The sequence below is a fragment of the Shewanella sp. 6_MG-2023 genome (genome assembly GCF_030547195.1).
Taxonomy (GTDB): domain Bacteria; phylum Pseudomonadota; class Gammaproteobacteria; order Enterobacterales; family Shewanellaceae; genus Shewanella.
Genome location: NZ_JAUOQU010000004.1, coordinates 1 through 115343, shown reverse-complemented (window position 1 = coordinate 115343; position 115343 = coordinate 1). Strand labels below are relative to the sequence as shown.

At 40.4% G+C, this 115343-nt stretch carries 99 protein-coding genes and 1 tRNA gene (1 of these 100 running past the window's edge); 65 read left to right on the top strand and 35 right to left on the bottom strand.

Annotated features, from left to right (window positions below):
* Positions 1-352: the 5' end (the start) of a YrhK family protein gene (locus Q4533_RS03895; protein ID WP_303501953.1), read on the bottom strand. Its footprint begins 365 nt before the window's first position; 352 of the gene's 717 nt are visible here — the first part of the coding sequence; its start codon is at positions 350-352; the stop codon falls past the left edge of the window.
* 328 nt (positions 353-680) lie between these two features.
* Between Q4533_RS03895 and Q4533_RS03890 the strand changes: the two genes are divergently transcribed.
* The gene (locus Q4533_RS03890; protein WP_198589306.1) at positions 681-1025 is read left to right on the top strand and encodes an alpha/beta fold hydrolase; all 345 of its coding nucleotides are present in this window, start codon (positions 681-683) and stop codon (positions 1023-1025) included.
* A gap of 128 nt (positions 1026-1153) precedes the next feature.
* Here Q4533_RS03890 and Q4533_RS03885 read toward each other — a convergent pair whose 3' ends face one another.
* The 3 genes from Q4533_RS03885 to pdsR form a co-directional block, all read right to left on the bottom strand.
* Complete coding sequence (locus Q4533_RS03885; RefSeq protein WP_303410003.1) at positions 1154-2350, bottom strand: cystathionine beta-lyase; 1197 nt, start codon at positions 2348-2350, stop codon at positions 1154-1156.
* 80 nt (positions 2351-2430) lie between these two features.
* Complete coding sequence (gene pdsS, locus Q4533_RS03880) at positions 2431-4596, bottom strand: proteobacterial dedicated sortase system histidine kinase (protein ID WP_303502024.1); 2166 nt, start codon at positions 4594-4596, stop codon at positions 2431-2433.
* On the bottom strand, positions 4596-5288 hold the full coding sequence (gene pdsR, locus Q4533_RS03875; RefSeq protein ID WP_102439606.1) for a proteobacterial dedicated sortase system response regulator: 693 nt from the start codon (positions 5286-5288) through the stop codon (positions 4596-4598). Before pdsR ends, pdsS begins: the two co-directional genes overlap by 1 nt.
* 218 nt (positions 5289-5506) lie before the next feature.
* Here pdsR and pdsO point away from each other — a divergent pair, with 218 nt between their 5' ends.
* From pdsO to Q4533_RS03860, 3 genes are all read left to right on the top strand, one after another.
* Positions 5507-6316: a sortase-associated OmpA-like protein PdsO gene (pdsO, locus tag Q4533_RS03870; RefSeq protein ID WP_102439607.1), complete on the top strand. Its 810-nt coding sequence runs from the start codon at positions 5507-5509 to the stop codon at positions 6314-6316.
* Positions 6317-6397: 81 nt separating this feature from the next.
* On the top strand, positions 6398-8710 hold the full coding sequence (locus Q4533_RS03865; RefSeq protein ID WP_303501950.1) for a marine proteobacterial sortase target protein: 2313 nt from the start codon (positions 6398-6400) through the stop codon (positions 8708-8710).
* A gap of 26 nt (positions 8711-8736) precedes the next feature.
* Positions 8737-9321, top strand: coding sequence for a class GN sortase (locus Q4533_RS03860; protein ID WP_102476395.1), 585 nt, complete (start codon positions 8737-8739; stop codon positions 9319-9321).
* Positions 9322-9369: 48 nt separating this feature from the next.
* On the opposite strand, the gene Q4533_RS03855 is transcribed toward Q4533_RS03860, so the two are convergent.
* The 3 genes from Q4533_RS03855 to Q4533_RS03845 all read right to left on the bottom strand — a co-directional run bounded on the left by Q4533_RS03855 (position 9370) and on the right by Q4533_RS03845 (position 12160).
* Positions 9370-10389 (bottom strand): GGDEF domain-containing protein, encoded by a 1020-nt coding sequence (locus tag Q4533_RS03855; RefSeq protein ID WP_102439610.1) that lies wholly within the window; start codon positions 10387-10389, stop codon positions 9370-9372.
* A 188-nt stretch (positions 10390-10577) separates the two neighbouring features.
* Positions 10578-11465, bottom strand: coding sequence for a hypothetical protein (locus tag Q4533_RS03850; RefSeq protein WP_241901034.1), 888 nt, complete (start codon positions 11463-11465; stop codon positions 10578-10580).
* Positions 11466-11782: 317 nt separating this feature from the next.
* Entirely contained in the window at positions 11783-12160 is a 378-nt protein-coding gene (locus Q4533_RS03845) for a diacylglycerol kinase (RefSeq protein ID WP_102439618.1), read from the bottom strand.
* Between the two features lie 186 nt (positions 12161-12346).
* On the opposite strand from Q4533_RS03845, the gene Q4533_RS03840 reads away from it, so the two are divergent.
* On the top strand, positions 12347-13261 hold the full coding sequence (locus Q4533_RS03840) for a DNA ligase (RefSeq protein WP_241904990.1): 915 nt from the start codon (positions 12347-12349) through the stop codon (positions 13259-13261).
* Between the two features lie 43 nt (positions 13262-13304).
* Entirely contained in the window at positions 13305-13832 is a 528-nt protein-coding gene (locus tag Q4533_RS03835) for a low molecular weight protein-tyrosine-phosphatase (protein ID WP_303501948.1), read from the top strand.
* A 129-nt stretch (positions 13833-13961) separates the two neighbouring features.
* On the opposite strand, the gene ylqF is transcribed toward Q4533_RS03835, so the two are convergent.
* Positions 13962-14906, bottom strand: coding sequence for a ribosome biogenesis GTPase YlqF (ylqF, locus tag Q4533_RS03830; protein ID WP_076536189.1), 945 nt, complete (start codon positions 14904-14906; stop codon positions 13962-13964).
* A gap of 130 nt (positions 14907-15036) precedes the next feature.
* Positions 15037-15876 (bottom strand): isopenicillin N synthase family oxygenase, encoded by an 840-nt coding sequence (locus tag Q4533_RS03825; RefSeq protein WP_102439613.1) that lies wholly within the window; start codon positions 15874-15876, stop codon positions 15037-15039.
* A gap of 183 nt (positions 15877-16059) precedes the next feature.
* Here Q4533_RS03825 and Q4533_RS03820 point away from each other — a divergent pair, with 183 nt between their 5' ends.
* The gene (locus Q4533_RS03820; RefSeq protein WP_303501945.1) at positions 16060-16974 is read left to right on the top strand and encodes a bifunctional methionine sulfoxide reductase B/A protein; all 915 of its coding nucleotides are present in this window, start codon (positions 16060-16062) and stop codon (positions 16972-16974) included.
* Between the two features lie 78 nt (positions 16975-17052).
* Here Q4533_RS03820 and Q4533_RS03815 read toward each other — a convergent pair whose 3' ends face one another.
* Both Q4533_RS03815 and rne read right to left on the bottom strand, forming a co-directional pair.
* Positions 17053-18612, bottom strand: a complete 1560-nt coding sequence (locus tag Q4533_RS03815; protein ID WP_303501943.1) for a SulP family inorganic anion transporter — start codon at positions 18610-18612, stop codon at positions 17053-17055.
* Between the two features lie 334 nt (positions 18613-18946).
* On the bottom strand, positions 18947-22249 hold the full coding sequence (rne, locus tag Q4533_RS03810; RefSeq protein ID WP_303501941.1) for a ribonuclease E: 3303 nt from the start codon (positions 22247-22249) through the stop codon (positions 18947-18949).
* 601 nt (positions 22250-22850) lie between these two features.
* Between rne and rluC the strand changes: the two genes are divergently transcribed.
* On the top strand, positions 22851-23807 hold the full coding sequence (rluC, locus tag Q4533_RS03805; RefSeq protein ID WP_303501939.1) for a 23S rRNA pseudouridine(955/2504/2580) synthase RluC: 957 nt from the start codon (positions 22851-22853) through the stop codon (positions 23805-23807).
* Positions 23804-24460, top strand: a complete 657-nt coding sequence (locus tag Q4533_RS03800) for an HAD family hydrolase (protein ID WP_102440289.1) — start codon at positions 23804-23806, stop codon at positions 24458-24460. The genes rluC and Q4533_RS03800 overlap by 4 nt, the downstream gene beginning before the upstream one ends.
* Positions 24461-24640: 180 nt before the next feature.
* On the opposite strand, the gene Q4533_RS03795 is transcribed toward Q4533_RS03800, so the two are convergent.
* A complete protein-coding gene (locus Q4533_RS03795; protein WP_303409975.1) occupies positions 24641-25249 on the bottom strand; it encodes a nucleoside triphosphate pyrophosphatase in 609 nt (202 codons plus the stop codon).
* A gap of 240 nt (positions 25250-25489) precedes the next feature.
* On the opposite strand from Q4533_RS03795, the gene yceD reads away from it, so the two are divergent.
* From yceD to fabF, 8 genes are all read left to right on the top strand, one after another.
* Positions 25490-26014, top strand: coding sequence for a 23S rRNA accumulation protein YceD (gene yceD, locus Q4533_RS03790; RefSeq protein ID WP_076536204.1), 525 nt, complete (start codon positions 25490-25492; stop codon positions 26012-26014).
* Positions 26015-26031: 17 nt separating this feature from the next.
* A complete protein-coding gene (rpmF, locus tag Q4533_RS03785; protein WP_011496728.1) occupies positions 26032-26202 on the top strand; it encodes a 50S ribosomal protein L32 in 171 nt (56 codons plus the stop codon).
* A gap of 14 nt (positions 26203-26216) precedes the next feature.
* Positions 26217-27245: a phosphate acyltransferase PlsX gene (gene plsX, locus Q4533_RS03780; RefSeq protein ID WP_076536206.1), complete on the top strand. Its 1029-nt coding sequence runs from the start codon at positions 26217-26219 to the stop codon at positions 27243-27245.
* 9 nt (positions 27246-27254) lie between these two features.
* Positions 27255-28214, top strand: a complete 960-nt coding sequence (locus Q4533_RS03775) for a beta-ketoacyl-ACP synthase III (protein WP_102532218.1) — start codon at positions 27255-27257, stop codon at positions 28212-28214.
* Between the two features lie 106 nt (positions 28215-28320).
* On the top strand, positions 28321-29247 hold the full coding sequence (gene fabD, locus Q4533_RS03770) for an ACP S-malonyltransferase (RefSeq protein WP_102440292.1): 927 nt from the start codon (positions 28321-28323) through the stop codon (positions 29245-29247).
* Between the two features lie 9 nt (positions 29248-29256).
* Positions 29257-30003: a 3-oxoacyl-ACP reductase FabG gene (gene fabG / locus Q4533_RS03765; protein WP_102477237.1), complete on the top strand. Its 747-nt coding sequence runs from the start codon at positions 29257-29259 to the stop codon at positions 30001-30003.
* Positions 30004-30163: 160 nt separating this feature from the next.
* A complete protein-coding gene (gene acpP, locus Q4533_RS03760) occupies positions 30164-30397 on the top strand; it encodes an acyl carrier protein (protein WP_011496723.1) in 234 nt (77 codons plus the stop codon).
* Positions 30398-30594: 197 nt separating this feature from the next.
* Positions 30595-31830: a beta-ketoacyl-ACP synthase II gene (gene fabF, locus Q4533_RS03755; RefSeq protein ID WP_102477238.1), complete on the top strand. Its 1236-nt coding sequence runs from the start codon at positions 30595-30597 to the stop codon at positions 31828-31830.
* A gap of 70 nt (positions 31831-31900) precedes the next feature.
* Here fabF and Q4533_RS03750 read toward each other — a convergent pair whose 3' ends face one another.
* Positions 31901-32596: a TrkA C-terminal domain-containing protein gene (locus tag Q4533_RS03750; RefSeq protein ID WP_157936432.1), complete on the bottom strand. Its 696-nt coding sequence runs from the start codon at positions 32594-32596 to the stop codon at positions 31901-31903.
* Between the two features lie 354 nt (positions 32597-32950).
* Positions 32951-33853 (bottom strand): LysR family transcriptional regulator, encoded by a 903-nt coding sequence (locus Q4533_RS03745; protein WP_303501935.1) that lies wholly within the window; start codon positions 33851-33853, stop codon positions 32951-32953.
* A 234-nt stretch (positions 33854-34087) separates the two neighbouring features.
* Between Q4533_RS03745 and Q4533_RS03740 the strand changes: the two genes are divergently transcribed.
* From Q4533_RS03740 to lpxM, 10 genes are all read left to right on the top strand, one after another.
* Positions 34088-34300 carry a DUF1656 domain-containing protein gene (locus tag Q4533_RS03740; RefSeq protein WP_303501933.1) on the top strand — a complete coding sequence of 71 codons (213 nt, stop codon included), beginning with the start codon at positions 34088-34090 and terminating at the stop codon, positions 34298-34300.
* Between the two features lie 13 nt (positions 34301-34313).
* Positions 34314-35177, top strand: a complete 864-nt coding sequence (locus Q4533_RS03735; RefSeq protein WP_303501931.1) for an HlyD family secretion protein — start codon at positions 34314-34316, stop codon at positions 35175-35177.
* Between the two features lie 16 nt (positions 35178-35193).
* Entirely contained in the window at positions 35194-36591 is a 1398-nt protein-coding gene (locus Q4533_RS03730; RefSeq protein WP_303501929.1) for an FUSC family protein, read from the top strand.
* A 379-nt stretch (positions 36592-36970) separates the two neighbouring features.
* The gene (locus tag Q4533_RS03725; RefSeq protein ID WP_303501927.1) at positions 36971-38665 is read left to right on the top strand and encodes a hypothetical protein; all 1695 of its coding nucleotides are present in this window, start codon (positions 36971-36973) and stop codon (positions 38663-38665) included.
* A 239-nt stretch (positions 38666-38904) separates the two neighbouring features.
* Positions 38905-39390 (top strand): acyl-CoA thioesterase, encoded by a 486-nt coding sequence (locus tag Q4533_RS03720; RefSeq protein WP_102437889.1) that lies wholly within the window; start codon positions 38905-38907, stop codon positions 39388-39390.
* A gap of 117 nt (positions 39391-39507) precedes the next feature.
* On the top strand, positions 39508-40380 hold the full coding sequence (locus Q4533_RS03715; RefSeq protein WP_102437887.1) for an NAD(P)-dependent oxidoreductase: 873 nt from the start codon (positions 39508-39510) through the stop codon (positions 40378-40380).
* A gap of 497 nt (positions 40381-40877) precedes the next feature.
* Positions 40878-41861, top strand: a complete 984-nt coding sequence (gene pheS, locus Q4533_RS03710; RefSeq protein ID WP_076536230.1) for a phenylalanine--tRNA ligase subunit alpha — start codon at positions 40878-40880, stop codon at positions 41859-41861.
* 15 nt (positions 41862-41876) lie between these two features.
* Positions 41877-44264: a phenylalanine--tRNA ligase subunit beta gene (gene pheT / locus Q4533_RS03705; protein WP_102477242.1), complete on the top strand. Its 2388-nt coding sequence runs from the start codon at positions 41877-41879 to the stop codon at positions 44262-44264.
* Positions 44265-44268: 4 nt separating this feature from the next.
* On the top strand, positions 44269-44568 hold the full coding sequence (gene ihfA / locus Q4533_RS03700) for an integration host factor subunit alpha (protein ID WP_102437883.1): 300 nt from the start codon (positions 44269-44271) through the stop codon (positions 44566-44568).
* Between the two features lie 177 nt (positions 44569-44745).
* The gene (gene lpxM, locus Q4533_RS03695) at positions 44746-45681 is read left to right on the top strand and encodes a lauroyl-Kdo(2)-lipid IV(A) myristoyltransferase (protein WP_102437882.1); all 936 of its coding nucleotides are present in this window, start codon (positions 44746-44748) and stop codon (positions 45679-45681) included.
* 95 nt (positions 45682-45776) lie between these two features.
* Here the strand turns inward: lpxM and Q4533_RS03690 are convergent, their stop codons facing one another.
* The 6 genes from Q4533_RS03690 to Q4533_RS03665 all read right to left on the bottom strand — a co-directional run bounded on the left by Q4533_RS03690 (position 45777) and on the right by Q4533_RS03665 (position 51446).
* Complete coding sequence (locus Q4533_RS03690; protein ID WP_102477243.1) at positions 45777-46907, bottom strand: cupin domain-containing protein; 1131 nt, start codon at positions 46905-46907, stop codon at positions 45777-45779.
* An 80-nt stretch (positions 46908-46987) separates the two neighbouring features.
* Positions 46988-48358, bottom strand: a complete 1371-nt coding sequence (gene purB, locus Q4533_RS03685) for an adenylosuccinate lyase (protein ID WP_102437878.1) — start codon at positions 48356-48358, stop codon at positions 46988-46990.
* Between the two features lie 55 nt (positions 48359-48413).
* Positions 48414-49034, bottom strand: coding sequence for a high frequency lysogenization protein HflD (gene hflD / locus Q4533_RS03680; RefSeq protein ID WP_303501925.1), 621 nt, complete (start codon positions 49032-49034; stop codon positions 48414-48416).
* A 3-nt stretch (positions 49035-49037) separates the two neighbouring features.
* Complete coding sequence (mnmA, locus tag Q4533_RS03675; RefSeq protein ID WP_303501922.1) at positions 49038-50156, bottom strand: tRNA 2-thiouridine(34) synthase MnmA; 1119 nt, start codon at positions 50154-50156, stop codon at positions 49038-49040.
* A 120-nt stretch (positions 50157-50276) separates the two neighbouring features.
* Positions 50277-50753: an NUDIX hydrolase gene (locus Q4533_RS03670; RefSeq protein ID WP_102437909.1), complete on the bottom strand. Its 477-nt coding sequence runs from the start codon at positions 50751-50753 to the stop codon at positions 50277-50279.
* Positions 50754-50792: 39 nt separating this feature from the next.
* Positions 50793-51446 (bottom strand): rRNA large subunit pseudouridine synthase E, encoded by a 654-nt coding sequence (locus Q4533_RS03665; protein WP_102477245.1) that lies wholly within the window; start codon positions 51444-51446, stop codon positions 50793-50795.
* Positions 51447-51728: 282 nt separating this feature from the next.
* Here Q4533_RS03665 and Q4533_RS03660 point away from each other — a divergent pair, with 282 nt between their 5' ends.
* Positions 51729-53954, top strand: a complete 2226-nt coding sequence (locus Q4533_RS03660) for an NADP-dependent isocitrate dehydrogenase (RefSeq protein WP_102437872.1) — start codon at positions 51729-51731, stop codon at positions 53952-53954.
* Between the two features lie 359 nt (positions 53955-54313).
* Here Q4533_RS03660 and cspD read toward each other — a convergent pair whose 3' ends face one another.
* Positions 54314-54520, bottom strand: a complete 207-nt coding sequence (gene cspD, locus Q4533_RS03655) for a cold shock domain-containing protein CspD (RefSeq protein WP_055024439.1) — start codon at positions 54518-54520, stop codon at positions 54314-54316.
* Positions 54521-54713: 193 nt separating this feature from the next.
* Here cspD and clpS point away from each other — a divergent pair, with 193 nt between their 5' ends.
* Positions 54714-55022, top strand: coding sequence for an ATP-dependent Clp protease adapter ClpS (clpS, locus tag Q4533_RS03650; protein WP_102437870.1), 309 nt, complete (start codon positions 54714-54716; stop codon positions 55020-55022).
* A gap of 58 nt (positions 55023-55080) precedes the next feature.
* Positions 55081-57339 (top strand): ATP-dependent Clp protease ATP-binding subunit ClpA, encoded by a 2259-nt coding sequence (gene clpA, locus Q4533_RS03645; RefSeq protein WP_102437868.1) that lies wholly within the window; start codon positions 55081-55083, stop codon positions 57337-57339.
* 182 nt (positions 57340-57521) lie between these two features.
* On the opposite strand, the gene infA is transcribed toward clpA, so the two are convergent.
* The 3 genes from infA to aat form a co-directional block, all read right to left on the bottom strand.
* Positions 57522-57740, bottom strand: coding sequence for a translation initiation factor IF-1 (infA, locus tag Q4533_RS03640; RefSeq protein WP_011496276.1), 219 nt, complete (start codon positions 57738-57740; stop codon positions 57522-57524).
* Between the two features lie 83 nt (positions 57741-57823).
* Positions 57824-58567, bottom strand: coding sequence for an arginyltransferase (locus Q4533_RS03635; protein ID WP_102437866.1), 744 nt, complete (start codon positions 58565-58567; stop codon positions 57824-57826).
* Positions 58527-59234 carry a leucyl/phenylalanyl-tRNA--protein transferase gene (gene aat, locus Q4533_RS03630; RefSeq protein ID WP_102437907.1) on the bottom strand — a complete coding sequence of 236 codons (708 nt, stop codon included), beginning with the start codon at positions 59232-59234 and terminating at the stop codon, positions 58527-58529. The genes Q4533_RS03635 and aat overlap by 41 nt, the downstream gene beginning before the upstream one ends.
* A gap of 53 nt (positions 59235-59287) precedes the next feature.
* Between aat and Q4533_RS03625 the strand changes: the two genes are divergently transcribed.
* On the top strand, positions 59288-59770 hold the full coding sequence (locus Q4533_RS03625; RefSeq protein ID WP_102437864.1) for a glycine zipper 2TM domain-containing protein: 483 nt from the start codon (positions 59288-59290) through the stop codon (positions 59768-59770).
* An 84-nt stretch (positions 59771-59854) separates the two neighbouring features.
* Here Q4533_RS03625 and Q4533_RS03620 read toward each other — a convergent pair whose 3' ends face one another.
* The gene (locus tag Q4533_RS03620) at positions 59855-60217 is read right to left on the bottom strand and encodes a hypothetical protein (protein WP_102437862.1); all 363 of its coding nucleotides are present in this window, start codon (positions 60215-60217) and stop codon (positions 59855-59857) included.
* Between the two features lie 196 nt (positions 60218-60413).
* Between Q4533_RS03620 and Q4533_RS03615 the strand changes: the two genes are divergently transcribed.
* Positions 60414-61181, top strand: a complete 768-nt coding sequence (locus Q4533_RS03615; protein WP_102437905.1) for a Nif3-like dinuclear metal center hexameric protein — start codon at positions 60414-60416, stop codon at positions 61179-61181.
* 46 nt (positions 61182-61227) lie between these two features.
* Positions 61228-63168 carry a monovalent cation:proton antiporter-2 (CPA2) family protein gene (locus tag Q4533_RS03610; RefSeq protein ID WP_102437860.1) on the top strand — a complete coding sequence of 647 codons (1941 nt, stop codon included), beginning with the start codon at positions 61228-61230 and terminating at the stop codon, positions 63166-63168.
* An 80-nt stretch (positions 63169-63248) separates the two neighbouring features.
* Here the strand turns inward: Q4533_RS03610 and metG are convergent, their stop codons facing one another.
* Entirely contained in the window at positions 63249-65297 is a 2049-nt protein-coding gene (metG, locus tag Q4533_RS03605; protein WP_102531766.1) for a methionine--tRNA ligase, read from the bottom strand.
* Positions 65298-65452: 155 nt separating this feature from the next.
* Between metG and apbC the strand changes: the two genes are divergently transcribed.
* From apbC to Q4533_RS03565, 8 genes are all read left to right on the top strand, one after another.
* Positions 65453-66568 carry an iron-sulfur cluster carrier protein ApbC gene (apbC, locus tag Q4533_RS03600; RefSeq protein ID WP_303409893.1) on the top strand — a complete coding sequence of 372 codons (1116 nt, stop codon included), beginning with the start codon at positions 65453-65455 and terminating at the stop codon, positions 66566-66568.
* An 11-nt stretch (positions 66569-66579) separates the two neighbouring features.
* Positions 66580-67218, top strand: coding sequence for a uridine kinase (gene udk, locus Q4533_RS03595; RefSeq protein ID WP_102437854.1), 639 nt, complete (start codon positions 66580-66582; stop codon positions 67216-67218).
* Between the two features lie 164 nt (positions 67219-67382).
* On the top strand, positions 67383-68198 hold the full coding sequence (gene pabC, locus Q4533_RS03590; RefSeq protein ID WP_102520018.1) for an aminodeoxychorismate lyase: 816 nt from the start codon (positions 67383-67385) through the stop codon (positions 68196-68198).
* 1 nt (position 68199) lies between these two features.
* Positions 68200-69210, top strand: a complete 1011-nt coding sequence (mltG, locus tag Q4533_RS03585; protein WP_303501918.1) for an endolytic transglycosylase MltG — start codon at positions 68200-68202, stop codon at positions 69208-69210.
* Positions 69207-69836 (top strand): dTMP kinase, encoded by a 630-nt coding sequence (tmk, locus tag Q4533_RS03580; protein ID WP_102437847.1) that lies wholly within the window; start codon positions 69207-69209, stop codon positions 69834-69836. The genes mltG and tmk overlap by 4 nt, the downstream gene beginning before the upstream one ends.
* 41 nt (positions 69837-69877) lie before the next feature.
* Positions 69878-70840: a DNA polymerase III subunit delta' gene (holB, locus tag Q4533_RS03575; RefSeq protein ID WP_102437845.1), complete on the top strand. Its 963-nt coding sequence runs from the start codon at positions 69878-69880 to the stop codon at positions 70838-70840.
* 9 nt (positions 70841-70849) lie between these two features.
* Positions 70850-71176: a PilZ domain-containing protein gene (locus Q4533_RS03570; RefSeq protein ID WP_076536275.1), complete on the top strand. Its 327-nt coding sequence runs from the start codon at positions 70850-70852 to the stop codon at positions 71174-71176.
* Positions 71177-71375: 199 nt separating this feature from the next.
* Positions 71376-72164 carry a TatD family hydrolase gene (locus Q4533_RS03565; protein WP_102437843.1) on the top strand — a complete coding sequence of 263 codons (789 nt, stop codon included), beginning with the start codon at positions 71376-71378 and terminating at the stop codon, positions 72162-72164.
* A 299-nt stretch (positions 72165-72463) separates the two neighbouring features.
* Here Q4533_RS03565 and rsmF read toward each other — a convergent pair whose 3' ends face one another.
* Positions 72464-73894: a 16S rRNA (cytosine(1407)-C(5))-methyltransferase RsmF gene (rsmF, locus tag Q4533_RS03560; RefSeq protein ID WP_102437841.1), complete on the bottom strand. Its 1431-nt coding sequence runs from the start codon at positions 73892-73894 to the stop codon at positions 72464-72466.
* Positions 73895-74048: 154 nt separating this feature from the next.
* Between rsmF and Q4533_RS03555 the strand changes: the two genes are divergently transcribed.
* Positions 74049-75275: a nucleoside recognition domain-containing protein gene (locus Q4533_RS03555; RefSeq protein WP_102437839.1), complete on the top strand. Its 1227-nt coding sequence runs from the start codon at positions 74049-74051 to the stop codon at positions 75273-75275.
* A gap of 78 nt (positions 75276-75353) precedes the next feature.
* Here Q4533_RS03555 and Q4533_RS03550 read toward each other — a convergent pair whose 3' ends face one another.
* Genes Q4533_RS03550 through Q4533_RS03540 form a run of 3 tightly spaced genes read right to left on the bottom strand, consistent with a single transcriptional unit; the run spans position 75354 to position 79231 of the window.
* The gene (locus Q4533_RS03550; protein WP_303501916.1) at positions 75354-77993 is read right to left on the bottom strand and encodes an MlaD family protein; all 2640 of its coding nucleotides are present in this window, start codon (positions 77991-77993) and stop codon (positions 75354-75356) included.
* The gene (locus Q4533_RS03545) at positions 77980-78612 is read right to left on the bottom strand and encodes a paraquat-inducible protein A (protein WP_102437835.1); all 633 of its coding nucleotides are present in this window, start codon (positions 78610-78612) and stop codon (positions 77980-77982) included. Before Q4533_RS03545 ends, Q4533_RS03550 begins: the two co-directional genes overlap by 14 nt.
* Entirely contained in the window at positions 78602-79231 is a 630-nt protein-coding gene (locus Q4533_RS03540; protein WP_102437903.1) for a paraquat-inducible protein A, read from the bottom strand. Before Q4533_RS03540 ends, Q4533_RS03545 begins: the two co-directional genes overlap by 11 nt.
* A gap of 206 nt (positions 79232-79437) precedes the next feature.
* Here Q4533_RS03540 and Q4533_RS03535 point away from each other — a divergent pair, with 206 nt between their 5' ends.
* The 15 genes from Q4533_RS03535 to Q4533_RS03465 all read left to right on the top strand — a co-directional run bounded on the left by Q4533_RS03535 (position 79438) and on the right by Q4533_RS03465 (position 102562).
* Positions 79438-79731 (top strand): YebG family protein, encoded by a 294-nt coding sequence (locus tag Q4533_RS03535; protein WP_303501914.1) that lies wholly within the window; start codon positions 79438-79440, stop codon positions 79729-79731.
* A 21-nt stretch (positions 79732-79752) separates the two neighbouring features.
* Entirely contained in the window at positions 79753-80211 is a 459-nt protein-coding gene (locus tag Q4533_RS03530) for a GAF domain-containing protein (RefSeq protein WP_303501913.1), read from the top strand.
* Between the two features lie 266 nt (positions 80212-80477).
* Positions 80478-81107, top strand: a complete 630-nt coding sequence (gene proQ, locus Q4533_RS03525) for an RNA chaperone ProQ (RefSeq protein WP_102437829.1) — start codon at positions 80478-80480, stop codon at positions 81105-81107.
* A gap of 22 nt (positions 81108-81129) precedes the next feature.
* Complete coding sequence (gene prc, locus Q4533_RS03520) at positions 81130-83238, top strand: carboxy terminal-processing peptidase (protein ID WP_303501912.1); 2109 nt, start codon at positions 81130-81132, stop codon at positions 83236-83238.
* Between the two features lie 93 nt (positions 83239-83331).
* A complete protein-coding gene (pepN, locus tag Q4533_RS03515) occupies positions 83332-85896 on the top strand; it encodes an aminopeptidase N (protein WP_303409875.1) in 2565 nt (854 codons plus the stop codon).
* Between the two features lie 80 nt (positions 85897-85976).
* Entirely contained in the window at positions 85977-86192 is a 216-nt protein-coding gene (locus Q4533_RS03510) for a DUF2835 domain-containing protein (RefSeq protein WP_102437823.1), read from the top strand.
* A gap of 313 nt (positions 86193-86505) precedes the next feature.
* Positions 86506-88557, top strand: a complete 2052-nt coding sequence (locus Q4533_RS03505) for a DUF1302 domain-containing protein (RefSeq protein ID WP_303501908.1) — start codon at positions 86506-86508, stop codon at positions 88555-88557.
* 13 nt (positions 88558-88570) lie between these two features.
* Positions 88571-89935 carry a DUF1329 domain-containing protein gene (locus tag Q4533_RS03500; RefSeq protein WP_102477260.1) on the top strand — a complete coding sequence of 455 codons (1365 nt, stop codon included), beginning with the start codon at positions 88571-88573 and terminating at the stop codon, positions 89933-89935.
* Between the two features lie 50 nt (positions 89936-89985).
* Entirely contained in the window at positions 89986-90996 is a 1011-nt protein-coding gene (locus Q4533_RS03495; protein ID WP_102437817.1) for a YCF48-related protein, read from the top strand.
* Between the two features lie 64 nt (positions 90997-91060).
* The gene (locus Q4533_RS03490) at positions 91061-93415 is read left to right on the top strand and encodes an RND family transporter (protein WP_303501904.1); all 2355 of its coding nucleotides are present in this window, start codon (positions 91061-91063) and stop codon (positions 93413-93415) included.
* Positions 93416-93681: 266 nt separating this feature from the next.
* Positions 93682-98526: an NAD-glutamate dehydrogenase gene (locus Q4533_RS03485; protein WP_303501901.1), complete on the top strand. Its 4845-nt coding sequence runs from the start codon at positions 93682-93684 to the stop codon at positions 98524-98526.
* 65 nt (positions 98527-98591) lie between these two features.
* The gene (pyrD, locus tag Q4533_RS03480) at positions 98592-99614 is read left to right on the top strand and encodes a quinone-dependent dihydroorotate dehydrogenase (RefSeq protein ID WP_303501899.1); all 1023 of its coding nucleotides are present in this window, start codon (positions 98592-98594) and stop codon (positions 99612-99614) included.
* A gap of 189 nt (positions 99615-99803) precedes the next feature.
* The gene (locus Q4533_RS03475) at positions 99804-100337 is read left to right on the top strand and encodes a cell division protein ZapC (RefSeq protein WP_303501896.1); all 534 of its coding nucleotides are present in this window, start codon (positions 99804-99806) and stop codon (positions 100335-100337) included.
* Positions 100338-100750: 413 nt separating this feature from the next.
* Positions 100751-101233, top strand: a complete 483-nt coding sequence (locus Q4533_RS03470; RefSeq protein ID WP_102477264.1) for a GNAT family N-acetyltransferase — start codon at positions 100751-100753, stop codon at positions 101231-101233.
* Positions 101234-101497: 264 nt separating this feature from the next.
* Complete coding sequence (locus Q4533_RS03465) at positions 101498-102562, top strand: LacI family DNA-binding transcriptional regulator (protein WP_102477265.1); 1065 nt, start codon at positions 101498-101500, stop codon at positions 102560-102562.
* A 13-nt stretch (positions 102563-102575) separates the two neighbouring features.
* Here the strand turns inward: Q4533_RS03465 and Q4533_RS03460 are convergent, their stop codons facing one another.
* On the bottom strand, positions 102576-103511 hold the full coding sequence (locus Q4533_RS03460) for a LysR family transcriptional regulator (RefSeq protein WP_102477266.1): 936 nt from the start codon (positions 103509-103511) through the stop codon (positions 102576-102578).
* 108 nt (positions 103512-103619) lie between these two features.
* Between Q4533_RS03460 and Q4533_RS03455 the strand changes: the two genes are divergently transcribed.
* Both Q4533_RS03455 and Q4533_RS03450 read left to right on the top strand, forming a co-directional pair.
* Positions 103620-103865 carry a hypothetical protein gene (locus tag Q4533_RS03455; protein WP_303501892.1) on the top strand — a complete coding sequence of 82 codons (246 nt, stop codon included), beginning with the start codon at positions 103620-103622 and terminating at the stop codon, positions 103863-103865.
* Positions 103866-104234: 369 nt separating this feature from the next.
* Complete coding sequence (locus Q4533_RS03450) at positions 104235-105332, top strand: GGDEF domain-containing protein (protein ID WP_303501891.1); 1098 nt, start codon at positions 104235-104237, stop codon at positions 105330-105332.
* 530 nt (positions 105333-105862) lie between these two features.
* On the opposite strand, the gene Q4533_RS03445 is transcribed toward Q4533_RS03450, so the two are convergent.
* Positions 105863-106177 (bottom strand): hypothetical protein, encoded by a 315-nt coding sequence (locus Q4533_RS03445; protein ID WP_102437802.1) that lies wholly within the window; start codon positions 106175-106177, stop codon positions 105863-105865.
* Between the two features lie 177 nt (positions 106178-106354).
* Here Q4533_RS03445 and Q4533_RS03440 point away from each other — a divergent pair, with 177 nt between their 5' ends.
* Together Q4533_RS03440 and Q4533_RS03435 are read left to right on the top strand one after the other, a co-directional pair.
* Entirely contained in the window at positions 106355-106849 is a 495-nt protein-coding gene (locus Q4533_RS03440; protein ID WP_303501889.1) for a putative 4-hydroxy-4-methyl-2-oxoglutarate aldolase, read from the top strand.
* A 59-nt stretch (positions 106850-106908) separates the two neighbouring features.
* The gene (locus tag Q4533_RS03435; protein WP_303501886.1) at positions 106909-108723 is read left to right on the top strand and encodes an AsmA family protein; all 1815 of its coding nucleotides are present in this window, start codon (positions 106909-106911) and stop codon (positions 108721-108723) included.
* A 245-nt stretch (positions 108724-108968) separates the two neighbouring features.
* On the opposite strand, the gene Q4533_RS03430 is transcribed toward Q4533_RS03435, so the two are convergent.
* Positions 108969-110492, bottom strand: coding sequence for a LysM peptidoglycan-binding domain-containing protein (locus Q4533_RS03430; RefSeq protein WP_303501884.1), 1524 nt, complete (start codon positions 110490-110492; stop codon positions 108969-108971).
* 141 nt (positions 110493-110633) lie between these two features.
* Complete coding sequence (gene gloB / locus Q4533_RS03425; RefSeq protein ID WP_102437901.1) at positions 110634-111431, bottom strand: hydroxyacylglutathione hydrolase; 798 nt, start codon at positions 111429-111431, stop codon at positions 110634-110636.
* A 290-nt stretch (positions 111432-111721) separates the two neighbouring features.
* Here gloB and Q4533_RS03420 point away from each other — a divergent pair, with 290 nt between their 5' ends.
* The gene (locus tag Q4533_RS03420; RefSeq protein ID WP_102437795.1) at positions 111722-112456 is read left to right on the top strand and encodes a class I SAM-dependent methyltransferase; all 735 of its coding nucleotides are present in this window, start codon (positions 111722-111724) and stop codon (positions 112454-112456) included.
* Positions 112457-112505: 49 nt separating this feature from the next.
* Here the strand turns inward: Q4533_RS03420 and rnhA are convergent, their stop codons facing one another.
* Positions 112506-112988 carry a ribonuclease HI gene (gene rnhA, locus Q4533_RS03415; protein WP_102437793.1) on the bottom strand — a complete coding sequence of 161 codons (483 nt, stop codon included), beginning with the start codon at positions 112986-112988 and terminating at the stop codon, positions 112506-112508.
* 76 nt (positions 112989-113064) lie between these two features.
* Here rnhA and dnaQ point away from each other — a divergent pair, with 76 nt between their 5' ends.
* From dnaQ to Q4533_RS03400, 3 genes are all read left to right on the top strand, one after another.
* Positions 113065-113799, top strand: coding sequence for a DNA polymerase III subunit epsilon (gene dnaQ, locus Q4533_RS03410; protein WP_102477270.1), 735 nt, complete (start codon positions 113065-113067; stop codon positions 113797-113799).
* 11 nt (positions 113800-113810) lie between these two features.
* Positions 113811-115103, top strand: coding sequence for a TIGR03503 family protein (locus Q4533_RS03405; protein WP_102520034.1), 1293 nt, complete (start codon positions 113811-113813; stop codon positions 115101-115103).
* 163 nt (positions 115104-115266) lie between these two features.
* A tRNA-Asp gene (locus Q4533_RS03400) sits at positions 115267-115343 on the top strand.

The window sequence follows — 115343 nt, the reverse complement described above, 5'->3', positions numbered from 1 at the left end:
TTCGGCCAAAAACAAAACATAGGGTACCCAGCAGATAACTGATACCTGCAAAATATTCTAATTTTAAATCAATCCCGTGGGATGGCTGGCTTTTCCAATGTCGCCTGATCTCAGCCATATCGTGAACATTAACCGCTAAGTAAATCAGTGAAGCGGCAAGAAAAAACCAACCGCCAATATGGGCATATTCAGCCCGACTTGGGAAAAAAAAGAAACTGCCAATAACAAAAAGAATACCGCCGACTTTATAAGCAATTGCGTTGATGGTTTCCCAGCGAAATTGTGCTCTAAGTTCTTTCTTATTTGCAGTTAAATTAAGAATACGTCGACGATTTGAAAATATATGCGGCATGTAAGTTTTGTCTCGGTTCTGGGGGGAAGAGGTTTCTTAAGTTAGTTTTGCTCATAATCTACAAGTACATCAATAAATGTGTTTTACTGACGTTTGTTTAACCTAGGTGCCTAAGCGTCTAAATTAACGCTTCGATATAAAAATTCTGCTACAACTGCCAAAGGATGATAAACCACAGCTGTGAATAAGTGAAATATTCAACTCCACATCAGCCTAATTATAATCGCTAGTTACATTTATTGTTAAAACGAGTTGTCGCGACAAGAGTTGGCGGTTTGGATACAAGAAACCCTTGATAAATGGATAAAACTGGATTGATGTTCGTATTATGCACAATCAAGGTGTCCTAGCAGAGGATGATTGGCACTTAATCGCTTGGAGTAATGCCTTAACTTATAGTCCAATATTTTCAGAAAATATAGTAGATAAATTTTCGCAAATTAGTAGTGAAACCTTTCTAATCATCGGCACTAGGGATAGAACAGGCCCTGGCCGAGGTTGGTTAAAAAAAGGTGTTAATAGAAAGCTTGGAGATGACCAAAACCTTGGCAAACAAGCTCAGGTAATGATTAAAGGTTCAAGCCTTATTGAGTTGGAAGGTTTAGGTCACATGCCACAATATGAAGATTATGATGCTTTTCATGCGGCATTTACTCAGGTGATTGATGAATAGTTTACTTTGTTAATTAGGGTGACTTATCTATTTTAGCCATTCAAAACATTAAAAAGGCCGAACATATTACACTGTTCGGCCTTTTTATTATCGATTATTTGTGTTGTTGATAAGCTCTAAATCAGGGCTTAGCGCTTAGATTCAACCTCGTTATAACGCTCAAATGCTGCGGTTAAGTCGGCTATAAGATCATCGGGATCTTCAAGGCCAATATGTAGGCGAATAAGCGGCTTGCTGGTGTCCCATGTGGTGGCAGTTCTAATTCTATCAATGCCAAAGACACCGAGAATTAAACTTTCATAACCGCCCCAAGAAAAGCCCATTTTGAAGTGACGCATGTTTTCTACAAAAGCGGTCACAGAGGCTAAGTTGCCTTGTTTGAGTACGAATGAGAATAAGCCATTACCGCCACTGAAATCTCGCTGGTAAAACTCATGGCCCGGACAAGTTTCAAACCCAGGGTGGCGCAGGTGATCCACTTCAGGTCTGGTGGCTAACCAATTAGCGACCTTTAAGGCATTTTTGTCATGTTGCGCTAATCTGACGCCTAAGGTGCGTAAACCTCTTGCGGCAAGATAAACATCATCTGGTGAGGTGGTTTGACCCATGATGTAACTGTTTTCACGCAGTTGTTCCCAGCAGGCTTCATTAGCGGTTGCTGTGCCCATCATCACATCAGAGTGACCAACAATGTATTTAGTGGCAGCTTGAATTGAAATATCAACGCCCATCTCAAATGGACGACAATTAATTGGGGATGCCCAAGTGTTATCGAGCATGACGACCATATCATGTTCGTGTGCGATACGACTTAAAGTGGGAACATCTTGAATTTCCATGGTGATAGAGCCTGGAGATTCAAGGAATAACACCTTGGTATTGGGTTTAATCAGCGCTTTAATCCCTTCGCCAATTAACGGGTCGTAATAGGTGGTTTCAATGCCAAAGCCAGCTAATAGCTTATTACATAAATCGCGGGTGGGTTCGTAAGCATTATCAACCATTAATAAATGGTCACCACTTTTTAAAAATGACAATAACGCGCTGCTTATTGCTCCCGCGCCTGACGGATACAAAGCGGTGCCTACGCCACCTTCAAGTTCACTGATGGCTTGCTGAAATGAAAAATGCGTTGGGGTGCCACGGCGACCATAAAACATTTCGCCATTGGTTTTATTTTTAATGGCAAAACGCATGTCATCCATGGTGTCAAACACTACGGTTGAGGCGCGAAATACCGGTGGGTTAATAATCCCTTTGGTGTATTTTTTGTCTCTGCCGACACTGACGATTTGCGTGGCTAATTTGTCTTGCTGATTGCTCATAGATTCATTCCCAACTGGCACAACGGACGTTATGAATTATTGTTTTAGCCATCCTAACATCTATATGGCTAAAATAAAGGTTATTTTGAGTCTGCTAAGGGGAATATCAGCACGAACTTAACCCCACTGCCATCGGCTAGATTCTCAGCCTTAATGCTGCCTTGGTGAAACTCTGTCACTAATCTTGCAATGTACAAACCCAGCCCTAGATGCGGCTTGGCTTGCACGCCTTGTGGACGTATTGACACCATAGATTCAAAGATCTGCGCTGTCATGTCTGCAGGCAATAATGGCCCTTGGTTAGCCAGTTCGATAATCGCAGTTTTAGCGGTGCGTTTAAGTGTCAGCCTAATAGGATCATCAGTACTGAACTCAATGGCGTTATTAATCAGTTTATCCATCAGCTGCGCTATGTATTCAGGTACGCCGAACATGGTCATTGGGCCATCATCAATGTCTAGGGTAAATTGAGTTTCAGGGTAGGTATATTGATACCCTTGCATGCAGCCGCTAATGACTTCTGTTAATGAAAACTGGCTTTGCTCTGCATGGGATAAGCTGGCCTCTAAGCGGGTTGCTTCACTTAAGTTATTTAAGATTAAATGCAAACGGCTGACACCTTCTTGAGCGCGAGCGACGTATTTTTCACTGCCAGGCTCAAGTTGTTGCAAGCTTAAATGCTCAAGGGATGAACGCACTACGGCAACTGGGGTACGTAGTTCGTGTGACAGCCTTGATGACATGTTCTCTAAGTAGTGGGTGTATTGACCTAAACGGCCAACAATATTGGCAAAGCTGCGAGATAAATCGCCAATTTCATCACGGGTTTTAGAGGGGACAATTTGCTGTCTCACTCGGCCTTGGCTATCGATCGCTTGTTCAGATTGATCTCTGAGTTTGCGAATGCGGCTTGAAATGCTGGATGCAAAGATAAACAGCGCCAAGGTGCCCATACTCATGATGGTTAAGATGACATTAAACAGTTTTTCTAGCGCGCGGTTACGCAGGGTTCGAATTCCGTGGGTGGTTTCTTCTGCAATGACGGCGCCCATGACTTTATCATCAATCCAGATAGGACTGGCCGCGGCTAATACCACAGCTTTACTATCAGGGGTTAAGCGCCAGGTTGAGCCTTGTTTTCCATTAAGGGCTTGTTGAATATGACTGCCACTTAACTCGGTTGAGTCTTGCAATGAATCGACAAAATCCTGCGGCGGTTTAGTGAGGATTTTATAATATAGCGGCAATAGGTAATCAGTTTTAAATTGTCCCCAAATGCTTGGCTCACGGGTGTCATCTAAGCTTGATGACCAAAGATTATTGCTGGCGCGAATGTCACCCGATTTAGCTAATACCCGGCCATGATTATCAACCACCCAAATACGCGAGCTGTTATGACTCATACCTTTGATAATATTTTCAATTTCAGGTGATGGCACTAAGACTGTGCCTAAATGCGCCACAGAATCGATAGCTGAGGTACCGATAATAGTATTCACTGTACGGGTTTGACTGTCATCAACATTGTAAATGGCGAACCCGAGTTTACTGCCTAGCATATTTAGCGGCATTCTAAATTCAATGTTATAACCACTATCGGTGGCAAGCCATTGTCCTTGAATGCGAATTTCTGGTGTTACGGGCATTGATTGAGTTGGATCTTGTGGCAGCTCAAAGGCACTTAACCAACCGTCTTGAGTGTTGGCGACAATATAACGCTTAAATTGGCCATCAGGTGTTTGAGTGGCAATCACTAAATGATCATTTTTATCTACCCGTAAGCTATTTTTACTACGATAGACCAGATGCTTATCGGCAACCTCAAAAAAACCATATAAATAGCCGGCGTATTTACCCACCATGTGACTAAAGTGAATATCAACGACTTGGTTTTCATTACGATTAAAAATCACGTGATCACTGCCATAATTGATCACTCTATGCTGATATTGCTGCCAATCAGTCAGTTTACCATCAAGTTGAATTGGCCCCGAAAGTGGATAGGCGTATAAGTCGCGGCCTTTTTCAACCTGACTTAAAAAACTGGCTTGGTGATTAAACAGTTTCGGGCGTTCATGCAATGCGGTGGCTAAGGCTTGAGTGGTGCCCACCAAGGTTTTTTCTTGGCCGTGGCGCAGGTATTTTTCCATTTCCCACACGTATTCATAGCCAAGCCAAGGTAAGCACAGCAAAAATAGCGATAAGATAACGACTTTAGCGCGCAGCCCTATGGGAATATTAAACATTAACTGACACTGTCCCAGCGGTAACCCATGCCATACACGGTATCGATGCAATTAAAGTCTTTATCTGCGCTTAAAAACTTTTTACGAATACGTTTAACGTGGGAGGTAATGGTACTGTCATCGACAAATATTTTAGCTTCTTGCATTAAGTCTTGGCGACTTCGCACATGACCTGGATGTTTTGCCATCGCGTGCACCATCCAAAACTCTGTCACGGTCAACTCTATAGGTTGCTGCTGCCAGTACACCTGAATACGGTTGCCATCAATGGTGAGCTTGCCGTGTTCAATCAGGTTATCTTCAACGATGGCTGCGCCAATCAGTTCTGAGCGTCTAAATAAAGCGGCAATACGAGCAATTAAGTGCGGAAAGCTGACATCTTTTGATAGGTAATCATCAGCGCCTAATCTAAGGCCGCAAACGGTATCAAAGTCACTGTCTCGGGCGGTTAAAAAGATAATCGGTAAACTGCTAGACATAGATCGCAGCGACTGACATAAGGTAAAGCCGCCATCTATTTCGGTCTCAAGGCCAATATCAATAATGGCTAGGTCAGGTAAACGGGCATTAAAAGCCAACATGGCAGCAGGGCGGTTGGCATAACCCTGCACGCTATAGCCTTGTTGTTGCAGTAACTCTTTATAGTTTTCTCTAATGGCTACTTCATCTTCTACAATCGCAATTCTTTTCATATCACCATCTTTGTTTTGTCTTATATGGCTGACTATACATTATTTTTATGGCCAAAAAAGCGCTCCCTAGCAATTGCCATATTGTTGCCACATTTCATCGCTACATTGCCACTTTTACGCCCCTTAATTGCCATTTCAATGCTGTTTAATAGTTTCATCGAATGAGCAAACGCACTTCATTCAAATTTAATTATTAATCTGAAATAAAGGACAACACCATGAAAAAGCAATTAATCGCCATCGCAATCATCAGCAGTTTATCGATCGCCAACATCACTCACTTACACGCAGAAGAAATGAAACCAGCGATTGATTCAACCATTGATTCAAGTGATGTTTTAGCACAAACACCAGAAAGAGAGCACACAGAAGAGTTAGTCGGCTTGTCATCTGGGGCCATATTAGGCGCTGTGGTAGGCGGACCTGTTGGCGCCATCGTTGGCAGCTTTGTTGGGGTACTTATTGGTAAGACTGTGGGTGATGATTCTGAGATTGAAACTCAAAATGAGTTACTCGCCAAGCAACAACAGGCACTCGAGCTGCAAACTTATGAACTTACGGCGCTACATGAAAAGCAACAGTCTTTGGCGGAGGTCAATGATGAATATATACAAGTGCAGACGCAATTAGCCGATTTGCGCCATGCTCAAGAGCAAAAAATGCAAGAGCTGGCCATCGGGCTAAATGTGCAATTCAAAACCGGCTCAGCGACTATCGAGCCTCATTTTGAACAACAACTCGATGATGTTGCTTATGTGATGGCATTATCACCAGATTTAATGTTGGATTTAACCGGTTACGCTGACCGCCGCGGTGACAGTAAATTTAACCAAGCACTATCAGAGCAGCGTTTAATAGCAGTGACCAAGTATTTGGCTAATCAAGGCATAGCTGATGAACGCTTACATGCCAAAGCCTATGGCGCGACAGCGCCTTTACATGAGCAACAAAATTTTGAAAACGACTTTTTTGATCGCCGCGTGACTTTAAAAATTATCCCTGTGGGTGAAGCTTTAGCCGCTAATTAATATGACGAAAATTCAGTGTAAACCTTGGACTGGTTAGAATGCTGGTTTTGAGGTTTACGCTAATTTCATGGAGAGAAAACAATGAATATTAGTGTTAATCGTCATAGGGTGCATTACCTTTGCTCGAGCTTAATTTTACTGGCTTTAGTGATTTTGAATGTGCTATTTCCAGTATATGCAATGCCAACAAGTAAAGCAGATGGGCGCTCTGATGAGATAACCCAGGGCGTGCTTGAATATATACAAGATGGTGAAATCCACCATAGCCTGCCTTTATCCACCGATGTATCGATGAGAGTATCTGGCTGGGTTAATCGCGTTAAGGTTAAGCAAACCTTTACCAATAACACCCAAAGCTGGATAAACGGTAAGTATCACTTTCCGTTATCCCATAATGGAGCGGTGGATCAAATGCGGTTAGTCATTGGCGAGCGTATTATTGAAGGCGAAGTACAACCTAAATTACAAGCCAAAGCCACCTTTGAAAAAGCCAAAGCTGCAGGTAAGCGTGCCAGTTTAGTGAGTCAGCAAAGGGTGAATATTTTTACCACAGAAGTGGCGAATTTAGCCCCTAACGAGACTTTAACTGTCGAGATAAGTTATCAAGAAAAACTTAATTATAAAGAGGGTCAGTTTAGTTTACGGTTTCCAATGACCATTACGCCGCGTTATTCGCCAACAGCCTTATCAAAACAAGCTTTAGTAGGTAATAGTGCTAGCAGTCAGAGTTCTAGTGAAAGTCCTGGTCAGCAACAGCGCCATAACCATTTGGGCATATTTGATTCTATTGCTGAAATGCTACCTGAGGTGCTAACCGGCTTTAATTCGAATGACTTTGCAGAAGGGGCTGTAACTGATGGTGCCTCTTCGGATTCTGCTGGCAATATCATGGTTAATATTAATGTCGAATTAAATACAGGTTTTGAACTTGATGCGGTAACCAGTCCGTATCACAAAATTAAAGCAGCGCCAGTGGCAGGCAAGCAACAATGGATGGTAGAACTGGAACGCGCTGTGGTCGCCAATCAAGATTTTGTATTGAATTGGAAGCCTGTTGATGCCGCTAAATCTCATGCTGCAAATCATGCTGAGGTGGCGTTGCCGCTGCCATCAGTGTTCATTCAACAAGGATTAACTCATCAATCAGCTGAACTTACGTCAGCTAAAAACAAGGTCAAAAATCAAGATTATTACGGCTTAGTGATGTTAACGCCGCCACAAGTTAAAACGTATAACGGGGTCACTCCTCGGGAGTTAATCTTGGTTATTGATACCTCTGGCTCTATGGAAGGGGACTCTATAGTGCAGGCCAAACAGGCTTTACTGTCTGCGCTTGCAGGTTTAAGAACGAAAGATAAGTTTAATATTATTGGATTTAATCATCAGTTAACAAAACTATCTGCATCATCTTTGAAAGTTAACAGCCGTAATATTGCTAAAGCCAATCAATTTGTCCAAGGATTACAAGCCAATGGCGGCACTGAAATTAGCATGGCGCTTTCTGCCTCTTTGCTAATTCAAGATCAAAGCAATCAAATCGGGAGTGAAAACGCGCTACGTCAGGTGATATTTATTACAGACGGCGCGGTGGCTAACGAGCAAGGTTTATTTAAGCAAATAGAAGCCGACTTAGGTCAAAGTCGATTATTCACTGTCGGGATAGGCTCGGCCCCGAATACGCACTTTATGGAGCGCGCAGCCATGTTTGGCCGTGGCATTTACACCTACATTGGTAAAACGGCTGAGGTAAAACAAAAAATCGAAGGGTTACTGCAAAAGATTGAGCAACCAGTGGCAACAGATGTAAAAGTCACTTATCAAGACGGCACAATTCCTGATCATTGGCCTGCAAGAATCCCTGATTTATATACTGATGAACCAATCTTAGTCAGCTTTAAATCTCCGGCATACAATCAGCAAGATATTGTTATATCAGGCGAGACTCAGGGCGAATATTGGCAACTACAGATACCTAATCCACACCAGACTCGTCATTTAGATAATTCAGACATTGAGGCCCCAGGGTTAGATCTTATCTGGGCTAATGCGCAAATCAATGCCATTGAAGCCACCCAAACTAGGGCGAACAGTGAAAGAATAAAACAGCAAGTTAAAGCATTAGGAATGAAGTATCACCTGGTGACCTCACAAACAAGTCTAGTGGCGGTCGATAAAACCCCAGTTAATTTTACCCCTGAATTTAACGCTGATTATCAAGTTAAGCCACATTTACCAAAGGGATTACAAAAAGCAGGTGTCTTACCGCAAACAGCAACATCGAGCCGTTTGAATATACTCATTGGATTAAGCTTTTTATTGATTGCGCTTTTGCATGGACTTTGGCTTAAGCAGTGTCTTCCTGGTCAGCGGTTAACCATACCTAAGCATAAATAAGGAGCGCTGCGTTGATAAGTTTAAAAATGCTCATCCCTGGTTGTTTAGCCGTCTTAGGAGTCAGTTTTTTATCACATGGAGCCTATATGCAAGTTAAAGCGAATTTTGCGCAATATTTAATTGAGCAAGCATGGAATAAAACCTTGCAAGACCAAACACCCCATAAGCCTTGGAGCTGGGCTGATACGCATCCAGTTGGCAAGTTAATGCTTTATGCAGATAAAGAAACAGATGTTTATCCTGTAGGGGATCCTATGTTCGTGCTAGCGGGGGCTTCGGGCCGAAATTTGGCGTTTGGCCCAAGCTTGATGCTTAAAGGTGCAGGGGTTGGAGAGGTTGGTAATACAATCATTGCTGGCCACAGAGACACCCATTTTTCACACTTAAAAAATGTTAAAAAAGGCGACATCGTAGAATTAGAAACCGCAATTGGGCAAATACAAAGTTACTTAATAACCGGCATCGATATAGTACATGAAACGCAAACAGAGATACTCGATATGACGGCGGATAATCAGCTAACATTGATAACCTGTTACCCGTTTGAAGACTTGTCTGCAAGCAGTGATTACCGTTACGTGGTAACGGCAAAACAAGTAAATCACAGTTAGTTGTTTTAATTGGACGGTTTAATTTAACTCGCTACTTAATCGCTTTAACTATATAGGCATGACTCTATTACGCCCTAATCTTTTTGCTTGATATAACAACTGGTCAGCAGCCTCAATTAGCTGACTAGTTGTTTGATTTTCTTGCCACTGCACCACACCAAATGACGCATTGACATTATCAATTCGAGTGTCACTGCGCCTGTCTTTGACCCTGAGTTTTTCAATGGAGCGTCTCATGGCTTCGGCTAATTGTCTGGCGATCCTTAATTGGCTATTTGGGACGATAATGGCAAACTCTTCACCGCCAAAACGGTATAACTTTACCCCTTCTCGACAAGATTCCTGTAGCCGTTTGGCTACCACTCTAAGTACTAAGTCCCCAAGCTGGTGGCCATAAGTATCATTAAATAGTTTAAAGTTATCAATGTCAGCCATAATCAAGCAGCAGCCTTGGGGCGATTGTGCAATAACCGCATTAATATCGTCATTAAAGGCGCGACGATTTAACGTTTCGGTGAGTGCATCATACAAAACATCTTTTTCTGTTTTAGCCAGCTTTTGTTTTAAAATATTAATCTCGGACTGCGCTTTATTGAGTTGTTCAGTAAAACTCTTGCTACTTGATTGAATACGCGAAGATTCTTTAACCATACTGCGCACCACAGTGACCAATTGTTCCAGTGAAAAATCTTGGTTTTCAAACTCAGTTAATTTACGGACATTTTTTTGTATTTGAGATTGAAAAGTACGGGTGTCATGATGGGTATCTTTGATTGATTGAGATAACTCGCACACCATAGCATCAAGATTTTGACGCATAGTTCTGACATCTAACTCAACAGGATCGGCGATATGTTCTCGATACAGTAACTCACTTGAAACGGGTGAATATTGTTGATTTAGCTTAATATTTTCATCAAGTGCCAGATTTAGCTTAGGATTGGTTTCGCTAACATAGGCATACCAAAGTGCATAATTGGTTGGTGTTGTTGGAATGCTGTGTTTTAGCATTAAAGGTACGGCTTTTTTTAGATGAAGCGCGGCCGTTTTCAATAAATCGTTAGACATTCAATCCCTCAACAAAATAGGTAATAAAGCGAATGAACCAATTAGGTTTATCAATGAAATATAACAATTAATTAATGTGATAGATATTTTGTTAGTAAGTTTTTTGATAAACAGGCAAACCTTAAATAAAGTTTGCCCGTTTATTGATTGAAGATAAGATATTTTACCGTGATTAAAAATGTAGTTGTTTAAAAGCGGTAGGACACTGCAAACATAGGGCCGGTGAAACCATAGTTTATGTTGTAATCTAGGGTACGATATTCTTCATCTAAAATACTTCTAGATTGTTCAATATCAACATCGACATCATAATAGTTATACGCCAGTGCTAATTGCCAGTTATCGCTAATTTTTGCCTGCACGCCAGCCCTGATGTCGACTAACGAACCTTTAAAATTATCATATTTGATCGCAAAATATTGAACATGGGCGCCAAATGTCCAACCAGGATAAAATTCATAGTTACCATATAAGCCGATATTAGGCAGAGGCGCAGTGATTGCGTTATCAACAACTTTTGGAGTAAAGGTCGTCGTATCACACAAACTATTGGGGTCACTGTGACCTTCACATAAACTAATATTGCCTTCGAAAATGGTTTCAACAAACATGGTGTGAATACCAATCGATGCGCCGACAAAATATTGTTCACCTTGCCAAATATCATAACCATAACCTAAACGGAGGATATCGATATTTAACGTGGTGGAAATAGTGGCACTACCATCAATAAGGTAATTCTGATCATTATCGCCAAATTCAGGGATTTCAATATCAAACCCCAGTTGTGGGGTTTCAGCATCTCGATGTAGAGATTTCCAATCAAGGTAAATATTATGACGGTCTTTGAAGTGATAGCGGAATTCGAAAAAAGGTAGAAATTGATCTTCTGTTAAAAGTAAGTCGTCTTCAAAATCAAGCAAATAGTAATTACCTGTATCTCTGGCACTTTTAACTAACATGGTGGAATCTGTATTGGCATAAAAAGCCCCGAGAGTAAATTTATACTCGTCAGCAGACACACTGTTAGATATACATAGGGCTGTCAATAGACCGATAGGGACTCGCTTTAACATTATTTCTCCGCACTCTATGGGGCTCATTTGGGGTAATAAATGAGGGTCGTGCATTATTATTTTTTTAGTTTTACTAGGCTAATATCTTAGCGCTGAAATATATTAGCATTATGTAAGCAAATGTGAAGTTTTTGTTGCTAAAGCGGTGGTTTTTTTGATCTAGTACAGGTTAACAAGCGTATTGGGCTAAAAACAAACGAAAGTCGCATTAAACCAGCTTGTTTAATGCGCATTTATAACCATACCTGATAATAACTACATCGTAGAGGGGCGCAGAATTGCTGTGGCTGATTGACAAGATTAAAAAGTAAAAGAGACTAATTCAGCACATAGGCATTAATCAAAATACATGCCCAAGTGATCCCACATAGGGCTAGGCTCATAAATACTGCTGCAGAGGCAGTATCTTTGGCTTGGCCACTTAAGGGATGAATTTCATCACTAATGCGATCCACTACAGCTTCAATTGCAGAGTTAACTAATTCGGTGATCAGAACAATAAATAAAGTCATGATTAACAGCAACTTTTCAATAAGGCTGACATCGACCATAATAGCCACTGGCAGTAAAATCCCCGCTAAAATCAGTTCTTGTCTGAATGCTGCTTCGTTAACCCATGCACTTTTAAGCCCTTTAAATGAAAAACCTGTCGCACGTAAGACACGTTTTAATCCATGATTGTTTTCAGGTTTCATATTGGCTGACTTAGTCCCTAAATGGTTTGGTGGATGATGGTCCAATTGATGACAAAAGTAGCCAAACATTGGCTAACTTATGGCAGTTTATTGATCATGCACTAAAATTGCTAATCAATTTGTTTAATTATTAGTTTACTTTTACGGCAACAGGATGTTGTTCCAAATACCAGCAAGGATGCAGCTATGTCTATTTTTTTATCAAAAACTATTGCTACGCCAGTGTCAGCTCTGTCGTTGATAGTAATTATATTGGCTGATTTTATAAGGCGTAATATATCAATCATCATGACAGTATTGAGTCTCTTTGCGCCCCCCATATTGTTTGCTGCAGATAAGCCAGCAATCCAACTTGCTACCAAAATCACTGAAGGAATTGATATTAATCAATATTATGTCAGTGAAAAGTTAGATGGTGTACGTGGTTATTGGACTGGGGACAAAATGCTTTCACGTTCAGGTCGAGAGTTCATTTTACCGCAATGGTTCGTGGCAGATTTTCCCAAGCAGGTTTTAGAAGGGGAGTTATGGCTAGGAAGAGCAAGCTTTGAAGCCATGTCAGGGCTTGCACGAAAAAATATCCCAGACAGTGAAATGTGGCGGCAAGTGAAGTTTATGCTGTTTGACTTACCTGAACATGGGGGCATGTTTCGTGACAGATACATAGCACTGCAACAGCTGGCCAAGCAGTCTAAATATCTGCAAGTCATACCCCAAGAAACGATAACCTCTGACACCATGCTGTATAAAAAACTGGATTTAGTCGTGAGTGCCCAAGGTGAAGGGCTAATGCTTCATCGCAAGCAAGCTTTTTATAAAGTAGGTCGCAGCCAAGATATTATGAAATTAAAACCCAAATATGATGCTGAAGCCATTGTTATTAAGCATATTGAAGGCAAGGGGAAATATACCGGTATGCTAGGGGCAATAGTTGTCAGCATGCCCGATGGGCTTGAGTTTAAAATCGGTAGCGGCTTTAGCGATGAACAAAGGCGTAAGCCGCCCCAAATAGGCGCAACGATAACTTATCAGTACTTAGGTCTAACCAAAAATGGTGTGCCACGATTCGCTCATTTTTTAAGAGAAAGACCTAAAATGTGATAGACATAAAAACAATTTTTAATACGCTGAAAAAGGAACTTATGTGAATACAATTAACTCGGTACTATTCGTATGCCTAGGTAACATCTGCCGCTCACCTAGCGCTGAAGCTGTGTTTCGTAGTAAAGCGGCTGAATATGGCTTAGTCATCGAGATTGCCTCTGCTGGCACCTTAGCTTACCACCAAGGTAATGCGCCCGATCCGCGCGCGATTAAAGCGGGCAATGCCAGAGGCTTAGACTTTTCAGGCATGTATGCAAGGCAAATCACTCAGGCTGATTTTGAAAAATTTGATTTAATACTGGCTGCAGATATTTTTAACTTAAAGGACTTGCAGGCAATATGCCCGCAAGAACATCAACATAAGCTTAAATTAATGCTTAGTTATATGAGTGACGATGTAGCTGATTTTGATGAACTGAGTATGGATAAGTTTTCCCTTGAGCAAGTGAATCATGCCAAGGAAGTTCCTGACCCTTACTATGGCGGCGCTAATGGTTTTGAAACGGTTTTGGACTTACTGGAGTCTAGCCTTGATAATTTAGCAAAGCAGATAGCGAAAAACCGTTAATATTATCTATACATATTCGCTCTTTAACGGGTAAAAACAATAAAGGCTTAGCATTGCTGCTAAGCCTTTATTTTAAATATGTCGTTTATCAAACACATTGCAGGTAAGCTGGATGTTTTTGTTAAAGCCTTATTCGCCTTGGTGACGTTTACCTGATCGTTTCAGATTTTCTTGCTCTAATTTCTGCTGCTTAATAGCTTCTTTTTCAGCCAACACTCTAGCGACTTCTTCTTTCTCGATTTCGGCCATTTCAGGGGTTTCAAGGGTAAGTAGCCCTGTTTTGCCAGAGCGGAATTCATGTAACAGTAATTCTGATGCTTTATGTAAATCGATACGGCCACCAGGTCTTAGTGCTCCGCGCTTACGGCCAATTTCTTCAAGTAATTCAATGTCGGTTTCTGGCAATGATTTAAGCTTATAACGCTCACAAATTTCTTGTGGGTAAGCTTTTAAGAAATATTCAGCAGCAAACATGGCAACGTCTTCATATTCCATTGCGGTGTCTTTAATTGCACCAGTAACAGCAAGGCGGTAGCTACTGGCTTCGTTATCTACTTTAGGCCATAAAATACCCGGCGTATCTGATAGTACGATGCCATTTCGTAAATTAATTCGTTGTTGACGTTTAGTTACAGCTGGCTCATTACCGGTTTTAGCAATGGTTCTACCTGCAAGTGTATTAATGATGGTAGATTTACCAACGTTAGGGATCCCCATGATCATGGTACGAATATCTTTTTCGATTTTGTCTCTGGCAGGTACCAGTTTGCGGCAGATATCAGGAATGTTTTTGACCTGACCAGGTTGTAGTGTGGTGATAGCAGTGGCTTTTACGCCTTGTTCCTGCTCAAGGTACTCAATCCAACGCGCCGTGACTTTTGGATCTGCTAAGTCAGACTTGTTCAGTAGTTTGATACATGGCTTATCGCCCCTTAGCTTAGAAACCATTGGGTTTTCACTACTGTAAGGAATACGGGCATCAAGCACCTCAATAACAAGATCGACTTGAGGCATTGCCTCTTCAATCTCTTTACGAGCTTTATGCATGTGACCTGGATACCATTGAATTGCCATGATTTTGCCTTTTATAAATCTACTACTAACAAAGGGGGCATATTCTACCTTGTTATGAGTAAAAATGATAAAAAAAAGCGCCTATTGGCGCTTTAATATCATTAACGATGTCACTAAATAAGCAGTAGGGTTAAATAACCCCAAGCTCACGCAGTCTTTCCATTAAGTAGCTGTCAGCGGTGTGACGCTCTGACAATACTACTTCTGGATTTGGGTGTAAGAATAGTGGTAATGAAATTCTTGATTTAGTTTTATCACTGCCTTGAGGGTTAATCACCCGATGTGACGTTGAAGGGTAGTAACCTGCTGATGCCTCTTGTAGCATATCACCGATATTGATAATGATATTACCAAAGTCACTGGGTACATCAACCCAGTTACCTTCTTTGGTTTTAACTTGTAGTCCTGGCTCATTGGCAGCAGGTAGTACAGTAATAAGGTTTATGTCCTCATGTGCAGCAGCTCTGATAGCGCCTAACTCTTCATCGCCAAGCATTGGCGGGTAGTGCAGTACTCTTAATAATGTCTTCTGACTATTTTCAATCATTTGTGGTAATGGCATTGAGAATTTGTCAGCAATATCCTTAGGTGCGTACTCTTCAATCCAGCCGAGTAACTCTGCTGCTAGCGCGTTGGCATGTGCATAATAGGCTAAGATATTTTGTTTTAACGATTCAGGAATACGGCCCCAAGGATAAACGTGAAAATATTCTTTGATATCTTTTACGCTATGGCCTTTAGCGGTTTCTGAAATTGAAGCAGGGAAAAATCCATCTTGGGTTTCTGGTTTAAATAGATAATCATTTTTTTGTTCAGATTGAAAAAAGGCATACCACTCTTGATAAATTTTTTCGACCAGTTCTTGACTGACAGGGTGGTTAGAAAGAACGCCAAACCCGGTTTCTCTTAATGAAGCGACAAACTGTTGTGGACAATCTTTTGCGCGGTAATCAATTGTTTCTAGTTTCATATTTTTCTTCTATTGTTTTTATTTGACCCAGCGCGATTCTAACCTTGGTCACACTTTGTCGCAATTTTTTGATGCGAAATATGTCTTGGCCAGTCGAAATAGTGATCTTTATTGTGCATACTGCCATAGTTGTAATACTTGCAGTACAGTAAGCCTAACCAAATAGAAGTAGAGATGGAACTCATGAAGCAGTTAACGGAATTTGAAAAGTATGTCATTGAGCAAAAAGGGACTGAACAACCTTTTAGCGGTGAGTATGTAAATCATGATGCCCCAGGTTTGTATTTATGTAAAAAATGCTTAGCACCTTTGTATAAAAGTGAACATAAATTCAATGCTCATTGTGGTTGGCCTGCTTTTGATGATGAAATTCCAGGTGCTGTGGATCGAACCCCTGATGAAGATGGTCATAGAATCGAAATCACCTGCCGAAAATGTGATGGTCACCTAGGGCATATATTTGAAGGCGAAATGTTAACCGCTAAAAATATCCGTCACTGTGTCAATTCTGTTTCGATGATATTTCAAACCGCGGATGAATTAAAAAAAGTAAATCGTAATCAGTTTGCTACTTTTGGTGCGGGTTGTTTTTGGTGTATTGAAGCGGTATTTAATGAATTAAATGGCGTTATTGAGGTTACTCCAGGTTACTGTGGCGGCAGCGGTAGCGATGCAAATTATATGGCAGTTTGTTCTGGTGAAACGGCTCATGCAGAAGTGATTCTGGTAGAATTTGACGATCGCATTATTAGTTATCAAAGTTTACTGGCAGTTTTCTTTGCTGTTCATAATCCTACCACCTTAAATCAGCAGGGTAATGATAAAGGGCCGCAATATCGGTCGGTTATTTTTACTCACTCTACAGAACAAGTTGATCAAGCTACCATTGCCATAAGCAAATTAATTCAACTGGCAATTTGGCCTAAGCCCATAGTAACCGAAGTGGCTATGTTTGAAGCTTTTTATCCGGCAGAAAGTGTCCACGAAAACTATTTTGCCAATAATGCTGAGCAGCCATATTGTGAGTTAATTATTAAACCAAAATTTGAAATGGCGATGAAACGATTTGAGCAGTTGTTAAAGGACACTGATAAATAATGACTAGCTAAGGTTAGTTTACATCGGCAACAAAAAAGGCGAACTGAGTTCGCCTTTTTTAATTATTACATTTAACGATTAAGAATCTAATGCGTCATCAGCAACTTTGTAATGAGGATCTTCAATCACATTGACTTCGACTAACGCTCTAGCTTTATGGAGTAAATTTTTACAATCACCGCTCAAATGGCGCAAGTGTAACTTCTTACCGGCAGCAAGATAACGCTCTGCTAAGGTGTCAATTGCATCGAGGGCAGAATGATCTGCAACCCGTGAGTTTTGGAAGTCTACGATAATGTCTTCAGGATCATTCTCTGCGTCAAACAGCTCTAAGAAATTAGATACCGAACCAAAAAATAACGGTCCATTTAATTTGTAAACTTTCCAACCGTTGGCATCAATATTGGTTTCAACATTAATATGTTTGGCATGCTCCCAAGCAAAGACTAATGCAGACACAATAACGCCGACAAATACTGCGAAGGCTAAATCTGTGAACACGGTTACCGTTGTTACTAACACAATGACAAACGCATCATGCTTAGGCACTTTGCCCATGACTTTGAAACTGGCCCATTCAAAGGTACCTAAAACGACAATGAACATAACCCCAACTAATGCAGCTAACGGAATTATTTCAATAAAGGCTGCACCAAATAAGATAAATGCCAATAAAGCGAGTGCTGCAGTGATCCCTGATAATCGTCCACGACCGCCAGAGTTGATGTTAATCATCGATTGTCCAATCATCGCACAGCCACCCATAGCGCCGAAAAAGCCACTGGTAATATTACCAACACCTTGACCAACACATTCTTTGTTACCTTTACCACGGCTGTTAGTCATTTCATCAATAACGGTTAGCGTCAGCAATGATTCAATCAAGCCTACAGCAGCAAGAATACAGGCATAAGGCAGAATGATATAAAGCGTTTCTAGCGTGAATGGGACACTTGGGATAGCAAAGCTTGGCAGGCTACCAGCAATTGTTGCTTGTTCATCGCCGCTCATGGTTTTTAAGAAATCGAGTACATTGCGAGTATCTAAATCTAAGCCTACAACCAATGCCGTTACCGTTAAAATAGCCACCAATGAAGAAGGGATAGCAGTGGTTATTTTGGGTAAGAAGTGAATGATCGCCATAGTTAGTGCCACTAAAGCTAACATAATCATTAGGGGCTCTTGTGCAAGCCATACCATGTTGCCAGCAGCATCTTTTACTTTAAATTGGCCTAATTGTGCAAGGAAAATCACAATGGCTAAGCCATTCACAAAACCTATCATCACAGGATAAGGAACAATACGGATAAATTTACCCAGTTTAAAAATACCGGCAGAAATTTGTATTATCCCTGCCAGTACTACTGCGGCAAATAGGTATTGAACACCATGTTCAACCACCAGTGATACCATAACAACAGCCATCGCGCCGGTAGCGCCAGAAATCATCCCAGGACGGCCACCAATAACAGCAGTAATTAGCCCCATGATGAAGGCTGCGTAAAGTCCTACCATAGGCTCAACTTGTGCGACAAAAGCAAAAGCAACGGCTTCAGGAATAAGCGCGAGTGCAACGGTTAAACCAGATAATATATCTGCTTTGCCGCTACTGGTTTTATGACGTAGTAGATCGAACATTTAACCTCTGAAATCTATTGATGTGTTTGATAATAAAAGTGTGAGCATGTTAACAAAAATGACAAACCTTCTAAACCTGAAATTAAACTTAATTTGTGCTAATTCGTATCGTTAGGGTTTTAGAGAGAATTTTTAAGAGGATAAGCTAAGCTTGATATTTTCGTTAGTAACAGAAAAACTAGATCACAGCTGAGGTTTTATAATCAGGATTAATATCAAGGCTTGATAAGGGCTGGTAGTTTGAACAGTCTCTAAGTTTTTAGTAAAAGTTAAGCATAAAAAAACCACGCTAAGAAGCGTGGTTTTTATTACCATCAAAGGTGAATGCTAACAGTTATGCTTTAGACATATCTGCTGAAGCACTATTGGCCACTTTTGACTTAACGCTATTGGCTTCAGTTTGCGAAGCTTGATACTCGCGGCCTTTTGGCACAGCTTGCTGAGTACGAACCTCTGTTACTGGCTTAGTCGTATCTGACATGACCATAGAGCCGAAGCGGCTAGCGACAGGTGCTTTTTTAACAGCTGGTTCAACTTTAACTTCGGTTGGTGCGACAGTTGTTGGTGCGACTGCGGCTTTACGTTGTATTGCAACAGGCTTAGTCATAGGTGCAGATGCAACCGTTTTAACTTCAACTTTAGCTGTTTCAGGTTTAACTTCAACCGCTGGCGTTTCAGTTTTCACTTCAACCGCTGGCGTTTCAGTTTTCACTTCAACCGCTGGCGTTTCAGTTTTTACTTCAACTGCTGGCGTTTCAGTTTTAACTTCAACCGCTGGCGTTTCAGTTTTCACTTCAACTGCTGGCGTTTCAGTTTTTACTTCAACTGCTGGCGTTTCAGTTTTTACTTCAACTGCTGGCGTTTCAGTTTTCACTTCAACTGCTGGGGTTTCAGTTTTCACTTCAATTGCTGGGGTTTCAGTTTTAACTTCAACCGCTGGGGTTTCAATTTTAACTTCAACCGCTGGCGTTTCAATTTTAACTTCTACTGCAGGTGTTTCGGCTTTAACTTCGACAGCTGGCGTTTCTACAGTAGGTGCAGCTTTAGCTTCGTTAGCTTGCTCTGCATCAAGTTGTTTTTCTAGCTCATCAACAGATGTAAATACAGCAGGGCTTGACGAGGTATCATCTTCATCACGACGACGACGTTGACCCGCTGCACGAAGGTGGCGAGGGCTACGACGGCTACGGCGCTGTCCTTCACGCTTGTCATCAGCATCTTCATTTACGGTTTCAGAAGCATCTTGAGTTGCAGTGATTTCTTCTGCAGATGTTGTGTTAGCAACAGCGGTTTCAGTAACAGGCGCCTGAACCGGTGCTTGCGCTTCAACTGGCGTTTCAGCTTCTACTTTAATGTCAGTTTCAGTGCTAACGTCTTTAGTCACTGGAACAGTAGCCTTAGCTTCAGATTTAGCTGAATCATTTTTAGTGATAACTTCAGCGTCTTTTCTTGGGCGGCGAGTACGGGCAGGTTTTGAATCCTGTTTGGTCTCTGGCTTAGCTTTAGGTTCAACTGCAACTTCAACCTGTGAAGTGGTGGTTTCCGCTAATTTAGCTTCGTTTTGCTCATTTTCAATTCGCACTTTACGACGCATGTTACGACGTTGACGACGCTCTCTCGCTGCTTCTTGCTTAGGCGATTTCTCAGCATCTTGACGTGGCTTTTCTGTCTTCGCTTTTGGCTCTGCTTTAGTTGGACGCTTATCAAGTTGTTCTTTATTAGCTACATCTCTGTCCGACTTTTTATTGCGCGCTTTATTATCACGACCTTTATTATCAGCGTCGTTGCGAGTATTACGGCGGTTGTCATTTCGAGAATCGTTACGACGACTGTCATTACGAGAGTCGTTACGACGATTACGACGGTTGTTTTGTGCTTCTTTACGGTTCTTATCAGCAGATTTAGTTTCAGTTTTAACTGGCTCTGGTGAGGCGAATAAACCACTAATAGCAGCAACAATTTTTGAGAAGAACCCAGGCTCTGCAGGCGCAGCCGGTTTGGCTACTGCAGCAGGTTTAGCTGCAGTTGTAGCTGCTGGCGCCGCTTTAGGGGTACCGAAGCCTTTAATTGCTGGCTGTTGTGCTTCCGCGCGCTCTAATTTGCGAGGCTCGTAAAGTTTTGCAGCAGGCTTTTCAACACGCTTGTAGCTTGACTCAACCACTTCATCATCGCTTCTGAGGCGTGATACGCGGTAATCTGGTGTGGTCATATGTGCATCTGGGATGACATAAACTTCAACTTTATGGCGCTCTTCAGTAATACGAATTGCTTTACGCTTTTCATTTAACAAGAAGGCCGCTACATCGACAGGCACTACTGCTTCTATTTGAGTGGTGTTTTCTTTAATTGCTTCTTCTTCCATTAAGCGAAGAATAGAAAGCGCTAAAGACTCAGTGCTACGAATCGTACCTTGACCGTGACAGCGAGGACATAAATGGCCAGCTGATTCACCAAGAGAAGGACGAAGACGTTGACGAGACATTTCCATCAGGCCGAAGCGTGAGATGCGACCGAGTTGAACACGGGCACGATCTAAATGAACCGCATCACGCATTCTATTTTCAACTTCACGTTGGTGTCTAACAGGGGTCATATCGATGAAATCGATAACCACTAAACCGCCTAAGTCACGAAGACGTAATTGACGGGCAATTTCATCAGCAGCTTCTAGGTTAGTGTTTAATGCTGTTTCTTCGATATCACCGCCTTTGGTTGCGCGTGCAGAGTTAATATCGATAGAGGTCAACGCTTCAGTTGGGTCAATAACGATTGAACCACCTGAAGGCAAACGTACTTCACGTTGGAAAGCCGACTCGATTTGAGATTCAATTTGGAAGTGAGTAAATAACGGCACTTCTGATTCATAACGCTTAACGCGCTCAACAAAATCTGGTCGAACTAAACCTATGTGCTGTTTAGCTTCTTCAAAAATGCGCGGGTGGTCGATTAGAATTTCACCGACATCACGGCGTAAGTAGTCACGTATTGCGCGAACAATAACGTTACTCTCTTGGTGAATTAAGAAAGGTGCAGGTTTGGTTTGCGCGGCCTCTTGAATTGCATCCCAGTGATGTTGTAAAACTTTCAAGTCCCACTTTAATTCAGCAGCATCTTTACCAACACCTGCAGTTCGAACGATTAAGCCCATACCGTTTGGCACTGATAACTCAGACATTGCCGCTTTAAGTTCAGTACGCTCATCACCTTCAATGCGACGAGAAATACCGCCAGCACGTGGGTTATTAGGCATAAGTACTAAGTAAGAACCTGCAAGACTGATAAAGGTTGTTAGCGCAGCGCCTTTATTACCGCGTTCTTCTTTATCAATTTGAACGATAACTTCTTGACCTTCAGATACCACTTCTTTGATATTTGGACGGCCTTGGAAAGAGTAACCTTTAGGGAAGTATTCGCGAGCAATTTCTTTTAGCGGTAAGAAACCATGGCGATCAGCACCATAGTCAACAAAAGCAGCTTCTAAAGAAGGTTCTACGCGGGTGATAGTACCTTTATAGATATTTGATTTTTTTTGTTCATGGCCTGGGCTTTCGATGTCCAGATCATACAATTGTTGCCCATCAACTAGGGCAACACGCAACTCTTCAGACTGAGTTGCATTAATTAACATACGTTTCATGATGACTTAATTCTTCTAATAAGGTCATCAAACAAAGTAAATTCGCTGCATTACGGGCCTAAAATGGTTATGCACAAAGCCTCGCGGCTGGTTTTTAGGCAAGTTAGGTGCGCATTACTGTAAGACGCATCGCTGCGTGTCGCATCCTATTTATGGCTTATTTTTTAATAATTACAAAAACAAGGAATTGGTTGTTCATTATCAACCAACCCCATAAATTTAATATTTCTTCCGATAATGCCCAAGTCGAATTGGTTTGTTTGATAACAAGCTAAAATTTGTTCGAATTTGGGATGGTATTTTTCAGGAAAACTTTTAAAATAAAGATGACACCGACGGTTTAATTGTAAAAACGAATTATTTCGTTTTGTGATGTTTACAATTTGCAAATCAATGACTTGCTACCAGTCTTGTTCATGAATTCTACTGAAAAAACACCGTAATAAATTGAGTTTGTGAACATTTTATCCACTGTTTATCCTCAATCACAGCGCAAATATAGCAATAATCAATTTAGACAGCAATCAAAACTCTCATTCTTATTGTCCCATCAGGTAGAAACTTAGGTTACAATACGCGCCGTAATAACTTAAGGCGCATCATGAATACAGAAACTCCCACAAAAGTTCAATTGGTCACTATTGATGAAGACCATTTCGAACAACGCATTGACAATTTTCTTCTCACCAAATTGAAAGGTGTACCTAAAAGCATGATTTACCGAATCGTGCGTAAAGGTGAGGTGAGGGTTAATAAAAAAAGAGTGAAGCCAGAATACAAGCTTCAACTTGAAGATGTTGTTCGTATTCCGCCAGTTAGAATTGCGGAAAAAGACAACCGCACAGCGCCGTCTGCAAAACTGTCTAAAGTAAGCCAGTTAGAAAGCAGAATCATTCATGAAGATAATCATCTTATCGTGCTGAACAAACCTGCAGGTATCGCAGTTCATGGTGGTAGCGGTGTCGATTACGGTGTGATTGAAGGATTACGTTCTTTAAGGCCACAGCAAAAATTTTTAGAGCTAGTACATCGTTTAGATAAAGACACCTCTGGCGTGTTGCTTATTGCCAAAAAGCGCAGTGCACTTAAGCATTTGCATGAGCAACTTAGAAACAAAACGATGCAAAAGGATTACCTTGCATTAGTTAGAGGTGATTGGCAGGCAAAAGACAAAGTGGTTAAAGTGCCTTTGCTAAAAATTACCTTAAAATCCGGCGAACGTATTGTTCGTGCCAATCAAGAAGGTAAACCTTCTGAAACACGTTACAAAATTATGCAGCGTTACCAAGGATGTAGCTTAGTCAAAGCCAGTCCAGTGACAGGTCGAACTCACCAAATTCGCGTGCATTGTCAATATGCCGGCCATGCTATTGCGTGTGACGACAAATACAGTGAGCAAAAATTTGACGATTCTATGCGGGCTAAAGGTTTAAATCGTTTGTTCTTGCATGCTGCAGAGCTTAAATTTAAACATCCTGACAATGATGAAGTCACCACAGTCAAAGCGCCACTTGATGATGTTTTGTTAGCCACTTTAGATAAATTGACTCGTGCATGAAGCTAAATAATATAAAGCAGTACCAATTAGTGATTTTTGATTGGGATGGCACCTTAATGGATTCAGTCGGTAAAATTGTCGATTGTATGCAAAGCGTGGCACAATCATTAGCACTTGATATTCCCTCTGAGCAAGCGGTTAGGGATATCATTGGCTTGTCTTTATTACCTGCGTTAGAAAAATTATTTCCTCATCATGGGAATAAGTACGATGAATTAATCGCAGGTTATAAACACTATTACCTTAATGTTAATCTAACACCATCGCCTTTGTTTGACGGCATAGAGCATTTACTTGCACAACTCAAAACCGCTGGTTACACCTTGGCAATTGCCACTGGTAAAAGGCGGGCGGGCTTAGACCGAATGTTGGCTGAAACTGGTTTAGGGCAATATTTTGTCGCGACTCGCTCAGCCGATGAAGCGCATTCGAAACCGCATCCATCGATGATTTTATCTTTGCTCGAAGAGTTAAATATTAACGCGGATCAAGCGGTGATGATCGGTGATTCAAAACTTGATATTGCGATGGCGAACAATGCTAAGGTAAACAGTATTGCGGTCACCTATGGCGCCCATAGCCTAGAGGATCTGTTAACTGAAGGGCCCACAGCCACAGTTAATCAGCCGAAAGATATTTTATTACATATATAAGCAGAGCCATAATACGCTTTGCTTACTTTTGTAATTCATAAAGCCGATGTTAACCGCATCGGCTTTTTTGTGAGCCAATTACCAGTTGAACTGACAGCTAGCCAAAGCGGCATTGTGCAAGCTAAAGACGGTCTTGTTGAAAATTTAGCATTGTGTAAATATTTTTTAGCATCAAAAAGTTTATAGCACGTTTATATTATGGCGCTTTAATAGCTCGATTAAGCGGATTAATGGCAGACCAATGAGGGTATTAGGGTCATCTCCCTCAAGGCGTTCAAATAAAGCAATACCCAGTCCTTCAGATTTAAAACTACCTGCGCAATATAAAGGCTGCTCTAAATCAACATAACGCTCAATTTCTGCAGTCGTTAATTTTTTAAAGTGCACAGTGAAGGGTTCTACAATGCTATAAGCTTGCTGTGTGACATTATGGATAACACTTAAGCCAGTATAAAAGGTAATAGATTGACCTGAGGCTTGCTTAAGTTGTTTAACTGCGTTTTGTTTGTTTAGTGGTTTACCAATGATTTGTCCATTAATGACGGCCACTTGATCAGAGCCGATGATCACAGCAGGAATATGCGCTTGCTGACAGCTCGTTTGATTAAATAACTCAACACCAGCTTTTGCTTTTAATTGCGCTAAACGCAAAACTAATTGCTGCGCTGTTTCATCTTTAAGCGGCGTTTCATTGGTTTTTGGGCTGACACATTCAAACGGCAGTTGTAATTTTTCTAATAACGCTTTGCGATAAATAGAGGTGGAAGCTAGGATGATTTTAGTGTTCATGGCTCACTATTCGGGGAATTAGACAATTACTTCTATAATACGATAAAAAAGCGACTGAATGGAGTAATTTTAGTCGGATCGCGCTTGTGATCGCGGGCTGTGACAGGTAAAATTTCGCTTCGATCCATTTTAATGTTGGTGTCTAAGTAATGAGTCTATTTTGTTTGGTTAAGTCATTAACCACAATTTGGATAAATTTTCTTTGACTCTAGCGTTTTCAAACTATAATATGCGCGCCTTATGCAAACAGTAAAGATACCAGTATCAATTGATCCTATTCGAACTGCAGCCAGTGGTCTTCGTTATGAAGGCATAGTGCCTGGGGTTCAAAATAAGCGATTAAATGAATTATGTGCTGGCGATTGTTCCGATGTGACAGTGTCGTTAGAATGTGGCGTCGATATTCAGGGGATAGTCTACCTTCGCGGGAAGGCTGTGACGGAGCTCACTCTGCTATGTCAACGTTGTATGACACCATATACCACAAAGGTTACGGTCGACTTCAGCTTTGGTCTTTGTAAGACCCAAGATGAAATCGATGAGCTCCCGGATGCGTATGAGCCGATTGAGTGCAATGAAATTGGTGAAGTTCGTCTACATCAATTGGTTGAAGATGAATTGATAATCGCTATGCCAATTATTCCTATGCATCAGAATGATGATTGCAATTTAGGAACGAGCGACGTAGTTGTAGGCGAGATTGACCCCTCTCATGAGGAGCGTCCAAATCCGTTTGCAGTGTTAGAAAAACTGAAGAGCAAGTAATCTAGGAGACAGGTCAAATGGCTGTACAACAGAATAAAAAATCACGTTCAAAGCGCGGCATGCGCCGTTCACACGATGCATTGAGCACAGCTCAATTATCTGTAGACGCTACTAGCGGTGAATTACATCTACGTCACAATGTGACTGCTGATGGTTTTTACCGCGGTAAAAAGGTTATCAACAAGTAATTGTTGCTAATCTTATGACGAATCTGACGCTCGCGTTAGATGTGATGGGGGGCGATCATGGCCCCCTCGTCACAGTGCCTGCAGCCTTGCAGGCACTGAAATTTAACCCTCAATTATCAATTTATCTAGTCGGTAATCAAGCCGAAATAGACCCATATCTAATTGATATTGAAACGGCTATTCAAGCAAGAATTCAAATTATCCATACCACTGAAGTCATCACTATGTGTGATCGACCAATTCATGCTATCCGTTCTAAAAAACAAAGTTCAATGCGCTTAGCATTAGAATTAGTTAAAGATGGTAAGGCTCAGGCCTGTGTGAGTGCGGGTAATACTGGCGCGTTAATGGCGCTATCAAAGATCTTATTAAAAACCTTGCCCGGTGTAGATAGACCTGCATTAGTCAGTTGTTTACCTGCTATGACAGGTAAACCAGTCTATTTACTCGATCTGGGTGCTAACGTTTCTTGCGATTCTGAAACCTTGTTTCAGTTTGCTGTCATGGGCTCGGTGTTATGTGAAGTTGTGCATAAACGCTCTAGACCAAAAATTGCGTTACTTAACGTCGGTATTGAAGACGTTAAAGGTAACGATCAAGTCCAACAAGCAGCTCAGCACCTGATACACACTTCTCAAGTCAATTACGATGGCTTTATTGAAGGTGATGAGATATTTACCGGCAAAGTCGATGTTATCGTCTGTGACGGCTTTGTTGGCAACATTACATTAAAAACATCTGAAGGTATTGCTAAGTTATTAGTTCATCAATTAAAACATGGATTAACTCAAGGCTTTTTCGTTCGTTTGTTATCAAAATTCCTCGCTCCACGTATCCAAGCTGTACTGAGTAAGATGAACCCCGACCACTACAATGGTGCAAGTCTGATAGGATTGCGCGGAATAGTAGTAAAAAGTCACGGAAATGCTGATGAAGCCGCTTATTTACAAGCAATCAATTTAGCTGCAACGGAAGCAAAACGTCGTTTACCGGAAATGATTAAAGATCGTCTGGAGACGATTCTTTTAGACATCAATAGCTGATCTCATAATATGTATACAAAAATTCTCGGAACTGGTAGTTATCTGCCGGTGCAAGTTCGTAGTAACCACGATCTAGAAAAAATGGTCGACACCTCTGACCAATGGATTGTGGAACGTACGGGTATTTCAGAGCGACGCATCGCTGCTGAAGATGAATCTGTGACTACCATGGGTTATCAAGCTGCGCTGAAAGCCTTAGAAATGGCAGGTGTTGAAGCAAGCGAATTAGATATGATTGTCTGTGGTACAACCAGTGCCAATAATGCATTTCCAGCAGCGGCTTGCGAAATACAAAAATTATTAGGCATTCATACTATTCCTGCATTTGATATTGCTGCCGCATGTTCAGGCTTTGTTTATGCATTGTCGGTTGCAGATCAATTTATTAAAACCGGTGCCGCTAAGAAAATATTGGTGGTGGGCGCTGACGTGTTGTCACGCCTGTGCGATCCTGAAGATCGCAGTACCATCATATTATTTGGTGATGGTGCTGGCGCTGCGGTTATTGGCGCCAGTGAGCAACCGGGTATTATTTCAACCCATATTTATGCCGATGGCCGCCAGGGGGATTTGCTAAAGTGCACATTCCCGCCTCGGGCCAGCGAAACATCAGAAGCTGTGAGCTTTATGACCATGAAGGGCAATGATGTCTTTAAGTTTGCGGTGACGCAATTATCCCATGTGGTGACAGAAACCCTGCGAATTAATAATATCGACAAGTCTGAAATTGATTGGTTAGTACCACATCAAGCCAACTTTAGAATTATTAAAGCGACCGCCAAAAAGTTAGATATGAGTTTAGATAAAGTGGTATTAACGCTGGCAAAGCACGGTAATACTTCAGCAGCTTCTGTGCCTATCGCGTTAGATGAGGCAGTAAGAGATGGCCGTATTAAACGCGGACAGCTTATTTTACTTGAAGCATTTGGCGGTGGATTTGCTTGGGGCAGTGCGCTAGTTAGATTCTAGATATCATTGATAAATAGCAGTAGGATATAACGCGATTAATTTATATTTTACAGCTAGCAAAAAATAAAAAGTTGTTTTTCAAAAACGAATAAAGGTAATAATTATAATGGAAAATATAGCGTTTGTTTTTCCAGGTCAAGGCTCGCAATCAGTTGGTATGCTTGCTGATTTAGCAGCTGATTACCCTGTAGTAACTGAGACATTTGCTCAGGCGAGTGCCGTATTAGGTTACGACTTATGGGCATTGGTGCAAGATGGACCTGCTGAAACTCTAAATGAAACAGATAAAACTCAGCCTGCATTATTAACCGCAAGTGTGGCTATCTGGCGCGTTATCGAAGCAAGTGGCACGATTAAACCTGCTGTTTTAGCAGGCCATAGTTTAGGTGAGTATTCAGCATTAGTGTGTGCTGGCATTATTGCCTTTGAAGATGCGGTAAAATTAGTTGAATTGCGCGGTCAATTAATGCAGCAAGCAGTACCAGCAGGTACCGGTGCTATGTACGCCATTATTGGTTTAGATAATGATGCAATTGCTAAGGCATGTGAAGAGTCAGCAAATGGCGCTGTTGTTAGCCCTGTGAATTTTAATAGTCCTGGCCAAGTAGTTATTGCGGGTGAAAAAGAAGCCACAGAAAGAGCCGCTGGCGCATGTAAAGCTGCTGGCGCTAAAATGGCAGTTGCTTTACCTGTGAGTGTGCCGTCACATTGTGCATTAATGAAACCTGCAGCTGATAAACTGGCACTTGCATTAGAGAATATCAAGTTTAACTCGCCGGTTATTTCTGTGATTAATAACGTTGATGTAGCAAGCCCTAATGATGCAGCTGCAATTAAAGATGCGCTAGTTCGCCAATTATATTGCCCGGTACGTTGGAGTGAGACAGTTGAGTTAATGGCAAGTCAGGGGATTACTGATTTAGCTGAAATTGGCCCTGGTAAAGTATTAACTGGGTTATCAAAAAGAATTAATAAGTCATTAAAAGGGCAAGCAATTAATAATGCAGCCACTTTATCAGCTTTAATCCAATAAGGAATATTCATGAGCATTAGCTTTGATTTAACAGGTAAAGTCGCGTTAGTTACTGGCGCAAGTCGTGGTATTGGCCGTGCCATCAGTGAAACACTGGTTGAAGCAGGCGCTACCGTGATCGGCACTGCAACCAGTGAAAAAGGTGCCGCTGCAATTCAAGATTACCTTGGTGATAACGGCTTTGGTTTAGTATTAAATGTGACTGATAGTGAATCAGTTACACAATTATTCAGCCAGATAAAAGAAAAAGCCGGTGATGTTGATATCTTAGTAAACAATGCTGGTATCACACGTGATAATTTATTAATGCGCATGAAAGATGATGAGTGGCATGATATTCTTGACACTAATTTGACATCACTGTTTAGATTATCCAAGCCGGTTATGCGGTCTATGATGAAAAAGCGCAGCGGACGTATTATTAATATTGGCTCTGTGGTCGGAACCATGGGTAATGCCGGGCAAGTAAACTACTCAGCAGCTAAAGCTGGTTTGATTGGATTTACAAAATCTCTTGCAAGAGAGGTTGCATCTCGTCAAATTACCGTTAATGCTGTTGCCCCTGGATTTATCCAAACAGACATGACAGATGAGCTTAATGAAGAGCAGCAAAAAGCTTTCATGGCGCAAGTTCCAATGGCTCGACTCGGTCAGGCGCAAGAGATTGCCAATGCGGTATTGTTTCTAGCTTCTGACTCTGCAGCTTACATCACTGGTGAAACTTTGCATGTAAACGGCGGAATGTACATGGTCTAAGGACCATAATTGATAACGACTTTTATTGAATCTCGTTTGATATCAAAGTATGATAATTTTCGTGGTTAGACCACGAAAACTAAGCTTGCAATGTCAGCTGGATCGAATAAACTACTCTCAATCTTACGCAAGTGTGTAATTTGAATAGGAAAGAAAACTAATGAGCAACATCGAAGAACGTGTAAAGAAAATCATTATTGAGCAACTTGGCGTTAAGGAAGAAGACGTTAAATCAGCTGCATCATTCGTAGACGATTTAGGTGCAGATTCTCTGGACACTGTTGAATTGGTTATGGCTCTAGAAGAAGAGTTTGACACTGAGATCCCTGATGAAGAAGCTGAAAAGATCACTACTGTTCAAGCAGCGATCGATTACGTTTCAAAAAATCAGTAATCCCTGATTCACTAAAACAGGTGGCATTTATGCCGCCTGTTTTTGTTTGTGGCGTCGAATAAATGTCGACTTAACTCTCTATAAAAGTGAGTTAACCCATCATTTCTTATCATCCGTTTGATCTTTTTCCTTTGATTGGTGGTGGGTTAACAGAATATCTCTTGGCGAATGCCTAATAAAATACAAAGGTGAATGCTGTGTCTAAACGTCGTGTGGTAATTACAGGTTTAGGACTAGTTACTCCAGTGGGTAACGATGTCGAATCTTCTTGGCAATCTTTATTAGCTGGTAAAAGTGGTATTGCACCTATTACCAAATTTGATGCAACTGAATTTAGTACTCGTTTCAGTGGCTCGGTAAAAGACTTCGATGTTGAGCATTATATGTCTCGCAAAGATGCCCGTAAAATGGATTTATTTATCCAATACGGCATGGCTGCAGGTATACAAGCAATGACAGACTCAGGTCTTGATATGGAACAAGAAAATCCAGCGCGAGTTGGCACAGCGATTGGTGCTGGTATGGGCGGAATGCCATTAATTGAGCAAAATCATGCAGCATTGCTTAAAGGTGGCCCTCGAAAAGTGTCGCCATTTTTTGTTCCTAGCACCATTATTAATATGATTTCTGGTCATTTATCTATTAAGTATGGCATGACTGGGCCAAACTTTGCAGTGACAACAGCTTGTACAACGGGTGTGCATAATATTGGTTTTGCAGCGCGTACGATTGCCTACGGTGACGCCGACGTTATGGTTGCTGGCGGCGCTGAAGATGTTACTTGTCCGTTAGCTGTTGCTGGTTTTGGCAGCGCCAAAGCCTTGTCAACTCGTAATGACGATCCAACCGCTGCAAGCCGCCCATGGGATAAAGACCGTGATGGTTTTGTTATCGGTGATGGCGCAGGTGTGTTGGTGATGGAAGAGTATGAGCATGCTAAGGCGCGCGGCGCTAAAATTTATGCAGAGCTTGTTGGTTTTGGTATGAGTGGCGATGCTTTTCATATGACATCACCACCAAGTGATGGTGCGGGCGCTGCTGCAGCAATGGTTAATGCCATTAATGATGCGCAAATTGCCAATGAAGAGGTTGGTTATATCAATGCCCATGGCACTTCGACTCCAGCAGGTGATAAAGCTGAAGCGGCTGCGGTTAAGTCGGTGTTTGGCGACCATGCTTATGATTTACTTGTAAGTTCTACTAAATCTATGACCGGACATTTATTAGGTGCAGCGGGCTCAGTTGAAGCAATTATTACAATCTTAGCGTTGCGGGATCAAATTGTACCGCCTACCATTAATTTGGATAACCCTGATGAAGGTTGTGACTTAGATTTTGTACCGCACGTAGCCAAACCCCATAGTTTTGATTATGCATTGTGTAACTCATTTGGCTTTGGTGGCACTAATGGTTCACTTTTATTTAAAAAGTAACGTGATTAAAATGTAATAAAAAGGCAGTCACTTTAAAAGTGACTGCCTTTTTATTTAAATTAATTAAAGCTTACAGTTTTATTAGTCGCTGCTGTACTCGCTCAATGTCGTTACTCTTACCCACTAATTGAATATGATCGCCTTCTTCAGTTATCAGATCAGGAGTAATCAACATATCAAATTTATTTCTGGCAAGTGCTGTAATACATACTGAACTGTCGGTATTGGCATTCAGCATTTTTTTAATCGCTTTTAGTGACAGACCAACTAAGTGGTTAGGCTTAATCACGTATTCAAATGTCGTTTCAATAATGTTGCTATCATCAATAGCGATTTCAGTACCAATGATATTATCATCATAATAATAAAGTGCATTATTAGGTCCGGTAATGGTCACAATATCACCTGCTGCAATCATATCAGGCTGTTGTTTATCAAGGTTTTGGCTTAAGGTTAATTCAAAACTCACATCAATTGCTGCCTCATTAAGTTGTAACAAGGTTTTATCGACGACCGTACTATCGTTATTTACTTCAAATGAGCGAGAAACAATATTTTTAGTGGTATTGATATTTTTTGGCTTAAATGGATCCATTAACAAGAGTTTACTCTCTGTATATTTAGAGCCAGATAAAAAACCAATGATATAGATAAATATACCCAATAGCAGTACACCAAGTTCTGGCTCTAAATGGAGATGAAGCAGTGTGATGGTGATGCAACCACCGATAAAACTAGCCAGAATACCAAACACAACTCTGTGCATGCTAATTAAGCCGATTAAAAAACCTATTACTAATGTTAAAACAAAAGTGATGTATGGGTTGGAATGAAATAAATTTTCAATTGTTTCCATAATTATGACTACTTTATTTTGGAGCGATTTATGCCAACAATACTCATTACTGTATATATTAATTACATAGTAGGGATATTCACCCTTGGTAAAATATCACCAACGATAATCAATACAGTGTGGTGTTATGCAGTCATAATAAAGTGCAGTCAGTTTTATAGACAATCTCATTTGAAGGATGAAACCCTGCATTGAAGTTGCTGAAGATAACTAAAGGGATGAAAGCCTCTTAATGCAGAGGCTACTAATACAAATATGATGCTATTATTTGGATCTAACTCTATTTATATAGTTAGCTATGGCTGATGTGATAGACTTTTTGGCCGGCATAACTTGTTTTGAGTGTGGGTTCCAAAGTGATATAGGTACTTGTAATGCGTCTTGTATTTGTTCTATTTCTATCGGTATAAGATCGTGTGCAGTATATTCCATGGAATTGATTAACAATGGGAAAATGCTCCACCCAAGACCTTCTTCAACCATTTTAATGATGAGAGTCAGTTGATCTACCACTTCATAATTGGAGGAGACAATGATTTTTTTACTCATATCATCATCAAGCATGGATTTTAAGATAAACTGACGGCTAGTCTTCATTTTAGCAAAGGTTGCTTCAGAGTTTAGTGTTGCTAGGTCAGCGTCTTTGTTGGTGAAAGCGGCAAATGACATGTTACATAAAAAAGTATGATCGATGCTGTTTAGCACTTTGCTTTCGTATACATTCACAATTCCAAAATGAATACTGCCGTCTTTTATTCCCACTTTAATATCATTTTTGGTTCTGACGAGGAAGTTAACTTTTAATGATGGGCTGTCAATTAGCAGTTGTTTTCTAATCTCAGATATCACTTGTTGCGGTATAAAACTGCAATACCCAATTGTAATTGAATTAAGCTCACCAAATGCCAAGCTCATGGCCACTTGGTCAAAGGTTTTGGATTGCTCAATAGCCTGTTTGGCATAGTTATAAAGTAGTACTGCATCTTCAGTCGGTTCAACGGTTCTACCGATCCGTTCAAACAGGGTAATGGCTAATTGATCTTCAAGGTTATTAATGACTTGGCCAATGGTTGTACGATGTTTGTCCAGTTTCACCGCTGCTTTACTGAAAGCTTTCTGCTCATAGACAGTTACAAAGGCAAGAAGTTGTTCCAAACTAAAGTTCATAGTTGTCTCTTCAAATAATGAAAAATGCGATGTGGTATGCATTTGGGGTTATACCGTCACTTAAATCACAATTTATCACACATAAAAACAATTGTTTATAGATTTCGATGGGTGAGATCCATCATAGATGATTACAAGATTTTCTCTGCCGCCATTAAAATATATGCATAAATGAGTAAGAAGACATTAAGTCAATGTTTTTTAAATAGTTAATATTATTTAGGTGATAGGCGTATGAGCATAATGCCCCATGAAGTGGTAATCGGTGATGTGTATTTTCCGCCATTATTACTGGTTGCCGCTATGGCATATATATTAACCGGCGTAGTTACCGCTATTGGTACTAGAATTGGTTTACATAAATATGTCGCAGCTCCGGCCATAGTTGAATTGTCTATGGTTATTCTTTTTATCGGCTTAATTAGCCAATTTATTTCTATATTTTAAGTAGGTAACGCCAATGTTTAAACGTTATTTTATTACCCTGTTGCTGATGGCGGCTGCAATAGGGGTTTTGTATACCCAATATCAAACTTACACAGCAAACCCTTGGACAAGAGACGGTCAAGTCAGAGCCTATGTTATCCAAGTAACCCCACGAGTGACGGGTCAAATAGTTAGCGTTAATGTTACAGATAATAGCCATGTACAAAAAGGCGATGTGCTATTCGAGATTGATTCTAGCTTGTATAAAACCAGTTTAGATAAAGCGGTAGCAACTGAAAAGCAATCTCAAGCTTTAGTTCGTAAGGCTCAAAATGAATCTAACCGCGCTATTGAATTAGAAAAGCTAACCCCTGGTGCTCAGTCAGTGTTAACCCTTAATAATCTACAAAATGCAGTTGAAACCGCACAAGCGAACTTGTTAATGGCAAAAGCCCAAGTGGCAGAAGCTAAATTAAATCTAGCTTACACTAAAATTACTGCACCAACAGATGGCTATATTACTAATTTGAATTATCGAGTAGGCTCACAAGTCGTTGCTAATTCGCCTGTTGTTGCTTTGATTGATGAAAACAGCTTTTGGATTGACGGTTTTTTTAAAGAAACTGATTTAAAAGATGTGGCTATTGATAATAAAGCCCAAGTCACATTAATGATGCATGACCAAGTCACTTTAGAAGGTAAAGTACAAAGTATTGGTTACGGCATTTCGAAAACTGATGGCAGTACCGGCAATTCGTTACTACCTAATGTGAACCCGAATTTCGAGTGGATCCGCTTAGCACAACGCATTCCAGTTAAGATAAAACTTGATAAGTTACCTGAAGATATTCAGCTGCGAGTTGGTATGACGGCATCGGTAAAAATTCTGAAGCATTAAATTTTATAGAGTGAGAATGTGTATGCTCAGTTTACCCGTTAAGGAAGCGATAAAAGTTTCTGTTTCTGTCGGTATAGCAATTGCCTTAGCATTGTTTTTTCAATGGGAAAAACCTTATTGGGCTGCTATTACCGTTATTGCCATTGCTTCAAATGAAACTCTTGGGCATGGCTTACACAAAGGTAAAAACCGCCTTATAGGTACAGTTTGCGGCATTAGTGTGGCGTTATTTCTGGTGAGCTTTTTTGCCCAGACTCCGATGTTATTCATTGGTTGTTTACTGTTGCTTTTGGCTGTTAGCGTGTGGTTTGCTGATAATTTGCGTTATGGTTATGCATTTACCATGGGCTTTACTGTGTGCACTATTGTTGCGGTAATGGGAGGCTTTAATGGTGAAGCTTCATTTGATATTGCGGTTTTACGAATACAAGATAATTTACTTGGAGTGCTAGTTTATTCAATTGTTTATCGTTTTATTTGGCCTTTAAACACTGAATCTTTATTCTTTAGCAGCGTTGACTCTGCGTTAAATGCTTTTCATAAAATAGATAACGCGCTTAACGAGGCTGCAAAAAGTGCTCATCATGATAATATTCAAGACTTATTAGTCGATGCACAATTACTGATTGATAAATTAAGTGACTTGATCAGTATGCCATTGAGTTCCAGTTATAAACTTCAACATGAAAAAGATAAATGGACTGTCATAGTCGATGGTTTTTCTCACGTTCTGCAGCATAGCAAATCCACCATCAAGTTGTTATCCAGTGATAAACCCAATGATGATAAGTTGCAACAGTTAGGTTATTTTTCCCAAGAAATTAAAATGCTTGATAATGCCATTAATGGCGAAAAGTTAGATGTTGAAATTTTAGCTAACTACTGGAAGCAAGAGAGCATAAAGCCCCAAAACTCGAAAGAGGCTGTAAAAGAAAATTTATTGAAAGTGAGAATTAACAGAGTTATAAAGGCGGTTGCAATAGCCTCAACTTGTTATGGCGCATGGATATATTTTGCCTTACCTGGTGGTATTTTTATCCCTATGTTTGGTTCAATTTTTGCCAATATAACAGTCAGTTTACCATTTCCTTTAATGAAGCAGGTGATATTATCTGCACTGCTATGGGGAGTGTTTTTTTTAATGCAATATATTTTTATAATGCCCGCATTTACAGAGCTTTGGCAGTTAGTTGGTTTTTATATGATTAACGTTTTCCTCATTTGGGGACTTTTTCCAAAGCCTGCAATGATGCTAGTGCGTATGCTAGGTGGCAATTTACTTATGGTAATGACTATGAGTGCATTACATTTAACGCCTAGTTATGACATTAATACGCCATTGCTGATACTGGTCATATTAATGATTACCGTGATTGTTGCACGTTTCTATAATCAATTATTTATGCTCAAATAAGAGAAATAAGATTTCCTCATGACGCTCAATACAGCATTGAGCGTCATTAATAGCCTCGAATTTACATTCTTTTATATATAATTCCAGTTTAACCCCCTAATCCTTCTATTGGTTTTGATCCGTTTTTATTTTATCTACTTAGGTAATTTTGATGCTGATTTGCTGTTTATCTCAGTAGTGGTTTTTATTCATGTAGGGTTTAATCCATCAATAGCGATTAAATATCTAATAAATAAACACATACAATATTCCCATTGAACGGAAAAAGCGCGTTAGCCAATAACGTTTGCTGAACTTGCATTATGTTTTTCCGAAATTTGAATCAGGAAATGATTCGATAACTTATTTGCCATAGATTGGCTTTCAAAGGGTACTATTAATGAATCAAACGCTATTTTGTTCACTTAATCATTTTTCTACTTCTCGCTGTATTCTAAAAGCAATACCAATAGCCATATTGTTAACACTCTCAAACGTAAGTTATGCGCAGGAAAGTATTTTTGTTGAAGATAAAAACAACAAACAACTCATTAATTCAGCGGAGCAAAATGTTTTTCAACAATACGGCGTTTCAGAAGATATTTTGAAATTAGGCTTAAGCTCGCTGTCACTAGGTGATCAGCAAGTTGAGCGTGTGGTTAGAACCTTGGAAGTCGGCGATAAGGTAAAAAGTTCAGATGTGTTCTTGGTTCAAAGTACTGATGCTCGAGGTAATATTGATCTGAGAATTAAATATGACCAATCTAAATTAGATGATAATGAGGGTGTCATAAAAACTATCGAACAAATAACTAAAACAGAATATCGCTTGAAAAATTACATGGAAAGTTATGATAAGTCTTCCGTCGTTGTTGATGAGATATCTGCCAATGAAATAGAAATAAGCTTTAATTACTCTAAATATGGTTTACCGCAAGATATTGCTTATTTTCGTTTTATGCGGGTTAAGCTTACTGTAGTAAATGGTGTTGCAACCAAAATGGTCATGACCAATTCAAAACCATTTGATTTTGATGCGTTTAGTGTCGAACATTATCGTCAAGAAGTTGATTTAATGACACTGGTTAACGGACACACAGCCATTGCAAATAAAGTGATTCACGCTACTGGTAAAAAAGGTAACAAAGAAGCAAGTTATCACGCAACTATCAAGCCCGTGGCATTTTATGATGATGAACATGGTGCATTAGTTTTTGATGAAGCGTCATTAAAAATGGTTTCTGATCCGCGCATTCATGAGGAAAAGGTCGATTTAGATAGACTCTTTCCGTTAATGAGTGATTTAGTTCGCCAGCAAGGTATTGATGTGCCACTGCCATTTGGTTTTTCGGTCGCTTATCGAAATCAAGATATGGATTTTGGTTTTGATAGTTTTAATATTATGGGGGTAGATTTGGATGAATGGTTTGATCCATCGAGCTCAGTTGGCACTGTTAATGCTGAAAGTTATTCATTCAGAGCTGATGTCAATATTTTACCGTTTTGGAATATATATGCTTTAGTGGGCAAGGTGAATGTGGATGCAGTCGTTGATGCCCAATATACCGGAAAACTTAAAGATGTGTTTGAAGATAAGCTCGGGGTTATCGGTGGCAGTTTGGCATGCAGTTTATTAGAAAATCAGGGCGCTGATTTATGCTCACCAGGAAGAGTCGAAGTGCCGCTACATTTAGAATATGATCTGGCAGGTTTGGGGACAACGCTTTCTGTCGGTTATAAAGAATTTTTTGCATCTGTTACTGCAACTTACTCTAAAACTCGTCTTGATGGCCAGGATTGGGGAGATGGTATTGTGACTATCCAGCCAATGCTTGGTTATCAATTCCTTGAGTCGCGAGCACAAATTTTTATCGGCGCAGAATATCAAGGCCTTAAGCCTTCGATGACTGGTAATTTAGGCGATATATTGGGAACCGGTGAAGACTTTACTTTTGATGTGGGTGTAGGGTTAGAACAATGGGCTTATTTAGTGGGTTTTAATAAACAGATAGGTCGTCATTTAAATTTGACAGGGCTGTACAATAAAGGTGAAACAAGAAGTTCATTTACTTTAAATTTAGGTTATCGTTTTTGATGTATTCAGTGGTAATTCAAGAGCCACCCATTAGCTAACCCTTTATAGTGTCAGTTTTAGTAAGCACAACTTTTTTAAGTTGTGCTTTTTTGTTTTTTGAAACTCAGCAGTATTTTTTTGAACTACCAAATAGCAATTAAGTACTCTTTCATCAAATATTTTCATTTAGGCATAATTTTTACTCATTTCTTTGATTAATTATCGTAAACTGACATTAATTAGCTGAATTAGGAGTCGTTATGGCCGGATTAGAAAGAGAAATTACCTTAAGGTTTTTAGCTGAACCTGCAGATGTGAACTTTGGCGGCAAAGTGCATGGTGGCGCGGTGATGAAATGGATTGATTTAGCTGCATATGCTGGTGCTGCAGGTTGGAGTGGTAAATATTGCATTACCGCTTATGCTGGTGGTATTCGTTTTGTAAAGCCTATCCATGTGGGCAATATTGTTGAAGTAAGCGCCAAAGTTATTTATACCGGCACATCGTCCATGCATTTTGGTATAGCGGTTAAAGCGGGTGACCCTAAAGAGCCTGAACGTCATCTTACTACCCATTGTATCGTGATTATGGTCGCAGTTGATGATGATGGTAAACCTACATCAGTACCTGAGTGGGTCCCCCAAACAGATGATGATATTCGTTTGAGGGATTCAGCATTACGTTTAATGGATATGCGCAAAAAAATTGGCTCTGAAATGGAAGCCCATGTAAAACCGGCTTTGTAATCAATGTATTAGCCAAAATTCAATCGCTTACTCATAAAGCCTGACTCGTTTTGGCTTGTAGCACAATCAACACTATTTTTAATAAACAACCACAATAATAATGAACGAAGGAATGATATGGCTAAAGTAGCATTTATCGGCTTGGGCGTGATGGGATACCCAATGGCAGGGCATTTGGCTAACCAAGGGCATCAAGTTACGGTTTATAATCGCACCACAGCAAAAGCGCAGCAATGGGCAGCGCAATATTCTGGTGAGTTAGCATTGACCCCAAAACTTGCGGCAGTAGAGCAAGATATCGTGTTTACTTGTGTGGGTAATGATGACGATCTTCGCCAAGTGGTTTTAGGGGAAGATGGCATTGTTCATGGGATAAAAGCTGGTGCAATTTTGGTCGATCACACCACCGCATCTGCCGATGTTGCTCGTGAACTGGCAGCCGTGCTTGCTAAGCAAGAGGTTGAGTTTCTAGATGCGCCCGTATCAGGTGGTCAAGCCGGTGCTGAAAATGGCGTGTTAACTGTGATGATGGGCGGAAAAGAAGCCGTTTTTAACCAAGTAAAACCGGTCATTGAGGCCTATAGTCGCTGCGCAGAATTATTAGGGGAGGTTGGCGCGGGCCAGTTAACCAAAATGGTCAATCAAATCTGTATCGCAGGAGTGGTGCAAGGGCTTGCCGAAGGGTTACACTTTGCTAAAAGTGCAGGTCTTGATGGTTTAAAAGTGGTTGAGGTGATCAGCAAGGGCGCAGCTCAAAGCTGGCAAATGGAAAATCGTTATCAAACCATGTGGCAAGGTGAGTATGACTTTGGCTTTGCCATTGACTGGATGCGTAAAGATTTAGCTATTGCTTTAGATGAAGGGCGTCGTAATGGTAGCCAGTTACCAGTTACTGCCTTAGTGGATCAATTTTATTCTGAAGTACAAGCCATGAAAGGTAACCGCTGGGATACTTCAAGTTTGTTAGCGCGTTTAGAAAAAAACCGCTAGACGCTCTCAATGGTGATAACTTATTAGCCATTGCACAATTTTGTCGTTTAAGTTGCGAATTTAGTTTGTTGGTAACATAAAAGCTCGCTGGTATTTAACATTGCCAGTGAGCTTTTTTGTTATCGTATTAGCCCTTGGTATTTGTAAAAAATTCAATAATTTACTATCACTTGTTGTAATAATGTTCATTGGTTCTCAAGGTGATTGATTAGCTTATAAGCATTTGCTGCTCATAAATGGCGCTTAAGTTAATAGGTCGTTAATTTGTATTAAATTATACTATCGAAAATATAAATTCGATTTAATTTAAATGCCGCATTTTACTCAATAAAATCGTAATAAATGCTAGTAAATTAAGCTTAGCTAACGTAAAATTCCAGCTTTTGTTTTACCCCCATGCTTTAGGCATAAAGTTGACTTTGTGCCTAGACTACTATGTCGCCTGATAATCAGGCGCCCAATAGCATTTGATATGCAAAAATGCAGTGGATGAGAAAATGCAGCAGTTAACAGAGATCGTAGAACAAGCCTTAGAAGTAATAGGTAAGGCCAGTGATCTAAAGACACTGGATGATATCCGTGTCGACTACCTTGGTAAGAAAGGTAAGATCACTGACATGATGAAAATGATGGGTAGCTTAAGTCCAGCAGAGAAACCTGCCTTTGGACAAGCAGTCAACCAAGCTAAGCAAGCGGTACAGAAGCAACTTTCTGAGCGTATTGAAGGCTTAAAGGCTGCTGAATTAGAAGCGCAACTTATCGCAGATAAAATCGATGTAACCTTACCAGGTCGTACGCTTGAAATGGGCGGTTTACACCCAGTAACACGTACGATTGAACGTATTGAAACTTTCTTTGGCGAGCTTGGTTTTACCACTAAGCATGGTCCTGAAATCGAAGATGACTTTCATAACTTCGATGCATTGAATATTTCTGAGCATCATCCAGCTCGTGCTGATCATGACACCTTTTATTTCAATCCAAAAGTGATGTTGCGTACGCAAACTTCAGGGGTACAAATTCGTACCATGGAGCATGAAAAGCCACCTTTACGTATCATTTCTCCAGGTCGTGTTTATCGTAACGACTACGATCAAACTCACACGCCAATGTTCCACCAAGTGGAAGGTTTGTTAGTTGATGAAAAAGTTAACTTTGCAGAGCTGAAAGGCATTTTGCATGACTTCTTACGTAACTTTTTCGAAGAAGATTTAGAAGTGCGATTCCGTCCATCTTACTTCCCGTTTACTGAGCCTTCAGCTGAAGTTGATGTTATGGGTAAAAACGGTAAGTGGCTTGAAGTATTAGGTTGCGGCATGGTGCACCCTAATGTCCTTCGCAGTGTCGGTATCGACCCAGAAAAATACTCTGGTTTTGCTTTTGGTATGGGTGTTGAGCGTTTGACTATGCTTCGCTACGGCGTTAACGACTTACGTGCCTTCTTTGAAAACGATTTACGTTTTCTTAAGCAATTCAAATAACGGAGCAATATAAAGATGAAATTCAGTGAATCTTGGCTTCGTGAATGGGTTAGCCCATCTGTAAGCCGTGAAGAATTATCACACCAAATCACAATGGCCGGTCTTGAAGTTGACGGTATTGATGCCGTTGCAGCCGAATTTAGCGGTGTGATTGTTGGTGAAGTGGTTGAGTGTGGTCAGCATCCAGATGCTGACAAATTACGCGTAACTAAAATTAATGTTGGCGGCGATGAGTTAATTGATATCGTTTGCGGTGCACCAAACTGCCGTTTAGGCTTAAAAGTTGCGGTAGCAATGGTTGGGGCAGTGCTACCTGGCGATTTTAAAATTAAAAAAGCCAAACTACGCGGCCAGCCATCATTTGGTATGTTGTGTTCATACGGTGAGATCGGTATTGATATCGAAAGTGACGGTATTATTGAATTACCTGCAGATGCGCCGATTGGTAAAGATATCCGTGAATATCTTCAACTAAACGATGCCATCATCGACGTTGATTTAACCGCTAACCGTGCAGATTGTTTAGGTATGGCAGGCTTAGCGCGCGAAGTTGGTGTATTAAACCGTCAAGCGGTTGCTGAGCCGACGTGGGATCCTGTTACTGCAACTATCGATGATAAAGTTGAAATTAACGTTATTGCAGCAGATGCCTGTCCTCGTTATTTAGGCCGTGTGGTTAAGAATGTAAACTTAGCGGCAGCAACGCCTTTATGGATGCAAGAGAAGTTACGTCGTAGCGGTATTCGCTCAATCGATCCCATTGTAGATATTACTAACTACGTATTGATTGAATATGGTCAGCCAATGCATGCGTTTGATTTAGCAGCCTTAAATGGTGCTATTCAAGTGCGTTTAAGCGACGGCGTTGAAAAGCTTACTTTACTTGACGGTAACGAAATTACAGTACCAAGTGACACCCTAGTGATTGCTGACGATAAAGCAGCCGTTGCCTTAGCGGGTGTATTTGGCGGTGAAGCGTCAGGCGTAACTGCAAAGACCCAAGATATTTTATTAGAGTGCGCATTCTTTGCGCCTTTAGCCATTATGGGTAAATCGCGTCGCTTAGGCTTACACACAGATGCATCACACCGTTTTGAACGTGGTGTAGACCCAGAGCTTCAACATAAAGTGATGGACCGAGCTACGCGCTTAGTACTTGATATTTGTGGTGGTGAAGCAGGTCCTGTTGCTGAAGCAGTGTCTGAAGCGCATTTACCTAAGCCGGCTCAAATCACTTTGCGTCGCAGCAAGTTAGACAAAATTCTAGGTCATCATATTCCTGATACTGATGTAACAGAAATTCTTGAGCGTCTTGGATTTACTGTTGCAGTAACTGCTGACGCTTGGAATGTGACCACGGCAACATATCGTTTTGATATGGCCATTGAAGAAGATTTAATCGAAGAGGTTGCCCGTATTTATGGATATAACAATATCCCAAATATTGCACCTGTTGCTTCATTAAGTATGTCTGATCACAAAGAAGCGAATATTCCATTAAGCAAAGTGCGCAGTGTATTAGTGGCGCGCGGTTTCCAAGAGGCGGTGACCTATAGCTTTGTTGATCCTAAGTTACAAAACATTGTTCATCCAAATGAGCCAGCAATGATTTTACCGAATCCTATTTCGGTTGAAATGTCAGCGATGCGTTTATCGATGTTCACCGGTTTGTTAACTTCTGTTGGTTATAACCAAAGTCGTCAACAAGGTCGCGTACGTTTATTTGAAACCGGTTTACGCTTTGTTCCTGATGCCAAAGCAGATTCTGGTGTTAGACAAGAAGCGATGATTGGTGCAGTAATTTCTGGTGTTCAAAATGATGAACATTGGTCAATGGAATCTAAAACTGTCGACTTCTTTGATTTAAAAGGCGATTTAGAATCAATAATCGGCTTGACAGTTTCGACTTCTGAATTTACTTTTAGAAGTGCAACACATTCAGCTCTTCATCCAGGGCAATGTGCTGAAATATTGAGAAATAATCGAGTCATTGGTGTTATAGGTGCTATCCATCCGAGTTTGGAGAAGCCTTTTGGCCTTAATGGCAAAACAATTGTTTTTGAGTTAGAACTGGACGCTTTACTGCAAGCCAGTTTGCCGCTAGCCCAGGCTGTATCTAAGTTTCCTGCTAATCGACGTGATATTGCAGTCGTTGTAGACGAAGAAGTTTCTGCAACTAATGTTATGGATTTGATAAGAAAAGTTGGCGAAAATCAGTTGGTTGGCTTAAACTTGTTCGATGTATACCGGGGTAAAGGTGTTGACGCTGGCAAAAAGAGCCTTGCAATCGCACTTACATTACAAGACATTACTCGTACACTTGAAGAAAAAGACATCACTGAAACTGTTGATTCAGTTGTCTCGGCACTTAAGAGCGAGTTCAACGCATTGTTGAGGGATTAAAAGTATGGCACTTACCAAAGCCGAAATGGCAGAACATCTTTTCGAAACACTTGGCATGAATAAACGTGTAGCCAAAGAGATGGTTGAGTCTTTCTTTGAAGAGATTAGAGAAGCACTTGAAAGTGGTGAGCAGGTCAAGTTATCTGGCTTTGGAAACTTTGATTTGCGCGATAAAAACCAAAGACCGGGAAGGAACCCAAAAACTGGTGAAGATATTCCTATTTCAGCTCGCCGTGTAGTGACGTTCCGTCCGGGACAAAAACTCAAAACACGTGTTGAAGAAGCAAATGCTGAAAAGAAGTAGTTTCACTGTTTAATAAAAAAGCCACTCATTGAGTGGCTTTTTTATTTTAACAAATTAAGCAAGATTCAAAGTAGCAATTTTACAATATTCAGATGTTGTCCCGCTGATAAATTGGTATTATGGCCAATTCCTTAGGCTCTTTGTTTCACTGTGTTAATGTAATCTTTGAGGTTTCTTTTGGCTAGACAAGCAAAACATTTCGATCGTCGCTTTACCCTATCTTTATTGCACCCGAAATATTGGGGTACATGGCTAGCCATTATGGTGTTATTTATGTTTGGGGTGATGCCTGCTTGGTTGCGAGATCCTATAGCGCGACTATTAGCCAAGCTGGTACTGTCTTATGCGAAAAAACCCATCAATATTGCGCGTATCAATATTCAAACATGTTTTCCTGAGAAGTCAGCGACTGAGGTGGATGAGTTAATTAACGCCAACGTCGATATGTTTGTTTTAACCTTGGTATCTCAAGCTGAATTATTAATTCGCTCAGATGCGCATCTAAGGCGTCGAGTCAGTATTACAGGTTTTGAACATGTGCAAGCCGCGCGTGATGCTGGCCAGCCGATTATTTTTATCATGCCCCATGTATGGCCGATTGATTATGCCGGGCTGCGTTTAAATATCGAACTGCCTATGGTTACCATGGCCAAAGCTCATAATAACGGCTTATTCAATTGGTTTAGTAATCGACTACGCAGTAGTAAGAATGGCCGCGTTTACATGCGAGAGGCGGGCATACGCGCGCTAATCACTGAATTAAAGCAAGATAATAGCTTCTTTTATTTACCAGATGAAGATTTAGGTCCTGAGCAAAGTGTATTTGCTCCATTGCTGGCAACAGAAAAAGCCACCTTACCGGTAGTAGGGCGTTTAGCGCAAGCAGGTAAGGCGCAGGTTTTACCGGTAAAAATTGGTTACGACAAAGCAGCTTACCAGTTTAAGTTGACCGTGATGCCGCAAGTTAAGCCTGAAGATATGCAAGGTAAGGATAACGAAGCCATTGCTTTAAATAAAATGGTTGAGCAAGTTATTCAAGCTTACCCTGAGCAATATATGTGGTTTTTGAAATTCCTTAAAACCCGTCCAGAAGGGCAAGCAAAAATCTATTAATTTGAATAACTAATAAACCAAAAAAGCACTCGATGAGTGCTTTTTTTGGTTAAAGGAAAATTAGTGTGGCGCTAAGATGTCACTTTAATTAACGGTTACTCTGAAAAGTAATACCAACCTTGATTGATAAGCTGGGTTAATACCGTCATGACTTGCTGATCATTGAGCCAGTTTTGAAGCTGCGATTGAGTGAGTAGGTGATTATTGGCGATCTCGGCGATGATGTCTTGTTCAATCCCTGCGGCGCAAACCACTTCACCATTGATATACAACTGCGCTTGGGTATCAGCCTCTAGGCTTAATACCTTTAAGCCGCCAATACGTTGCATGTTAGCGCCATCTTCAATGGCTTCCTTAACATCTGTTGTTGAAATTGGCGCTTCAAAGGGATTGATATCGAGTTCAAAACGATTTTGGCTGAGTAACTTACCTAGCATAGTTTGGTATTGGGCAGGATCAGTTGCTAATTGAGCCAGTAAATCCATGATCCCTTGCTGCTGAGTTTGACTGACTAGGCCATGGCTTGCAGCTTCTTCGCTAGAGGTAAATCTATGTTGGCCAGCACTGTTATCAATCAGCGAATCAGCCAACTCAGTTAATAACTCTTGCTGACTTGGCGCTCTAAAACCAATAGAATAACTCATTGCAAGACTTAAGGTTTCACCGCAATGAGGGTAGCCTGGCGGAATATATAACATATCGCCTTTGCTGAGCACCACATCAATAATAGGTTCAAAGTCATCGACTAATGGACTTGATGGATCTCCACCACGGCATTGATGTTCGCCATTATGGCCCACTTTCCAGCGGCGTTCCCCTTCTCCTTGGATCAAGAACACATCATAATTATCAATATGTGGCCCAATGCCGCCTTGTGGGGTGGCAAACGATACCATTAAGTCATCAAAACGCCAATCAGGTAAAAATCTGAATGCTTCAACCAGTGGTTGAGACTCCGGATACCAATGGTTTACCGCTTGCACAAGTAACTGCCATTTGTCATCGCCATGTTCGTCATAGTCTTCAAACGGCCCTTGAATCACTTTCCAGTCATCGGTTTCAGTTTTAACGATGCGAGAAGAGATATCTTCTTCCATGGCTAGGCCTGCAAGTTCATCGGCCGATATTGGATCTTCAAATGCCTTAAAGGCATTTTTGATGACTATAGGTTTTTGTTGCCAATATTTACTGATGAACTCAGCAGTATCAAAATTTAATGTATACATAGTATTAAAAAAGGCGGCAATCCTTATGGAACTGCCGCCTATCCTTATTCAACAATCAATAGTTGTTATTGAGTGGAAGATTATTTTAACTCGTCAACAAATGCTTCAGCACGACCAATGTAGTTGGCTGGCGTCATTGTTTTAAGTTCAGCTTTAACGTTATCAGGTAACTCTAGACCATCGATAAAGACTGCAAGTTGATCGCCGTCGATACGCTTACCACGGGTTAACTCTTTTAATTTCTCGTATGGCTTTTCAATGCCGTAGCGACGCATCACTGTTTGTACTGGCTCTGCTAATACTTCCCAGTTTTTATCTAACTCAGCGCGAAGGTTTGCTTCATTCACTTCAAGCTTGCTGATGCCTTTCATTGTTGCTTGATAAGCAATTAATGAATGCGCCATACCAACACCTAAGTTACGCAATACTGTTGAGTCAGTTAAATCTCGCTGCCATCTTGATACAGGAAGCTTTGCGGCTAAATGCTGCATTAACGCGTTAGCAATACCTAAGTTACCTTCAGAATTTTCAAAATCAATTGGGTTAACTTTGTGCGGCATGGTTGATGAACCAATCTCGCCAGCGATAGTGCGTTGCTTGAAGTGACCTAATGCAATGTAGCCCCAAATGTCACGATCGAAATCGATTAAGATGGTGTTGAAACGGGCAATAGCATCAAATAACTCAGCGATGTAATCATGGGGCTCAATTTGAGTGGTGTATGCGTTCCAGTTAATACCTAAACTTGTCACAAAGCGTTGTGACAGCTCATGCCAGTTAACTTCTGGGTAAGCAGAAAGGTGAGCATTGTAGTTACCCACAGCGCCATTGATTTTACCCATGATTTCTACTGCATTGATTTGGTCTAGTTGGCGTTCTAAACGAACGGCAACGTTAGCCATTTCTTTACCCAGCGTAGAAGGCGAAGCCGGTTGACCATGTGTACGTGACATCAATGGTACTGATTTGTTGTCTCTTGCTAATTGCTTAAGCGCATTGACAATTTCTAGACACTGAGGCGCTAATACTAATTCACGTGCTTCTTTAAGCATTAATGCGTGAGATAAGTTATTAATATCTTCAGAAGTACAAGCAAAATGTACGAATTCGTCGATTGCAACTAATTCAGCGTTATCTGCAATTTGTTCTTTGATGAAATACTCAACCGCTTTAACGTCATGGTTAGTGGTTCTTTCAATCGTTTTAACGCGCAAAGCGTCTTCTTCACTGAAGTTATCCTTAATGCTATCTAGTAACGCTAATGCGTCTTCACTAAATGGCGGAACTTCTTCAATCTCTGGGCAACTTGAAAGTAGTTTTAACCAGTTAATTTCAACTTGAACACGGTATTTTGTTAAACCGAATTCGCTGAAAATACCTCGTAGAGAGGTGGTTTTACTACCGTAACGACCGTCTATCGGCGAGATAGCTGTCAGTGCAGAAAGATCCATTTGAAGCTCCTTGATGAACTTTTATTGTAAGTTGGAATATTTGTAGGGTGAATCGTTAATTATTTTTACGGCTACTGATAGCGGTATCCACAATGGCTTTACGGGCAAAAACTAAGTGACGGCGTTTGCCTCCCAGTTGTCGCCATAAAACGGCACTGCGCATCGCTGCTAGCAATAAAGCACGAATTTTTTGTTGTACTTGCGGTTGTTGTAAATAAGCTGGATTCCCAGAAATTTGCAATTTAGGTCCCAGTTCACTGATGGTATCACTGTAAATACTGGCAAGACTGGCGATGATTTGTTCATCAGTAATCGCAAAATGGTGTAGTTGTCGATGCACTTGGTTGATGCGTTCAGCTAACATGCCTAAGCCATTTCCTGAGCGAGCCAGTTTGCGCTCCAGTGCTAACATACCAACAAGGTAGCGGGTGGTTTCCACATCCTTGCTATTACCATCACCCAATTGGTTTTCAATGAGCTGATAACCTTTATTAAGTGCTTGCTTATCGGTATAGATATCACTAATAGAATCAGGATCTGTGACCATGATGGTGTTCAGACTTGCAGCAAGTGCGCTTTCATCTGAATCACCATGACGAGCAATATGTTGTACTTGAGCAATAGCTTGTAATATTCCGGCAAACGCCATAGTGCGTTCAAATAAGACTTGGCTCACAGACTATCCTCTAATTAAACAATCAATGATTCCGCCGCCAAGGCAGACTTCACCATCATAAAATACTGCAGATTGCCCCGGCGTTACCGCAGCAACGGGTTCATCAAAAATAACCCTTAAGTTACTGTCATCATCATAAGTCACAGTGCAGTGCACATCTTGCTGACGATAACGAGTTTTAACGGTAATTTTTGCTGGTGCGCTTGGGCCTTTGCGGTCAACCCAATGTAATTGATTGACCAACATGCCAGTAGACATTAACCGTGGATGCTTACCACCTTGGGCCACAACGAGCACATTGCGGGTTAAATCTTTATCAACCACATACCAAGGATCATCGTTACTATTTTTCAAGCCACCAATACCCAGACCTTTACGCTGGCCTAGTGTGTGGTACATCAATCCTTGGTGGGTACCAATCACTTCACCTTCATCAGTGGTTTCAATATCACCAGGCTGAGCAGGTAAGTAGGTTGCTAAAAAGTCAGTAAACTTGCGCTCACCGATAAAGCAGATGCCAGTACTGTCTTTTTTATCATGGGTGATTAAGCCCATTTCTTTGGCGATATCACGAACTTGGTGTTTTTCTAATTCGCCCACAGGGAATAAACTTTTAGCCACTTGCTCATGACTAAGGGTATAGAGGAAATAACTTTGATCTTTATTGCCATCAACACCACGTAACATTTGAGTTCCGTCAGCACTGTCATAACGGCGAACATAGTGGCCCATAGCAATATAGTCAGCATCAAGAATTTCGTCAGCGAATTCTAAAAATGCTTTGAATTTGATTTCTTTGTTACAGATGATATCGGGATTTGGGGTACGACCTGCTTTATATTCCGCTAAGAAATACTCGAAAACATTGTCCCAATACTCTGCCGCAAAGTTAACTGTATGAAGTTTAATGCCTAATTTATCACAGACGGACTGGGCATCTTTTAAGTCTTCAGAAGCCGCACAATACTCATCGGTATCATCTTCTTCCCAGTTCTTCATGAACAATCCTTCTACTTGGTAGCCTTGCTGCATAAGCAAATACGCAGAAACAGAAGAATCTACACCGCCGGACATGCCAACGATGACTTTTTTACCATTTGGATTGGGAGTACTTAATGTCATAAAACCTAGAAACCATGAGTGTTTGGGTAGTTAGAGATCATAATGTGGTCGCCGTTAGTGCATTTCAAGTGCGCTGACAAATGAACCTATAAATCTCCAAAATGTGCGGCGCATATTCTATCATGCATTATTGGTTGCGGCTATGATCTGCAGTTCACTATTAATCAGTGATAATGGGCTGTGGGGTTTATGTAAATAGTCTTCAATAGATTTGAGTACTAATGGGCTGCGAAGTTGATTTTGACGGGCTTTTACCTGTTCTATAGTTAACCAATGGCAGGCACTAATAGCAGGATCTATTGGGGTGCATTCAACGCATTTGTTTACTTGTGCGCAAAAAGTAAATCGCATAAAAGACAATGCGTTTGATGCACTAAATTGGTAGATGCAAACGAGTGCCGAAATAGTAATATTTAATCCGGTTTCTTCTTTTACTTCCCGAATGCAGGCATCAATGATGGTTTCATTGGCTTCTAAATGCCCTGCAGGTTGGTTAAAGCGCACTTCACCATCAATAATTTCTTCAACTAATAAAAATTTATTATCACAATGGATAACACAAGCAACAGTGGTATTGGGTTTATAACGTGGTTTCACCATGACTTATCCTATTGCCTAAAAATCTTGTGTGACAGATTAACTTTCTTGTTTGTGGACTTTATATTCACCACAATTAATGTCATCTAAACTCCATTGACCTATTTTATAGCGAATTAATCTTAAAGTAGGGTGGCCGATATGCGCGGTCATGCGTCTCACTTGTCGGTTTCTGCCTTCACAAATTTGAATTTCTAACCAGGTTGTTGGAATAGACTTTCGCTCACGCACTGGCGGGGTTCGCTCCCAAACCGCAGGTTCATCGATTACTTTTGCTTTTGCTGGCAAGGTCATGCCATCTTTTAGTTCAACCCCTTGGCAGAGTGCTTTTATTGACGCTGCATCTGGCTCACCTTCAACTTGAGCCCAATAAGTCTTAAAGGTTTTCTTTTTCGGCTGGGTCAATTTCGCCTGCAGTTTACCGTCATTAGTGAGTAGCAATAAGCCTTCACTGTCTCTATCTAAACGTCCTGCAGCATAAACGTCTTTTACTGGAATAAAATCTTTTAAGGTTTGGCGACCAGATTCATCGGTAAATTGACATAAAACATCAAAAGGTTTGTTAAACAACACAATTACGGGATCGGATACTGGCTTAGCTACTGGGCGTTTAAAGCCTTTTTTCATTGGGCGAGTTGATGTTGGGGATGCAAATTTATTACTGAAACGTTTTGGTTTGCCATTGACTGACATATAAAAGCCTTTAATGATGAAATTGATTCATTTTGTATAGTTTACTCGGCATTGGGCCTTAGTGGAATTTGAATCTTGCACATAATGGTCTATGATGTTGGCCTAAAAATGTGATCTGTACCCGTTTTTAAAAAACAAGCAGCCACTATTTATTTTTCAAATTTCATATGGATTTGTGCCGCAAAATTACACTTTAACAATAGATTAAAGGTCTTTTTAGGTAGATACTTATTACAATAATAATTTATAAAAACTATTTATTTCAATAATGTAGGAAAAAGCATGAAAGATAATTCTCCAACGATCATTTATACTGAAACTGATGAAGCCCCCGCATTAGCTACGCTGTCATTACTCCCTATCATCCGCACATTTACCAATGCTGCAGGTGTAAAAGTCGAGACTAGAGATATATCTTTATCTGGCCGTATTATTGCTAACTTTCCTGAAAAGTTAACTGCAGAGCAAAAAATTGCTGATGCACTCACTGAGTTAGGCCTAATGGCAAATACGCCTGAAGCTAATATTATCAAGTTACCTAACATCAGTGCGTCAATTCCACAGTTAAAAGCCTGTATCGCTGAACTTCAAGCGAAAGGTTACGACATACCAAACTACCCAGATGAGCCATCGACTGATGCAGAGCGTGAATCTCAGTCACGTTATGACAAGATTAAAGGCAGTGCAGTAAACCCGGTATTGCGTGAAGGTAACTCTGATCGCCGCGCGCCAACATCGGTAAAAAATTACGCTAAGAAAAACCCGCATTCAATGGGTAAATGGGCAAGTGATTCAGCATCACACGTTGCGCATATGAATGAAGGTGATTTTTACGGTAGTGAGCAATCAGTCACCCTGACTGATGCTGATACTGTAGATATCGTGCTAACCCAAGCAGATGGCCAAAAAGTAGCTTTGAAAACGGGCTTATCTTTATTAGCCGGTGAAGTAATTGATACCGCAGTAATGAGCAACAAAGCTTTAGTTGCCTTTTACGAGCGAGAAATCGAAGCGGCTAAATCTGAAGATGTACTATTGTCATTGCACCTTAAAGCAACAATGATGAAAGTATCAGACCCGATTTTATTTGGTCACGCTGTAAAAGTTTTCTTTAAAGAGGTTTTTGACAAGCACCAAGTGCTGTTTGATGAATTAGGCGTTGATGTTAACAATGGTTTTGGTGATGTATACGCAAAAATTGCCACATTACCAGAAGCCCAGCGCGCAGAAATCGAGGCTGATATTGCTGCGGTTTATGCTAAACGTCCAGCATTGGCGATGGTTGATTCAGATAAAGGCATCACTAACTTACACGTACCAAGTGATATTATTATTGATGCATCTATGCCTGCAGCTATTCGTTCTTCAGGTAAAATGTGGGGCCCAGATGGCCAACTTAAAGACACCAAAGCAATGATCCCTGATCGTTGTTATGCCGGTGTGTATCAAGAAACAATTGCATTTTGTAAAACCAATGGCGCATTTAACCCAACCACAATGGGCAGTGTGCCAAACGTCGGTTTGATGGCTCAAAAAGCCGAAGAATACGGTAGTCATGATAAAACATTTGAAATTGCACAAGCAGGTGTTGTTAACGTTGTTAACCGTGCTGGCAAGGTGTTGATGACGCATAATGTTGAAGTTGGTGACATTTTCAGAATGTGCCAGGTAAAAGATGCACCAATCCGCGATTGGGTTAAGTTAGCAGTTCGACGTTCACGTTTAAGTGCCACGCCTGCAATTTTCTGGTTAGACAGTAAGCGTGCTCATGACGCTCAATTAATCACTAAAGTTGAAGCTTATCTTCAAGATCATGATACTGACGGCTTGGATATACAAATTCTTGCACCAGTAGAAGCAACTCGAGTGACACTCGCTCGCGTTAAACAAGGTTTAGATACTATTTCTGTAACGGGTAACGTACTGCGTGATTACCTGACTGATCTATTCCCAATTCTTGAATTAGGCACTAGTGCTAAAATGCTATCAATTGTGCCGTTAATGAATGGCGGTGGCTTATTTGAAACAGGCGCGGGTGGTAGTGCACCTAAGCATGTTCAACAAGTTGAGAAAGAAGGCCATTTACGCTGGGATTCACTGGGTGAATTTTTGGCATTAGCGGCTTCTTTAGAGCATTTAAGCCAAACAGCAAATAACCCTAAAGCACAGGTGCTAGCGGATACGTTAGATATTGCTATCGGCCAATTCCTTGATAGCAATAAATCACCTTCACGTCGTGTTGGTGAGCTTGATAACCGTGGTAGTCACTTTTATTTAGCCATGTATTGGGCTCAAGCTGTCTCAGTGCAAACTGTTGATACGGAATTAGCTGCGCAGTTTACTGAACTTGCTGAGTCGCTAACATCTAACGAAGCGGCAATTGTGGCGGAATTGAATGCATCACAAGGCCCTGCTGTTGATTTAGGTGGTTACTACCGTTTAGACGCAGCAAAAGCTGAAGCTGCCATGCGTCCAAGTGCATTACTAAATCAATTTATTACACATTAAGCGTTTTTTTGTGGCTAAATTGAAGGCATAAAATTGATGCCGTAAAGCAGAGGGCTTGCTCTCTGCTTTTTTGTGCCTGTTTGCCGCCATAGCCAGTTCGACTGATTTTAATCGCACTCAGTTAATGGGATAAGCTTTCAAGGCTTGAATACTGAAACTAGGCTCAGTGAGATTTAGCCTCTGTCAGCAAATTTGTTAACGCCGGAGGTTGAAGTTGCTTAATTTAAGATGAATTGAACCTCAGTTTTATTTACGATTAGGTGTTTTTTTGGGCAAACAGTTTAATATTTACTTTTTATTTGCCCAATAAAAAAGGCAGAGATTAAAATCTCTGCCTTTTTGATTTATAGTTTCACCGACTATTTTGTTGGTGAAATGGCTGAAGCATGCATGCCCTTTGGGCCCTGCTCAGTTTCGAAATCGACAGGCTGACCCGCTTTTAGCGTTCTGTAGCCTTCCATTTCAATAGTTGAATAATGTGCAAAAACATCTTCGCCACCCTGATCTGGGCATATAAACCCGAATCCTTTGGCGTTGTTGAACCATTTAACAGTTCCGCTTGCCATACTTCCACTTCCTTCTGTTGCCTACTTACCAGTAAGATAGTAAAACTTATTAAGAGCGGTCTACATGTGCCGCCTGCAAACAGAATGAAATTTGTACGAAAAGATGTCAAGTAAAAATTAACAAAATGACAACATTTAATTAATTTAATAATATCAATTGGTCTTGTACCAAACTAGAGGCTAGTATTAACACATGGGTAGATTAGGCAGCGTAGAGCACACTAAAGAGCGTGTTGAATCGGAGCTACAACCACCTTCAATGTATAAGGTCGTGTTAAATAACGATGATTACACACCGATGGATTTTGTTATTGAAGTGCTTCAACGCTTTTTTAACAAGGATGAACAGCAAGCCACAGACATCATGTTGGCTATCCATCACCAAGGTAAAGGAATATGTGGTGTTTTTTCATTTGGGATCGCTGAAACCAAAGTCTTACAAGTAAATCAATTTGCCAGAGAAAACGAACATCCGTTGCTGTGTACATTAGAAGCCGCATAGTGAACTTGCTGTTCACAACCGGTAACTCTGCAGTATTTGAGTATTTTTAGGGGGTGCTATGCTAAACAAAGATCTTGAAGTCACCTTGAATCTCGCTTTTCAACAAGCTCGAGATTCACGTCATGAATATATGACAGTAGAACATTTATTATTAGCATTAATTAATAACCCATCGGCTAAAGAAGCACTATTAGCCTGTGGTGCAGATCTGTCTCGTTTACACGAGGAAGTATCTAACTTCATCCAACAAACAACCCCATTAATCGCTGACACCACAGAAGAACGTGAAACTCAGCCTACCTTAGGCTTTCAACGTGTGCTTCAGCGTGCAGTATTTCATGTGCAGTCATCAGGTCGTAATGAAGTGACAGGTGCCAATGTCTTAGTTGCTATTTTTAGTGAGCAAGAGTCTCAGGCTGTATATTTACTGCGTCGCTGCGAAATAACGCGTTTAGATGTGGTTAACTATATCTCCCACGGTTTACCAAAAGACGATAGTGACGAAGAGATAAATAACCCAGAAGCCAGCGAAGAAGGCACTGAAGCCGGTGAAGATAGAAGTTTATTGGCTCAATTTGCTACAGACTTAAATCAATTATCTAAAGATGGGGTCATAGACCCACTCATTGGCCGTGATGATGAAGTTGAGCGTGCGATTCAAACCTTATGTCGTCGTCGTAAAAATAACCCATTATTGGTCGGTGAGGCTGGTGTGGGTAAAACAGCCATTGCTGAAGGTTTAGCCTACCGTATCGTTAATGAGCAAGTACCTGATGTTATCAAAGATGCGACTGTGTATTCGTTAGATTTAGGCTCATTACTCGCGGGCACTAAATACCGTGGTGATTTTGAAAAACGCTTTAAAGGGCTATTAAAAGAGCTGGCCAAAAATGAACATGCGATTTTATTTATTGATGAAATTCATACCATCATTGGTGCAGGTGCCGCTTCAGGTGGGGTAATGGATGCCTCAAATCTGTTAAAACCTTTGTTATCCAACGGCTCACTTCGATGTATGGGCTCAACCACATTCCAGGAATACCAAAGTATTTTTGAGAAAGACAGGGCTTTAGCCCGTCGTTTCCAAAAAATTGATATTAACGAACCTTCGGTTGCTGAAACCACTAAGATTTTACTGGGACTTAAATCAAAGTATGAAGAACATCATGGGGTTCGTTACACTCAGGCTGCAATCAGTTCTGCGGCCAGCTTGTCAGCTAAGCACATTAATGACCGTCACTTGCCTGACAAGGCCATTGATGTGATTGATGAGGCGGGCGCTAGAATGGTGATGCTGCCAGCTAGCAAACGTAAAAAAACCATCGGTCAGCCAGAAATTGAAGCCATTATTGCCAAAATAGCACGTATTCCTGAGAAGTCCGTATCGTCTACTGACAAAGATTTACTTAAGAACCTTGAACGTAACCTTAAGATGTTGGTATTCGGGCAGGACAAAGCCATTGAGGGCCTTAGCTCTGCCATACGTTTATCTCGAAGCGGCTTAGGTGCAGAGAAAAAGCCTGTGGGCAGTTTCTTATTTGCCGGCCCTACTGGGGTGGGTAAAACCGAGGTGACCAATCAGTTGGCATCATGTTTAAACATGAAGCTTATCCGTTTTGATATGTCTGAGTATACCGAAAGACATACGGTTTCACGTTTAATTGGTTCACCACCCGGTTATGTCGGTTACGAGCAAGGCGGTTTACTTACTGATGCCGTAATTAAAAACCCGCATTGTGTGGTGCTGCTAGATGAAATCGAAAAAGCTCACCCTGACATTTATAATTTGCTGTTGCAAGTCATGGATCACGGTACCTTAACCGATAATAACGGTCGCAAAGCAGACTTTAGAAATGTGACCTTGGTGATGACCACCAATGCTGGCGTTCAAGAGTCTATCCGTACTTCAATAGGCTTTAAGCAACAAGACAACAGCCTTAATGCGATGTCAGAAATTAATAAAGTGTTTTCACCAGAGTTTCGAAATCGTTTAGATTCGATTATTTGGTTTAATCATCTTGATATGACCATTATTGCTAAGGTTGTCGATAAGTTCCTTATTGAGCTGCAAGCGCAGTTAGATGAGAAGCGTGTCACCCTCGAGGTCACTGATGAAGCGCGCACTTTATTAGCTGAAAAGGGTTACGATAAAAATATGGGCGCTCGCCCGATGAGCCGTGTTGTTACTGAGTTAATCAAACGACCATTGGCTGATGAAATCTTATTTGGCAAGCTTGAAGCTGGTGGAATAGCAAAAGTTGATGTCAAAGATAATGAGCTGGTGATCAGTTGCGAATGTGAAGAGAAAGTCTCTTAAACCTTGTTAATTATTTGGCTCAAATAAAAATGGCTATCTGTTTTCAGATAGCCATTTTTTTCTTGACGTTAATCGCCTAATTACTATTACTAAAAATTACTGCTAATTCTTAGTATTTGCCAGGATAGCTAGCAAATAAAAAACCCGACATTAAAGCCGGGTTTTTAATATATGAGGCAGGATTAGCGTGCGCGGAAGACGATACGACCTTTACTTAAATCGTAAGGAGTCAACTGAACAGTGACTTTATCACCCGTTAAAATACGGATGTAGTTTTTGCGCATCTTGCCAGAAATGTGTGCTATCACTACATGACCATTTTCAAGTTCTACGCGGAACATTGTATTTGGCAAGGTCTCAAGGATAGTGCCCTGCATTTCAATGTTGTCTTCTTTCGCCATTAATTGGTTACCTTTATGCCTTCAAATATAAAAAATTCGCCGTATCATGCCGTAAAAAGCGCGAGCTGTAAAGGCTTGAAACACTAAAGCATAGGTTCTTTTTCAATATGTTGCCATCCTTGAGCTGTTAAGATTTGATAAGGACGATATAAACGCTTGTAATTCATTTTACGATTTTCATCAATTTGGTAGCCTAAATAAAGAAATTGCTTATGTTTTTGCTGCGCGAGCTGGCATTGCAATAAAATCATATATGACCCTAAGGAACGTTTTGCATATTCGGGGTCAAAATAACTGTAAATTGCCGACATTGAATGCGTCATCATATCGGTTACAGCAACGCCAATGAGCTTTTGTTGATCATAAACTTCAATGAAGGTATCAGGTAGCCACTGGCAAGCAAGAAAGTCGTTAAACTGGCTCTCAGAGGGAGGATACATAGGACCATCAAAATGGCGACCAATAATATATTGTTCATATAATTGATAATGTGCCGCCGTACGCTCGTGCGTAACTTTCCAGGTTAAATCTTGATTATTCTTTAAGGTTCTTTTTTGTCTTTTGGATACCTTAAACTGGCCAACATCCACTCGAATGGACTGACAAGCCTGACAGCTAGGACATCTGGGTTTGTAAATTGAACTGCCATTACGTCTAAAACCCATTCCTAACAATTGTTCGAATAAGTTTGCGTCAAGTTCAGACTCTTGAATAACAAGTAATTGCTCTTGTAAACCGTCAATATAATTACAATCAAACGGCTGGGTTAGGCCAACGCTAATGCTTCTAGAACTCAAAATAGACCTCTTGTTGTAACCAAGTATCATCGTTAATAACTTGATTTCGTAATTGTTTTAGTTGAGCTAAAAATGCTTTTCTGGGAACGTCTACGGCGCCTAAATTGGCTAGGTGAGGGTTCATAATCTGTGCATCAATGAGTTTAAAACCCTTGTCGAATAAATGCTGGTTGAGCATAGCAAAGGCCGCTTTTGAGGCATTAGATTGACGATGAAACATTGACTCGCCACAAAACACGCTTCCCACTGCAATGCCGTATAAGCCGCCAACTAGCTCATCATTATCCCACACTTCAATTGAATGTGCTTTTCCCAGTTTATGCAGCTGTATATAGGCCTGCTGGATGTCAGATGAAATCCAAGTGCCTTGCTGTGTGAGCCTAGGTTGTGAGCAAGCATGGATAACCTCAGTGAAGGCTTTATTAATACTAAAGCGCCATGGACTTTTTTTGAGCAGCTTTAACATACTTTTATTTACTGCATGTCGCTTGGGGATAAAAATGGCTCTAGGATCTGGTGACCACCAAAGGATGGGGTCGTGTTCATTAAACCAAGGGAATATGCCTTGATAGTAGGCTTCCACAAGGCGTTGCGGGCTTAAATCACCACCAACAGCTAGTAAACCATTGGGATCTGACAATGCTTGTTGTGGATCAGGAAACAAAGGCAGTTTATTTAAATAGGACAGTGAGTTCACAATTGAGTATATTAATGAGTAGACCTTATGCATACGTTAGCGGAATTTTGCCTATGTTGAAACTCACAAACTGTTCTCGAGCACTTTTTAGTGCGATTTTGTTTATCTTAATCTCAGTGCCAGCAAGTGCGGCCTACGACCGAAATCAAGCTGTCCCAGTAGAAAAGGTTGTCTACGGCCAAGTTGAATCAATTAAACATGTCACTCAAACCCAGTTGGTGGAAGATCGAAATGTTGGCTGGAAAACATTTGGCGGCGCCTTGGTGGGCGGCGTTATTGGCCATCAATTTGGTGGTGGCTCAGGCCAAGATGTTGCAACTGTGCTTGGTGCGTTAGTGGGCGGCGCTGCTGCAAATCAGTATGGAAACACGACCAGAACATTAGAATATAAACTCATTGAAATGATGATAAACCTTGATGATGGTAGCCAAGTGATGGTGATTCAAGATCAAGATCCTGGCATGGCATTTAACGCAGGTGACGAAGTGAGGGTGGTTTATCTAAAAGGCTATGTCAGAGTTGATTTAGCCATGTAAGTCTGGATGTAATTTACACAATAAAAAAGGACACAATAAAAAAGGAGCCTAAGCTCCTTTTTTATTGTGTAAACGCACCTGAAACTAGAAACCGCGAGGTAAGGTACTTTTACCTGCCGCAGCTAGTTTTTCACGCCATAATTCTTTTGGCGTTTTACCACCAGAAGTTGACGTTGCTGGTGTACTTGCAACTTTAACAGCAGGCTTTTTAGCAACTGCTTTTTTTGCGACAACTGCTTTAACCGGCTTATCTGCTACAGGCGCAACAGCGGTTTGACCTTGTGTGGCTTCAAGGTGCATTTTCTCAAGTTCGCTAAAGCGTATCGACTTGCCGCCATCAATTTTGTACCAACTGCCTTTCTGTTCAATTTCAACAGATTTACCAGTTTGATTTTCAAGAGCCGCGGTTAATTCAGCGATAAGCGCTTCTTTTGTCAAGTTTGACATTTTGAGACCTATTTTTATTTATTGAATAGTTTATTTAATGTGTTCAACATCCCGTGGGCTAATTTTAATGTTTAATGTACTTAAAAGTCCAATTTATGCAAAAATCGCTCAGCTATTAGCCAATCTTAACAAGGGTTTTTCAATAAGTATTGGTCTGCGTTACACTATTACTATCAATAAATTTAGGGTTAGTTTTATGTCATTAACGTCTGTATCTCGCCAACAATTGTCTAAATATCTCAATGATTTTCTGAATGTGAATCAGTTTAAAGATTACGCTCCCAATGGGCTGCAAGTGCAGGGCACTGAACACATCAGCACGATTGTGACTGGCGTTACCGCTTGCCAAGCATTAATCGATCAAGCTGCAGCATTAAATGCAGACGCGATTTTAGTGCACCATGGTTTTTTTTGGAAAAATGAACCCGAAGTGCTTACTGGTATGAAATACCAAAGAATAAAATCACTAATGACCCACGATATGAATTTATTCGGCTATCATTTACCTTTAGATGCACATCAAACACTGGGTAATAATGCTGAATTAGCTAAAGAATTAGGTATTGTCGATGTTGAGGTGTGTACCGATATACCGCAAAATTTACTATGGCAGGGGAAATTTCCTCAGCCATTAACTGTTGCACAAGTTAATGCATTATTAACAGAGAAGCTTAATCGAGTGCCATTACACATTGGTGACGAGACTGAGGTTATTTCATCTATTGCTTGGTGTACTGGCGGGGCGCAGGATTATATTGATCATGCTGCAGGCTTGAACGTTGACGCCTTTATCAGTGGTGAAGTGTCAGAAAGGACCTTTCATTGCGCTATGGAGCAAGGGATCCATTACTTTGCCGCCGGTCATCATGCTACAGAGCAATTTGGTATAAAAGCTTTAGGTGAACATTTAGCCAATGAATTTGGTTTAACCCATCACTATATTGATATTGTGAACCCTGTGTAATGTTTGTCACCTGAGCGCAAAATAACTACAGATAAGGAATAAATGGATGACTGAGTATTTTTTACAAGCGTTTATATATTTATCAGCTGCAGTTATCGCCGTACCATTGGCTCAGCGTTTAGGGCTTGGCTCAGTGCTTGGCTATTTAATTGCCGGACTGGTCATTGGTCCCATCATCGGCCTTGTTGGCAGTGAAACCAGCACCATTCAGCATTTTGCTGAATTTGGTGTAGTGATGATGTTATTTCTGGTGGGCTTAGAGTTAGAGCCTAAAATGCTGTGGTCCATGCGGCATCGTCTTATTGGCATGGGCGGCTTACAAGTTGGCTTGTCAGTGGGCGGTGTGATGGCCATTGCGATGTTATTTGATATTCAATGGTCAATCGCATTAACCATAGGTTTGATTTTTTCATTGTCTTCAACAGCAATTGTATTGCAGACCTTTAATGAAAAAGGCTTAATTAAAACGCCTGCCGGTCGAAATGCATTCTCAGTGCTTCTGTTTCAAGATATTGCCGTGATCCCCATGTTGGCGTTAATCCCATTGCTAGCGTTACCTGAATTAGTCGCAGTGACACAAACAGCGGTGTCTGAGGCTGCAGCCCATCATGAAGAGTTATCCTTGGTGGCTGAACTCTCCAGTGGTGTGTATGCCATCGTTTTAGTGCTCTCAATCGCTTTTGTTATTTTTGGCGGCCATTATTTAACTCGACCCATTTTTAAATTTGTTGCAGATTCTGGTGTCAGAGAGATTTCAACTGCTGCGGCATTATTGTTAGTTATTGGCATTGCGGCATTAATGAGTTTGGTTGAGGTTTCACCTGCTTTAGGCACATTTTTAGCAGGTGTGGTACTGGCTAATAGTGAGTTTAAGCATGAACTTGAGGCGAATATTGCGCCGTTTAAAGGTTTATTACTGGGGCTATTTTTCATTACCGTGGGGGCGGGGATTGATTTTGACATCTTATGGCAATATCTAGGAGCCATTTTAGCCATTACTTTTGGGGTGATGTTTTTAAAGGCATTGGTGTTATTTATATTGTCTTTTATATTCCGAATTACAGGTAGTGATAGGTGGCTGTTTACCCTAAGTCTCGCTCAAGCGGGTGAATTCGGTTTTGTGTTATTGAGCTTTAGCCAACAAAATGATGTATTACCCATTCATATCGCCCAGCCATTATCTATTGTGGTTGCCTTGTCGATGTTTTTGACTCCAGGCTTATTCATCTTCTATGAAAAGTTTATTGTGCCCAAATATGAAAAGAACTCAAACGAGCGGGAACAAGATACGGTTGATGAGCAAGGTGTGGTGATCATTGCCGGTATCGGTCGTTTTGGTCAAATAGTCAATCGATTACTGTTATCTAACGGGGTGAAAACGGTTGTACTAGACCGTCAGGCATCCCAAGTGGATACATTGAGAAAAATCAAAACCAAAGCCTTTTATGGTGATGCCACCAGGCCTGATTTATTAGAAACAGCAGGTGTTGCCAACGCTGCCGCCTTTGTCATTGCCATTGATGATCAGCAAAGTAGTATTGAGTTGGTTAAGTACCTTAAACATAAATACCCACAGCTTAAAGTCATCAGCCGTGCTTTTGACCGTGGTCATGGGCACTTATTGCGAGAAGCTGGCGCAGATTTTGTCGAGTCAGAAACGTTCCACTCCGCCCTGAAAGTTGGTGCGGCGTCGATGCGGGCAATGGGATTTTCTGATGAGTTAGTCAGTCAGCAAAAGCTAACATATCAAAGAGTTGAAAAAGAAGCGGCAGATGCCTTATATAAAGAATGGTTGAAGCGACCTGAAGGTGAACGCTATGGCAATGATTTCATCAGTCTGTTTATGCTTTACGAAGAGCGAATGAAGCAAGCCATTGAAGCAGATACTGAGGCTTATAATAGCCGTAACTTTGCCAAAGAGGCGCCTTGTGATAGCTCTGATGATTGTCAAAATCCAAGTCAAAAACCATCTCAAAGTCCAGTATAAATCTCAGCCTAAAATCTGAGTGCTAGTGCCATAAAAAAGGCCATCTTTCGATGGCCTTACTATTCAAGCTTTGTTGCTAATTACATGACTCGCATGCCAGGTTTCGCGCCTGCATGAGGCTCTAAAATCCAGATGTCTTTTCCACCAGGGCCGGCGGCTAATACCATACCTTCAGATTCACCGAACTTCATTTTACGTGGTGCAAGGTTGGCAACCATCACAGTGTGTTTGCCAATCAAATCTTCTGGTGCGTAAGCAGATTTAATGCCTGCAAAAACCTGCTTGGTTTCGCCGCCTAAATCTAACTCTAAACGGAGTAGTTTATTGGCTTTTTCAATATGCTCAGCTTTTGAAATAAGCGCGATACGCAAATCAACTTTGGCAAAATCATCAAAAGTAATTTCAGGGCTTAGGGGCTCTTTCTCAAGCTCAGTTTGAGTAGCTTCCGGCGCAGCATCAGTCACTTTACTTGCAGTTACTTGTAAGTTTTCAGTTGATGCCTCAATGATAGCTTCAATGCTTTTCATTTCAATGCGCTGCATTAATGCTTTAAACTTAGCAATTTCATGGCCAGCTAGATCTACAGCTAAATTATCCCATGTTAATGGCGTCTGTAAGAAAGCTTCAACATTGTCAGCTAGCTTAGGTAGTACCGGTTTAAGGTAAGTGACTAAGATGCGGAACAAGTTAAGTGCATTGCTACACACTTGATGGGCTTCATCTTGCTTGTCTTCTTGTTTGATTAACTGCCAAGGCGCGGCATCAGCAACATAGGCATTTGCCATGTCAGCTAAAGCCATAATTTCGCGCATCGCTTTACCAAACTCACGAGTCTCATATAAATCAGCAATGATATCCTGTTTAGCTAAAAAGGCCTCAGTCAAAGTCATATCGTTGATTTTAGCTAACTTGCCGTCAAAACGTTTACTGATAAAACCAGCGGTACGTGAGGCTAAGTTCACTAATTTACCAACTAGATCAGAGTTCACTCGCTGTGCGAAGTCTTCTAGATTTAAATCTAAGTCATCAACACGGCTGTTTAATTTCGCCGCGTAGTAATAGCGAAGATACTCAGGATCTAAATTATCTAAATAAGTACGCGCTTTAATAAACGTGCCTTTTGACTTAGACATTTTGGCACCATTTACCGTAACATAACCATGTGCATAAACAGCAGTAGGTTTACGAATACCCGCGCCATCTAGCACTGCAGGCCAAAATAAACCGTGGAAGTTGACAATATCTTTACCAATGAAGTGATAAAGCTCTGTTGTAGAGTCTTTTTTCCAAAATTCGTCAAAATCAAGGTCACCACGTTTATCACATAAGTTTTTAAACGAGCCCATGTAACCGATAGGTGCGTCTAACCATACGTAGAAAAACTTACCTGGTTGCTCTGGTATTTCAAAACCAAAATAAGGCGCATCACGGGAAATATCCCATTGCTGCAGACCTTGTTCGAACCATTCTCTTAGCTTGTTGGCGATTTCAGGTTGTAGTGAACCTGATGCAAGCCATTCACTTAACATGGTTTCAAATGCAGGTAAGTCAAAGAAGAAATGTTCACTGTCCTTCATTACTGGCGTAGCACCTGACACGACCGAGTAAGGATTGATTAAATCTGTGGTGCTATAAGTCGCACCACAGTTATCGCAGTTATCACCATATTGATCTTCACTCTTACATTTCGGGCAAGTGCCTTTGACAAAGCGGTCTGGTAAAAACATTTCTTTTTCAGGATCGAATAATTGAGAAATGGTTTTGGTTTTAATGTAACCACCATCACGCAACTTCAGATAAATATCGCTGGCAAGCTCACAGTTTTCTTTACAGTGCGTGCTATGGAAGTTATCAAAGTTGATATTGAAATCAGCGAAATCTTGTTCATGTTCTTTTTGAACTTGAGCAATCATTTCTTCTGGTGTAATACCCAGTTGTTGGGCTTTCAGCATGATTGGGGTGCCATGGGCATCATCTGCACAAATATAGTGACATTCATGTCCACGAAGTTTTTGGTAACGAGACCAAATATCAGTTTGAATATACTCAAGCATATGACCTAAATGGATAGGACCATTTGCATATGGGAGGGCACTTGTCACCAGAATTTTACGTTGTGAATTTGTCATTTTGTCTCAACAATCGATTACACCAAATATATGTTGATGATACTAACCGATCAAAGTGATTATTTCATCAAACAACAACAAAATGGGCTAAATTTGCGCTCATTTTTCTTGAATTCTGGTACACTTGAACAAATTTATCGCTGGGAGTTCTGCTTTTGTCTACTTCGCATACAGATTATCAATTAAGTGCTGACCTATTAGGTCCCGTGTTGAGTATTTTAGATGCATATCAAGATCCATATTTAGCCGAAGGGCTTGTATCTGCAGGTTGTGTCACTAAGCTTTCAATTGAAGGCAAACGTTTATCACTTGGGTTAGTTTATCCATACCCATGTATGACGCAATATCGTGATACTGTCATGGATGTGACTAAAAAATTAGCCGTACTTGATGCTATTGATGAAGTAGAGTGCGAAATTGATTTTCAGCCAAGAGTATTTTCTGCGGTTAGCTCTGTAGCGCCATTGCCAAATATTAAGCAAGTCATTGCTGTGGCTTCAGGTAAAGGCGGCGTGGGTAAATCAACCACGGCAGTTAACCTTGCATTAGCTTTAAAAGCAGAAGGTGCTGAAGTGGGCATCTTAGATGCTGACATTTACGGTCCTTCAATTCCTATGATGCTGGGTTTACAAGGTTTTAAACCGACTTCACCTGACGGGAAAATGATGACCGCAGCCAGTGCTCATGGCATTACTGCCCAATCAATCGGCTTTATGTTAGGTGATGGCGAAGCTGCAGTATGGCGTGGCCCAATGGCGGCCGGTGCTTTAAATCAGTTATTAACTGAAACCCAGTGGCCAGAACTTGATTATTTGGTTATCGATTTACCACCTGGAACCGGTGATATCCAATTAACCCTTTCGCAAAAATTTCCTGTGAGTGGCACGGTTGTGGTGACTACACCGCAAGATATTGCCCTTGAAGATGCGAAAAAAGGCATTACCATGTTCCAAAAAGTGGATATCCCAGTGTTAGGGATTATTGAGAACATGAGTTTTCATTTATGTCCAGAATGTGGCCATAAAGAACACCCATTTGGTACTCATGGTGGCAGTAAAATTGCCGAGCGTTATGAAGTACCGTTATTAGGTGCTTTGCCGCTTAATATCAACATTCGTGAATCAATGGATGAAGGTAACCCTGCAGTTGTGAGTCAGCCTGATTCTGAAGTGGCAGGGATTTATCGTGAGATCGCTCGTAAAGTTGGGGCTCAACTAGCCAAACAACAAAGTAAAAAGACAGTATCAATTAGTATTTCAGACGACGAGTAAGGTTTTAAATAATGAATTCTCCGCAATGTGTCATTATCGGTATCGCGGGTGCGTCAGCATCAGGTAAAAGTTTAATTGCTCAAACTATTTTTGAAGAGTTAAAGCGTGATTTAGGTACCGACCAAATTGGCGTAATCAATGAAGATGCCTATTATCGCGACCAGAGCCATTTATCAATGGAAGATCGTGTTAAAACCAATTATGACCACCCTAAAGCATTAGATCATCAGTTGTTGGCTGAGCATCTAAAACAGCTAAAACGAGGCGAGTCGGTTGATATTCCTTGCTACAGCTATAAGGAACATACTCGTATTGGCAAGACCTTAGATATGCAACCTAAAAAGGTGATTATTTTAGAAGGTATCTTATTATTAACGGATCCTAAACTGCGTGAATTAATGGATGCCAGTGTATTTATGGATACGCCGTTAGATATCTGTTTTTTACGTCGTCTATCACGTGATGTTGCTGAGCGCGGGCGTACCATGGAATCTGTGATTTCTCAGTATAAAGCGACCGTTAGGCCGATGTTTTTACAATTTATTGAGCCATCTAAGCAACATGCTGACATTATCGTGCCTCGTGGTGGTAAAAACCGTATTGCAACCGATATTCTTAAAGCAAGAATACAGCATTTATTGGCACGCTAGATATTAGCACGCTTAATATAGCCGTGTTTTGCGGATTAAAATTGTATTAAGATAAAATGATGACACAGAAAGGCTCCTACAAATGGGGCCATTCTTTTGTGTAAAACCGCTTGAATCGACATGCTAATATCAAGCTGGCAGTCAGATAACACTCAGGAACGAGAATGGCATCAGTATTTGTTAATGGATTACCACAACAGCAAATTAACCCACTGGATAGAGGTTTAGCCTACGGTGATGGTGCATTTGCCACCATGCGTGTGTTACAGGGTAAGGTGTTATTCATTGATGAACATATTGAGCGATTGCAGCAAGCATGTTTGCGTTTGGGCTTTGCATTACAAAATCAACTTGAGTTAATAAATCAGCTTGAGCAGCACGGCCAGGTTTTAAACCAAGGCTGTATCAAAATACTCATTAGCCGCGGTGTAGGAGGTCGAGGTTACAGTGCCCCAGACATTGTGGAGCAAACAAGCGTCATTTCCTTACATGATATTCCCGCTCACTATCAGCAATGGCAACAGCAGGGGATCAGTTTATCTTTAGCGGCGATTAGCTTAGCGCGCCAACCAATACTTGCTGGGATGAAACACCTTAATCGGCTTGAGCAAGTGCTGATAAAGCAAAACCTATTACCACAAGGTTGCGATGACTGGCTGGTACTTGACACCGATGGCAATGTGGTTGAATCATCAATGGCCAATGTCTTTATTGTAGAAGGCCAAAATGTTTATACCCCAGCAATCAGCCACAGCGGTGTATCAGGGGTGATGCGACAACAAGTTATTATCGCGTTATTAGAAAACAACATTAACGTTTACGCTGAACCAATCAGCTTATCCAGGCTTAAGCAAGCAGATCATGTTTTTATCAGCAACAGCCTGTTGGGCGTTGTTAATATTAATCATCTTGATGATAACCAATATTCCAGCTGGCCTATGAGCCATAACTTAATTAAACAGTTACAATTATCACTCTAATATGAAAAAAATACTGACCGTTTTACTCGCATTTTTGATGACCCTAACCACAGTGGCTTGCATTGTCGGTTACTGGGGATATCAACAGATAATTGCTTATCCCAATCAGACTCTCACCGTCGATGCGCCTGTTGAGTTAACTATTTCACAGGGCATGAATGTCACCAAGCTTGCTAAAGATTTAGAGCATAAACAATGGCTAACAGATAGCTGGAAATTAAAATATCTGGTTAAGCTTAAACCTGAATATGCCCATATCAAAACAGGCTTATATCAAATTGAGCCGGGTGACAGCTTGGCCTCTTTACTGAATAAGATTAATTCGGGTGACCAAATCAGCTTTTCAGTAACGTTAATCGAAGGCAAGACCATTAAGGAATGGCAACAAGTGTTGGCCACATCACCGCATCTAACTTTTGATGAGCAAGTGTTCAATCGAGTGTTATTGAAAAATGGTGACGATTCAAATTTACCAGAAGGTAAGTTTTTCCCTGAGACCTATCAATATCATGCAGGCGATAGTTTAGAGTCGGTGCTGCAACGCAGTTATACATTAATGCAAACCACTTTAGAGGCTGCGTGGCAACAGCGCGATAAAGATCTTAAACTAAAAACACCCTATGAGTTATTGATCATTGCTTCAATCATCGAAAAAGAAACAGGCAAGCCAGAAGAGCGCGATTGGGTCGCTGCAGTATTTAATAATCGCTTAAAATTAGGCATGCGTCTTCAAACAGATCCGACCGTTATTTATGGCATGGGCGATCGCTACCAAGGTAATATCACTCGCAGTGATTTACGAGAACACACGGCATTTAATACTTATCGTATAAATGGTTTACCGCCAACACCGATTGCAGCGCCAAGTAAAGCTGCTTTGTTTGCAGCAGCAAAACCTGCTGAAGTCGATTATTTATACTTTGTCTCAAGAAATGATGGCAGCCATGTTTTTTCAAAGACACTTGCAAAACATAACCGTGCAGTTAACGAATATCAGAGAAATAGAAAATGAGTAAAAACAACGCTAAATTCATTACAATTGAAGGATTAGAAGGCGCGGGTAAGTCCAGCGCAGTTGAATTAGTAAAGCAAATTATTACAGACCATTGTCATCAAGCGCCAATATGCACCCGTGAGCCAGGCGGTACGCCATTAGCAGAAAAAATTAGAGATTTAGTCAAAATTGCTGATGATAGTGATCCACTGTGTGATGAGGCTGAATGTTTACTGTTTTACGCAGCCCGTACTCAGTTAATTTCAAATGTCATTAAGCCCGCTTTAGCCAACGGAACTTGGGTATTAGGCGATAGACATAACCTCTCGTCGTTAGCTTACCAAGGCGGCGGTAGAGGATTAATGCCATTAGTAAAATCCATTAGTGATGCTTGTTTACAGGGCTTCAAGCCCGATTTAACCCTTTATTTAGATATTGAACCGCAATTAGGCTTAGCCCGCGCAGCCAAACGTGGTGAGTTAGATCGCATCGAGCAACAAGAATTGGATTTCTTTATTCGTGCTCGAGAAACCTTTTTAGCGTTTGCTGCTGAAGATAGCTCAATTTTAGTTATTGATGCTAGTAAACCCATTGATCAAGTCCATGAACAGATCCGAGTCGCATTAGCAGCGAATCTTGTGTAATGGTAATGACCTTGATTAAAACAGCGTAAAGTGAGTCATTGATGCAAGCTTTTGGATTAAATCAGTTGCCCTGGTTAGATGAACCGTTTCAGCGATTCTTAAATGAGTTAGCAAACGGGCATAGTGCTCACGCACAACTGTTAACCATAGATACCGGTCTAGGAGGGTATTTATTTGCTCATGAAATGGCCCATGCCGCCATGTGCCAAAACTTAACCCCTGTTGGGGCATGCGGTCAATGTAAAAGCTGTCTGTTATTTAAAGCGGGAACACACCCTGATTGTCATGTGATTAAAGCTGATGGCAATCAAATCAAGGTCGATCAAATTCGCGACTTATGTCAAAAATTAACGGTCACAGCCCAGCAAGGCGGTCAACGTGTCGCCATTATTCAAAACTGCGAGCAATTTAATTTAGCGTCAGCCAATGCGTTATTAAAAACCTTAGAAGAGCCGGGTAATAATATTTTAATTATTTTACAAACAGACGTGCCTTCAAGATTGTTAGCAACCATTAAAAGTCGCTGCCAGAATGTGGCCTTTAATGCCCCTGATAGACGCCAAGTATTAGCTTGGCTGTCTTCCCATCAATTATTACCACAACCTCCTTATGGCGAGAAAGCCCATGATGTGACTTGGTGTTTAAGTATGATTGGTGGGCCGTTGAAATTAGCTGAAAGCCTAGGTAATCAACATTACCAACAACTACTGCAATATCGAGTCGATTGGGCAAACAGTATTAAATCAGGACATTTGACTGGCAGTTTAATTAAGTTATCAGAGCAACAAATTATTGATGCACTTAATGTTTTATATTTGTACTTAAGGCAATATGTGTTAAAAAGTAAAGAGCTCGACGCATTAGCTGCGAGTAACATCATTGGTTTCTCATCGAAAGTCGCGCAAATGTGCCAAAAATTAGCGACGATGGCGAGTATAAACGCGCCTGCATTATGTCAAGACTACATTCTTGAATTTAGACAACTTATTCATTACAGACAATAGAATTACACTATGACCGATCTTGTTGTAAATTTTGATACTCTGCACCAGTTGTACAGAGCATATATGCCATTCATTAAACCTGCGGGTTTGTTTATTTCGACCACAGAAAGCCACTTTCTAGGTCAGGAGTTATCCATAGCTTATAAGTTGCCAGGTACTTCACAAATGGCTGATTTTCAAGGTGTGGTGGTGTGGATTAATCCACTTGGTGCATCAGGCGGCCGACCTGCGGGTATTGGCGTAAAAATAAAAACCGATCCTGAAAGTCATAAACATCATATTGAAAAGCTGCTTTCTACTCAGTTATCTTCAAGTGACATGACTTGTACCATGTAATAGTTAAACAAGGGTACTGTAAAGGTTCTTCCTCTATCATAGGTTTTATTTGGCTAATACAATTAAGTTAAACAAAAAATGTCAAAACCAAATCTAACCTTTGATTAAACTGTGGTAACTGCTGATATGAAAATCAGCTTGAAAGATAATCCTCCCCTAGGTATTCTTGCTGGCTTGTTTAAGCCTTTAAAGAATCATCATGTTAATCGACTCTCACTGTCATCTAGACCGCTTAAAATCCGCGCCAGATCAAGCTAGTTTGCACGCTATTGTAGATGCTGCAAAATCTCGCGGGGTTGAATATCTTCTTTGTGTTAATGTTCGCCAGCAAGGTTTTGAAGCCATGCGCGATAAAATGGCCGACTTTGATAATATATTCTTATCATCAGGGGTGCATCCACTAGACGTTAAAGACGGTCTCAATGTCAGTGAAATTAAGCAATTTGCCACTGATAAAAAAGTCGTGGCAATTGGTGAAACCGGCCTTGATTATTTTTATGCCCCTGAAACGAAAGTATTGCAGCAACAATGCTTTGAACAACAAATAGCCTTAGCCGTAGAGGTGAATAAGCCGCTGATTGTTCACACTCGTGATGCCCGCGAAGATACTATTAACATGTTAAAAGCTGGCTACGCAGACAAAGTGGGTGGGGTATTGCATTGTTTTACAGAAAACTGGGAAATGGCCAAAGCAGCGATTGATTTAGGTTTTTATATCTCGGTGTCAGGTATTGTCACTTTTAAAAATGCCGGTGAACTTCGTAGCGTGATCCGTAAAGTACCTAAAGACAGGCTACTGGTTGAAACTGACTCACCGTATTTAGCGCCAGTACCGCACAGAGGGCAAGAAAACCAACCAGCTTTTGTGCGAGATGTTGCTGAGTTTGTTGCCGAGTTACGGGGTGAGAAATATATCGATTTAGCCGAATATACCACGGAGAACTTTTTTAACTTGTTCAAAGAGGCTGCAATATTAGCCAAGCGTTAACTTACGCTTTTGTGGTAAATTTTGATATTAAGTTTAGGCTGAATTTTAGGCAAAAAGAGACCCAAAACTATCCAATTGTTCTGGGTCTAGGGGAACGGCTCTTTTAGAAAAGAGCCTTGCGCTACTGTCGAAAACCAATTTCACTAAAAATCTTACTTCTCAGTATAGACCCGTTAATCATACTTTGCCTAAAAATCGCGCAACAGGTCAGTGTTTTATGCCGCAATAGCTTAACAACTAGCGCCTACTGATAATTGTTAAACGATAAAAGTCGCTGAATTATCGGCAATAAAGTGTATCTACTCTATTTTATCTTTTACCAATTCTCTTGGTAAATTATTTTTCAATCTATGGCCTAAATGCTTTACCACCCCTAATGGACTGTGGTGATGAGTGACAATCATTTCGCCCTTTGGGGTTAAGTCTAAATCGCTAAAGCTATCAGTGGCGATATCACGGCCCATTAAAAAGTCTTTCGCTTGTTGAGCATCAAGTTCGATAATTTTATCGTCTGAGCTGATATAGCGCCTAAGGCAGATAATGGCTTCATGTTTCACCTTAAAGCCTTTTTTCATCACATCGGCCAATTTGACCCCAATGCGTTGATAACGCATTAAACCGGTGAAATCGTTAAATTCAGCTGGAAATAACCAATACTCATCATCACGGATCATCACCGTATGATCTGCAGGTAAAGTGAGATTAAAGGTGGTGCTAAAGTATTGTTCAATGGCGGATACTTGTTTGGCATTCGCAACAGAAAACGGGAAGTTACGCTGAGGCTTAGGCTGCTTTTTAATTCGTTCAACAGATGCGGTTTTAGCAATTTTAGCGACGAAGAAACCTTCGCTATCATAAATTTGTGGCCAAACGTGTAAAAAACCTTCTTGGGTACAGGCTTGTTCTGCGCCAGGGAATAAATCAGTTAGAGGAATAAATTCAACCGCATCGGCATAGGTTTGTTTTAAAAATTGACAAATTTGCTGATTTTCAAGCTGACTTAAGGTGCAAGTGGAATAAACCAATGTGCCACCGGGCTTTAAGGCTAAAAAGGCGGATTGGATCAGCTGTTTTTGAGTCTCGGCAATATCAACAACATCATCTAATTGCCAGTTTTTAAGCGCATTAACGTCTTTTCTAACCGTACCTTCGCCACCGCATGGTGCATCGAGCAACACAGCATCAAACTTTTCAAATAAATACTCCCCAAAGACTTTGCCATCAAAATGGGTGAGGGCACATTGCTTTACGCCCATTCTAAGCACGTTGGCGTGCAAAATTTTAACGCGACTGGCAGAGTACTCATTAGCAATTAATAAGCCTTGATTATCCATTAAGGCGGCTAACTGAGTCGTTTTTGAGCCAGGCGCTGAGGCGACATCGAGGATCAGTTTACTGTGGTTATCATTTTGTAGCAGCGCAACAGGTGGCAACATCGAACTGGCTTCTTGGATATAAAATAAGCCTTGAATATGCTCAATCATATTACCAATTTGCACATCATCGCTGACTGAAACCCAAAACCCTTCAGCGCACCAAGGGATAGCTTCAAACTGCCAGCCATTATCAGTCATTATTTGGGTAAATTGCGCCACGGAAATCTTTAAAGTATTTACTCTGATTGATTTACGTAAAGGACGATTACAGGCAGCAATAAAGTCGTCCATATTAAGATGTGCGGGGAGTTCTGTAGCAATATGGGTTAAGTATTGCGGATTTATTTGAGCCATAGTAAAAATATCGATAAAACAACTGTGTAATAATGCGATAGATTATATCATGCATTTTCACGGTGTCGCTCACCCTGTTAAAGAAAGCGCAACCAACACATTCGCTAACAGATGATGTTGAAAACTACAGCTGTGAAAAATAACGGAGTATTCAGTGCTAAATAGAGTTTGGTTGTTTTTTTTCTTAACGGCAGCAATCGCCATAATCGTGCAATTGTTTAATGGCCATGTTGAGGTATTAGGGGAGTCGGTTAAAGCTATTTTTAGTAGCGCTAAGTTAGCTGCTGAAATATCCATTGGCTTAATTGGTGTATTAGCGCTATGGATGGGGCTGATGCAAGTGGGTGAGAAAGCCGGTGTGGTTACGGTATTTGCTAAACTATTTGAGCCGTTATTATCAAAGTTAATGCCAGAGGTGCCAAGGGGGCATAAAGCTTACGGCAGTATCACCATGAATCTCACCGCAAACATGTTAGGCCTAGACAATGCAGCTACGCCGCTTGGTCTTAAAGCGATGCAAGACTTACAAAGCCTAAACCCAAATAAAGACGTGGCGACCAATGCGCAGATCTTGTTTTTAGTGCTCAATACTTCCTCAGTCACTTTAGTGCCAGTGACGGTATTTTTGTATCGAGCTCAGCAAGGTGCAGTCAATCCTGCAGATGTGTTTTTACCTATTCTATTAACCACAGTGGCATCAACCTTAGTGGGTTTATCTGTCGTGGCAATTGTTCAGCGTATTTCTTTAATCAATAGTGTGGTGCTGGCTTATGGCGCAACTTTGTTTAGTATATTAATTGCGGGTGTGTTTTATTTATTAACCCTATCTGCTGAAGCCATTGGAACATTATCGACTGTATTAGGTAATGGCATATTATTAGCCTTAATTATGAGTTTTATCCTGATTGCTGGTTACCGCAAAGTCGCCATTTATGATGAGTTTGTCGAAGGGGCCAAAAGCGGTTTTTCCCAAGCAATAATGTTAATTCCATATTTGTTGGCAATGTTACTCGCCATTGGATTATTGCGCTCATCGGGCGCCCTTGACTTTGCCCTTCAAGGCATAGCAGGCCTAGTGAGCTTGTTGGGGTTTGACAGCCGTTTTGTCGATGCCATGCCTACGGCGTTAATGAAACCATTTAGTGGTTCAGGGGCAAGGGCGATGATGTTAGAAACGATGGAGCATCATGGGGTAGACTCTTTTGCGGGTCGTTTATCGGCGATTTTTCAAGGAAGCACAGAAACCACCTTTTATGTACTTGCGGTGTACTTTGGCTCTGTCGGTATTCGAAATAGCCGCCATGCATTGGGCTGTGGCTTAGCGGCAGACGTCGGCGGAATAATGGCTGCCATCGCCGTTTGTTATTGGTTTTATGGCTAAGCACAACAGCTATTAAACGAGCAATAAAAAATCGGCAAATGCCGATTTTTTATAGGATGTTATCTACGCGCAGAAAGGTTATAAAGGCTTCACTTGTTCAGGTTTCCATTTACGCCATTCGGCTTTCATTTTGTTATGCAGGGTAAATCTTTCATCGAGAGCTAATTGATTCGTTTTATCCGTTACTTCCTCGGTCACGACTGAAATGCCACCTGAAAGCAGCGTTTCAAGAGAGCCTGTTTCAATTTGAGCGCCAGAGAAAATACCCACTTCAAGTTTTATACCTGATGCATCCCAAAACTGACTTGTTTGATTCACTAAGTGGGCATATTGTTTTTCAATGTGTGAATACATTATTACTTGGTTGCCATTGTAAGATAATGAGTAACCATCCACTTGCCCAATAGCAATACCTCTGAAGAAAATTGGGGTGCCAATTTTTATCGAACCAAGCTGACTATCAACTAGGGTCACTTTTAATGCATCTTCATCGATATCCGCATCGTAACGCGCAGCTAGGAGACCATCAAACTGTGTTGCTTGTCGTTCTGACGTGCCAGGTAACACGCCAATGTAAGGGCCGGTTATCAAGGTTTCTGGCGCTTTAATACCCACTAATGAAATTTGTGCATCGACGACAAAAAATTCACTGTCTTCTTTGGTGAAATGTTGTGCGTATTCACCATAAAGATAAGCACTCACGGTTAAGTTGGCTAAGTCTTGATTGAGTTTAACCTGTTGGATCACACCCACTTGATGGCCTTGATAACGAATCGCTGCTTTTGCAGCTACTTTGGCATCAGCTGGTAGTGATAGTGTTATGGCTTTGGCCTGTTTTAGGGCCAGCTCTTTAGAATCATATAAACGAGTTTGATTGCCTTGTTGGTTTTCTGGCAACAAACCTAGGCTAATACTGCCTTTTAAGGCGCCTTCTAATGGAGCGATATCAACATCAATGCCAGATAAACTTGCATTGATACTGGCGGCATCATTTCGCCAAAATACGCTGTTACTTCGAACCAAGTTAGTAAACCTTTTTTGAATGGCCACCGTGATTGAAAACTTATCAGTTTGACTGTTCCAATTTACTTCTGAGACAGAGCCAATACGCATTTTTTTGTAATAAACCGGTGAGCCATGAGCTAAACCTGCGCCATCAATACTGTCTAGCGCCAAGGTACTCATTGATGATTTATTCAAGGCCGTTAAGGCTTGATCAGCAGATTGATATAACGAAAATTTTGCTTGAGGTTTAACTACAGCCTTAGCTTTACCTGGCACCAAAGATACAGCGCCAGCAAGCAGGGTATTAATATCTCGGGTTTTGACCTTTACGCCATCTAAGGAGGCATCTATGGCAAGCGCCGATTCAGACACAAAATAACTGTCCACAGTGAGTAATGATGAATATTCAGGCTGAATGTCCACTGAGTATTCAACACGGCTAAAGTCATCAGATAATTTTACTTGGCTAATCTCACCAATAGGCATTTGTTTGTAACGCACCTCAGCCCCAGCGCTTAAACCACTGTGTTCATCAGACGTTAATTTGATGGTCAACTGGCTAGCTTGCATAAGGTCCGGTGCTTGAGATTGTAATTGATACTCTTGTGGCAGCGCGTTGTCGCTCACTCCAGGTAGTACATTGACTACACTACCAGTGATCAACCTTGCAGCGTGCTTAACGCCCTCTAAAGAAATATCAGCACCTGCAATCCAAAATTGGGTATCTGCGTTTAATAAGTGTTGGTATTGACTATCAAACTTAGCTAAAAACTTCACGCCGTTTTCAGTTAGTTGGGTTTGATGAATCTTACCCACATCAATGCCGCGATAAACTAACGTTGAGCCTTGATTAATCTCATCAGCATTATCGGCTAGCAGAGTGAATTCGATGCCTTTGACAGCACTTTCTTCATCAGGGTAAAGCACAAAGTTGTCACCATTTTGCGCCGCGGCAGAATTAGCGACTGAATTAAAACTAATTCCGCCAGCGAGCAGCGATGCCAAGCTTTCGGTATTGACTTTAATGCCCGACATAGACGCATCAATTTTTAGACCTGACACGTTCCAGAACTGGGACTCTTGTGTCACTAAATGGGCGTACTGTTGCTCGATAAACGTGCTGATATTAATGGTATCGCTGTCAATTAAGCGATAGTTTACAACTTTCCCTACAGGTATTTGACGGTAAAACACCATTGAGCCGATATCCAGTGAGCCTAATTTTGAGGTGGTCAGCGTAATAAGCACCCCATTAGTATCAGGAAGCATAGTTGGCGCATCTTTTAAGGCGACAAATTCAGATGCTGAGCTGCCATCACCGGGTTGAACGGCAATATAATTGCCTGAAAACAAGGTATCTAAACCTTCAATACCAGTGATACTGGCTTTAGGCGTGACCAACCAGAACTTGGAATTTTTATTGAGAAATGGTTCAGAGCGATAATCCATAATAATTTTGACATTAACGCCAGACAATTCATTGTCGATACTGATATCTGTCACCTTACCAACGGTCAAACCTTGGTATTTGACTAAGGTTTTACCGATATCGATACCAACGGCATTAGGGAAGTGCACAATAATCTCGATACCTGATTCTTTGATGCTTTTTACACCAAGCCAAGCGCCAAGGGCCAAGGCAACAATCGGTAATAACCAAATCGGCGAGAATAATTTCTTTTTAACAACTTTTGGTGATTCAATTTGTGTCATTGTTTTTTTCCAAGCGATCCCAAAGTAAACGAGTATCTAATACCTTTGCTGCTAACTGAGTCAGTAAAATGACTAACGCAAATGCGGTTGCTGCAGGTGCGGGTTTAGCATCAAGTAATTGCCCCATATTAACGACGGCGACAGTTAACGCAATAACAAATAAATCCAGCATCGACCATCTGCCAATCCATTCAATAATATGAAAGCCTATCATGAGTTTCTTTTTAGAAACTGGCAGATTAAAGCTAATAGCGATTAAGTAAATCGCTAAGCCTATAATTTTTAGCCAAGGCACCAATATACTGGCAGTAAAGACAATAATGGCAATAGGGATCATGTCAGAGTGAACCAAATGCACAATACCAGTAAATATGGTGTCATAGGTGACTTTGCCCTGATTGGTGAGCACAGTGATTGGGTAGATATTAGCTGGGATCAGCAAAATGGCTGCGGTAATCAATAACGCCCAACTTTGCTGTAAACTGGCATGATTACGTGTTTGGATTTTAGAATCACAGCGACTACAACGGTCACGACTGATGTTATTGATTTTTCGACAAACAGTGCATAAACAAAAACCGATTTGTATTCCTTGCCGCGCAGGAGTGTTAGCGCTCATAAGCCATTCCCCACATATGTTCTAAATTATATTCCCGTTGTAAAAATAAGATAACTAAAAACAGCATACAAAAACAGAAGGTGCCCATGCCTAAATAAATATCTGAGAAGTCAGACAAGTTAAACGCTGCTACTAAAAATGAAATGACGTAAATTTCAAGCATAGTAAGTTGCGATAAGGTCGCATGGTTTTTAAGCAGTGCGCGATATGTCTTTTGCCAAAAACAGGAGTGCAATTTAAGTTTAACTATGGTGACTTGTAATAAAATCGATAAAATTAATAATCCCGGGGCAATGACCGCTGCCGCCATCACAGCGATGCCAACTATCCAATAACCTTGCAGCCACACCGTCACAGCCGTTTCAAAAACTGTTGTTGTTCGCACACTGCCTAAAAAGTTGATTTCTATGATGGGTAAAAAGTTAGCCGGAATATAAAATAATAATGCCGCGATACACAAGGCAAGCATGCCATTGATTGAGCAGTAAGGAACGTCATAAAGTGCCGTATGGCAGCGAGGGCATAACGCGCGAACATTAGACGGTAAGGCGCGCTTTTGAACGGCTAAGTCACAGGAGCGGCATAATATAATGGTGTTCGGGTCAAGACTTTTCGGCATAGATAAAGGAAAACCGTCCATGTAGTGAAATATTAATGAGCAATAAAATAATAAAAAACGCTTTGTTTTGATTAAAAACACAGTGGAAATATTATTTATCAAGTTACAATAAAACCTAATAATACCAGAATAATCAGAATACTTGCATCAGAAGTTAGTTCTATGACACTCTATGCACTGTATATAAAAACAGTAAGAGGTTAATCATGGCTGTAATAACAAAGTTTGTCGTGGTAAGAGAAGGGGTTGAGAAGATGACGTTTACATCTAAGAAAGAAGCTGACGCCTACGACAAAATGCTCGACATTGCTGATAACTTAGTTCCTTTTATTACTAGCGCTGAGCTGGAAATTGAGGACAATAGTGTCGAGAAGCTTGCATTTTATCTTGCTTCTAACAAAGATGAGCTCGCAAACTTATTAAAAGGGATCGTCAAGCCAAAAGTGGCCACGCCCAAAGCTGCAACTAAAAAAGCCACTAAGAAAGCGGCCGCAGAATAAAAATATAATCTAGGATAGAAAATGAAAGCTGAGCTTTATGACACATTGAACCGACAAGTATTAGCATTGATGGAAGGTGAAGATGACCTTATCGCTGGTATGGCAAATTTTTCAGCACTGTTGAACGATAATTTAGATGACATTAATTGGGTTGGTTTTTATATCAAGCGTAATGACCAATTAGTTTTAGGTCCATTTCAAGGGAAAGTTGCCTGTACACGCATTGTTATTGGTAAAGGTGTATGCGGCACAGCAGCGGCAAATGATGAAACACAATTAGTGGCAGATGTGCATCAATTTGCAGGACATATTGCCTGTGATGCTGCCAGTAATTCTGAAATTGTAGTCCCTGTTCGCCAAGGCAATGACGTAGTTGCGGTATTAGATATTGATAGCCCATCATTGAATCGTTTTGATACAGACGATAGAAAAGGCTTAGAAATGCTAGTAAAAAGCTTTGAATCTTGCCTATTTGCTTAATTAGCGACCAAATATAGCAAATTGCGGGTCGCAATCGCTGCCATGAGCTTTATAATACCGAACAGCGCGCATTGCTATGGATAAAATTTATTTACTGTAAAATTACAGCTAAGTGAGTTAATTTGTTAAAGCATGTTTCAATTGCTTTAGCAATCGAATAAGAAGTGCTAATTTGAACGTTAAGCAAGATCTGTTTAACGAAAGATAAACGACTGTACTCGCAAAGAAAGCTGAGACTCAGTCCCTTTTATAACGTGGAAGTAAAAATGGAATCAACAGACAAGTTGACCGACACCAACGCAGTTTTAGCGTATTTATATGAAACATTTCCTTTATGCTTTATTGCAGAAGGTGAAACTAAGCCATTAAAAATTGGGTTGTTTCAAGATTTAGCTGCTAGGTTGGCTGATGATTCTAAAGTAAGTAAAACACAATTACGTGTAGCACTTAGACGTTATACAAGCAGCTGGCGCTACTTGAAAGGCGTTAAAGCGGGTGTTCAACGTATCGATCTTGACGGTCAAGATTGTGGCGAATTGGAGCAAGAACATATTGACCACGCTCAACAAACGTTGAAAGAAGGTCAAGAAAAAGCCAAAGCTAAGCGTCAAGCTGTAGCGGCTAAAGCGGCCCCTAAAAAGCCAGCAAGAAAACCTGCAGCTAAAGCGCCGGTTAAAAAAGACCGTCCAGCTAAGCCTGCAAAACCTGCAGCACCTAAAATTAATTATGTTGCTGCAAAATTTGACGAGCTTAAGCAAAAACAACGTGTTAGTGTCAAGTTAGGACAGAACCCAGTACCTGGTGTTATCACTGACATTAAGAAAGAAGATATCCATGTCCAGCTAGATACGGGTTTAATTGTTAAAGTTCGTGCAGAGCATATTTTATTATCGTGATCATTTAAGGAGTAACTTGTTGATGCGAAAACTCACTTTGGCTGCGTCGATTGCCACTTTATTTGTCGGTTTTTCGGCTTGGGCAATTTCACCAACGATTCAAATCAACGAGTTACCTAAACTTGAGCAAGAGCCTCAACATAAGGTTGCGAGTAAAAGGGTAACGAATTTATTTACTCGTTCTCATTATCATCGCTTTAACCTTGATGATGCTTTTTCTGAGTTGATTTACGACAGATATTTGCAACAACTTGATTTTCGTCGCAATGTTCTGACTCAAGCTGATGTTGATACTTTTAAACAGTATCAACATCTGTTTGATGATATGGTCAAATCTGGCAATATCTCACCTGCCTTTGATATGTACTCCCTAGTACAAAAACGTCGTTATGAACGTTTTACTTATGCACTTACTTTACTTGATAAAGAATTCGACTTTACCGAAGCTGGTGACGCTTACGAATTCGATCGTGAAGAAGCTGCTTGGCCAAAAGATGAAGCTGAGCTCAATGAGCTATGGCGTCAACGAGTTAAATATGACGCACTGAATCTAAAACTTGCTGGTAAAGATTGGAAAGAAACCGTCGAAGTATTAGGCAAGCGCTATAACAATGCCATCAAGCGTTTAAGTCAAACACAAAGCGAAGATGTATTCCAAGGTGTGATGAATGCCTTTGCGCGTACTGTAGAACCCCATACCAGTTACTTGTCTCCTCGTAATGCAGAACGTTTCCAAATGGAAATGAACTTAAGCCTTGAAGGCATTGGCGCTGTACTGCAAATGGATGATGACTATACTATTATTAAAAGTTTAGTTGCTGGTGGCCCCGCTGCTACCAGTGAAAAATTATCACCTGAAGATAAAATTATTGGCGTAGGCCAAAAAGACGGTGAAATTGTTGATGTTATCGGTTGGCGATTAGACGATGTTGTAGAGTTAATTAAAGGCCCAAAAGGCAGTGAAGTTAACTTACAAATTTTACCTAAAAAAGGTGGCGCCAATGCAAAAGCATTTGAAGTGACCATTATCCGCGACAAAATTCGTTTAGAAGATCGCGCAGCAACATCAAAAGTGATTGAGCCAACAGAAGGAGACTATGCCAACCGTAAAGTCGGTGTCATTCAAATCCCAGGCTTTTACATGAACTTGTCAGTTGATGTAGAAAAAGAATTGGTTAAATTAAAAGAGCAAAACGTTGAAGGCGTTATCATTGATTTACGTCGCAATGGCGGCGGAGCCTTAACAGAAGCCACATTATTAACCGGTTTGTTTATTGATATGGGCCCAGTGGTTCAGATTCGTGATGCCAACGGCCGTGTGACTCAAAACCGCGATAATGATGGCAAGAGTGCATATGATGGCCCGTTAACTGTCATGGTTGATCGTTATAGTGCATCAGCTTCTGAAATTTTTGCTGCGGCATTGCAAGATTACGATAGAGCCTTAATCGTAGGTGAAGCCAGTTTTGGTAAAGGTACTGTGCAGCAGCACAAGAGCCTTGGCAGAATTTATGATATGTACGAAAAACCTATCGGTCATGTGCAATACACCATTGCTAAGTTCTATCGCATTAATGGTGGCAGTACCCAGCTTAAAGGTGTCACACCCGATATTATGTTCCCAAGTGCATTGGAGCCGGGTGAATACGGTGAGTCTGAAGAGAAAAATGCACTGCCATGGGATAAGGTTCCTGTAGCGCAATACGGCACCCTCGGTAATATCAAACCTGAATTAGTGACAAAGCTTGATGAAAAACATCAGCAACGTATTAAAGCAGATGTTGAGTTTGGCTATATCTTTGAAGATATCGCTGAGTTTAAGAAGCACCACGATGATAAAACCATTTCATTAGTTGAAAGTGAGCGAATCGCTTCACGTGAAGATGATGATAAACGCTTACTTGATCGAACCAATGAACGTCGTGTTAAAAATGGTTTAGAGCCGTTAGCCTCTTTAGATGACGATGAAGAAATCGAAGACAGTGCAGATACTAACACTGAGGCAACTGAAGTTGCACAAGCAAGTGATGAAGAAGCTGAAGATGAGTTAGTTGAGCCAGATGCTTTCTTAGAAGAAACAGCATTAATCACTTTAGACATGGTTGATGCAAAGAAACTCGCAGTGAAGTAAACTTTATTTCGTGCCAAAAAAACGCGCTTTTAGCGCGTTTTTTATTAAGTAAATTTTAGCTCTAACAAGAGCAGTGTTATTCAAGGATTACCTATGACTCAAGCACAAGCAAAACATCTTAAAGATTATAAATCACCTTTATTTACCATTAGCCATATAGCGCTAGATTTTGATTTAAATGGTGCAGAAACTCAGGTCGTTGCAAAGAGTAAAATCCAAAGAGTTGGCGAGCACAAAGAAGCGCTGCATTTAGTTGGTGAACAAATTCAGTTAACGTCAGTGTTAATTAATGGCCACAAAGCTAACTATAAAACAGAAAATAACCAGCTTATCATTGACACAGAGCTAACAGACTTTGAATTAACGGTTGTTACTAAACAAGACCCTGAAGCGAATTCAAGCCTTGAAGGTTTGTATATGTCTGATGGCGCTTATTGCACTCAGTGTGAAGCAGAAGGCTTCAGACGTATTACTTATTTCCTCGACCGCCCAGATGTTTTAGCTATTTACAGTGTCAGAATCGAAGCAGATAAAGCAGCGTTTCCTTTTTTATTGAGTAACGGTAATTTAGTCGAGCAGGGCACATGTGCTGATGAAAGTCGCCACTTTGTTCGTTGGCAAGACCCTTTCCCAAAACCGAGTTACTTATTTGCATTAGTTGCAGGTGATTTTGATTTATTAGAGGATAAATTTATCACCCGTAGTGGCCGAGAAGTAAAACTACAAGTATTTGTGGATAAGGGTAATTTACATAAAGCCAACCACGCCATGGTGTCATTGCAAAAGTCGATGGCATGGGATGAGTCGCGTTTTGATTTAGAGTATGACTTAGATATCTACATGATAGTCGCGGTAGATTTTTTCAACATGGGTGCAATGGAAAATAAAGGCCTCAATGTATTTAATACCAAGTATGTATTAGCAGATACCGCCAGCGCGACAGATGAAGACTATCATGGCATTGAATCCGTTGTTGGGCATGAGTATTTCCATAACTGGACAGGTAACCGAGTGACTTGTCGTGATTGGTTCCAATTAAGCCTTAAAGAAGGGCTCACGGTATTTAGAGATCAAGAATTTAGTTCCGATTTAGGTTCTCGCGCTGTTAACCGCATTCAAGCTATTCGTGTCATGAAAAATCAACAGTTTGCCGAAGATGCTGGACCTATGTCACATCCTATTCGCCCTGAATCTGTCATTGAAATGAATAACTTCTATACCGTGACCGTTTATAACAAAGGCGCAGAAGTCATTCGCATGATGCACACCATTTTAGGTGAAGCTAAATTCCAGCTAGGAATGAAGTGTTATTTTGAGCGTCATGATGGTCAAGCTGTAACCTGCGATGACTTTGTCAACGCGATGGAAACAGCAAGCGGAATCGATTTGTCTCAATTTAGACGCTGGTATAGGCAAGCAGGCACTCCGGTGCTTAAAGTAACAGATCACTATAATGCTGCGACTAAGCAATATTCACTGACTGTTGCACAATCTGTGATGTCTAACGGTGTTGCAGGGGAGGTATTACATATCCCGTTCAGCATTGAGCTACTCGATACTCAAGGTCAGTCAGTTGCTAATACCGTGTTAGATGTAAAACAAGCACAGGAAACCTTTGTGTTTGACAATATTGCGTCAGCGCCAATTCCATCATTATTACAAGACTTTTCAGCGCCAGTAAGACTTGATTATCAATTTAATGTTGATCAGTTAGTGCACTTAACGCGCTACGCATCAAGCGAAGTGGCTCGCTGGGAAGCATCTGTTGGGTTATTTAGCCAAGCCGTGTGGCAAAACGTCGCCAGTCTTGAAGCGAAAGAAACGATGCATTTAGATGCCAGAGTCATTGAAGCTGTTAGAGGAATTATCCTCGATGAAAGTATCGATAAAGCGCTAGTGGCTGAGATTTTGGCATTCCCAAGTGCTGCAGCATTAATTGAACAAGTAGAGACAGTGAACTTAGATGCCTTGGCGGCTGCAAGAGAGTTTGTGGTTAATGAAATCGCAGAGTCTTGTTTAGACGAGCTGGTAACGCGCTATCGTAGCTTGATTAATGAAGATAATGCAGCAAGTCGTGCATTTAAGAATATTTGCTTAAGTTTGTTGTCTAAAGTGTCTTCTGAATATGAAGACTTGGTGATTAACCAATATCAGCAAGCTTCAAATATGACAGATAGCTTAGGCGCATTAAAAGCGGCAGTCTCGGGCCAGTTGACTTGTCAGCAGTCATTAATGCAAGATTTTGAGCAAAAGTGGCTAAAAACGCCGCTAGTGATGGATAAGTGGTTTAGCTTACAAGCCTCGCAAAATACCGCAGATGTGTTGGAGGTTATTAAAGGGCTCACTGAGCATGAAAGTTTTAGTTTCAATAACCCTAATCGCGTACGCTCATTAATTGGATTTTTCGTAGCGGCAAACACCTATCAATTCCATGATGCTTCAGGTAAAGGTTACCAGTATCTCACTGATGTGTTGATCAAGCTTAACGAGTTAAACCCACAAATAGCGGCAAGAATGATCACTCCGCTTATTCAATTCAGCAAGTTTGACGAAAACCGTCAGCAACTGATGAAAGCATCGTTACAGCGATTAAAAGCATTACCGAATTTATCGAAAGATTTATTCGAGAAAGTTGAAAAGGCGTTAGAGCAAGCTTAACTATCGTTTATAACAATTAACGCCCACAAGGGTTTAAGTAAATTATTGTGGGCTTTTTTATAGGGTTTTACCGAGTCATCATGGAATTTTATTTTTCAATATATGTAAGCTTTAATGATTTTCTGCCTTTTTACCAGGGCGTGGTAAAAAACGTCGAAGTTCTAGACCGTAACGGCAAAGTATTACATATAAATGGTAAGTATTTCAGACCATTTGTAACGGCCTCAGGCATCCATGGCAGTTTCATTTTACACCTCAATACCTCAGGTAATTTCATTTCACTAAACAAGATTTAGAGTATTTACTTAAAACGGTCGATTGCTTAGAGAGTGTTAAATTAGCTGGAGTTATCACCTCTAACTTATTGAAAGTTAACAATTACATTTAAAGATTACTTACGGCTCATATATTTAAGCCATTCAATTCAAATCAGTCTGACTTTTTTTACCCATAAAATCATCTAACTGCACCAATTCATTCATAAATTTTCTTTTTTTTGAACTTGCCGAACCATGTTAATTGCTGTAACAATGGTGTTACCTGTAGGCTAACAAAATGTTGGTTTAAATCCTATAACAACGAATCCGGCAGGTTACGGAGAGAAGCAAAATGAATATTGTTAAAAGACGCTTTAACAAGTCGGCACTCGCTTTGGGGGTGGTGTCGGCATTAACTTTGGGGATGAGCAGTAGCGTTAATGCTGTTTCATTTGATTGGGGAGAAGTACGCGGTACTTTCGATTCTACTTGGACTGTCGGAGCTAGCTGGCGTGTGTCTGATAGAGATTGGGAAGGACAGATCGGTAAGGTCAACCAACCTCAAATGGATTGGTCTAATTACTCTGCCTTTGGTGGGGCTTTTGGCGAAACACCCATCTATACTACGGCTCAAATTTGGGACCAAGCAGGTTCTTACTCAAGTAACAACGACCTGAGTAACCTACTGTATTCGAAAGGGGATACCACCTCTGAACGTTTCAAAGGGTTACATGAACTGTCACTAGAGTATAAAAATTTCGGTTTGTTTGTTCGTGGTATGTACTTCTACGATACTAAAATCAGCGATGGTGATTATGACTTTAATGACCCGCTAACTGGCAAAGAATTTGATCCGTGTGAAGATAGCCGCGCATCAGAAGTGCAATGTAAAGACATTCGCTTATTAGATGCTTTTGTATACGGTAATTTCGATTTAAATGATGGCAAAAACCCATTATCAGTCCGTGTGGGTAACCAAGTTGTATCTTGGGGGGAAAGCACCTTAATACCTCATGGTATTGGTGTGATTAACCCAGTCGATTTAAATATTCTCAATGCACCGGGTGCCGAGCTTAAAGAAGCATTTCGTCCGCAAGGCATGGTGTGGGCTTCATTAGGTCTAACTGAAAATTTAAACGTTGAAGCTTATTACCAATATGATTGGGAGCCAATTTGGGTACCAACACCTGGTTCTAACTTCGCGACAAACGATTTTGCTGGTTTTGGCGGTTATAGCCAAAATGCACAGTTAGGTTTTAACGCTAACCCTGATATTAATCTTGAATTCTTAATGTCTGAATATGCTTCACTTTATGGTGCAGCTGCTGCAGCTAATTTTGACCCTGCATTCGCTGCTTATATGGTGCCATACGCAACTAAAGTTGCGTTAATTCAGGATGAAGAAGAGCCTGCAGATGATGGCCAATATGGTATCAAACTAGGTTATTACGCGCCTAATTTCGGTGAAACTGAATTTGGCTTGTATTACATGAATTACCATAGTCGCCGCCCTATCATCAGTGGTACAGCATCAAACTTTACCAGTGAAGCTGTGGCTCGTGATTATGGCCGTTTAGCTGCAAGTGGCGGTGAAATTGACCGCGAACTTATGCTAAGCATGGAAACATTTACTAAAGCACAAATTGTTTACCCTGAAGATATTCAATTATATGGCGCAAGTTTTAACACTTTAGTGGGCGACACCTCAGTAGCTGGTGAAGTATCTCATCGTATTGATGAGCCTTTACAAATTGATGATGTTGAATTGTTATTTGCTGGTATGCCTGAGCAGCTTGCAAATGCAGGACTTCGTCCTGATCTAGAAGGCCTATCGCAAATCGAAGGCGTACAGCCCGGTGAGACTATTGATGGTTTCATTTTATCTGATACCACTCAAGCTCAGTTCACTTTAACCCATTTATTTGGTCCAACTTGGGGGACAGATAATTTAGTGATGCTCGCTGAGGTTGGCGGCGTGTGGATCCATGACATGCCAGGATTTGATGAGCTACGTTTAAATGGCCCAGGAACAGCTCGTTCTGGTGGCAATCCTGATATGCCAGGCATTATCGAAGCACTGCATGATGGTCCTGAAACTAATCCGTTCCCTACTGATTTTGCTTGGGGATATCGTTTAGTTGCTAAGGCTGACTTTAACAATGTCTTTGCCGGTGTGAATATGTCACCTCGGGTGATTTTCTCTCACGATGTTGACGGTATTACACCAGATCCAATGTTCTTATTTACTGAAGGGCGTAAGTCTGTGGCTGTTGGTCTAAACTTTGACTATCGCAGTCGCTGGGGGGCAGATGTGTCCTATAACAGCTTCTTTGGTGGCGTAGGCACAACTAATGCAATGACTGATAGAGATTATGTCTCTTTCAACGTCAAGTATTCGATCTAAAAGGATAATAATAATGAAGAAACTGACGATATTATCGGCTGCTGTCATGTTATCGCTGACTGCACCAGTAGCGATGGCGAAAGTATCAGAAGCCGAAGCTGCAAAATTAGGTACTGAATTAACCCCTTTAGGGGCAGTTATGGCTGCTAATGCTGATGGCTCTATCCCTGCATGGGATAAGGGTATTACATCAGCACCAGCTGGGTATGAGAAGGGCATGCATCATCCAGACCCTTTTCCAAACGATAAAGTGTTATTTACTATTACCAATGCTAACAAAGCACAATATGCTGAGTTTTTAACACCGGGTCAGGTGAAGTTATTTGAGCTTTATCCAGATACCTACAAAATGAATGTCTATGAGACTCGTCGTACTGCGTCTGTTCCTCAGTATGTTTACGAAGCCACTAAAGCGAATGCGTTAAACGCTGAATTAGTTTCAAATGGTAATGGCGTGAGTGGGGCATCTATTGGTGTACCATTTCCTATTCCATCAACTGGTTTAGAGGTGATTTGGAACCATATCTTGCGTTATCGCGGTGTTGATGTGGAAACTTATCGTAGCCAAGCTTCACCAACAAAAAGTGGCTCTTACACCTTGATCGAAACCGCTGAAGAGATCCGTTTTGAATATAGCCGTCCAGAGATCACGCTAGATAAACTCGCTGAAACGAATACCTTGTTTTTCTTTAAACAAGTTGTTCGTCAGCCTGCACGTCTTGCTGGTACTGCATTGTTAGTTAAAGAAACCATGGATCAAGAAGCATTACCTCGTCAAGCATGGACTTATAACACTGGCCAACGCCGCGTGCGTAAAGCGCCAAATGTTGCTTTTGATACGCCGGGTACTGTTTCAGATGGTTTAAGAACCACAGATGATTTTGACATGTTCAACGGCTCGCCAGTGCGTTATAACTGGGAACTCGTTGGTAAGAAAGAAGTTTATATCCCTTACAATGATTACAAACTTCATTCTGATGCACTTGAATATGATCAAATCCTAAAACCTGGTCATATCAATCCTGAGTATGCTCGTTGGGAAAAACACCGTGTTTGGGAAGTAAAAGCAACTCTTAAAGACGGTATGCGTCATATCTATAAAACGCGTGTTTTCTATATTGATGAAGATTCATGGCAAGTATCGTTGACCGATATGTATGATAACCGTGATGAGCTTTATCGTGTAGGTACTGCACATTCTATCAACTACTATGAAGTTCCAACTCATTGGAGTACGTTAGAAATTTTCCACGATTTACAATCTCGTCGTTACTTGGCTATGGGATTAGATAACGAAGGCCGCATGTATAATTTTGATGCCAAGCTTTCTGAAGCTAATTTCACACCTGATGCGCTGCGTCGCGCAGGTATTCGCTAAGACCTTTATGGGGCGCATCATGCGCCCCAGCTATTCTTAAGGAAGTTTGTATGTCGTTTCGCACACTTCGCAATGTTGCCGTAATCAGTGTTAGCTGCTTTTTCGGTGTTGCATCAGCAAATGTTCAATTTGATCCGCTCAGCGTTCAACTCCAACCCCTTGCTCAATCATCTTTAGTGTTAGATATTGCTAACGCTGGCGATAAGCTAGTTGCTGTTGGTGAACGTGGCCATGTTTTAGTCAAACAACAACAATGGCAACAAGTGACTACGCCTGTTATCGCGCACTTAACCAAAGTATTTTTCCTCGATGAGATGCAAGGCTGGGCCGTGGGTCATGATGCAACCATCATTCATACCCAAGACGGTGGTTTAACTTGGACCTTACAATTTCAGTCATTTGAAATTGAAAAGCCGTTATTAGATATTTTATTTTTTGATGATAAAAACGGTATAGCGGTTGGGGCATATGGCTTGTTTTATCGCACCGAGGATGGCGGTCAAAACTGGCAAGAAGAATTCCATGAAGAGTTATTATTCGAAGAAGATATTGGTTATTTAGCGGATTTAAAAGCTGAAGATGAAGCACTGTATTTATCTGAACGCGCAGCGTTACTACCGCATTTTAACCGTGTTATTCAATTAGCTGACAATAGTTTATTAATGGTTGGCGAACTGGGGTTAGTCGCCACATCAATTGATAATGGTAAAACCTTTACTGCACATGATTTTATTTATGACGGTTCAATGTTTAATGCCATTGAAACGGATAAAAATATCTTTTTGATGGGGCTTCGTGGTCATGTTTTTGTTACCGATAAACAATTTTCACAATGGAGTGAAATTAAATTACCGGTTAAGTCAACGATACATAACGCTTATATCAACACAGATGGTTCAATTTACTTAGTTGGTAACGCTGGCATGATCATTGAGCTCAATAATAAGCTTGAGGCCAAAGTCATAGCTCGCAGACAAGGTGAAAACATTGTTGCTGTAGCCAGTGATAATCAAGGGGAACTTTGGTTTGCAGGTACTAAAGGCTTATTCCAACTTAAGTAGCCATAACAAATAGCCATCACAAAATGATAACTAAAATTAAAACAACAATAATAGGGCCGATAAGATGTTAGAAAAACTGGTCAATGGATTTGAAAGTTACCTCTTTAGACACAGGATGTGGGTAATATTTTCATTTATATTAATTACCTTCTTTCTAGGTTACCAAGCTAGCCAATTAAAAATGGATGCCGCTTTTAGTAAGAATATTCCATTAAATCATGAATACATGAAAACCTATACCAAGCATCAAAAAGATTTTGGTGGTGCGAATAGGATCATGGTGGCAGTGGAAGATACCAGCGGCAATATTTTTAACCCAGAGTATTTTGAAACCCTCAAAAATGTACATGATCAACTCTTTTTCATTCCTGGGGTTGAGCGCTCTCAAGTTAAGTCATTGTATTCACCTTCGACTCGATTTACCGAAGTCGTTGAAGATGGTTTTGCTGGTGGGCCGGTTATTCCTGCTGACTTTCGTAATGATGAATATGGCTTAAATACTGTCAGAGACAATATCGAAAAAGCCGGTATTGTTGGCCGCTTAGTGTCCAATGATTATTCATCAGCTATGTTAACGGCGCAGTTAATGGAGTTTGTAGCAAAAACAGATGAAGAAATGGCCGCATCTGAAGGCGCTGAAAAGGATGTTACTTTTAAGCCGTTAAATACGATTCAATTTGCTCAGCAACTTGAAAATGAATTACGCGCTAAATATGAAACCGATACCATCAAAATCCATATTATTGGTTTTGCTAAAATGGCTGGTGATGTAGCTGAAGGCGCTAAGGGCGTGCTGCTGTTTTTCTTGATTGCTATCGCAATCACAGCTGTGATGGTTTATTTATTTTCTAAGTCATTAATGCTGACGATTTTGCCTTTAGTATGCAGCTTAATTGCGGTGGTGTGGCAACTTGGGTTGTTAACAGTAGTAGGTTTTGGTTTAGATCCAATGTCAATTCTTGTACCATTTTTGGTGTTTGCAATTGGCGTAAGCCATGGGGTACAAATGATTAATGCGGTTAGGCGCCGTGTTGGTGATGGACAAGCCACTAAAGCTGCAGCTGCATCCGCGTTTCGTAGTTTATTAGTACCAGGCGGTATTGCATTATTATCAGACACCGTTGGCTTTTTAACCTTACTTGCAATCGATATCGGTATTATTAGAGAGTTAGCGATATCGGCATCATTAGGTGTTGCTGTTATTATTTTGACCAATTTAATTTTATTGCCACTGGTTATTTCTTACACCAACATCAAACCGGTTCAAGAGAATAAAGCGCAAAAAGATAAAATTGAAGGGATTTGGCGTAGCTTATCTAAATTTGCCACTCCTAAATATGCTGTCATTGTGCTGATTTGTACTGCACTGTTATATGCTTTTGGCTTGCAACAAGCCAGTAATATGAAAATAGGTGACCTTCAAGGCGGTGCGCCGGCATTGCATCTTGATTCAAGATACAACCAAGATACTTTTTATATTACTGATAATTATTCAATTACCACTGATTATATGACGGTGATTGTTGAAGCAACCCCTGAAGCCTGTACCTATCATTCAATATTAGCTGAGATCGATCAATTCGAATGGATGGTGGCCAATACCCCGGGAGTTGAATCAACAGCCAGTTTAGCGTCAGTGGCTAAGCAGGTTAATGCCGGCTTTAACGAAGGTAACCCTAAGTGGCAAATATTGCCAAGAACCACAGCAAGTTTAGTGCAAGCGGTAGGACGAGTACCAACGACATCAGGTTTATTAAACGGCAACTGTTCGGTGATGCCTATTTTCTTATTTTTGAAAGATCATAAGGCTGAAACCATTGAAGTGGTGATTGCTAAAGTCACAGATGTAGCTGAAAAGCTCAATACCGAAACATTACAATTTAAACTGGCTTCTGGCCCTGTTGGTGTCATGGCTGCGACTAACGAAGCTGTTAGTGAAGCGCAGCTACCTATGATGATTTATGTTTATGGCGCTGTATTTATCCTATGTTTAATTAGCTTCAAATCACTTAAAGCGACGGTAGCAGTGATTGTGCCGTTATATGTGGTGTCGACATTAGCACAAGCATTAATGACTTGGCTTGATATCGGCCTTGCGGTGAGCACTTTACCGGTGATTGCATTAGGTGTTGGTATTGGTGTTGATTATGGTATTTATATTCTTTCGACTATGGCAGGTAAACTCAACAATGGCATGGCGGTGCAGCAAGCCTATTTTGAAGCGTTAATTGAGCGAGGCAGTGCGGTTATTTTTACCGGGCTTACTTTAGCCATCGGTGTGAGTACTTGGTTCTTTTCTGCACTGAAATTCCAAATGGATATGGGAATATTGTTAACATTTATGTTTTTAGTCAATATGTTGGGGGCGATAATTATATTGCCTGCACTGTCGGCTGTATTCTGGCGCAAACCTAAGTAATCTATAGGGTTTATTACTTAAAGAGGAGCTTAGCTCCTCTTTTTTTTTGCATAGTTAGTCTGTCTAAACGCTTGATTGGTCATTAAATGTCTATAATTGTTGAATTAACAAGGGTTTTAGAGGATCTACCACTAAAATTTAGCTCGAATTAGCATGAAATTAGTAATAAACTTTGCGACAGATCTCAGTTTAAGACGGGATCAACAAGCCGAAGCATCCAATATAATGATAAAAGCGCTGCCATAAACGCTTAAGGAAACTGCAACATGGCCTTTAAAGATGCAATGCCTTCAGTACTACTAGAAAATGTAGTCAATTTAATTCATAAAAAAATCCCTAATACTCAAGCAAAACAAGTTGAGCAATTTGCCCATTGTATATACGCCCATATGTCAGAAGACGACTTAAACGCTCGTAATGACAGCGATTTGTATGGCGCAGTATTAAGTCTTTGGAATGCCTTAAACAAATCTGCTGCAACCAATAGCCACATTCGGGTATTTAATCCAAGTCAGTCAAAACATGGCTGGCAGTCAAGTCATAGTATTATCGAAATTATACAGCCTGATATGCCATTCTTGGTTGATTCAGTTGCTATGGCGTTAAATCGTATGGGGATTACTGCTCATATGATGCTGCACACACCAATGGCGTTGGTGCGTGAAAAAGAATTAGTTAAAGAAGTGTCTTTTATTAAAGATGCTGATGAAAACACAGAAAATGTTGCGGTGTTTTTGATTGAAATTGATCGCCAAAGCAGTGAAGCCGATATTAAAGCCATTGGTAAAGAACTTGAATCAGTTTTTGCTGATGTGGTGTCGTCAGTCGTTGATTGGCAAAAAATGTCTGACAAATTGTCAGAAACAGTAAAATTATTACCTAAGCAGCCTTTTCCAGGCGCGAAATGTGAAAAAGAAGAAGCAATTAGCTTTTTAACCTACCTAAATAATCATCACTTCACCCTACTAGGTTACCGCTATTATGAGTTAAAGCGTGTTGAAGGTGATGTTGAGTTAGTGCCTGATTTAGATTCAAGTTTAGGATTAATGAGCCGCTCTGTTAATAAAAACGGCGAGCGTGGCTTATTACTGTCTTCGCTTTCTCAATCAGCAAGAAAAGAAGCTCTAGATGAGAGTCTGTTAGTGCTGACTAAAAGCTCGACTAAAAGCCGAGTTCATAGGCCCGCTTATGTGGATTACATCGGTATTAAACGCTTTGATAAAAAAGGTAACGTGATTGGAGAAGATCGCTTTCTAGGACTTTACGCGTCCAATCTTTATAACCGTAGCCCCAGAGAAATACCGCTGTTAGCTGAAAAAGTTGAACGGATTATGGAGCGCTCAGGTCTAGCACCACGTTCACATGACTACAAAGCGTTGATGAATACCCTTGAGAATTTACCTCGTGATGAGTTAATTCAATCTAAAGAAGATGAATTAGCCAGCGTTGCTCGTGGTGTATTACATATGCAAGACCGTGACAAATTAAAAGTATTTGTTCGTAAAGACGGTTTTGGCCGATTTTTGTCCTGTTTGGTGTATGTTTCAAAAGATCGCTACAACACTAAATTACGTCAAGACACTCAACGTATTTTAGCGCAGCATTTTAACAGCACTGAAGATGTTGAATTTACCACTTATTTCTCAGAATCGACTTTAGCGCGTACGCACTACATCGTGAAAGTTGATAATAATAATATGGATGTCGATGTGGCTGCTATTGAGAAAAACCTAATTGAAGCGGCGCGCTCTTGGGAAGATAAATTACAGAGTTCATTAACTAACTCATTAGGTGAGCAATCGGGTACTGGCTTAGTTAAACGTTACCTCAATGCGTTTTCACCAAGCTATAAAGAAGATGTATTGCCGAGTTCAGCCGTGGTCGATATTCAGCACCTTGAAGCGTTGAATGACGAGCATAAACTAGGCATGCTATTTTATCAGCCGCAAGAAACAGCCTTAAATGATAATAAAGTACGTTTAAAGTTGTTCCATAAAGATGAACCGATACATCTGTCTGATGTACTGCCAATGTTAGAAAACTTTGGATTACGGGTCATCAATGAGCGTCCATATGAAGTGAAAACTGAAGATGGTGCCACCTATTGGATCCTTGATTTCTTAATGATGGTGCAGGGCGCAGCAATTGAAAACTTGGCAGATAGCCAAGATCGATTCCAAAATGCGTTATCTCAAGTATGGCAAAAGAAACTTGAAGATGATGGCTTTAACCGCATGGTGTTGGCAACCAGCCTTACTGGCCGTGAAGTATCTATTTTACGTGCTTATGCCAAATATATGCGTCAAATTGATGCAACATTTAGCCAATCATATATCGAAGAAACCTTTAATCGTTATCCGCAAATTGCTGATTTATTAGTTAAAATGTTTATTCGTAAGTTTAACCCTAAACTTAAAACCCGCACTCTCAGTAAATTTTATGAGCAAATCGATTTACGCCTAGAAGATGTCTCTAGCCTTGATGATGACCGAATTATTCGCCGTTACTTAGATTTGATTAACGCAACGCTGCGTACCAACTTCTATCAAACGATTAACGATGTTGATGTTAAACCTTATATCTCATTTAAATTCTTACCTGAAGATATTCCTGAGATGCCGCGTCCATTGCCAAAATTTGAAATCTTTGTGTATTCACCAAGGTTTGAAGGGGTGCATTTGCGTGGTGGTAAAGTCGCTCGTGGTGGCTTACGTTGGTCAGATCGTCGTGAAGATTTCCGTACTGAAGTACTAGGCTTGGTCAAAGCGCAACAAGTTAAAAATACCGTGATTGTTCCTGTTGGTGCAAAAGGCGGTTTTGTGTGTAAGCAGCTGCCTACAGACGGCGGCCGTGAAGCCTTCTTTAACGAAGGGCAAGCGTGTTACCGCTTATTCATTCGCGGGTTATTGGACATCAGTGACAATATCATCGAAGGCAATGTTGTACCGCCAAAAGATGTGGTTCGTCATGACGAAGATGATGCCTATTTAGTGGTTGCAGCCGATAAAGGCACTGCAACATTCTCCGATATTGCCAACGAAATCGCCATTGAATACAACTTTTGGTTAGGTGATGCATTTGCATCTGGCGGCAGTAATGGTTATGACCATAAGAAAATGGGTATTACCGCAAAAGGAGCTTGGGAGTCAGTAAAACGTCATTTCCGTGAAGAAGGTATTGATTGTCAAACCACCGATTTTACCTGTCTAGCGATTGGCGATATGGCTGGCGATGTATTTGGTAATGGTATGTTGTTATCTCGTCATACCAAGTTAGTAGCTGCATTTAACCATATGCATATCTTCATCGACCCAAATCCAGAAGTTGAAACAAGTTATATTGAGCGTGAGCGTTTATTTAATTTACCGCGCTCAAGCTGGGAAGATTACAACACTAAATTGATGTCTAAAGGTGGGGTGATTTTCAATCGCTCAGCCAAATCACTAAAGCTTACTAAAGAAATCAAGCTGATGTTAGACACTGATGAAAACACCATGACACCTAATCAGCTTATGCAAGCATTACTAAAAATGCGTGTAGATTTAATTTGGAATGGCGGTATTGGTACCTACGTTAAGGCGACGACTGAAACTCATGCTGAAGTTGGCGATCGTGCCAATGATGCTATACGAGTAAACGGTAATGAACTTAACGCTAAAATCATTGGTGAAGGTGGCAACTTAGGTGCGACTCAACTTGGTCGTATTGAATTTGCAGCCAATGGTGGTCGTGTTAACACTGATTTCGTCGATAATGTCGGTGGTGTTGACTGTTCAGACAATGAAGTAAACATCAAAATCTTACTTAATACCATCGTCGCAGATGGTGAGCTTACGGTAAAACAGCGTAATCGCTTATTAGAGTCGATGACTGATGAAGTCGGTGAAATTGTTCTACAAGACTGTAACGATCAAACCCGTACTATTTCGGTAACTCAGGCGCACGGTGTTGCTCAGTTAAAAGAACACATCCGTTACATTCAATATCTTGAAAAAGATGGCAAATTGGATCGTGCCCTAGAATTTTTACCGACAGATGACGAGTTAGCCGATCGCTTGGCTAATAACCGTGCATTAACTCGCCCAGAGTTATCTGTGCTGGTCGCTTATGGCAAAATGGTCCTAAAAGAGCAATTAGTCACCGCTGAAATCACTGACGATAGTTTCTTGAGTAAATTGCTAACGGATTATTTCCCACAGCAGTTAAAAGATAAATATGCAGAAAAAATGATTTCGCATCCTTTACGCGGCGAAATTATTGCAACCTCATTAGCTAATGAACTAGTTAATGACATGGGCTTTAACTTTGTACAGCGTATGCAAGATGAGACTGGCGCCACAGTCGCTGAAGCGGCAATTTGCTATACTATGGCTCGAGAAATATTTAGCTTAACAGAACTCACTCAGTCTATTACCGAGCTTAATGGTATTGTGTCTGCTGACGTTCAAAGTGAAATGTTGCATCAATTGCGCCGTAATATGCGCAGAGCGTGTCGTTGGTTTATTCGTCACCGTAATAAAGGTGAGAACATTGAGCAAACCGTCGCATTCTTCAAGCCTGTGTTTGATGAATTAAAAGCGAATGTTGATCAATATATGATTGCAGCTGAAGTGATTGCAATTTCAACTGAAATTAAATCATTGCAAGAACAAAATGTACCTGAGTCTTTAGCGCACGTTGTAGCTAAGATGAGTACCTTATTCTCTGCATTAGATATTGCCCAAATAGCCCAACTGGAAAATAAATCAGTCAAGCTCGTTGCAGAAACGTACTTCAGATTAGGTGCAAAAGTTGAGCTACATTGGTTCTTAGAACAAATTAGTATTCAACCAGTATCAAATCATTGGCAAGCATTAGCCCGCGCAGCCTTTAGAGAAGAGCTTGATTGGCAGCAGCGCTCGTTAAGCTCAACAGTCCTTAGAGCCTGTACAGATGCTTGCGACGCAGATGAAATCATTAATCAGTGGATTGATAATAATCAGAAACTGTTAGAACGCTGGTTTAATTTACTGACTGAATTCAAGGTGTCTCAAAGCCATGATTTCGCTAAATTCTCAGTGGCGCTGCGAGAACTTAATTTATTGATCCTTCATTGCGAAGGACCCAGATAATTATTTATAATAAGTGAACGAGCCCTGGCAATAGCCGGGGCTTTTTTTAGGTTTTAGGAGAAAGCATGTTTTTTTATAAAGTTGCACAAAAAGTAATGTTTCAGATGGATCCAGAGGTCGCGCATAATATCGCTATCGGAAGTTTAAAAAATACTGGAAATAACCCTTTAAACCTATTTTACAGTCAAAAAGTTGCTGCAGCGCCAGTGACTTGTATGGGCATTAATTTTAAAAATCCAGTTGGCTTAGCTGCTGGCTTGGACAAAGATGGTGAATCTATCGATGCATTTCATGCGATGGGTTTTGGTCATATTGAAGTGGGTACGGTAACACCTCGTCCTCAACCTGGTAATGAACAACCACGTTTATTTCGTTTAAAACCTGCAAAAGCAATCATCAATAGAATGGGTTTTAACAATAAAGGCGTAGATAACCTAGTCAGAAATTTAATGGCTAAGAAAACAGATATTATTGTCGGTGTTAATATTGGTAAAAATAAAGATACCCCAGTTGAAGAAGGTAAGAATGATTATTTAATTTGTATGGAAAAAGTTTATCAACATGCAGATTATATTGCGGTAAATATTTCATCACCTAATACTCCTGGCCTTCGTACTATGCAATACGGTGAGTTATTAGATGATTTACTATCGTCATTGAAAGAAAAACAAACTGAACTTGCGAAGAAGTATAATAAATATGCACCAATTGCACTAAAAATTGCCCCAGATTTAACCACTGAAGAAATTGAAAAGATCGCAGAGTCATTATTAAAAAGTCGATTTGATGGCGCGATTGCAACAAATACCACTTTAAGCCGAGATGCAGTTGTTGGTTTAGACAATGCTAATGAGATGGGTGGTTTGAGCGGTAAGCCATTAACCGAACTTTCTACTAAAGTGATCAAACAATTAGCTGAATATTTAAACGGAGAGATCCCGATTATTGGCGTCGGTGGAATAAATAGTGCCGAAGATGCCTTAGCTAAATTTGATGTAGGTTCAGAATTGGTGCAGATATACACTGGCTTTATTTATCAAGGTCCTGGTTTAATAAACGATATTGTTAATGCATATAAAGCAAAATAATATAGAAGGATCTATAAAAAGATCTTTTGATCAAATAATTTAGATCTAAACAGGTTATAGCGATCGCAATTACGATCTTTCGATCGCTATAACTTTATGATAAATATATCAAATATTTTTAATAATGTTTTGATATTGACTGAAATATGAACTATTATTGAGTTGTATTGGTAAAGTAGGTATTTAAAAATGTTATTAATGCCAAATAAGGACTGGCAATGGGAATATAATGAAACGTTTAAGCAATTAAGTATTTCATTAGGTTCCGAAATGGAGTTCTTAACCCCATATAAATCCAAATCTCTTATCCCAGATGCATTAGTGACGTCAGAATTTAGTGTGGATCATGCAAAATTCTATATTAATCTACTTGAAAATCTCCCAAAAGCCTTAAAAATATCCGACGCAGCAGTAGTTCAAACAGCGTTAAATGCAACAGCTGCTCATTTTATGATTAAGCCGCAAATGCCAAAATCTTGGTTTTTTGAAATCAGCCAAGAATGTGTATATTGCGATGTGGGTAAATTGTTTTCTTTAAATGCCAATGGCACATCAGTGTTAGTTTTAGTGGTTGAAAACAGTCTGCAAGCAGCTTTAGTGATGGTATTATCCCGAGAATGCCCTTTAACTGAATCTAAAGTTCTACAGCAGTTTGATACTATTAAGGTGATGCATAATCGCTTAAATCCCCTTAAAAAAGCCAAACTTGTGGTTGCTGCTTAATCTAATATCTGTTTGGTGATTTACTCGTGTGTATATTTTAATTAATAATGTTCATTGCGGCTTTTTTAGTTAAAAGCGCTATTTAATAATATTTGTTAAATTGAAAAATTATCAGATATCTTCTTTGTACCCAATTCAATTGGTTTTAGCTCGTCATATACTCTTCACTGTCGTTTTAAATTCGAATACGGGATTAGCTAAGCTAGTCTAATTTCTGGTTCATTTGCTGCGAATATAGCAAATGGCGCTAATAGTCATCAGCTTTAATGCCAATAGACTCAATTAGTTTTAAAAAGTATATTGAAACAAACAGAGATAAATCACCTCGAATAAGCGAACTTTAGCAAAATAAGTAAGCGGGTGTTGTTAAACATCTATTTTGAATCGTAGCAAGGTTAAGCGGTAAACAGACTATGAAAATTATAATCAAACCCATAATATTAGCGCAAGATCCCCAAGTCGCAGCCATCATTAAATCAGTAGGTAAAGAATTTGGTGCCATAGGCGAGGGGTTTGGCCCTTCTGATCCCGAAGTACTACAAATGAGCCGGTTTTATTGCTCAAAAAATAAGAGTATTTATTTAGTAGCATGCATTGATAATCAAGTGGTAGGCGGTGCAGGTATTGCAAAGTTCAACGGTGATAACAAGATTTGTGAGTTAAGAAAATTATTTCTATTACCTGAAACGAGAGGGCTTGGTTTAGGTAAGCGCTTAACTGAGCAATGTCTTACATTTGCAAAAGCAAACGGTTTTGAACAATGTTATCTCGATACGTTAAATTCAATGACAGCGGCAATTACACTCTATGAAAAGATGGGCTTTCAACATTTAGATAAGCCCCTTGTTGGTACCATTCACGGTGGCTGTGATGTTTGGATGCTAAAAAGCTTATAGTAATAATTTATAGACATTATTATCAAATGTAGGTTATCGATAACACGATAAATTTATTGTGTGAGTAATAACCAGCTTTAGTCGCTAATAACGATGGTTCGATGATCCTTATTGACTGTTTTAATGTGATAATTATAGATTTTGCCACAATACGCATGAATAAGAATAAGTGATTATAGTATCAGTAATTTATCTGTTATTCTGAGGGTATTATTGTTACTACGAACTTTGTAACATTTATCTTATTTTTAAATGAGTTTCCTAATGAGTCCAATTAATAAGAGTAAATCAAGCACTAAAATCACTATTCAAGATGTTGCTTTAATGGCTGGTGTGTCGAAAATGACCGTTTCTAGGGTGTTAAACAAGGACGAAAAAGTCAGTGACAAAACACGAGCGAAAGTCCAGCAAGCGGCAGATCAACTAAACTATCGCCCCAATATTTCAGCTAGGCGTTTAGCGAGTTCTAAATCTTATTTAATTGGCTTACTTTACGAAAACCCAAGTGAAGGTGGTTATGTTAGTCAGTTCATGATGTCGGCTTTAAAAAGTTGCCGCCAGCAAGGTTATCATTTAGTGGTAGATGAGTGTGAAGGCACCCAAGAAGAAAAGTTAAAAATCACACGTGATTTAGTTGAAGAAACACGAGTTGATGGCGTTATTCTATTACCGCCTTTTTGTAACAATATTGAGATTCTCAAAGAGCTTACTGTATTAAATATTCCTTTTGTACGAGTATCACCAGATGTGGAGTTAACCTTATCTGCTTTTGTTTGTATGGACGATTATCAAGCGGCTTATGATATGACCAATTTGTTAGTCAATAAAGGCCATAAAGACATTGGCTTTATTATAGGGCACCCAGACGTTGGTGCCAGTCGTCTTCGTTATCAAGGATTTTTAGATGCAATGCGATCTAAACAGTTAAACATTCCGCCAGAGTTTATTGAGCAAGGTATGTTCAGCTATAAGTCTGCATTAGGAGCTGCTAAGGCTCTATTAGATAGAGAAAATAGACCAAGCGCGATATTTGCTAGTAATGATGATATGGCTGCAGCAGTTGTTTCGGTTGCCAATTCCTTAGGCTTAAATGTACCCAAAGACTTAAGCGTTGCCGGTTATGATGATACCCCGCTTGCTACTACGATTTGGCCACATATCACAACAGTGAAACAACCTATCAATGCGATGGCTGAAACAGCTATCACATTACTGACTTCTGGCCAAATGAATCAAGTGACTTCAGATAGCCTATCAAATTTACGCCATGTTTTAGACTTTGAATTAAAAGAGCGAGATTCAACAACTCAGTTTAATGAATTAGCTTAATAGTGATTGTATGTTATTTAATATCTTGTTTGTTTAACACGCCATGCTCAACCAGTTGAGACAATAGCTGCTGGGTTTTCTCTCTAAAATAATCACGTAATAAGCGCACTGTTGGGGTAATAGACTGACGGCTGGGGCACACAAGCCACAATTCTGTCGCAGTTGGCTTATATTCCGGCATGACGTTTACCACACGACCAGTTAGCAAATCATCCGCCATATCAAGACATGACTTAATCGCAAACCCGTGTCCCGACACACACCAACGCCGCACCAAATCTCCGTCATTAGATGCACGATTACCTTTAAGCTTTACTTTATGGCTTTGGTTTTGATGACTAAAGCGCCACTCGTTCTGAACAATATCCTGTAACTGGTAAAACAGCCCATTGTGATTTATGAGTTCATCTGGCGTTGTAGGGGCGCCATTTTTGTCTAAATAGCTAGGTGTGGCGCACAGTACTCGTGGAATACTGCAAATTCGAAAACCATACATACTGGCATCGCTTGGCTCACCATAGCGCAGCGCCATATCAACAGAGTCACGATAAAAATCAATATTACTGTCAGTGATATTACTGCGTAAAGCCACGTCGGGATAAAGCAGCAAAAAATCATCCAACCACGGGGTAACCACATTACGGCCTAGATCAGATGATAGGGCAATTCTTATTTCACCTTTTAGTACATCTAAATCTTCCTGAGCATTTTGCTGGGCATTGTCTAACAGTTGCACAGCCAGTTCGCATTGAGGTAAATAGCGCTCACCAGCAGGGGAAAGCCTAAGTTGGCGCGTAGTGCGTACAAATAGCTCAACGCCTAATGCTGCTTCAACACGCTTGACCGCAGCACTAGCGGTTGCCATACGCATATCAAGGCTGTTTGCAGCCGCAGTAATACTTCGAAATTCAGCTACTTTGAGAATGATGTGCAGGTCTTGTATGAGCATATTATCAATCCATATTTGAGAATATTATAATTAATATAGCGTTTTTAGTGGAGTTAACAACAGGTATTATTTACTTATTCGATAAAATAGCCCGCACAGGTGATAACAATGCAACAAGTTCATTTTCAACAAGGTCTAATACGTCCGCCATCTGAGTCTGGCAGTCTTCTTATTAGAATCACTCAAAACTGTCGTGAGTTAATGCAGCTTTTACGCCTTATTAAAGACGTTGAGTTTGCTATTCGACCAGTTGAGGGTATTAAACGCGATATTTGGGCAGCAAAAGCTTTTTATGAAAACCGTCAACAAGTTAACTTTGCCACGTTTAGCGACTTTAAATTAAGCGAGTACTAACCCAGTAAAAACCACCTAAAAAGGCGTTTTTGTAACTGGGGTACAGTTACTTTGCCTTCGAGAGTAAATTAAAGGGGTATTCTGACATAAGGTAGGCATTTTCTCTTGCTGATGAATTGTTCAATCAAGGTCTCAATCGTGCTCTAAATAACGCCTAGCACATGTTTATTTAATGATTTCCAATGGTCTGCTAGACAATTCAGGCGATGCTTCCTATATTTACTATAATGCTCTAATTAACTGTATTTGTGTGTTTTTAAGAACGTTAAAATAAGTATGCAGCCTCATAAAATATTCGTTTATCTCAAGCTATTAAAATCGATTAATGAGTTGTTTACTAGGGTCAAATTGTGCTGAATTAGGATATGTATGTCTAACGTTCCTGAAAAACTTTTACAAAATGTAGCCGAGCAAACACCCAGAGCCATGGTTGCGATGTTGATTGTCTCTATTACTTACGCCTTAGTATTTAACATCCTCATTCCGTTTAACATTTTGATGACTTGGTTTTGTTTACAAATTCTCTTAGCAATATGCCGAATTTATAATGCAAAAATGTTTGAAAAACATTTAGAAAAAGAAGATAGAAAAAGACTCGCTAATGATGAAGTCATTTTTATCGCTCTAAATGTATTTCAAGCCTGCATGTGGACGGCATCATCGGTGATGCTAATAATTTATGCTCGTCAACCGTTTGAGTTTGTCGGTTTTATTCTAATTATCGGAATTGTCACAGCCGCAACATTATCGATGTCGTCTTTCTTTAAAGCCTATTTGGTGTTTTTCATTTTAATGATAACGCCGCAGATTGCTATTATGCTTTATTTTGGTGAATACCAACATTTTGCTTTATTGGCGTTTATTGTTAGCTATATTCCTGCAACCATTTTATTGTCAAAATCAATGTTAGATAGTCGTATATCTAGCATAAAAGCCCACGAGGATGTAGAAAAGAGCGCCGAAGAATTTCGTAGATTATCAATCATGGATAATCTAACTAACATATATAATCGACGCTATTTTTTTGAAATGGCCAAAAAGATAATGGCGATTGCTTCAAGACAACAAACTAGCGTTTCACTGTTAATGATTGATATCGATCACTTTAAAAAAGTGAACGATAATTATGGCCATCAAGCAGGTGATTTTGTATTAATACATCTCGCCAGAGTCGTAGAAGCTAGTATGCGAGAAAGCGATATTTTCGCACGAATTGGTGGTGAGGAATTCGCTATTTTACTCAACAATACATCAATGAATGATGCCAAGCGTATTGCTGAGAAAATACGAATTATCATTGAGAGTAAAGATTTCCTTTATAATACCATTTTGATTGATACAAGCGTCAGTATCGGTGTCGCTGAAATGACCCAAGAAATCACTACAATTGAGGCATTATATAAACAAGCAGATACCCATCTTTATTTAGCAAAAGGTCACGGCAGAAATAGAGTGTATCCAGTTTAGCTAAAACGGTTTTAATACATTTGAAATTCAAAATTAAAGGGGCTTTTCTCAATTCAAATTGCTATTTTTCAACCCATTGTGGCACCGTGATAGGCAGACCAAGTGGACGATATCCCAAATGACATTAAAGGATTCATTGGCGATATTTATCAAGCATCATTCAAATAGTAGCAACCACAGAGGGGAAAGGGCAGTTCTTGCTAAGCCAAGTACCAACTTAACCCGCAGTGAAGAGGTTTTGTTTGAAAAGTAAAAATCAAAATGAACATATACCTTCGAATAGCGATAAGGTTTTTGTAGGTTTGGTTATGCAAGCTAGTTTTGGGTAGATTTAAAATATAAATTATTTACATAGCCGGATTATAAACAATTTAGGCTTACCCCCAAGTAAACCTAAAAAGATATAAAGTAATGCGATTATAAGATTGGACAATTAAATCAGCCAATAAAAATAGTTAGAGTATCAATTTGTGTTGAACTTGAGTCTTTTAGTATGAAGATTTTACTATTTAATTTGGGTTCTAGACTATTTATTTTTGTTTGATTGAAATCATGATTTCAAGTACTTCTTGGTAAGAAATACGATATTCTCTAGACAGTTGTATGACTTTAGATTTGTAGGTTTGAACTTGCTCTTGCTTCTTTAAGGCTGATTTTTTTTGCTCAACCATTTCTGAAACGACTTCATTTAAAATGTTTAATCGACGTAAACTGTAATCAAGAGAGTCAAGATAAGTTTTCATTTGCAGTTTGTTGCGGGCACTTTCAAGACTTTTAGTTGTTCTATTTTCGAAATCTAATTCATCAAAGGCGTTAATTACATTTTGTAAATTAATATCAGTCATATGGATAACTACTTAGGATTATGAGTAAATGAATGCTATTTAGCATGGGTACTCTCTATCTTCCATGAATAGTAACAGAGCATTATTGATAGTTTATTCAGATTAATGATTTGTTTCAATAGAGCATGACGTTTATATTAAACATTAATTTATTTACTTTAGTACAGGATGTGCAAAATGCTAGATTTATTACCTGATTTATTTGACCACTATGGTTCTGAATTAACCTTGATACCCGCCAATTGGCAAAGTTACGGCGCCAAACGGATATTTTATGGTGAAGTGGTTACGGTTAAGTGTTTTGAAGATAACTCTAAAGTGAAGTCAACGTTAGCAACCGCTGGTAAAGGTAAAGTGTTAGTGGTCGATGGCGGCGGCGTGTGTCGGCGTGCTTTGCTAGGTGACATGATTGCGGAGTCGGCGGCCAATAATGAATGGGAAGGTATCATCATTTTTGGTGCGGTAAGAGATGTGGGCACATTGTTGACCATTGGTATTGGTGTGCAGGCGCTAAGTGCTAATCCCATTAAAACAGAAAAAAAAGATGTTGGCCTTGTGAATATAAATATCGAGATTGCCGGTGTCTCAGTAAAACCTGCCATGATGATCTATGCCGATGAAAATGGCATAGCCGTTACTGAAAAACCTTTAGATTTAGCAGTATTAAGCTAAACTTAGATGAATTAATTTATTTTTACATTAAAAATCAATTTGCTTACAAGGATGCAAACATGAAGGCACTTAAATGGCTATTAGCTATAGTCGCTAGCGTAATCTTATTGCTGGTTATTTATTTAACGGTATTTTTTGATCCAAATAGTTTTAAACCACAAATTGTGGATGCCGTTAAAAAGCAAACTGGCCGTGATTTTGTCATTAGCCAAGACTTAAGTTGGAGCTTTTTCCCGACACTTGGGATTAACCTCGGTGGCATTTCACTATCCAACCCTGAGAACTTTTCTCCAAGTACATTAGTTGAAGTAAACCAAGCGGTCGCCAGTGTGGCATTAATGCCGCTTTTAAGCCAACAAGTGGAAATTGCACAATTATCCCTTGATGGTTTGACTATGAATATCGTCACTAAAAAAGACGGTTCAACCAGCTTTGATGGTTTGGGCGGTGCTGCATCACCTGAAACCACAACCGCGTCAGAACCAGCATCATCAGCTAATACACTCGAATTGCAAAGTTTACAAATCGGCGGCGTGTCTATTACCAATACCACCATCAACGTAATTGATGAAGCGGCAGAAACCAAACAAATATTTAGTTTAAATAGTTTAACCCTTGGTGAGTTTTCATTAGGAAACGCTGCAGACTTTGCTTATGAATTTACTGCACAAATGCCTGATATGATGCTGGCAAGTTCTGGTAATGGTCAATTGACCATTAGTGAAGATTTGACTCAGGTTATTATGGCTGATTTAACCATTAATACTGATGTGACCGGTGAGGCTATCCCTAATAAAAGTGTTAGCAGCCAGCTGATTACTGATATTAATGTGGCTTTAGATGCTAAAAAATTAGATGTTGCTATAAAACAATTGTCAGCGATGGACATAAGCGCCACTGGCGATGTTTCAGTCAATTACGGCGCCACAATCCCTAAAATTAACCTGCAATTAGATGTCGGTGATATCGATGTTGATAAATTACTGCCGCCATCAGAGACCGAAGCTAAAGCAGAAGACACTGAACAAGTTGCAGCGAGCAAGCCAGCTGTAGAGCCTGATTTGTCCGCATTAAAAACCATTGATTTAACCTTAGGCATGACGGTTAAATCAATCAAGGTCGCAAACCTACTCACTCAAAACTGGGTAATGAAAGCCAAGGTCAAAGATGGCGTTGCCGATTTAACTCAGTTTTCTGCGAATTTATATGAAGGTAGTATTAAAGCCACAGCACAGCTCGATGGTCGTCAGAAAGTACCTAGTTACCGCTTCGATGAAACATTAACAGGTGTGCAATTTAGACCACTGTTAAAAGATGCGGCGGATATTGATTTAATCTCAGGTGCGGCAAATTTTAAAATTTCTGGTTCTGGTAAAAGTTTAATTGCAGATAACTTAAAGAAAAACCTGCTGGCACAGGGTAATTTCGAAATTGCCGATGGCTCGTTATACGGAGTGAATATCCCGCAAATGATCCGTAGTGCTCAAGATAAGTTAAAAGGGGATTTATCTGCAAAAAATACTGAAGAACTTAAAACTGATTTTACTAGTTTAACCGGTAGTTTTAGTTTGAAAAATGCTGTTGCGACTAACCCAGACTTAGCTATGGCGTCGCCACTCATTCGCCTTAGCGGTAATGGCAGTGCCAATATTGATAATGAAACTGTGGACTATAAGCTAACGACGTCAGTGGTGGGCTCATTAGCGGGTCAGGGTGGTGAAGATGCCTTAGCTGGCGTGGACATTCCGCTTACCATAACCGGCAGCATGAAAGATCCTAAATTTGGTATCGATACCAGTGCTTTATTAGATTCTAAACTTAAAGATGAAACCGATAAACTCAAAGGTAAGTTATTTAAGAAATTAGGTTTTTAATGATGTGATTAAGCCCACTTGGGCTTAGTCAGCGGCTATTTTTATCATAAGTAAAAATATCCAAGGGATCATGTTAACCAAGACTTTGGATCTTGTACTGCTTTAAACTTGGTATAGATGAGTTGATTACATCAAGTTTAAAAATCGCTATATAATAAAAAACGGCAAGGATCACCTTGCCGTTTTTTGTTTTAAGTCGCGAAATACTTACTGCGAAATTGCTAAGAAGTTAGCTTATAGACTCACTACGCATTGACCTTGGTGACATCCACAATCAATCTTAACATCTGTCCTGGCTGAATATACTTACTGTTTTGAAGTCTATTCCACTCGATCAAATCATTGACTGAAACGTTGAATTTACCGGCAATTCTAGCCAATGAATCCCCAGAGCGAACTTTGTAATTAACGGTTCTTTCTGCATTGTTTTTGCTACTTGATACTGCGCCAATCTTTAATTGTTTACCAATGCTTAAAGTGCCGTTTTTAGGCAGACGATTCCAGCGAATTAAATCATCAACACTGACATCATTTTTTCTGGCAATGACCCATAATGAATCGCCTGATTTAACCGTGTAAGTTTTAGTCTTAACTGAGCTTGGTTTTGCTTGTGCTAATAACTGTTCAGTTGTGAGGTTTGCGCCTTCAGCAGGAACTGGAATAATAAGGTACTTTCCGGCTCTAATATTATTATTTTTCAGGCCATTACTTGAACGAATAAAAGAAGCCGAAGTATCAAAACGCTTGGCAATATGGCTTACGGTATCGCCAGATTTAATTTGGTATCTATGCCAGTTCAATTTTGATTTAGGATCAAGGTTTGCAAGTTTTTGTTCAAACTGCGCCGCTTTATCAAATGGCACCACCAATGTATTAGGGCCATCAGGTGATGTTGCCCAGCGATCTAAACCTGGGTTTAATGCTTTTAATTCTTTAACTGGCATATTGGCTAAATCTGCCGCAAGTTTAAGGTCAATCTGGCTTTGGGTATCAACCACAGCAATATGCGGTTCATTACTGATTGGAGTTAGTTTGATGCCATATTTGTCAGCATTTTTAACCACATCTGATAATGCAATCAGTTGCGGTACGTAGCGTTGAGTTTCTCTGGGTAATGATAGCGCCCAAAATTTAGTGCTTTTACCTGCGGCTTTATTACGGCGAACAGCATTATTTACTCGGCCTTCACCCGTATTATAGGCCGCAATGGCATATAACCAGTTTTGTCCGGTCCTATCGTATAAGTACTCTAAGAAGTCCAGTGCTGCAGTGGTGGATGCGGGAACATCACGTCTGCCGTCATACCACCAGTCACTTTTAACACCAAAGTAATTAGAAATAGGCGTAGTTAATTGCCATAAACCTGAAGCGGCACTGGCTGAGTAAGCTGAAGGGTCAAACGAGCTTTCAACAATAGGTAATAATGCTAGTTCAATCGGCAGATTACGTTTTTCTAATTCTTCGACAATATAATGTAAATACGGCTCTGCACGTTGAGAGACAATTTCTAAATGTCTTGGGTTCGCTAAATACCAGTCTCGATATTTATTCACCAGTTTTACATCATCAATTGGCATGGTAAGTTGCAAACGGATCCGTTGCCAAACATCGGTGATTTCAACCGGTGCTGCAACTTCGTCTACAACTTTTTCAGGCTTAATTGGCTGAGGAACGACAATCGGTGAAGGCTCGACTTTTGTTGGAGTGGCAGTTTGGCATGCGGTTAGAAATGCCAAGCTTCCAACAAAAAGGTATAAAGGTTTATGCATCTAAAAAAAATCCTAAATCTTGCAAAGCTGGCAGATCAAAGGCGTCTACCAAATGTGTTTGGTCAAAATTGAGGCGGCATTGTAGTGTAAAATGGCTTTAATGTCTTTGCTAACTTAGCAAGTGTCGCCGCGCTCAATAGCTTAAAAGTTATTTTTCCACTCTCTGAGTAAAGTAAACGTCTGTAGTGCTGTTGGTTTTTCAACTTGAAACTTAGCAGCGATGACTTGTTTTATTTCTTTACTGTTACTTCTTAAAAATGGATTTATGGCTAATTCTGTTGCGATTGTAGTTGGAATTGTAGCCATATTGTTATTACGAGATAAAGTAACTGACTGACTGTATTGCTGCAACGCTTTATTGTTAGGTTCTGCTTGTAACGCAAATTTAAGATTAGCCGCGGTATATTCATGGGCGCAGTAAACTTGGGTGTGAGGTGGCAAGTCAGCGAGTTTTGCTAACGAGTTTGCCATTTGTTCGGCTGTGCCTTCAAACAATCTTCCACAACCGCCGCTAAATAGGGTGTCTCCGCAAAATAACGCTTCACAGTTTACACTATCTGGCTGTTGATAAAAGTAAGCTATATGACCTAACGTATGGCCCGGCACACTAATGACTTTAAGCTTTGTATCAAGCTCCTTGAGTTTGAGTAATGGCTCGCCTTTTATTGGATGCGTAATACCGCTAATATTTTCACTTTCAGGTCCATAAACCTCGAGCTTATTATTAAAAGCCTGTTGTAATTGCGCAATGCCACCAGTGTGATCTGCATGATGGTGAGTGATTAATATCCCCGCCAGCTCTAATGGGGAGCCCTTGAGGTAATCGAGCACACTTTGGCCACAGCCAGGGTCAACAACATAGGCTTGATTGCTATTTTTTTGATGTATAAGCCAAATGTAGTTGTCATTAAACGCTGAAATACCGATGACTGAAAGCATGATTAAATCCATAAGTGAAATCTTACCGCTAGGTTAACGGATTATATGTAAAAGGCCAATAGAGTGAATATGCTTGGGCTGAACTAGGCTTGTATACTGTTACATTTAAAGTAAACAACTGGTTGAAGTGACTAAATAAGGTTATGTAAACGCGCTAATTAACAATAAATTTAACACTTTATTCGTCCCTTTTTTAAATGATATCAACTATGGGTAAAATGCTAACGACAAAGAGCCATAAGTCGTTATACTCAACCTAGGGCTTTTGAAATTAAGGGAGTATCAGGTTAATGTCGATAAATCAAAAACCACAATTATGGCAAGAGTTACCCTGTGGTGATGAGATTCAATTGGCCCTTGAACAAAAGTTAACTGATTGGTGGCCGAGGATTTTTGGTTACCATTTATTAAAGCTAGGTGCGCTTAGCGCTCAAGTGTCTAGTTTACATTGCAATATTGCGCGGCATTTTTCTATTCATGATGCCCAAGGCGCATCAATTCAAGCCGATCCCCATCATTTGCCCCTGCAAACAAGCACCATGGATGCCGTGCTGATGAGTTTTTTAATGGAATTTGAACATGACCCATATCGTTTATTACGGGAAGTTGACCGAGTAATGATTTCCGGCGGCTATATTTTTGTTTGTGGTTTTAACCCTGTCAGTACCGCCTTTATGGGTAAGCTTCTACCTAAATATCAAACTCAATTACCTTGGTGTGGTCAGTTTTTTATGCCAGCGAGGGTAAAAGATTGGTTAGGTTTATTAGGTTATCAAATCCTGCAGGATGAACGTTTTATTTATCACCCTTTGCTTGGACAAATGAACCAAGGCCGCTGGTGGCAAAATAGATTAGAAAAGTGGTTACCAGGCGTTGGCAGTGTGTATTTGATTGTGGCCAGAAAAATGGAGTCGCCATTAACGCCCATCAGGGAAAAGCGAAAAGCGCGTACTCGTCAATGGGCGACAGCGCCGACAGCAGGCAGAGCAGGGCACAGTAAACATACTAAATTGCTCTCAAAATAAGCTAAAGCGTATAGCCAATAATATATTGGCTATACAAGAGATTTGGGTTTTAGGCTTTGGCTTCAGGCAGATAATTAACATCAGCTTGCTGAGGTTTAGCTTCGGCGGCTTGCCTGGCTAAATCATCACAGCGTTCATTTTCAATATGCCCAGCATGTCCCTTAACCCAGCGCCAATCAATTTGATGCAGTTGACTGGCTTTATCTAACCTTTTCCATAAATCGACATTTTTAACTGGGGTTTTAGTTGAAGTTATCCAACCTTTTTTCTTCCAGCCATGGATCCATTGGGTGATCCCTTGACGCATATATTGACTATCACTGGTTAAGATGATTTTACACGGTTCATATAGCGCTTCTAACGCCACAATAGGCGCTAATAATTCCATCCGATTATTGGTCGTCAGCTTAAATCCATCAGACATTTCTTTGGTATGCTGCTTATATTTCATTACAATACCGTATCCGCCGGGACCAGGGTTACCCAGACATGAGCCATCAGTAAAGATATTGATAAGTTTTAGTTCTGACATCAAATTGTTACCATATACACAGCAATAAACATTTCGGCAATTATACCTAAATTATTATCAATTAATTGAGTTACCTATGAATATTATTTCAGGCGCCAGTCGCCAAATCATTTTAGATACTGAAACAACCGGTATGAATCAGGCTGGTGGCCCCGTTTATATTGGCCATAGAATTATCGAAATTGGTTGTGTTGAAGTGATTGACCGTAAACTAACCGGTCGTACTTATCATCAATATATCAATCCAGGTCAGTTAATTGATCCAGAAGCCATTGAAGTACATGGTATTACTGATGAACGAGTTGCTAAAGAACCGCGGTTTCATCAAATCGCACAAGAGTTTATCGACTTTATCGCCGGTGCTGAAATTGTCGCACATAACGCACCGTTTGATATCAGCTTTATGGATCATGAATTTAGTCAGCTTAGGCCCCAAGGCCCCAAGTCAGCAGATATCTGTGACATACTCGATTCGCTAGACATTGCAAAATACCTGCATCCTGGTCAAAAAAATAATCTAGATGCACTCAGTAAACGTTACGGTATCGATACCTCTAGACGTACCTATCACGGCGCACTATTGGATGCTGAAATCCTTGCTGATGTTTACTTAGTGATGACCGGTGGACAAATTGGCTTTAATTTATCAAATGAAAAAGTGGGTCAAGAAGGTGGTGGCATACAATTAATTGATCAAAATGAGTTTAATCTTAAAGTGATCCAAGCAACGGCCGATGAATTAATATCACACGATGAAAGACTTGATTTAGTCAAAAAATCAGGCAAATGCCTCTGGAGAGGTGAAGCATAAAAGTGAGCTTAATGAAATCATACTGTCTGGCGGTTATTTTTATCTTAGTTGCTACCGTTACGCCACAATTGGCAACAGCGGTGCCTTATACCCAAGCAAGTGAGTTACAGAATAGATTTCGTATTGATCATATGGTCGATGAAGTGACCTTATTGGTGCAAAGAACTTATGGCTCCGCTCCAGTGATAATCGTGTTGCCTGACGGTTCCAAATGGTATTCCGAAAGGCACCCTGATAATGTCAATTGGGCCGATGGCTTAACTGGCGATATGATTAAAATCAACAATCCGATGCCCGGTCCTTGGCAATTAATCGGCAGTTTAGCGCCTAATTCCACTATCCAAAAAGTATCGCAACTTGAAATTGACGTTGAGCATATCCCCCAGCCTCTATTTCAAGGTGAACGTTTAAAAGTCACTGCTAAGTTACTTGGTGACGGCTTAACGGTTCGTCTGCCAGGGCTTGATTACATGTTCGAATGGACGGTTAAATTTACCAGCCATCATAAAAATACCGAAGCCAACTTTACTACCGGCACTGTTACAGTCGGTTCTTACAGAGATAATGGTGAAGGTTTGGATGAGATACCCGATGATGGGGTGTTTACGGGCAAACATAATCTAAATCAACCTTGGGGAAGCTACACCTTAAGTGTTGTCGCGCGAAATAATGTATTTGAGCGTGAAATTAGCTACCCAATCTATTTATCAGAAACTCCCATTCAAGTTGAAGTAATTGAACCCGCGGATAAATTAACCGGTGTTTGGCAGATTCAAATAAATGTTGATGACGAAATACTCAAACTTGAGCAAACCCATATTCAATTCGATATCGTTGGCCCTGCAGGGCTTAAGTTACCGATTGTTGTTAATGAGCTCACTGAAACACCAGCTTTAGTCGCGATACCGCAAGTGACCGATTTTGGCAGTTATAGAATCAAAGGCAGTGTTGCCTCAACCAGTATTGCAGGGCGTGAGTTAATACTGGATTTACCGGAATTGTTTTTTAATTTAATTGAACCGCCTCAACCTCCACCCAGCGCTGAAGAGTTAGCTGCAAGAGCTGCGCAGCTAGCAGCGCAAGAAGAGCAAGCTGCAAAAGATAAGGCTATCGTGTGGATTGCATCGATTAATGGCCTACTGTTAATCATAGGAGGGGTAGGGTTAATTTTTTGGCGTAAGAAACTTGCGTTAAATAAAGCACTGGCAACAACCAAATTAAGACTTGAACAAGAAGCTGCGAAAAAAGGTGATATCACTGCTGCTATTGATGATTTTGATTTAACCATGCCAGATGAAAAATAATTGTTTGCTGCTAATTATATTAGCTTAGATTAAATTGATCTCTTTTTAGTCAAAAAGTTTATAACTTAATCGCTGCTGTATGTTTTTTAGCTAAACGGATAAAAACTTAAAAAAAACTGTTGACGGTTTTTGACGACGACCTTATTATTCGTGCAACTTAAGTGGAGCGGTAGTTCAGTTGGTTAGAATACCGGCCTGTCACGCCGGGGGTCGCGGGTTCGAGTCCCGTCCGCTCCGCCA

Bases quoted from the DNA above. Each gene is read 5' to 3' on its own strand.
- proQ (WP_102437829.1), top strand. From the start codon at position 80,478: ATGGAATCAACAGACAAGTTGACCGACACCAACGCAGTTTTAGCGTAT.
- Q4533_RS03505 (WP_303501908.1), top strand. From the start codon at position 86,506: ATGAATATTGTTAAAAGACGCTTTAACAAGTCGGCACTCGCTTTGGGG.
- Q4533_RS03750 (WP_157936432.1), bottom strand. From the start codon at position 32,596: ATGCACAGAGTTGTGTTTGGTATTCTGGCTAGTTTTATCGGTGGTTGC.
- pyrD (WP_303501899.1), top strand. From the start codon at position 98,592: ATGTTTTTTTATAAAGTTGCACAAAAAGTAATGTTTCAGATGGATCCA.
- Q4533_RS03620 (WP_102437862.1), bottom strand. From the start codon at position 60,217: ATGTCAAACTTGACAAAAGAAGCGCTTATCGCTGAATTAACCGCGGCT.
- Q4533_RS03465 (WP_102477265.1), top strand. From the start codon at position 101,498: ATGAGTCCAATTAATAAGAGTAAATCAAGCACTAAAATCACTATTCAA.
- Q4533_RS03885 (WP_303410003.1), bottom strand. From the start codon at position 2,350: ATGAGCAATCAGCAAGACAAATTAGCCACGCAAATCGTCAGTGTCGGC.
- Q4533_RS03450 (WP_303501891.1), top strand. From the start codon at position 104,235: ATGTCTAACGTTCCTGAAAAACTTTTACAAAATGTAGCCGAGCAAACA.
- Q4533_RS03430 (WP_303501884.1), bottom strand. From the start codon at position 110,492: ATGCATAAACCTTTATACCTTTTTGTTGGAAGCTTGGCATTTCTAACC.
- Q4533_RS03420 (WP_102437795.1), top strand. From the start codon at position 111,722: ATGTCGATAAATCAAAAACCACAATTATGGCAAGAGTTACCCTGTGGT.
- dnaQ (WP_102477270.1), top strand. From the start codon at position 113,065: ATGAATATTATTTCAGGCGCCAGTCGCCAAATCATTTTAGATACTGAA.
- ihfA (WP_102437883.1), top strand. From the start codon at position 44,269: ATGGCACTTACCAAAGCCGAAATGGCAGAACATCTTTTCGAAACACTT.
- Q4533_RS03730 (WP_303501929.1), top strand. From the start codon at position 35,194: ATGTGTATGCTCAGTTTACCCGTTAAGGAAGCGATAAAAGTTTCTGTT.
- metG (WP_102531766.1), bottom strand. From the start codon at position 65,297: ATGACAAATTCACAACGTAAAATTCTGGTGACAAGTGCCCTCCCATAT.
- Q4533_RS03890 (WP_198589306.1), top strand. From the start codon at position 681: ATGCACAATCAAGGTGTCCTAGCAGAGGATGATTGGCACTTAATCGCT.
- Q4533_RS03740 (WP_303501933.1), top strand. From the start codon at position 34,088: ATGAGCATAATGCCCCATGAAGTGGTAATCGGTGATGTGTATTTTCCG.
- Q4533_RS03845 (WP_102439618.1), bottom strand. From the start codon at position 12,160: ATGAAACCTGAAAACAATCATGGATTAAAACGTGTCTTACGTGCGACA.
- Q4533_RS03570 (WP_076536275.1), top strand. From the start codon at position 70,850: ATGACCGATCTTGTTGTAAATTTTGATACTCTGCACCAGTTGTACAGA.
- fabD (WP_102440292.1), top strand. From the start codon at position 28,321: ATGGAAAATATAGCGTTTGTTTTTCCAGGTCAAGGCTCGCAATCAGTT.
- yceD (WP_076536204.1), top strand. From the start codon at position 25,490: ATGCAAACAGTAAAGATACCAGTATCAATTGATCCTATTCGAACTGCA.
- Q4533_RS03535 (WP_303501914.1), top strand. From the start codon at position 79,438: ATGGCTGTAATAACAAAGTTTGTCGTGGTAAGAGAAGGGGTTGAGAAG.
- gloB (WP_102437901.1), bottom strand. From the start codon at position 111,431: ATGCTTTCAGTCATCGGTATTTCAGCGTTTAATGACAACTACATTTGG.
- rnhA (WP_102437793.1), bottom strand. From the start codon at position 112,988: ATGTCAGAACTAAAACTTATCAATATCTTTACTGATGGCTCATGTCTG.
- Q4533_RS03720 (WP_102437889.1), top strand. From the start codon at position 38,905: ATGGCCGGATTAGAAAGAGAAATTACCTTAAGGTTTTTAGCTGAACCT.
- pdsO (WP_102439607.1), top strand. From the start codon at position 5,507: ATGAAAAAGCAATTAATCGCCATCGCAATCATCAGCAGTTTATCGATC.
- Q4533_RS03510 (WP_102437823.1), top strand. From the start codon at position 85,977: ATGGAATTTTATTTTTCAATATATGTAAGCTTTAATGATTTTCTGCCT.
- Q4533_RS03455 (WP_303501892.1), top strand. From the start codon at position 103,620: ATGCAACAAGTTCATTTTCAACAAGGTCTAATACGTCCGCCATCTGAG.
- Q4533_RS03615 (WP_102437905.1), top strand. From the start codon at position 60,414: ATGTCATTAACGTCTGTATCTCGCCAACAATTGTCTAAATATCTCAAT.
- Q4533_RS03445 (WP_102437802.1), bottom strand. From the start codon at position 106,177: ATGACTGATATTAATTTACAAAATGTAATTAACGCCTTTGATGAATTA.
- udk (WP_102437854.1), top strand. From the start codon at position 66,580: ATGAATTCTCCGCAATGTGTCATTATCGGTATCGCGGGTGCGTCAGCA.
- Q4533_RS03745 (WP_303501935.1), bottom strand. From the start codon at position 33,853: ATGAACTTTAGTTTGGAACAACTTCTTGCCTTTGTAACTGTCTATGAG.
- purB (WP_102437878.1), bottom strand. From the start codon at position 48,358: ATGGATCTTTCTGCACTGACAGCTATCTCGCCGATAGACGGTCGTTAC.
- infA (WP_011496276.1), bottom strand. From the start codon at position 57,740: ATGGCGAAAGAAGACAACATTGAAATGCAGGGCACTATCCTTGAGACC.
- Q4533_RS03855 (WP_102439610.1), bottom strand. From the start codon at position 10,389: ATGTCTAACGATTTATTGAAAACGGCCGCGCTTCATCTAAAAAAAGCC.
- holB (WP_102437845.1), top strand. From the start codon at position 69,878: ATGCAAGCTTTTGGATTAAATCAGTTGCCCTGGTTAGATGAACCGTTT.
- pabC (WP_102520018.1), top strand. From the start codon at position 67,383: ATGGCATCAGTATTTGTTAATGGATTACCACAACAGCAAATTAACCCA.
- mnmA (WP_303501922.1), bottom strand. From the start codon at position 50,156: ATGACATTAAGTACTCCCAATCCAAATGGTAAAAAAGTCATCGTTGGC.
- clpS (WP_102437870.1), top strand. From the start codon at position 54,714: ATGGGTAGATTAGGCAGCGTAGAGCACACTAAAGAGCGTGTTGAATCG.
- Q4533_RS03610 (WP_102437860.1), top strand. From the start codon at position 61,228: ATGACTGAGTATTTTTTACAAGCGTTTATATATTTATCAGCTGCAGTT.
- Q4533_RS03690 (WP_102477243.1), bottom strand. From the start codon at position 46,907: ATGTATACATTAAATTTTGATACTGCTGAGTTCATCAGTAAATATTGG.
- pdsR (WP_102439606.1), bottom strand. From the start codon at position 5,288: ATGAAAAGAATTGCGATTGTAGAAGATGAAGTAGCCATTAGAGAAAAC.
- Q4533_RS03815 (WP_303501943.1), bottom strand. From the start codon at position 18,612: ATGTTCGATCTACTACGTCATAAAACCAGTAGCGGCAAAGCAGATATA.
- Q4533_RS03490 (WP_303501904.1), top strand. From the start codon at position 91,061: ATGTTAGAAAAACTGGTCAATGGATTTGAAAGTTACCTCTTTAGACAC.
- Q4533_RS03625 (WP_102437864.1), top strand. From the start codon at position 59,288: ATGTTGAAACTCACAAACTGTTCTCGAGCACTTTTTAGTGCGATTTTG.
- Q4533_RS03735 (WP_303501931.1), top strand. From the start codon at position 34,314: ATGTTTAAACGTTATTTTATTACCCTGTTGCTGATGGCGGCTGCAATA.
- Q4533_RS03795 (WP_303409975.1), bottom strand. From the start codon at position 25,249: ATGAACACTAAAATCATCCTAGCTTCCACCTCTATTTATCGCAAAGCG.
- Q4533_RS03475 (WP_303501896.1), top strand. From the start codon at position 99,804: ATGTTATTAATGCCAAATAAGGACTGGCAATGGGAATATAATGAAACG.
- Q4533_RS03485 (WP_303501901.1), top strand. From the start codon at position 93,682: ATGGCCTTTAAAGATGCAATGCCTTCAGTACTACTAGAAAATGTAGTC.
- pheT (WP_102477242.1), top strand. From the start codon at position 41,877: ATGAAATTCAGTGAATCTTGGCTTCGTGAATGGGTTAGCCCATCTGTA.
- Q4533_RS03530 (WP_303501913.1), top strand. From the start codon at position 79,753: ATGAAAGCTGAGCTTTATGACACATTGAACCGACAAGTATTAGCATTG.
- Q4533_RS03850 (WP_241901034.1), bottom strand. From the start codon at position 11,465: ATGTTAAAGCGAGTCCCTATCGGTCTATTGACAGCCCTATGTATATCT.
- rsmF (WP_102437841.1), bottom strand. From the start codon at position 73,894: ATGGCTCAAATAAATCCGCAATACTTAACCCATATTGCTACAGAACTC.
- pdsS (WP_303502024.1), bottom strand. From the start codon at position 4,596: ATGTTTAATATTCCCATAGGGCTGCGCGCTAAAGTCGTTATCTTATCG.
- clpA (WP_102437868.1), top strand. From the start codon at position 55,081: ATGCTAAACAAAGATCTTGAAGTCACCTTGAATCTCGCTTTTCAACAA.
- rpmF (WP_011496728.1), top strand. From the start codon at position 26,032: ATGGCTGTACAACAGAATAAAAAATCACGTTCAAAGCGCGGCATGCGC.
- Q4533_RS03775 (WP_102532218.1), top strand. From the start codon at position 27,255: ATGTATACAAAAATTCTCGGAACTGGTAGTTATCTGCCGGTGCAAGTT.
- fabG (WP_102477237.1), top strand. From the start codon at position 29,257: ATGAGCATTAGCTTTGATTTAACAGGTAAAGTCGCGTTAGTTACTGGC.
- Q4533_RS03665 (WP_102477245.1), bottom strand. From the start codon at position 51,446: ATGTCAGTCAATGGCAAACCAAAACGTTTCAGTAATAAATTTGCATCC.
- plsX (WP_076536206.1), top strand. From the start codon at position 26,217: ATGACGAATCTGACGCTCGCGTTAGATGTGATGGGGGGCGATCATGGC.
- pheS (WP_076536230.1), top strand. From the start codon at position 40,878: ATGCAGCAGTTAACAGAGATCGTAGAACAAGCCTTAGAAGTAATAGGT.
- Q4533_RS03725 (WP_303501927.1), top strand. From the start codon at position 36,971: ATGAATCAAACGCTATTTTGTTCACTTAATCATTTTTCTACTTCTCGC.
- Q4533_RS03470 (WP_102477264.1), top strand. From the start codon at position 100,751: ATGAAAATTATAATCAAACCCATAATATTAGCGCAAGATCCCCAAGTC.
- Q4533_RS03540 (WP_102437903.1), bottom strand. From the start codon at position 79,231: ATGCCGAAAAGTCTTGACCCGAACACCATTATATTATGCCGCTCCTGT.
- Q4533_RS03635 (WP_102437866.1), bottom strand. From the start codon at position 58,567: ATGATACTTGGTTACAACAAGAGGTCTATTTTGAGTTCTAGAAGCATT.
- acpP (WP_011496723.1), top strand. From the start codon at position 30,164: ATGAGCAACATCGAAGAACGTGTAAAGAAAATCATTATTGAGCAACTT.
- rluC (WP_303501939.1), top strand. From the start codon at position 22,851: ATGAATACAGAAACTCCCACAAAAGTTCAATTGGTCACTATTGATGAA.
- Q4533_RS03500 (WP_102477260.1), top strand. From the start codon at position 88,571: ATGAAGAAACTGACGATATTATCGGCTGCTGTCATGTTATCGCTGACT.
- pepN (WP_303409875.1), top strand. From the start codon at position 83,332: ATGACTCAAGCACAAGCAAAACATCTTAAAGATTATAAATCACCTTTA.
- Q4533_RS03545 (WP_102437835.1), bottom strand. From the start codon at position 78,612: ATGAGCGCTAACACTCCTGCGCGGCAAGGAATACAAATCGGTTTTTGT.
- Q4533_RS03660 (WP_102437872.1), top strand. From the start codon at position 51,729: ATGAAAGATAATTCTCCAACGATCATTTATACTGAAACTGATGAAGCC.
- Q4533_RS03860 (WP_102476395.1), top strand. From the start codon at position 8,737: ATGCTCATCCCTGGTTGTTTAGCCGTCTTAGGAGTCAGTTTTTTATCA.
- cspD (WP_055024439.1), bottom strand. From the start codon at position 54,520: ATGGCAAGCGGAACTGTTAAATGGTTCAACAACGCCAAAGGATTCGGG.
- tmk (WP_102437847.1), top strand. From the start codon at position 69,207: ATGAGTAAAAACAACGCTAAATTCATTACAATTGAAGGATTAGAAGGC.
- Q4533_RS03800 (WP_102440289.1), top strand. From the start codon at position 23,804: ATGAAGCTAAATAATATAAAGCAGTACCAATTAGTGATTTTTGATTGG.
- mltG (WP_303501918.1), top strand. From the start codon at position 68,200: ATGAAAAAAATACTGACCGTTTTACTCGCATTTTTGATGACCCTAACC.
- Q4533_RS03840 (WP_241904990.1), top strand. From the start codon at position 12,347: ATGTCTATTTTTTTATCAAAAACTATTGCTACGCCAGTGTCAGCTCTG.
- Q4533_RS03440 (WP_303501889.1), top strand. From the start codon at position 106,355: ATGCTAGATTTATTACCTGATTTATTTGACCACTATGGTTCTGAATTA.
- Q4533_RS03405 (WP_102520034.1), top strand. From the start codon at position 113,811: ATGAAATCATACTGTCTGGCGGTTATTTTTATCTTAGTTGCTACCGTT.
- Q4533_RS03550 (WP_303501916.1), bottom strand. From the start codon at position 77,993: ATGACACAAATTGAATCACCAAAAGTTGTTAAAAAGAAATTATTCTCG.
- prc (WP_303501912.1), top strand. From the start codon at position 81,130: ATGCGAAAACTCACTTTGGCTGCGTCGATTGCCACTTTATTTGTCGGT.
- rne (WP_303501941.1), bottom strand. From the start codon at position 22,249: ATGAAACGTATGTTAATTAATGCAACTCAGTCTGAAGAGTTGCGTGTT.
- Q4533_RS03865 (WP_303501950.1), top strand. From the start codon at position 6,398: ATGAATATTAGTGTTAATCGTCATAGGGTGCATTACCTTTGCTCGAGC.
- Q4533_RS03820 (WP_303501945.1), top strand. From the start codon at position 16,060: ATGAAGCAGTTAACGGAATTTGAAAAGTATGTCATTGAGCAAAAAGGG.
- Q4533_RS03460 (WP_102477266.1), bottom strand. From the start codon at position 103,511: ATGCTCATACAAGACCTGCACATCATTCTCAAAGTAGCTGAATTTCGA.
- Q4533_RS03435 (WP_303501886.1), top strand. From the start codon at position 106,909: ATGAAGGCACTTAAATGGCTATTAGCTATAGTCGCTAGCGTAATCTTA.
- Q4533_RS03715 (WP_102437887.1), top strand. From the start codon at position 39,508: ATGGCTAAAGTAGCATTTATCGGCTTGGGCGTGATGGGATACCCAATG.
- Q4533_RS03495 (WP_102437817.1), top strand. From the start codon at position 89,986: ATGTCGTTTCGCACACTTCGCAATGTTGCCGTAATCAGTGTTAGCTGC.
- ylqF (WP_076536189.1), bottom strand. From the start codon at position 14,906: ATGGCAATTCAATGGTATCCAGGTCACATGCATAAAGCTCGTAAAGAG.
- Q4533_RS03825 (WP_102439613.1), bottom strand. From the start codon at position 15,876: ATGAAACTAGAAACAATTGATTACCGCGCAAAAGATTGTCCACAACAG.
- Q4533_RS03565 (WP_102437843.1), top strand. From the start codon at position 71,376: ATGTTAATCGACTCTCACTGTCATCTAGACCGCTTAAAATCCGCGCCA.